The sequence below is a fragment of the Algoriphagus sediminis genome (genome assembly GCF_030403435.1).
GTDB lineage: Bacteria > Bacteroidota > Bacteroidia > Cytophagales > Cyclobacteriaceae > Algoriphagus > Algoriphagus sediminis.
This window is the reverse complement of record NZ_JAUEPH010000001.1, coordinates 1-115,343: the sequence shown is the minus strand read 5'-3', so window position 1 is coordinate 115,343 and position 115,343 is coordinate 1. Positions and strand designations below refer to the sequence as shown.

Sequence of the window (115,343 nt, the reverse complement as noted above, 5' to 3'; positions counted from 1 at the left end):
TATCGATTCCGTTATGCTCCAGGGCTTCATTAATCACTTCCATGAAACGAACCACTGCATGCTTAAATACGGCATTTCCATTCATTTTAAGGAAAAAGTCTCCTCTATCGATCATTTCCTGAGAGATCCTGATTTTTCCACTTGATGATGGAGCGATACAAAAGAGCTCTTCTGCATACTTTCCTTGCGAATGTAGATGTGTGGAAAGAATTCCTGACTTTTCATTTTCAGACCTTCCTAAAACTACTGCACCTGCACCATCTGCAAATATTACAGAGCTTGATCTGCCTTCATCACTTTTGTCTAATGCTGAAGACTGAATTTCAGCACCTACCACCAAAATCTTGTCATACATTCCTGTCTTGATGAATTGATCCGCGACGGATAAGGAGTAAATAAATCCCGAACATGCATTCCGCACATCGAGTGCTCCAATTTCCCTAAAGGGTAATTCTCTTTGCAAAAGAACACCAGCCCCTGGAAGAAAATAGTCTGAAGTAATTGTGGCGAATACAATGAAATCAATTTCAGATGCCTTTACACCAGCCCTATCCATTGCCATAATGGATGCTTCCTTGGCCATACTGGTCACCGTTTCTTTTCCCGGTGTGTACCAACGCCTTTCCTCTATACCTGTCCTTTCTCGGATCCAGGTATCATTAGTATTCATCATTCCGGAAAGTTCGTCATTCGTGACAATTCGCTCAGGTAGGCAATGTCCTGCACCTAAAATTTTCGATCTGAACATGTTTTTGGGTTTATATCTAAAAATCCAAATATCGGAAGTAATAACCGAAGGCAAAAATCTCTGAAGTTTTGTTTAGTACTGTTCTTGATCAGCCAAACAAGGTGTAGTTTCCATGCTGATCGGCAGGAGAGATTTTATTGATAAGGCTAGGGTAGTCATTCTGAACCGAATTAACTGATGGAGAAACCGTGAAGCTATCCAATTTAGAATTGCTCAGAGGAATCAGCAATTCTTTCAGCTCTTCAGGAGAACTATATGGATCCAGCCATTTCTTTTCTTGTTCCTTACCAAAAATAACCGGCATTCGGTCGTGAACCTGCTCTACAGTATCATTCGGGCCTGTTGTCAGGATAAGAAAGGTGTGCTGAACATCACCAGAAACAGTTTCGTATTCATCCCAAATTCCTGCAAATGAAAAGAGGCTGTTTCCCTCTAATTGAAATCGATACGGTATTTTGGTTTTTTTCCCGAGTCTTTTCCATTCATAAAATCCATCTGCAGGGACAATACAGCGTCTACTCTGGAAGGATTTTTTAAAAGAAACTTTCTGATCTACCGTTTCGGATTTGGCATTGATGAGTTTTTGGGAAACGGGTCTATTTCTTCCAAAATCAGGGGTAATTCCCCAATAGAAAAAAGAGAAACCTTTCGGACTTTGAGAGGTAATTACCGGGACTAGCTGGGTGGGAGCGATATTATATCTTGGTTCAAATTCAGAAAGCATTTCTGCGCTGAATCTTTCTTCCAAATCTTTTTTGTTTTTGCCAAGGGAATACCGTCCGCACATAGGTTATAAGAAGTTTTTGGGAAGTTAGTGTTCTCCTTTTACAAATTCAACCGCCATTTTTTCAGAATAGTATAAGTCATTTTTATTAGCATTGGAAAATCCGACATGACCACCATAAGTAGGGGTCTGCAGAGTCACATTTTGTAAAGACTCTGCTAAAGAATAAGGAAAGCATTCTTCACTTAAAAATGGGTCATTTTTTGCGTTCAGAATTAAGGTGGGAGCGTTAATTCCTTCAAGAAAGTAAAGAGCGCTATTTACTTCGTAATATTCTGCCGCATCTGAAAATCCATGAAAAGGTCCTGTGAAAATATCATCAAAATCTGAAAGGGTATTAATGTTTTTCAGCATTGCCGCAGGTATTTCATTGGGATAATACCTAGCCTTTTCCTTTACTTTTTTCTTTAGGCTTTTTAAAAACCTCTTGGAGTAAAGGAAATTCTCGCGATCGGAAATCTTTTTGCTTGCGCTAGCCAGATGAAGTGGCACGGATATAGCCACGGCAGATTCTATTTTCTCAGGTCGGCTCCTCTTTTCGCCCATATATTTCAGGGTAAGATTTCCACCAAGGCTAAATCCAATTAATGAAACATGTTCATAATTTGTCGAGGCATAATTCACTATTCGATCCAGGTCATACGTAGCACCAGAATGATAAAAAATCATCTGTTTGTTTAATTCGGGTCCACAACCTCGATAATTCCAAGTAAGGACATCATACCCTGAGTTTAAAAAAGCTTTGGCCATGCCAAGCATATATGGCCGATCACTACTTCCTTCCAAACCATGCGAAATAATAACCAGGTGATCTGAATCATTTTTGAACCAATCCAGATCAAGGAAATCATTGTCTTCGGTAGGAATTCTCACCTTGTTAGGAGCTTTTATTTTTACTTTTCTAAAAAGGGCAGGATAAATGGTTTCAAGATGATTGTTAAATAGCCACTTAGGCCGGCGATAATCATCTTTTTTACTAATTGGCATAAAATGGAGTGATTTTTTACTCGAATTTCAAGGTTTCGGAAATTAAGTTTAATATTTGAATAAAGACTTTATTCAAACTATTTTTGGTCTCTTCAAAAATAGAATCAGAGAGGAAAACTTATGGCCGAAGTAATAAGAATGCCCAAGATGAGTGACACCATGGAAGAAGGTGTTATCGCTGCGTGGCTCAAAAAAGTGGGAGATGAGGTAAAGCCTGGAGATATCCTGGCGGAAGTTGAAACCGATAAAGCCACTATGGAGCTTGAGTCATATGAAGAAGGTGTACTTCTCCATATTGGTGTAAAAGAAAAAGATGCCGTACCTGTAAATGGAATCATTGCAGTTATCGGTGAAAAAGGAGAATCCTATGAAGACCTCTTGGAGGAATCTTCCAACGGGTCAGCCGAACCTGAAGAAAGTGATTCTTCTGAAACAAAGGAAGAGGCCAAGCAAGAGGAACCAGCTCAGACTTCGGAAAAAATCGATACCTCAGGAATTGAGGCAACTGTAATCACCATGCCTAAAATGTCCGACACTATGGAGGAAGGCACAATTTCAGCATGGTTGAAAAAGGTGGGGGATGATGTTAAATCAGGGGACATTCTTGCTGAAGTAGAAACAGATAAAGCTACAATGGAGCTTGAATCCTATGAGGATGGCAATTTGTTATACATAGGTGTAGAGGCTGGAAATGCTGTGCCCGTCGATGGTGTCATAGCAGTGATCGGTGAAAAAGGAGCAGACTATGAAACCCTGCTTAAAGCTCAGGCTGCGTCAAATACATCTGAAAGTAAAGCATCGACACAACCAGAGCCTGCAAAAGAGGAGAAAAAGAAAGAAGAAGCACCCAAAAAAGAGGCTGAACCTAAAGCCTCAGCTCCAAGCTCAAGTTCAGACGAAAGGATCAAGGCTTCACCTTTAGCTAAGAAAATGGCTGAAGAGAAGGGAATTGATATTTCACGTGTTTCGGGGTCTGGAGAAGGTGGACGAGTTATCAAAAGAGATATCGAAAACTATGTTCCTGCAACCGCAGCCTCAGCTTCATCAGAAGCAGCTTCACCTGCAGTGCTGGGTCAGGAAAGTTTCAGAGAGGAAAATGTATCTCAAATGCGAAAAGTGATCGCAAAGAGATTAGCAGAAAGCAAGTTCACAGCACCACATTTCTATCTCACGATGGAAATCAACATGGATAAGGCGATTGCTGCCAGAAAGAGCATGAATGAAATTGCTCCTGTAAAGATTTCCTTCAATGACATGGTAATAAAGGCTGCTGCGGCCGCTTTGCGTCAGCATCCAAAAGTGAACTCAAGCTGGCTTGGGGACAAAATCCGATACAACGACCACATTCATATCGGGATGGCAGTAGCGGTTGAGGAGGGGCTTCTGGTTCCAGTGATAAGATTTGCTGACAGTAAGTCGCTTTCACAAATTTCCAATGAAGCGAAGTCTCTTGGTGGAAAAGCTAAGAACAAGGAACTGCAGCCAAAAGATTGGGAAGGAAATACCTTCACTATTTCTAATCTGGGAATGTTCGGTATAGATGAATTCACCGCGATCATTAATCCGCCTGATGCCTGTATTTTGGCTGTAGGAGGGATAAAAGAAACTGTGATTGTAGAAAATGGTGAGATGAAGGTTGGGAATGTGATGAAGGTGACCTTGTCCTGTGACCACAGAGTGGTAGATGGTGCAGTTGGTTCTGCCTTCCTACTAACTCTGAAGAGCCTTCTGGAAGATCCAGTTCGGATTCTTATTTAGATTTAAAATTAAAACTGCCAAAAAGTCCTGATTTCAGGACTTTTTGTTTTTTGTACGGTAATTGAAAGAAAGATAGACATGATGGAAAAAATTAAATCAACCACGGTTGTAGCAATCAGACATAACGGTGAGGTAGTGGTAGGTGCAGATGGTCAGGCCACGATGGGAAACACAGTGGCAAAAAGTAGCGTCAAAAAGCTAAGAGTTTTACAAGGGGGAAAGATCGTGACAGGGTTTGCTGGATCTACGGCAGATGCTTTTACTCTTTTAGAAAAGTTTGAAGAGAAGCTTGGGGCTTTTGGAAATAACATGAAGCGGGCGGCTGTAGAACTGGCAAAAGAGTGGAGGATGGATAGAATGCTTAGTAAACTGGAAGCCATGATGATTGTGGCTGACAATGAGGATATTTTGATTATTTCTGGGACAGGAGATGTAATTGAACCTGATTTGGAGATCGCCACCATAGGATCAGGAAGCATGTATGCCCAGTCAGCTGCAAGGGCTCTTAAAAAATTTGCTCCGAGCCTGACTGCAGAAGAAATGGTTCGGGAAAGCCTCTCCATTGCTGCGGATGTCTGTATTTATACCAATCATAATTTGATTATAGAGAAGGTCAAATAACAGTTCATAATCAATAACGAGACATAAAGTCTCGTTTTTTTTTGCTTTTGAAAACCTGTTGATGTGTTTAACTGTTATCAAGGAGAATTTGACCAGTAATAATGGAAGCTAAATCAACAAAAAGAACTACGAAAAAGGATTATCGCAAAGTAATTATCGAAGGCTATAAGCAGGAAATTCTTGAAACAGGAGTTTCCCCAAAGTCTATCTTTAAATTTGCTAAGGGCCTAAAAATGAAGGAAAGTGATTTTTATAATTATTTCACTTCGTTTGACGCTATCAAATCAGCCATCTGGATGGATATTCTGGAAACTACTTTGGAAGCCGTAGAGGGTCAAGAAGTATTTAAAGAATATAGTGTTAGAGAGAAATTCCTGAGTTTCCTTTTCACATGGATTGAGGAGTTAAAAAATAATAGATCTTACTTGATGAGTATCTACTCAGACACTCAAATGTCTTTAGGCAAACTTCCAGGTGAAATAAAAGATTTTAAAGAAAGGTTTAAGGACTTTGCCAATGAAATTATCCTTGAGGGTAAGGAGACCGAGGAAATAGCATCACGGCCGATAATCAGTGATCGTTATGACGAAGCCCTTTGGCTCCAGGTCTGGTTTGTCTTTAAATATTGGATTGATGATCGATCGCCAAGATTTGAGAAAACGGATGCGGCTATTGAGAAATCAGTCAATCTGGCATTTGATTTAATGGGTAAAAGTGCTCTGGATTCGTTCATTGATTTTGCCAAGTTTATTTATCAGACTAAATAAAAACATATGGCTACCCGAGTAAATGAACAGGAATCCATTCCGGTATCGAAAGTCCAGAGAGCAGCAAAATTCTTCTCTACTGGCGCCAAAGTAGGAGGAAATTATGTTAAGCATTATGCCAAGAAAATGGTGAATCCTGCTTTGGAGAAAGAATCTCTTCATCAGGAAAATGCTGAAGATATTTATAAATCCCTGAGCCAGCTAAAAGGCTCTGCTCTAAAAGTGGCTCAGATGATGTCCATGGACAAAAACCTTTTGCCAAGGGCATATCAGGATAAATTCACCATGGCCCAGTATTCGGCGCCTCCATTGAGTTATCCTTTGGTGGTGAAAACATTCAGACAATATTTCGGTAAGGCACCAGAAAGTATATTTGATACGTTTACCAAATCCGCCGTTAATGCCGCGTCCATAGGACAGGTGCACCAGGCCACCATTAAGGATCTTGTGTATGCTGTTAAAATTCAATACCCAGGAGTAGGCGATTCTGTCAGTTCTGATTTGAAACTGGTAAGGCCCTTCGCATTACGTCTTCTTAACATGAATGAGCGTGAACTCGATCATTACATGGCAGAAGTAGAGGAGAAGTTATTAGAAGAAACGGATTACGAACTTGAGATTCAAAGATCAAGGGAGATATCAGAGGCATGCAGCCATATTCCTAATCTATTCTTCCCAAAGTACTATGATGAATTTTCTTCCGAGAGAATAATCACTATGGACTGGATCGAAGGGAATCACCTTAAAGAGTGGTTGGAAACTAATCCCAGTCAGGAGCTGCGCAATCAGGTAGGACAGGCTCTTTGGGAGTTTTATCATCACCAGGTTCATAATATCCAACAAGTGCATGCAGATCCGCATCCAGGTAATTTCATAGTAAAAGAGGATGGTGTTCTGGGGATTATTGATTTTGGCTGTGTCAAAGTTATACCAGAAGATTTTTACAAGGGCTATTTCTCACTCATCAAAAAGGATTTGCTGATTAATGAAGATGAGCTGAATCAAATTTTCTTTGGCCTAGAATTCATTTCTGAAAAGGATACCCCTAAAGAACAGGAATATTTCAAATCAGTGTTTAAAGAAATGATTTCCTTACTTGGAAAGCCTTTTCACGTGGATCGCTTTGACTTCTCTGATGATGATTTCTTTGAGCAAATATTTGCTTTGGGAGACAGAATCTCGAATGATAAAATGTTCAAAAATTCCAGACAGGCCAGAGGTTCAAGACATGGCTTATATGTAAACCGAACCTACTTTGGCTTATATAATCTGCTTAATCAGCTCGGAGCTGAAGTGGAGACTACAAAACCTGATTGGTTAAAATAAAAAAGGGAGGCTTTTGCCTCCCTTTTTTATTATCCTTTGTAAGTCACTCGGTAAATTAAATTCGCGAGATCATCTGAGATGAGCAAGCTACCATCAGGTAATTCCTGCACATCTACAGGTCTACCCCAAACTTCTTGAGATTCGTCGTCAAGCCAACCTGTGATAAAGTCCTGCTCAGAAGCAATACTTTGATTGTCAGATTTTTTAGCTACAGTTACTGTATATCCTGATTTTTTCGAGCGATTCCAGGACCCATGCTTTGCTATGAAAATTTGATTTTGATAGCTGGAAGGAAACATCGCGCCTTCATAAAATCTCATACCTAGTGGGGCAACGTGAGCTCCAAGCTTTGCCGCAGGCTGAACATAAGCCGACTGTCCTTCACCGGAATTTCCGAACTCAGGATCCTTCACTGATCCTTCATGCCAATATGGATATCCAAAATGCTGGTCCTTTGAGGTGGCAACATTTAATTCACAATTCGGGATATCATCTCCCATCATATCGCGGCCATTATCAGTAAACCAAAGGTTTCCAGAAGCAGGATCCCAGTCAAAACCAACCGTATTTCTCACACCATGAGCATAAACCTCAGGTGTAGGATTGGCCTTACTTACATCAATCCTGGTAATGGATGCGAAAATTTCGTCTTCCGACTCGCAAATATTACATGGTGCACCCACAGGGACATAAAGCATTCCATCAGGACCAAAGGCAATGAATTTCCAGCCATGATGACCTTCTTCTGGGTATTGGTCGTAAACCACCTCATAGGAGGGATTGCCAAGGTTTTCTTCAATATTTGGAAATTTCAAGATTCTACTAATCTCAGCCACATAGAGGTCTCCATCTTTGAAAGCCACTCCATTTGGGCTTCGAAGATCACTGGCAAGGGTGAACCTCTTATCCGCTTTACCGTCTGAATCAGAGTCTATCAAAGCATATACTTTGTCTTCGTGTCGATTTCCAACGAAAATCGTCCCATTATCAGATATGGTAAGTGATCTGGCATTGGGAACATCTGCGGCCCAAATGTCAATTTCAAAACCTTCAGGTAGATTAAGTTTGTTAAGGTCTACTTCGGCGGTTGCGGTAGAAATATCGACCATATTATCACCTGCAAGCACTACTTGCTTAGTCTCCTTGTTTTTTGATTCCCCGTTTGAACAGGATACCAAGAAGCTACCAGCTACAGCCATCAGGGCCAAAGAGCTTAATTTTAAATTTTTCATAAGTTGATTCATTTTCTTATGGAAAGTTAAACTAATTCACATTAATCGGAAAACTCGATTGTATCAGCGGGTTAATCTTTATTTTTGCGCATGCTTTCGATTAGTAACCTGTCATATTACATAGGAGGACGGCCTCTTTATGAAAATGCGAACCTCCATATTAAGCCTAAAGATAAGATTGGCCTGGTCGGCCAAAATGGAACTGGAAAGTCTACGATGCTTAAAATAATTCATGGAGAGTATCAGCCTAGCTCTGGTGAGGTTCAAAAAGCCAAGGACTGCTCGATTGGTTTTTTGAATCAGGACTTACTATCCTATCTATCGGATGACAGTATTCTTGATGTGGCTCTCGAAGCATTTCAAGAAGTTTTATCACTTCAGGACGAGATTGATGCTGTGCTGAAGCAAATGGAGTCTGATTATTCGGATGAGATCATGAATAAGTTGGCGACTTTGCAGGATAAGTTTGAAGCAAATGAGGGTTATACGATTAAGGCCAAAGCCGCAGAAGTTTTAGCTGGAATTGGGTTTTCTGATGCTGATTTATCCAAACCACTCAGGACATTTTCTGGAGGTTGGAGAATGAGGGTTATGCTCGCAAAGTTACTTTTGGAAAAACCAGCGCTTTTGCTGCTGGATGAGCCTACAAACCACCTTGATCTACCTTCTATCCAATGGGTAGAAAACTACCTAAAGAACTATGAAGGAGCCGTGGTGGTGGTATCTCACGATCAGACATTCTTGGATAATTGTATAAGTAGTACTGTGGAGGTGGCTAATCTGACCCTGACTCAATACTCCGGTAACTATTCTTTCTATAAAAAAGAAAAGAAGGAAAGAATGGAAATCCAGCAGAATGCCTACGAAAATCAGCAGCAGATGATTAAGCAGACGGAGCGGTTTATCGAGCGCTTTCGCGCCAAAGCCACAAAGTCAAATCAGGTTCAATCTCGAATCAAAGCATTGGACAGAATGGAGAAAGTCCATGAGGTAGTGGATGATGAAGTAAATGTGAACTTCCAATTCAAGTTCTCCCAAAGATCCGGTAGGGATGTAGTGGTCCTGGATGAAATCTCCAAAGCTTATGGTAATAATGTGATTTTCAAAAATACCAGTGCAAGGATCGAGAGAGGGGATAAAATTGCATTGATTGGTGCCAATGGAAAAGGAAAGTCTACCATTCTTCGGATTATAGATGGCTCAGAGAAATTTTCCGGGGAGAGGACGGAAGGGCATAACGTCATCAAGTCCTTTTTTGCACAGCATCAGCTGGAAGCCCTTACCCTGGAAAATGAAATTATCCAGGAAATGATTCAAGCAGGGACTCGGAAAACAGAAATGGAGCTTCGAAGTGTTTTAGGATGTTTTTTATTTACAAATGACGATGTTTTTAAAAAGATTAAAGTCCTTTCGGGAGGAGAGAAGTCCAGGGTTGCCTTGGCCAAAACACTCATCTCGCAAGCTAATTTCCTATTGCTCGACGAACCTACCAATCACCTTGATTTTCAATCAGTTAATATATTGATTCAGGCATTAAATCAATATGAGGGCACATTTGTGACAGTCTCTCACGATCGCCATTTCATTAAGGGTGTTGCAAATAAGATTTGGTACATAGAAGATTTTGAGATTAAAGAGTACCCAGGAACATACGAAGAGTACGAATACTGGAGGTCCACCCAGGAGGAGTCTTCCTCAAAGAACGAGAAAAGTAAAAAGCCTCAGAAAAAGTCAAATGATCGTCCTAAAAACCAGACCCAGGATGAGGTAAGGCAGGCGAAGAATGATCTTCGAAAACTTCAAATGGAGCTTGAAAGCATAGAAGGAAAAATAGAGAATCTGGAATCTGACAAAAAGAAACTTTCTGAACAGATGAGTAAGCCTGAGACTTATCAGGATGAAAAGAAGGCTCAGGAAGTGAATTTGAACTTTGGCAAACTGGAAAAACAACTTACTGACCTAAACAGCTCCTGGGAAGATATCGTGGATCAAATCAGTAATTTGGAGGAAAAAGTCGGACAGGAAGGATGAGAAGGCTTCGAATACTATTCCTTTTTCTTGTTATAGGTTCATTTTCCAAACCGGCCTTATCGCAAACAGAAAATAAGGTCTACAAGGATCACATACAGTCTGTAAGACTCTTTCCTTTAGGTACTGAGGTTTACGGCCAGTTGGATTCTCCCGTGGTACCTCTAGGTGGAAATCGGCCACTGATCTTGTTTTTCGATGATATTGCCTACGACCCTGAACAGTATTCAGCAAAGTTGATTCACTGTGATGCGGATTGGGAACCTTCTCAACTGAGAGATAATGATTTCCTTACGGTTTATAATGAATTTAACATTCAGGATTACACTTATTCCATCGATACCCGCATACCTTACATTCATTATAAGTTCACCTTGCCCAAAGTGACTAAATCAGGTAATTATGTTCTGAAGGTATATGCGGGCAGAGATGAAAGCAATGTAATGCTCACCAGACGGTTTATGGTTTACGAGAACCTTTTTGCTACTGGAGCGGCAGTAGTGCCACCTTCTGAGACTCTGAACCGTCGGCAAAATCAGCAAATCAATGCGGTAATTAATTACTCAAAAGGTGAGGTCATGGATCCGGCTTCGCAGGTTACTGTAGTCATACGCCAAAACCAAAGGTGGGATAATTCAAAGATTCTTAAGAAACCTACCTTCTTGAATCAAAGTAGCAAGATTATGAGATTCGAGAGTTTTGACGGGGAAAATACATTTCGGGCCGGAAATGAATTCCGTTTTGTGGATTTGAGATTTATTCGGGCAACCGGAGTCAACATTTCTAGTATCAAGGTGGACACCGATAGGATTGATGCTATGGCAAATATGGATGTGCCAAGGGAAAAAGAACCCTATTCGCAGTATTTGGATTTGAATGGCCAATATTTGATTTACACCAATGACAGGGTGTCCGGCAACCATGAAGTTGAAAGTGAGTACATACTGACCACCTTTAATCTTTCAATACCTAAAACACCTCAGCCTGTTTACCTCTTAGGCAGCATGACCGGCTGGGGAGATGATGTCCAAAGTGAAATGAGCTGGAATGAAGAATTTAGCGTTTATCAAACCACGGTTTTTTTGAAGCAGGGCTGGTATGATTATCAATACGCCTTCAAAACTCCCGAAGGCGAGTTTGATACTTTTCCTTTTGAGGGTAGCCATTTTGAAACCGAAAATGAATACGAGGTTTTAGTCTACTTCAGAAACCTTGGATCTCGCTACGATCAGCTGGTAGGTTACGTTTACCTTCAGCCAAATAGACGTCGTTTATAAAAAAAACCTCCAATTTGGAGGTTTCTTATTTTAGTCATCATTTTCTTCGGAGTCCTTGTCCTTAGGCGCCACATTTTCTCTATGCCGCTCTGTAGAACGATACGGAACGAATCCTTCTCTTTTGAACTTGTAGGTTTTGGTTCTCTCACCTGATGGGTGATTTGCTAAATCGAGCATTCCAAATCCTTTGTGTGTGAAAGCCCCCAAACCACATTTAAATACAAAGTCCTGAACCTCAGGAGCTGCGTAAAGTGTAAAGGGGAGCGTATAACCACGGACTTCATATTTCACATCCATGTCATAAACAGAATAGATCCTTGCAAATTTCTTTTGCTGCTCTTTAAGTCTATTAACATAAACCATGTCAGGAACAACCTGAAACTTAAAGAATGACTCCATTTGCTCAGGTGTATACCAGCCTGATTTTTCCATTCTAGTCAAAGTAGATTCATACAGCAAATCAGAAAATTCATCCGTATCCGGATTGATGAATCTCTTTCCAGTTTCTTCATTGAAAGCAGGAGTGATTAGAACCAGTGGAGATATGCATACAAATTTATTATGTGGTTCCAAGGTTGGTTCTACTTCGATTTCTGTATACTCAGGCGTCAAAATCAGGTTACCTAGCTCCACTTTGGACATGGAGAAGACCTGCTCTAAAATATAGTCCATGAACTCTTCACTTTCGGCTGCAAGCACCAAAGTGACTAAGCTTGAATAATAGTGAAGTCCACTTCTACTGATTTTGGTTTGGCCTTTGAGACCAGAAAAATTGAAGTAATGATAATTGTAAAATTCTTCCTTACCTCCCTTCACGATAAGCCCTTTTAAGAATTGGGCCAGGATGTACTGGTGATGAAATGGTAAATAAGAACCTTTGTTTTTAAGGGAAAATATTAGTCTAACTCTCACGGCGATTAAAAATTGTTGAGATTATAAATATTGAAAACTCTGAATGGGTGAGTAAACAAGCAATAAAATTACGTTTTTTTTAATGAAAATGTTATACGTTGAATCTAAAATGCATAATATCTCCATCTTCAACTACATAATCCTTCCCTTCTATGGCGATTTTTCCATTCTCACGGCAGGCTGCTTCAGTCTTAAAATTCTCATAATCAGCAAGCTTAATTACTTCGGCTTTGATGAAACCTCTCTCAAAATCGGTGTGGATCACACCAGCAGCTTGAGGTGCTTTCCAGCCTCTTTTTATGGTCCATGCACGAACTTCTTTCGGCCCTGCGGTGAAATAAGTGATAAGATCTAAAAGATGGTATGCGGCAGCAATCAATTTATTTAAACCACTTTCCTTTAATCCATATTCTTCCAGAAACATAGCTTTTTCTTCCAGGTCATCGAATTCAGCAATCTGAGATTCTATAGCTCCGCAAAGGACAACCACTTCAGCATTCTCATCTTTCACGTTTTCTTTGAGGTTTTCTACGTGTTCATTTGTGCTTCCGATCGTCTCCTCATCTACATTGGCAACATAAAGGACCGGTTTAATGGTAAGAAGCTGTAATTCTTTTATGATGTGGTAGTCTTCTTTTTCGATCTCTACCGAACGGGCGTTTTTACCGGCTTGCAGGGCATCCTGAAAAGATTTAAGGATACTCAGTTCATGCTTTGCTTTTGCGTCACCGGATTTGGCGATTTTCTCAATTCTGGTAATTCTCTTTTCTACTGATTCCAGATCTTTCAACTGGAGCTCGGTATCAATGACTTCTTTATCAAAAATTGGATCAACATTTCCGGCCACATGGACCACATTCTCATCTTCAAAGCATCTAACAACATGAATGATGGCATCGACTTCCCGAATATTGGCCAGGAATTTATTCCCTAATCCTTCTCCTTTACTTGCGCCCTTAACCAAACCAGCTATATCTACGAATTCAATCACTGTAGGTAAAAGCTTCTCTGGTTTTACGAGGCTCTGCAACACATTCAGTCTGGGATCAGGAACTGTGACCACGCCTACATTAGGCTCGATGGTACAAAATGGAAAATTTGCTGCTTCTGCCTTTGCGCTTGAAAGCGCATTAAAAAGAGTGGATTTCCCAACATTTGGAAGACCCACAATGCCACACTGTAATGCCATTAGATTACTTTATTTTGAAGATTCTGTAGGACTTATACCCATAATAGAATTCAATAATTGCAACTCTAAAGATGGTGTAAACAGGGATGGCGAATATCATTCCGGCTACCCCTGCTAATTTTGCCCCGGCAAAGATAACAACAAAAATCTCAAGAGGGTGCGCTTTTACAGATTTTGAAAAAATCATCGGCTGGAGGAAGATATTATCTGTGACCTGCACCAGACCAAAGACTGCAAGAATCTTTATGATCAAATAATTGAGTTGGGTGCTGGATTCATAATCACCCGTAGAAAGCCCTACGATAATTCCAAAAGTGGAGCCGAGAAGAGGGCCAGCGTAAGGGATTAGGTTGGCAATAGCTGCGAAAAGCGCGATTGTCAAGGCATAATCTACTCCCACTATAGTTAGACCAAGACTTGCCAAAGAAAAGATAGCTGTAACCTGAAGTAAGAGACCAGTAAGGTAGTTTGAGAGCAGCTTTTCTATTTTTGTAAATGTCGCTACAGAGAGCTCAAAGTATGGATTCGGAATTAGGTTTAAGAGGTTTCTTCTTAATAATCCATTTTCCAAAAGGAGGAAAAAAGTGATGAAAGCTACCGCAAGGAGTCCAATAAGAACTGTGGTAGTGGTATTGATGAGTCCACTGATGAATCGTCCAATATTAATCTCACTGACCGTGGAAATGAAGGTTGACTTGATTTGGTCGAAGAGCAGTCCGGGCCGGTTTTCAATCAATTCATATTTGGATAGAAAGACCTCTACATTAGACACTGGTACTTGCATTCTCTCATAGATTCCTTCTAGATCAATTTCACTCAGAATGGCAATTTGGTTATTGATTAAAGGAAAAAATAGAAATGAAACCAGGACTAAAACCGAGACAATAGATGCATAAGAAAGGAGTATGGCCGTCCATCTCGGAATGTGCTGACCAAGGACATGGAACTCATGTAGCCGATTGGTTAAGGGCCTTAGAATTGCCGAAAGGATCAGCGATAGGACGAAAAAAGAAGTAATGTCTGAGAAATACCATCCAAACAGGCAAAACAAGAGGATGATTAGGAAAGTATAAATAAAGAATCTCTGCATAGACAAATAAAAAGGAGGCCGAAGCCTCCTCTAATATATAGGATTTTGTACCTAAAATTAAGTAATTATTGAACTGGGGGCCTTTGGCCTATTCCCATTTCAATTCGTTATTGTATTCTTCTTCCTCAGATTCATCATTTGAAAACTGCTCAAAGTCATAATCTGGCAAAAGCTCAGTTTTCACATGTTCTACTGATTCGTTTAATGCATCGACGAACTTAAGGAAATCCTCTTTGTACAAGAAAATTTTGTGCTTTTCATAAGTAAACCCGTCACCATTTGGCTTACGCTTGCTCTCAGTAATGGTCAGGTAATAATCATTTGCTCTGGTTGACTTTACGTCAAAAAAGTAAGTTCTTTTTCCAGCTTTAACTCTCTTCGAGAAGATTTCCTCTCTGTCATATCCTCTATGATCTTCCACAGTACTTTTAATTTGTTGGGTTAATAATTAGGGCTAAGATAAAGCATTTCACTCTGAGATTAACAAAAAAGCAAGCCTGAAAATTTAATTTATGACTTTTGTCATAAAAATAAACGACTGATTTTGTGTAATATTCAGTAAAAAAAGATAAACAAACTGCGTTTATTCTCCGTGAAGGTAGGCTTTTTTAGCAAGCAGTTCTTCTTCAGTTTCAGGGTGATCCGGGTCATCCACACAGCAATCCACAGGACATACAGCAGCACATTGAGGCTCTTCATGGAATCCATTACACTCAGTACATTTATCTGTTACGATATAGTAAAATTCGTCCGAAACAGGTTCCTGACTTTCAGTTCCATCTACCACAGTGCCATCTTCAAGTGTTACCGTTTTTAGAGAAGTTCCACCTCCCCAAGTCCACTCGATTCCTCCCTCATAGATAGCCGTATTAGGGCATTCTGGCTCGCATGCACCACAATTAATGCATTCATCTGTAATCATTATCGCCATATCAATCCTTTATTTTAATCACAAAACTAATAATCAGAAAACTAGAAGACAAAGAAAAAGTTGTCATACTAACTAATTTAAATCAATTTAATAACCCAAGGGAAATTGGGTAACTTTGCTAAAAATTAAATTCTGTGCGATTAACTGAAAGAATTGAGGCTTTTCTGCGCTTGCGGAACGCAATACAAAAAGAACTTGATGAGGTTGAAAATGGACTTTTTATCATAGCCAGGAATGAAAACAGCTGGTTTACACCTGATTCATCTAGGTCTTCATTTGAAGGGCTGATTAAAATACTTGAGCCGAAAAAGTTGGAATCCTGGCTGTCAAATTATGCAATTTCAGACATTAACTCGAATTTGGAAGTGGGACTTATGATGGCAGGGAATATTCCAGCTGTGGGTTTTCACGATCTGATGTGTGTCTTATTGAGTGGAAACAGGGTATCAGTAAAAATGAGTAACTCGGATTCGGTTTTGATGAGTTGGATAATTTCTCAGTTAAGGGAAAATGGTTTTACTGACAGGATAGGTGTGGAACCCTTTTTAAAAGGTAAGGACGCTTATATAGCTACAGGAAGTGATAATTCATCAAGGTATTTTGATTATTATTTTGGGAAGTATCCTAACATCATTCGGAAAAACAGGACGTCAGTGGCAGTAATAAATTCTGACCAATCTGATGCTGAACTGCAAGAACTAGGTAAGGATATCTTCACCTATTTTGGACTTGGCTGTAGAAACGTTTCCAAGTTATTTGTTCATAAAGACTTTGATTTGACAAAGCTGTTAGATTCTTTAGAGCCTTTTCAATCTGTGGCTGACCATCACAAATACTTCAATAATTACGAGTACAATAAATCCATCTTTTTGGTTAATAGTACTCCTCACCTTGATTCTGGATTTTTGCTCCTTAAGGAAGATGAACAAATCGTTTCACCTATTGCCACTCTTTATTATGAGTATTACAATGATGAGTCTGACCTGAGGTCAAAGTTAGAATCCAACGCCGATAAAATTCAGTGTATTGTCGGCAAAGCTCCCGATATGATAGGCTTTGGAAAGGCTCAATATCCTTCAGTTGATGATTATGCGGATGGAGTGGATACTATGAGTTTTTTAACTCAGTTAAAATAGGGCTTACTTTATTCTTTTCTGAAGATGGAAGAGTGACACAGAACTTAGATCCCTCGCCGGGTGCAGATGTTACAGTCAGTTCACCATCATTCTTCTTAAGGTATTCTCTCACCAGTACTAGTCCCAAACCGGTACCAGTTTCGTTACTTTCACCTTTGGTGGTAAAGCTCACACCACTCTTGAGTTTCTCCAGGTTATCTTCAGAAATACCAATTCCGAAATCCTGCACGCAAATTTTCACTTTATCACCTTCTAGCTCTGCAGTTAATTCGATTTTAGTTTTGGGCTTGGAGAACTTGATGCCATTATTTATCAAGTTCCTAACTACCAAATCAATCATATTCTTATCGGCAAACACGTAGATATCTTCCTCTGTTAAAATTTCAATTTCTACCTCCTTCTCATTGGCTATTCTGGATAACAATTCAGCCTGGCTTTTCAAAGATTTAAGGGTGTTAAAGTCCTCAGGAAAACGTTGCTCACCTCTTAATTGACTACTTGACCAAGCTAAGAGGTTTTCTAGAAGCACGGATACGTTGGTCATGTTTTTTGAAACTTCTGGTAGCATTTCAAAAAACTCCTCTTGGGAGATCATTCCAGTTTGGGTGAGATGAATCAGCTCCGTCACACCAAAAACTGGCCCCTTAAGATCATGCGATATAATGCTAAAGAATTTATCCTTTAAGTCATTTAACTGCTGCAATTCATTTGCCTGACTTTCAAGACGTTGACGGGTTTCAATTTGCCGTGTGATATCATCAAAGATTAGCACTTTTCCAGTTAGGGAAGAATTTTTATCCTCCAAAGGAATAGATTCAATCGCCAGAATCATCTCTTTATCGCCTCTTTTAATTTGGGTTTGAATCGAGGTGTGATCTTTGTTTCGAATCAAAGCAAGAATTTCAGGTTGGTCCTTGAAAATCCGTTGACTGTCAAAAGTTCTCATTAATTCAACTTCTCTTGGGTTGAATGACTCCATGGCCGGATTAAAATCGACGACCAAGTTCTTTTCGTCCAAAACAAGGACGCCTTTCGTGATAGCTTCGACTACCTTATCTCTTGCTATGGGCTTTATGCTGAAAAGGTTGAATTTAAGGATGGCAATGCCCACAATGATATAAGTAAATAAGAAAGCGTATGGGGTTAAATCGATGCCATCATACGGTATAAATATTCCCGTCTGGTAAAGCAGGTTAAAAAAGAGCGGGAAAATACCAGCGAAAAGAATGAGCCTAGTTTGGGCTCTATGCAAAGGGTCTGCAAACCTGAACCTCTTCCAAAGAACCAATATGCCTAGAGAAAAAACTAAATAAGAATAAGCCACATTTACGAAGTACCATGGACCATTTTCAAGTTTCAGAAGTGGGATAGGGCCTGATTCATTTAAGCCAATACTTATATAATGCCAATGGTGACTTTCGTTGGTCCAAACCAAAATGATGGTGACAATTGGAATGAGAAGGAGCGAATAAACAAGTGGCCTGTTCCTTTGAAGTTTGTAGTCTGTATATTTTAATGTGAAATATAGCCAAGCAGCCGGTGCAAGAGCAATTCCAATATATTGTAATTTGCCCCAGAAAATCATATCGGAAATATTCTGACTGGCTAATTCCAATCCATAGAAAACTCCCCATATTGCAATGCAAAGCATGGTTAAGGCAAGCCATCTCACTAAGCCTTTCAGTAAAAAAGCAATGTACCCGCAAAGCAGACCAACTATACTGCCGGAAAGCAAAAGGATCAATGAAAATGGATTGAAGGAGAGTTCCATCGGATTAATTCACAGAACGAATTGAAGGTGAAATTTCAACTCTGCATCCGTATTAATTTCCAATTATAAGGTATATTTTCCACTCACAAAAATAAATTTAGTTTTGGCAAAATCCACTCAACGAGAGTCGTTTTTAAATCCATTTACACTTGTCATTTTTTTGACGCTAAGCTGCATTTTTTTAAGTGTAAAATTTCTCAGTGACCAACCCAATACAAATTTATTTTCAAGTCTCAATGAAACCATGACCTATTGGAGAGAGGGGTTTTTTGGGCTTCTGGGTTTTACTCTTCAAATGATCATGATTCTAGTTTTTGGTTATTGTCTCGCTATTTACCGTCCTGTTCACTCTTTCCTATTGCGAGTTTCGAAATTCCCTACCACTAAGTCTCAGGCCGTTTTATTTGTTCTTTTAATTTCAGTTTGTTGCAGTTTGGCCAATTGGGGCTTTGGACTTATCGTGGGGGCTCTACTTGCTAGGTTCGTCTCGGAAGCAATGTCCAAAAAAAGAATCCCGATAGACCCAGCTTTACTTGCCGCTTCCAGTTATGCTGGTATGGCAGTTTGGCACGGAGGGCTTTCTGGTTCTGCACCTCTAAAGGTGGCTGAAAAAGGTCATTTTTTGGAGGAGTCTATAGGAGTTATTTCAATTGACCAGACGATTTTTACTGGGTTTAACTTCTTGGTAACAAGTCTTTTAGTTTTAGTTTTTGCCATAACATTGATATTGATTTTGCGCTTTTACAAAGCTCAAAATCTAACCATAAAGCCAAAACAATTACAGCCAATCGAGGCCGGAAAAGGTTTCCCAGTTGGAATTTTGGTCGGACTTTTTATGCTGCTATGTGTGATTTCCGGATACTTTTGGTCTTCCCAGGATGCCTCTTTCTTCGATTTGAATCTGGTTAATTTTATCCTTTTTGCTCTTGTTCTTTTGGCCTATCGAACTTTGCCAAAGTTCACTGCTTCAGTTAAGGAGGGATTAAAGAATTCAGCAGATATTCTTATTCAGTTTCCTTTTTATGCGGGAATTTTAGGAATCCTTACGAGCTCCGGGCTTTTGAGCTCTTTTTCTACTTGGGTTTTGCAAAACAGTTCGGAGGCAAGTTTTGCTCCCTTGACCTTAATAGCCGCTGCTTCTGTTAACTTCTTGGTTCCGTCTGGGGGTGGGCAATGGGCAGTTCAAGGTCCTATCCTTATGGATGTGTCCCAGACCATGGGTTTTGATCTTGGAAAAATGGTGATGGTTTTTTCCTTTGGAGACCAAATCTCAAATCTTTTGCAACCATTTTGGGCACTTCCCTTACTTGCCATCACTGGTGTGAGAGCAAAACATGTTTTCAAATATTCGGTCTGGATGTTTGTGACAGGTTTTTCTTTGCTTTTAATTCTTTTGACCGTACTTCTTTAGTCTTTAATCCCCCTAAAGGATTCAAAATTATAGGAATCTACAATTTCTATAGGATTAGCGGTGGGTGAATGTCCATCTCAGTTCGTATATTCCCTTCATAAAAGAATCGACATTTTTCCATTAAAAAATTCATTATGCCATTTGATATTGAAATGATTAAAGAAGTGTATGCCAAATATCCAGAAAGGATTGAAGCTGCACGAAAGGTGGTCCAAAAGCCTTTGACTTTAACTGAAAAAATTCTCTATTCTCATCTTACCGATGGACCAGCCACCAAAGTGCATGAGCGAGGCAGCTCCTACGTTGATTTCCAACCTGATAGGGTTGCAATGCAGGATGCCACTGCTCAAATGGCCCTTTTGCAGTTTATGCAAGCCGGAAAAGATAAAGTAGCGGTTCCATCTACAGTACACTGTGACCATTTGATTTTAGCAAAAGATGGAGCCAAAGAAGATTTAAAAAACTCCATTAATGCCAGTGGTGAAGTATTTAGCTTTCTGGAATCCGTCTCAAATAAATACGGAATTGGTTTTTGGAAACCTGGTGCAGGAATCATCCATCAGGTTGTACTGGAAAACTATGCATTTCCAGGAGGAATGATGATTGGAACGGATTCCCACACGGTGAATGCAGGTGGCCTTGGGATGGTTGCTATCGGAGTAGGAGGAGCTGATGCTGTGGATGTGATGGCAGGGATGCCATGGGAATTAAAATTCCCAAAACTAATTGGTGTTAAGCTTACCGGGAAGTTATCTGGCTGGACAGCCTCAAAGGATGTAATTCTGAAAGTAGCTGGGATTCTCACAGTGAAAGGTGGTACTGGAGCTATCGTTGAATACTTTGGTGAAGGGGCCAACTCCCTTTCCTGCACTGGTAAAGGGACCATTTGTAATATGGGTGCTGAAATTGGCGCTACTACCTCCACATTTGGATATGATGAGAAAATGGAGGAATACCTTCGTGGTACAGGTAGAGCAGAAATAGCTGACCTTGCTAATCAGGTGAAGGAACATTTGACCGGAGACCCTGAAGTATACGCTAATCCTGAGAAATACTTTGATCAGGTCATTGAAATAAACTTATCAGAATTAGAACCTCATATCAACGGACCATTTACTCCAGATCGGGCAACTCCACTTTCTAAGTTTGCCGAAGAGGTTAAGAAGAATGAATGGCCGCAAGAGTTGGAGGTTGGGCTTATTGGTTCTTGTACCAATTCGTCCTATGAAGATATTACCCGCTCGGCCTCTATTGCCAAGCAGGCGATAGATAAAAACCTTAAAGCTAAGGCGGAATTTACGATTACACCTGGATCCGAACAGGTACGATTCACTGTAGATAGGGATGGGTACTTAGATACTTTTGGTCAAATGGGAGGTGTGGTACTGGCAAATGCTTGTGGACCTTGCATTGGTCAGTGGGCACGTCATACCAATGATCCGAATCGGAAAAATTCAATCATTACCTCCTTCAATCGGAATTTCGCAAAAAGAAATGATGGAAACCCGAATACCCATTCCTTCGTGGCTTCTCCTGAAATTGTAACAGCCTTTGCGATAGCAGGGGATCTTACTTTCAATCCCATGACTGATACCATAACCAATGAGGATGGGAAGGAAGTCAAACTCGATGAACCGCAAGGAATCGAGTTTCCGCCTCAGGGTTTTGCAGTGGAGGATTCCGGCTATCAGGCTCCGGCGAAAGATGGGTCAAATGTGGATGTGGTGGTAGACCCTGAATCAAAAAGATTGCAACTTTTAGAGCCGTTTGAACCTTGGGAAGGAACAGATTTAAAGAATCTAAAGCTTTTGATAAAGGCAAAAGGTAAGTGTACCACGGACCATATTTCCATGGCAGGTCCTTGGTTGAGGTATCGTGGTCATTTGGATAATATTTCCAACAATATGCTAATCGGAGCTATCAATGCCTTTAACGATTCTACAAATTCGGTCAAGAATCAATTGACCGGTGAATATGGAGAGGTCCCTGCCACGCAGCGTCATTATAAGGAAGAAGGTATTGGATCAATTGTGGTCGGGGATGAAAACTATGGAGAAGGTTCTTCTAGGGAGCATGCGGCTATGGAGCCTCGATTCCTTGGAGTAAGAGCCATTTTGGTAAAGTCGTTTGCCAGAATCCATGAAACTAACTTGAAAAAACAAGGTATGTTGGCTTTGACCTTCGATAACCCTTCTGATTATGATTTGGTACAGGAAGATGATACAATTGATATTTTGGGATTAACTGAGTTTGCTCCTGGAAAGCCAATGACTGTGGTATTAAAGCATGCTGATGGATCTTCCAATTCTATCACCGTGAATCATACATATAATGAAGGTCAGATCGAATGGTTCAAGGCTGGATCAGCTCTTAACCTGATCAAAAAACACGGGTAACCATATCAAAATCATAACAAAAAGCTGCGTTCATTAGGATGCAGCTTTTTTTATTTGCCTGACTATTAAAGAAATACGTACAAAGCTAAAACTGCTGTCTTTTTGAAAGCCAAATAGATGTATTTATAAAACATTTAATTTGTTATAAAATACAAAATAGTGTATGTTTGCTGCTGTTTGCAAACCATTCTAAGCGTTAAGATTTGCGAGGCTCGGCATCCATGTCAGATAAAGGTGTTAACAGTACGTTCAAAAAGATAATTTATGAATCATCCGAAATGGTCTTTTTGGCGGATGACACTTATCCCTACACTATTTTTTATGGGAATGATCTTTTTGAAAATGCGATAGGTGAAAAGCTTGAGCAAAGAAACCTGGTCGGATTAGGTCTGGATGTCAATTCGTACATTTTTAAGGAAGAACTTATCATTAATCATAATGGTCAGGAGTTTACATTCTCTCTCGAACTTCCTCATGAAAATGATTCCAATTACTTCCTTTTTTACAAAGGAAAAAAACTTGAAGATTTAGAATCACCAAGTAAGGAAGAAGCAGTCCGATTTATCGCAGATCATTCAGATTCCATTGGAATAGGTGAATATGAAATCTTCACATTTGTGAATGCAGCTACCCAGAGTATGACGGGGTATAGTGCTGATGAATTGGTTAATAAACCCCTAAAAGAATTCGTTCACCCGGAAGATTGGAAGGACTTTTCAAAGCTTTGGAAGAAATTTAAGAAGAATCAAAAGCCATTTATTGCAAAAATAAGAGTTAAAAAAGCCAGTGGTGAGTTCGAATGGCTGAATGTAAGGGTTTCATTTGCAGGGGAAAAATTCTACATGCAGACCTTCCAAAAGCAACAAGATAAAACCACCGCAAAAGAAGAGTTGATTCAAAATCAGTTGATCCAAAATAATGGAGATCTTACAGAAGTTGGTCGATGGGTTTATGATCGGAAAAAGAAGGTTTTTGAATTGGACGAGCTTGCAGCCAAAATCTTTAATTCTGGTAAAAGGGTAAAAATTAAGAAAAGTGATTCTGATAATGTAGAACAGGTTACTTTCAAAAGGTTTGAAAAAAAGCTGCTTAAAAAAGTTAAGACTTCCTCTCTTGAGTTGGGATTGAAGCTTTCTGGGGAGGTTAAATTAGGCGTCCAGGCCGCGCCGGTGAATCCTAAATTGGATGAATCCAACTTGGCGGGCATCGTCTGGAATAATGAAAAAATAATTAAGGCCAAAGAAGAAATAGCCTTCCTTCAGGCAGTTTTTATGGATTCCCCTGAAGCGATGATTTTGATCAAATCATCTGGGGAGATATTGATGGTCAATAAGGAGGCGAAACAAATGTTTGGTCTTTGGCAAAATGAAGATCCAAAGCATATTTTAGACTTGGATGGATTGGTTCATGAAACTGATTCCATCAATTCTTGGATTCAAACTTTGCTCGGAAATGGTGAAGAGAGATTTAGCACACTAAAAACTGATCAGAATGATTCTCTTACCATTGGACTTAAGTCTAGGCAAATAAAGGGAGTTGGAGAAGAGGTTTACGCTATTTCGATGAGAAATATTACAGAGAAAGTTAGTCTGGAACGTTCTCTGGAAGATAGCACGGAGTTTTTGATGAATCTTACCGATCAGGTTCCCGGTGGACTTTATCAAATGGTTTTATCAAATGATGGACAAATTCGCTTTGCTTTTCTCTCCAAGGGTATAGGTTCTGTTTTAGGACTTTCTTCACCCGAAATCGAGAATATAAAGGATATTGGTCTTGCCATGGCAAATGTCCATCCTAGCGATTTACCGAACGTAGTAATGACCTCAGTGGCATCAGCAAAAAAAGTGGAGCCTTGGCAATGCCAATTCAGAGTGAAGGCCGGGGATGACTTTAAGTGGGTCATGGGTGCCGCCAGGCCTCAGAAACAAGAGGATGGAGCCATGATTTGGTATGGATATCTCACCGATATCAGTGAACAAAAGGAATTTGAGGCCAAATTAGATGATGCCAAGAAAGCAGCTGAAAAAGCTAACCAGATCAAATCCGATTTTCTTTCCATGATCAGTCATGAATTGCGAACTCCATTAAATGCGATTTCAGGTTCTGTTTACTCCCTGCTTCAGGAGTCACCTTCTGACTACCAGAAAAATGCCTTGAACACCATAAACTTCGCTGTTGATAATTTGATCATTATGATAAATGATCTGCTCGATTTTCAGAAGATTGAAGCGGGTAAACTTCATATCGAAAATGCTGAATTCAATCTTTCCGAATTGCTGAACCAAATAGTCAAGGGGTTAACTTTCCACGCCAGAGATAGCGAAAATAAGTTGAGTCTTGATTTGGATTCTTCTTTAGATATAGTGGTAAAAGGTGATAAAACCAGAATATCTCAAATTCTTAATAATTTGATCACTAACGCCTTGAAATTCACCCATAAGGGACTGGTGAGTGTAAAAGTCGAGGAAGTGAAAAGGACCAAAGACACGGTTAGCGTTTACTTTGAAGTGAAGGATAACGGAATTGGAATTGCCCCTGAAAATCAGGAAAAGATATTTGGAGATTTTGATCAGGTGAAGCCCTCATTCAATAAGAAGTATGGTGGAACGGGCCTTGGGCTTTCCATCACGAAAAAGCTCCTTAATATTTTGGGATCAGATATTCATTTAATTTCAGCTGTAGGTGAAGGAAGTAAATTTTACTTCGAACTTGAGTTTGAATTGGATAATTCTTCTAAGAAACCCACTGTTATCACCCCTGACTTGGTAAAGATTCCTGATACGATACATCTTCTTATGGCTGAGGACAATGAGGTCAATGCCCTTGTGCTTGGAAAAATCATTAAGAAGTGGGGCTATACCTATGATAGGGTGGTCAATGGTAAGGAATGCATTGATATCCTTAGAGAAAAAACTAGAAAGTATGATTGCGTGCTAATGGATATTCAAATGCCAATAATGAATGGGTTTGAAGCCACAAAAATTATTAAGGAAGAATTTGAAATTCCTGTAATTGCCTTGACTGCTGCCGCAAAGTTGGAGATAATAGAACAAATTCGTGAGTGTAAGTTTGATGGATTTGTGGCTAAGCCAATTGATGCCGCTGAGCTTCATAGCTCCATCAAGGAAGTGGTGAGTAAGTTTTATTCCAGAGCCTGAGCCTTTTCATAATACTCCTTTACTAAATCCATGTCAGGAAAGTCCTCATTTAGCCTAGTCAAATAGCTCAAAGCACTCTCTTTATCATTTTTTAGGACGTAATAAATTCCCTTATTTCTTAAGGCAAATTGATTCTTCGGGTCCATTTTGATGCTTTGATTGATCAAATCCAAACCACCTTCGAGATCCTCCAGAAAGAGTAAATAAAGCCCTTTATTATTGTAGAAATATGCTTGACTTGGACTTATTTCCAAAGCCTTGTCTACTTCTGAGTTTGCCTTAGAGTATTCTCCCTGAGCGAAAAGAATCATCGATCGTAGATTATAGATATTGGCTTCCATCGGGTTTAGTTCCTCTGCTTTTTCCAGGCTGGTTAAAGCTTTTATCAGATCTTCCTGATAAAAAAGAACTGTGGCTTCGTTAACCCAAAGATCAGAATTATCGGGATCTAGTTCTTTAGCTCTTTGAAAAGCAGCAAGTGCACCTTGGTAGTTTTTGAGCTTTTCTTCGCTAAGCCCCAGAAGAAAATAAGACCTCCAATCTTCAGAAGCTTTGTTCAAAAGATTCTCAGCATCCGCCTTTGCCTTGTAAAATTCTCCATTATCCAGATAGGTCAATCCTCGTTGGAATATTGCTTCTATATAATTTTGGTCTATTTGAATGGCCTTCGAAAAATCTAAGATGGACTCATTTAATTGATTCAGCTCAAGATGAGCTAAAGCCTTATTGAAGTAAGCATCTTTATAGAGGGAGTCGAGTTCAAGGGCTTCCTGATAAAAAGCAATTGCTCCTTTGGGGTCATTTTCAGCTAGTTTCTCATTGCCCTTCAGTAAAAACCTTCCTTTTTTATCCTCAATAGAATCACAAGAAAAAAAGACAAAGTAAAGACAAAAAAGCCAAATGCTATTTCTCTTCATCGGCTGAATTTTTGTTGCTTTTGTCATCCCCCTCATCTTCTGACTCCACTGGTTTTCCCAACTCCTTTTCCTCTCCAAATAGAATAGCAAATGGAAGAGTCTCTTGGTTGAGCTCAAAAATCTCACGCATTATTGCCATTGCTGGAATAATCAGAATCATTCCTGCCACTCCCCAGATGCTCGCACCGACTAAAAGGCCAAGGAAAGTTACAAAGGCGTTGAGATTAACATTACTTCCTACAATCTTTGGTGTAAGGATATTTCCTTCTATGAATTGGATGACTTGGTATGCTACCAGAATGGCAAGTGGGTAAAAGAGACTATCCGTGGTTAGGAAGGAGTAACTTACTGGCATCAAGATACCTGAGAATGGTCCAACGTATGGAATTATATTCAGGATTGCCGCTATGGTACCGAAGAAAACAGCATGCTTTACACCAATAATGGTAAAGGCGGTAATATTCAATATGGCCAAAATCCCCATCACTTTAACCACTCCTACAATGTAATTCTGAATTACTTTGGTAAGGCGAGTAATCCTCATTTTCACCAAAGCCGGGTCTTTTTTATGGTATAGCTGTATGGCGACACGCGTCAAATGATCTCGATATAGGAGAAAGAAAAACATGAAAACAGGAATCAAAACAATTCCAGAAAGCGATCCCACGGTTTTCAGAGCGAATCCTGAAACACTGTTGCTGTTCTCGGCTAGAATTGATTTTAAATAATCTGTATTGGCTTTATTTCTAAGCTCCTCATCCACCCCAAGGGTTGAAATGGTCCACTCATCAATTGCCTCTGCATATTCGGTCACTCTTTCAGAAACGTCCTTATCAAATTCTGATGTAAAGCTAGAAACAGTTGTGATGATAAAGGTGACTAATCCAGCAACAATCGCCGTCATGCAAAGCAATGCTATAATGCTCGAAAGCACCCTTGGGATCTTATTTTTTTCCAGCCATTTTCCCATCGGGGTGAAAAGGATGGCAAAAAAACCTCCCATTAAAATAGGTACCAACAGAGGTTTTCCTACGATCATTATATAAACTATTACACAGATCAGAAGGAGAACCGCAAGGACCTTCAGAAATGGGGGGAGGTAAATTTCCGTTTTGTTCATATTTATCAGACTAAGCCAGCTCTTTTCAGTAATGCATCTTCTTTGGGTTCTCTTCCCCTAAATCTTTTATACAGAATAGAAGGGTGTTCACTTCCTCCAGCTGAAAGAATATTTTTTAGAAAAGAATCAGCGGTTTCCTGGTCAAATATTCCATTTTCTTGGAAAAGTTCAAAGGCATCTGCATCCAAGACTTCTGCCCATTTGTAACTATAGTATCCAGAACTATAGCCACCCTGAAAAATATGCGAAAATGCAGGACTCATCATTGTTCCTTTTACGTCGGGTAGAAGATTTGTTTTTTCCATTGACTCCTTCTCAAACTCCTCAATATCCTTAATTCTAGATGGATCTTGTGCGTGGTAGGCCATATCTAATAAACCAAAACTTAACTGTCTTAGAGTTTGGTAGCCTTGCTGGAAATTTGCTGAGGCTTTGATTTTTTCTATGTATTCCTCGGGTATCTTTTTTTCCGTCTCAAAATGACTCGCAAAAAGATCTAAACATTCTTTTTCATAGCACCAATTTTCAAAAATCTGAGAGGGGAGTTCCACAAAATCCCAATACACGCTCGTGCCAGTCAAGGACTCATAACTGCCATTTGCCATCATGCCATGAAGGGCATGACCAAATTCATGAAAGAGCGTAGTCACTTCATTGAAGGTAAGGAGGCTTGGTCGTGTTTTAGATGGCTTGGTGAAATTGCAAACTATAGAAATATGAGGCCTTTCATTTTTGCCGTCAAACCTGGATTGCCCCTTAAAGCTTGTCATCCACGCTCCAATTCTTTTACCTGCTCTTGGAAAGAAGTCTGCATAAAAGACTGATAGAAATTCATCGTCCTTGTCAAAAACCTCATAGGCCTTTACATCAGACTGATAAACAGGAATCTTGGGGTTCTCTTTAAAAGTGATTCCGTATAGTCTTTCGGCCGTTTGGAAAACTCCGTCTACTACCTTGTTCAGTTCAAAGTAAGGGCGTAGTAATTCATCATCTAAAGAAAATTTCTCCTTTTTTAATAATTCAGCGTAATAGGCATAATCCCATTTCTCAATTCGATCTAAGCCATCTTTTTTTTGTGCAAAATCAGATAGTTCTTTCATTTCTTCCTCAGCCCTAGGTCTGGCTTTTTCGAGGAGATTAGTTAGGAAGTTGGTAACTTCTTCTGGAGTCTTCGCCATACGTTCCTCTAGAACAAAATGTGCATGAGATTTATATCCTAAAAGTTGTGCTCGATCAAATCGTAGTTTAATTATTTCTTTTATGTTCTCCCGATTATCCAATTCATCTCCTTTACATGATTTGGTTCCTGAGGCCATAAACAGGGTTTTCCTAAGCTCTCTGTTTGCCGCATAAGTCATTGCAGGAATGTAGCTGGGGTATTCAAGGGAAAAAGCCCAAGAGCCCTCATGGCCTTTCTCCTCTGCCAAAGCTGCGGCTGCATCTTTAATCGAATCAGGTAAACCTTCCAATTCCTCTTCAGTAGTTACCACGTGAAGGAATTTATTGGTTTCTGCCAAAACATTTTCTCCAAACTTCAGACTCAGCTGGGCCAACTTTTGATCAATCTCCCGAAGTTTCTCGGATTGATCCTTGTCCAATCCTGCGCCATTTCTAACAAAAGATTTATAAGTTTTTTCCAGTAGCATCTGCTGTTCCGGGCTTAAACTCAGATCGTTTTTCTGCCCAAAAACTTGCTTTACTCTCTCGAATAATTCAGAATCAAGAAGGATATTGTTTGAGTGCTCGGTGAGAAGTGGAGCTATTTCTCTAGCCAGCTTCTGGATTTCATCATTGGTTTCAGCCGAATTTAGATTAAAGAAAATGGAGCTAGCTCTCGAAAGTTGCTTTCCAACTCTGTCCAATGCCTCAATTGTATTCTGAAAGGTGGGAAGAGGCTCTGATTTAATATTTTCTATATCCTTTTGAGCTAGTTTTATTCCTTCCTTGATTGCAGGGAGGAAATGCTCAGTTTTAATTTGATCAAATGGTGCTGTATCTCTTGGGGTTTGAAAAGTATTAAGTAATGGGTTTTTCATTTGTTAATTTCCATTTGGAAGAGTCCAGGCTGGATTCATTAGCTGCCCTGACTCCTTTAATTTTTCTGTGAGTCTTTTAAGTTGAGTTTCGAAACTATCCCACATCCATTTCGGGTGCGAGGTGTTTTTGGCTAGTTTAATAGCCTCTTCATAGGCTTCAAAATTTCCCAGACCAAAGTTAGCTTCGGCTCGATTAACGGCAATCCAAAATTTTTGTTTGAGGTAATATTCTTCTAGATCTTGACCTTCTATGCCATCCGTATCCCATGAATTATTTTGAGAAAGCTTTTCTTTAATTGCTTTTTCATCCCATTCACATAAGTAAAGCACTCTTTCCCAGGTCCTTTGTGCTATGACCAGGTCTGCTATTTGTTGTTCTTTTGTTTTACAAAGCTCAGAAGTAGCGCGGTAAACACAGCAAATTGCAAGGTTTATCCCATGATATCTATTATTTAATAAATAGTAACTTCTTTGGAAAAAGAGAATTGCATCCTCCAGATGATTAGAGCCTTCACCTGTTTCGTACAGTTTCTTTTTGATCGTACCCGCCATGGCGACGGTTTCTGTGTCGTTGGAATGTGCCAGGTTTATTTCATCTAGCAAGCCCAAAGCGGTATAAAGTGAATCTTTTAAAGTTGGTTCCGCTGCTTTATAGGTGCAAAAGGCTAGCCTATGCACCAGGTAAATGTCCTTTTGCTTCTTATCCTTTTCTGAAAGTGTCAGCGCAGATTGAAATAGGTCTCTTGCCTTAGAGAATTCATGTTTATGAATGGCTTCCTCACCCGTTTCTACCATAAAGGAAAGAGCCTGACCCATTGCTGGGTCATCATCAGATGATTCACTTCCAGGTTCAGAACCTAGCTGAGTGATACTATCCGCAAGTTTCGGAGGAATTAGGGAGTTTAAGTAAGTATATACTGGACTATCGGACTCCTGTTTTTGTAGGACCTCATCAATTTGCTTTCCCAATGCTTCCCGAAACCTTCCAACCTCTTCGTATCCGATGGCATCACCAAGGTGCTTGTAGCTAGAAATTAAAATATGGTTCAGGTCAAAAGGGTAAACCAGCTTATCCTCTGAAATGACTATCGTCGTAAATGGCCTCAGGGCATGACGAACGCCCAATTCATACAGGGCATTCGGGTTTGCGGTAGAAAGATCGGCAATAACCAAATCAGCTTGGAGGAGCTCTTGGTACATTTTTACATCAATTGAACCAGAGTGAATTATTTCATCCGCACGGACGCACTCGATCCCCCTCGACTCCACCACAGGCTTAATCAATACTCGATAAGACTTGTCTAAGTTAAGCTTCCTACCATTTACATAATCGGTTTTGGTTCCAAAACCCATTACTACAAAGCACCTTTTTGTAGCCATATCTTCCCTTTTAGCTTAAAAACGTCAATATAAGTGTTCTACTTTTAGTGTTCAATACAGAATAAGTATTGAAATCATGTTTAATCAAAACTCAAAATCACAACTCATATCATCCATCCCAATGGGAGATCCATCAGGAACTTTAAGTGGCTCTTGAGGAGCAAATTCTATCGGCAAATCTAAAAAGGCCTGGATCTGGTCTGAAAGGAACGAGGAGTGCATGCCGAACACGGTTCCTTCACTTGCCCTTTTCTTTAAGGAATTCACCCCATTTTCCGAGTAGGAAAACAAAATGCTTCTAGCCTGAGCTCGCACAGTCTTTGACACCTCCGGATCCTTGGCAAGCTTAATCAAATGATCCACTAATTTAGCCTCGGTCATGAACTTAATCTCTCCTTTAATGCCCTCAGGGACCTCGTTTGAAAAGGTAGGACTAGTTACTTGGCCAATCACATCTACCACACCAGGAAGTGACTGATCTTGTAAATTTTGAAGATATACACGGTTAATCCTAGAGCCTTCCAATAGGAATCCTAAAGTGAGGTCAACCACGCTTTCAGCTGGTGCAATTGGGTCAAACATGGGCCCCGTTCTGTAAACAAATGTTTCCCTGTTTCTTCCAAAACCTGGAGGTCGGGGAGGGATTAATGCCAGAATATGATCTGGCACCGCCAGCTGATCAGGGTGAATCGTATACATCAAGGCATCAATGGCCTCTGATTGATCTTCATATGAAATCCATTCATGATTAGGTTGATTATCACCCTTAATCTTATACCTGAAATCAACACCCCCCACAAGCTTTGTTGTGGCTTCTACCTGAAATCGGTGCATGAGGTAAAGGGGAACCAAGACTTCCTCTAATGTGGCTTGAGCCTCTCCCGAACGGATGGCATTCATTCCGAAGGTTTTAAGTTTATTTTGTCTTAATTTCAGCATTCGCATCAATTCTTGGGGCGCAGAACTTCCATTGTCCCAAAGATGGGCTCTTGGGTGAATTCCCTGAGGATCTCTTGCATCGGCGTCAGTAATGAATTCGTAGCCTGCAGCATATGTGTCCTCGAGGGTTTTTGCTAAAAACTCGTCTTCAGATTGCCCAGATTCAGGATAACCATACCCGAATTTGATAGCCCATTTATCCCATTCTCCGATTTTATCGTCATAGGCATTTGAGAAATCGAGGTTTCCGTTTGAATCTTCAGTAATCACTGGATAAGGATAGTCCATAACTGAAGACCTTTGAGTGGCTGAGGTAGCAAAGCTATGACTTAAACCTATAGTGTGCCCAATCTCATGAGCTGATAATTGACGTAGCCTGGCCAGAGCCATCTCCAGCATTTTTGGATCTGGTTCATCTCCGTTTACATATGGTTGTATAAGGCCTTGAGCAATTAAGAAGTCTTGCCTTACCCTGAGTGATCCAAGTGAAACATGGCCTTTTAAAATCTCACCCGTCCTGGGATCTCTGACACTAGCACCATAAGACCAACCCCTAGTAGAACGGTGAACCCACTGAATAACATTATATCTTACATCCATTAGATCCATTCCTTCTGGAGCTAATTCTACCCTAAAAGCATCCTTAAACCCTGCTGCTTCAAAGGCTTGGTTCCACCAATTTCCTCCTTCAATTAATGCAGATGCTACGGGTTCCGGTGTTCCTCTATCCAGGTAATAAACTATGGGTTCTACAACTTCCGATAGTTCAGGCCCTGGATTCTTTTTGACCAGTCTATGTCTGGCAATGTATCTTTTGAGGATTGGCTCTGAAATGGGAGTAGTAAAATCCATGTAGCTTATCGATCCATAGCCTCCTCGAGGGTCAAATTCCCTTGGCTCATATTCATCATCTGGGAGCTGAATGAAAGAATGTCTCATTCTCACTGTCACAGCCTCAGCAGTTGGCGTAACAGACCTTAGGTATCGTCCTGTAGGAGTACCCGTGAGAGTGATGGTGGCTTCCACTTCAGTATTTTGAGGGAAGTTTTTCGTCATCGGATAATACAGTCCACTTCTAGATGCATCGGTTCGATAGGTTCCTTCTCGGCTTCTGGAAAGTCTTTGGCTAACTCCATGTGCGTCCTGCATATAGAAGTTAGTAGCATCCACGATAAGGTTGTCGCCGATTTTTTCTTTGATTTCGAAACCCCAAATGATGGATTCAGCAAAGGCCTCATTTATGGATCGGACTTCTGAAGGGTTATCAGAATATGCCCTAAAGCCCAAGTTTTTATGGACCAGGAAAATTTTGTTACCAGATCTTCTAAATTCTACAATTCGTGTGTCTCCTAACTGGCCTCGGTCCAGACCAATATCATTTGACCCAATACCTGCAGTGAGAGAATTCACATAAAGAAATTCGGAATTTAAGTTTTCGATCTCTAGGTAGATTTTCCCTTTTTCTTTATCCAAATGGAAATCAATGAAACCTTCGATTTTTTCTGCACCTGCCAAGTCATCCGACTGAGCAAATAAAATCCCATTGGTGATAATGCTTAGTAAAAACAGCGATAAAAGTCTTTTCATAGATATATGCTTTAAGAAACTAAACTTAAAAAAAAGGAAGGCAGAAAAGAGACCATTGATGGAATTATTTGAAAAGGTCATACTTCACTAAAAAGTGGGTGTCCGTTTGATTATTTCCCTGAATGGTTTGAAGTCCAGAACTGACTTCTTTCCGATCAGAAAAACTTGTTCTCGCTATCCGCATATAAAGAGTCAATCGGGGATGAACCTGGTATTGAGCCAAAAGGTAATAGCGAATTCCACGACCTGAGAATGCAGGTATTGAAAAAGTCCAAAGGACATTACTTTCGAATGCATAAAGCCGGGCATCGTAGTCGTCAGTATCAAATAAAGAAATCCTTCCGGTCAATCTCCATCTGTCCATATGTAACTTAATATCTTGAAGAATAAGGAAGCCATAACTTTCATTCTCATTGAATTTTATCTTGCTCCACATGATCCTGGACCGAATGAATAATCGGGTACTTAGCTGCTTGTCAAGATTCCAAAGTCCATTTATTCTATTCAAAGGAGCAAGCTGATACCCTAATTGCGATTCTCCTGTATCTGATATGTTTCTCTCCTTTTGTTCTTGCCTTATTTGGATGAAAGTAGTTAGAGTTTTCCCCGGTCGGAAGGTAAGTCTGGATAGCCATTCATACCCATTTGAGGGGGCATAGGCCCGGAAGCGAAGCCAAGGAAATTTGAAAAAATCATAGTGAAGATTGAGTTTCCATTTTTTGATTGGATTAAGTTCTAAACCAAGGTAAATCCCGCGTTCATTGTTCGGTCTTGTACTTTCTGAAAATGCATTAGAATAGAAACTGTGAAAATCCCGATCATAATTTCTGTAAAGAATAGACATACTCACTTCTTTACGCAAGCTTCCAATAATTCCTGCAACAATTCCCGTACCCCCTGATGTGGAAATAGCAGCTTCTCCAAATGCAAAGAAATTCTTCCAATTGTAATTGAAATAGGTACTCGCATTTTGGTTTTGATCTCCCTTAAAATCAAACTGATTATATGGTCTGGGAGTGGGCTGCCATGGACGATCGAAATTCACTGAAAGAAAGTTTAATCCACCAGAAAATGACTTTCTGCTATACTCTAGATTCACACCCAGACTCGTCTCCTTAAGCTGATTTTTTGTAGCTATTTCTGAATTGGTTCTATGCAGGCCGCTTTGATTTATAGAGCTAAAGGAGCCTGATTCTTCTAGTAAACTGTCTAAAGAGTTCTGTAGTCGACCGTCCCTCGGAACTCGAGAAGCTATAATTGTAGCCTTGACATCACGATTAAATTGATAAGTAGCTCCTAAACCTCGGAAAAAGCCAAATTCCAGTGCGGCGGTATATGGTAAAATGCCAACACTGCTTCTCCTGACAGTACTGACAGTCTCAGCACCTTTTCCCAATATAAATCCGGCACCAAATACAAGGCCTTGTCCAAAGGCAGCCTGAAAATCTCCTAAGGTGATATTTTTCCATTTGCCCAAATTGTATTTAGCCAAGTGAAAGGAATAAAAATTAAAGCCTATCCGGTTAGTAGACCTATCCCAGACAAACTGTTCTCCGGCATCCTTTTCTAAGGTAAATCCAAAGCTAAAATCTCGAGTTTTTTGCAATCTCATTCTAATATAAATCTCGTTTGGATCTCCCAGGTATCTGCTGGAAACTCTGCCTGAGCTGCTGGTATCCGCAGGTGTAAAACCCCTCCTTCGCTCCCAGGTTCTTCGATGTCGGAAAAGTAAATAGGCTTGATTTGCATCTGGAATTCGTGAAAAGAAATCTTTTGGGTTTTCGCTTTTCCCCTTGCCTAATTGGAGAAAAGGAGCGAGCCTAAGCAGATCTTCCAACCCAATCTCGGGGATGGCTTGCAATTCATAAAGGCTGAGAAAAGGTCCGAATTGCTGGCGGTAGTTCAGAATGGATTCTATTTGGTAAGGTTTGAGTAAATAGGTTGCCTGAAGAATCTCTGCATTTGCTTCATTTATGTCTATTGGGTTTTGGTAAAGCTGGAAAAGAACCTCGTAAATAGCTTCGTAATCAAGGTCTTGCTCCTGAATTGGGAATACTCTTTCGATAAAATCTTCTAAATCGATCTCTTTCTTTGGCACTTCCTGTGCAAAGCTTGTGACCATCAAAAAATAGCTCAAGAGCAAAAAAATTGAGTTCCTCACCATATCCAACCTATGCTTAAGTGATGAGTGCTTCCAAGGGGTCCATTTTGGCCGAAGGCATAATCAGCCAAGAATTTCCCTGGCTTCAGCCCGAGCCCAAAAAAGATATCTCCAGGATTGGAGATGATCCCTGTGCGAAAAATCACCCAATCCTTTAGCGAATATTCCAGTCCGGCTCTTACCCTTGGGTCATTTTGAAGACTTTTAGATAGCTCGAGATGAAGTCCTAGTTTGGAGTTAGGGATATAGCTCATTCCCATATCAATTTGAGTGTCGAGTCGCTCCTCCGTATTCTTGCTGAGTTTGGCGCGATTTACATTACTGACATGGGTGGAAAGAAATATTTTTGGCCCTAGTTCGGCTACTCCTCCAAAGTTAAAGATGAGAGAATTCCCAGTTCCAAAGCCCTCAATGTTGGTTTGGAACCAATCAGCCTTAATTCCAAAGGATACTATTCCCAACTGGTTGGAAAAGCCGATTCCAAGGCTTTGCTGGTTAAATAGCTTGCCTCCAAATCGACTTACTCCAAAACCGATTTGACCGAATTGGATAGGGAAATTTCCGGCAAGACTCACCGTTTGCAGTTCTTTCAGTCCAAAGCGTGAATCATAACCCACAGAGATCCCAGTACTTTCATTTCTAGCAAGGGCTCCAATATTATTGAAATAGGACCATGAATCCTGGAGATTCAGTCTGATAGTACCCATACCATGACTTCTTGCCCCGTGGGTTTGGGTGGGAAGGTAACTTTGTCCGAAGGAACAAAAGCACAAAGACAAAAAGCAGATGATAAAAAATAACCTCATCCTCAGTCAAAAAAGTGAAAGAGAATTTAGTTATTAAATCTGATAAAAGAAAGGCTAGGGCTAAAACTCAGCCTAGAAGGGTGCGCGGATATTCAAGAAAAAGTTACTTTCTCCCTGATTATTGAAGGAAAGTTCAAAACGAAATACTGCATCGTAGAGGCCGACCAGGTCTATTCCTGTACCATATCCGAACAAATAAGTATTTGTGAGCCGAGCATTCTCTGGAATGTTATTTCTATCTTTTACAAATCCGTGGTCAAAGTTTGCACTTAGGTAAAGCTTAATCGGAATGACTGAAAACTGATCAAGAGGGACAAATTTGCCTATGTCGATTTGCCAGTCCACAAACTTCCATCTGAAGCTATTTTTGTGCGTATAGAGCTGCTGACCTTCGATGACATTAAGTTCATATCCCCGGATAAAATAGGGGTTATAACCTATACCACGCACCAAAGTGTACGGTTGAGTCTGACTTAAAAACCAATTAGCGGTCAATCCTGTGTTGAAGTGGAATTTATCGTTGATTTTAAAATAACGGTTTGCCGTAATACTAACTTCTACCTCATCTAGTTCATCCACGAAAAAGATCCCATACTTGGTAGCGGTTAGTTCTAAGAATTCACCGTCCGTCGCGTAGGCCACGTTATCCCGTCTATCGTGTCTAAAGGTGTAAGAAGCATATAAGTAGCGAAGCTTGTTATTTTCCGACTGAAAGTAATCTGGATTTTCCTGAAGCACGTCAGGATTAATAGTCGTGCTATTATAGCCAAGGGTCAAAAAATGAAAATTATAAAAACTACGACGATAAGTGTAAGTAAGTGAGGTTAGAAAATTTTCCCTAAGAATTTCTTCATTTTCATTCGTGTAGAAAACCTGTCTGTTGTTTGCAGATCGAATTGGGATAGTTTTTTGCTCTGCAAAGTTTAAACGGAAGGCCAAACCTTGTTTCTGATTTTTATCAATGTAGGGTTTATTGTATCTCAGATCCAAAGCTCTGGTAAAACCCAATTGACCAGCAAATCGGAGTTTTTCATTTCTACCTCCCACATTACCATGGCTTAGTCTCAGACCATAATTTACTCTTGATAAGTCTCTTCCCTGATTGGTCCACCATTCCGCAAAGTTTCGATCGGCCAAGCGAAAAATGATAGAAGGAACTATATACCATCTTTCCTGAACAGTAATTAGTATTTCTACTTCATCTTCCGTAATGAAGAGGGGGGATATTTCTACCGTGGTGAAAAGCCTGAGATTATAAATTTTTTGCTGATCAGCGATTAGGATTTCTAAGAACGTATTCCAGTCGTAGTCGAAATCAGTAATAAAATCCAGCTCCCTAAGAATAATGCTTTTTCTGGTTTTTTCATTTCCTATGACATAGATGTTATTAACCCTCACTTTTTCAGGAGGGTTACTTGGAGTGACAATAGGAGGTAAAGCCGTATCTTGGGCTTTAGCCGAAGGTTGCCAGAAACCAAAGAATATTCCTGAAAATAGAAGGATTTTAACGATATGTGAGAAGTTTAACTTCAAGCTGGAATTCTTATTGGTTATTTTTGTTCTTCTTCTTTAGAACCGAGTTTATGTCTCTTCAATCAATTTTAAAACAGATAGCAATTTTTCCGGTGACGGTCTATCAATATTTGATCTCTCCTTTATTTCCTTCTAGTTGCAGATTTACTCCCACTTGCAGTCAGTATATGAAGGAGGCGATCATGAAGCACGGAGTTTGGAAAGGTGGAAAACTTGGTCTGAAACGTATATCTCGGTGCCATCCATGGGGTGGACATGGTCATGATCCTGTTCCTTAATCAGTTTCAGGTTTCAACCCATTCCTTAGCGCCCTTATAATGAGGCCAACACCTATAATTACTAATGGTACGCTTAGTATTTGTCCCATGTTATATTGAAGTGAGTCTTCGAATTCGACCTGGTTTTCTTTGAAAAACTCCCAGAAGAAACGCATTCCGAAAACTGAAACCAGAAAGATTCCCAATAATATACCTTCAGGTAACCTCGCTTTGTATTTCATCCATAATCCAAATAGAATCAGGAAAATCAAGAAATAGGTGATTGACTCATAGATTTGAGTTGGATGTTTGGTGCGTCCGAAGGTTTTTACCGTGGCGAGGTAATAGCTTCCCTTATCTTCAAGGACTAAATCCAAGGGAGTTTCCGGTGGTTCAGCCAAATACTGCTTACTCGATTCAAACCTCGTTAAGGCATATTTCAAATCTCTATTCAAAGTAGTCTCAAGGTCCTCAAGAGAATAGCTTCCTTTATTAATTTCCAAAGCGATATTTACCGGAACAATTCCATTACCCATTAATTCAGCTTTACGATCCGCCGGTTTGTATGGGTCGATAGAAATAATCGGGACTTTTAAGGAAGACAGAAGCTCCTCTGTATGCCATGCATAAACAATCCCAGAGTCAGTACCGGTATCCATTCCACCAATCTCAGAATTCATCAGGTTACCAAACCGGATGAATGCACCTGTCAGAGCTGTGACAATCACGATCCTGTCGACTATCCAGAGGTAATTTTGCCCTGGTGTTTTTTTGGCATAAAGCCAAAGAGCAAAAAGAATCCCGATAGCAGCTCCATGGGAGGCTAGTCCTCCTTCCCAGACTTTTAAGATATCAATTGGATTACTAAAATATCGTTCTGGCTCATAGAAAAGTACATGTCCCAGCCTTGCACCAATAATGGTCGCTAAGACCATATAAACCGTTAATCTATCAACTAATTCAGGTTTCTGCCCCTCCTTTTTAAAGAAGTAAATCATGAATTGCTGAGAGATTATAAACCCGGCCGCAAATAAAATACTGTACCAGGGTGGTCGGCTCCATCCCGGGATTACAGAAGGATCAGGGTCCCAGACAAAATAGGATAGGATTAATTCAAACATACTGATTAGTTGAAGTTTTCGAGTTCTTTAAGTTCTTCCGAATATCCTGCAGAAAGAATGGGAAATCGATACCAGGTTTTTGGGTCGACATTGAACTCATCCAGATGAAATGAAGGAGCAAGCCTTTCTCGCTTCCATTGGTTTCTGGCCCAAAGTTGGTAGAATTTTTTGATATATCCCTTTAAAGTTTGGGAGTCAAGCGTTAATTCTTCTTTTAGAATCAAATAAACATCCAGAGGTGACTTCTGATCCCGAATGGCTAGTTTTTCTATCTCCAGTAAAACTGGATACGGCATTAAATCTTTTTCGTCTGTTTGGGTGGTTTCCAGTGGCCTGAGTTCTGCACTGGGCTGCAAAGCATTGACCCTGGCCAGCCCACTCTGATTCAGGTTTTTTTCAGCCCATTTTAGCCAATTGATGATGAAGTCTTTGCTTACAGCGGCAATAGGAGATATACTTCCACTGGTATCACCATCCATCGTGGTATAACCAACATCTCCTTCGCTTCGATTTGAGGTAGCCATAAGCAAAGCGTTGTTCAGGTTTGAGAGCATCCAAATGATGGGAGACCTTGCTCTGGCCTGAATATTCTGGAGCGTGATATCGTCTTGTTCCCAGGTTAATTCTCTTCCAATAGCTTTTTCGATTTTGCTACGGTATGAATTTACCTCATCGTCTATTTCCCAATGATAAAATTTAGCTCCAATACTTTCGGCTAGTTCTTTGGCACTGAGGAAAGTGTCTTCTGATGAATTTTTTGTACCCTGATAAGCCGTTATGAGCAGTTCATGGACAATTTCTTTTTCGGTAGAAAAATCCCCTTTTAAGCCTGCTTTATTAAGAAACTCTTCTTTCCCAAGTTCAGCTATTCCCCTTTTGACCATTTCAGAAACCAAAACGGCACAGGTAGATGAATCAGCACCACCACTTAGTGAAAGCACAAAGCCCTTGCTTCGGCTTTTCCTCATGTAATCGAAAAGAGCCAATGCAGCTGCTTGCACAAATTCTTTTTCTTTGGGAATTACGGCAGATGGGTTTTGTTTTTCTGGTGATAGCTCAAAATAGGATACGACAACATCTTTGAAAGATAGGAGAGGAGCCCTTCCCAAAATCTTGCCCTTATGTGCAAGTATTCGTTCGCCATCGAAAATCATTCGTCCTGACTCGTTGCCCAAAAGATTGACATAAACGTAAAAGCAATCAAAAAGCTTCGAGCTTTCTTTCATTAAGTCTATTCTCTCTTCCGTTTTACCCATGGCAAAGTGACTCGCACTTGGGTTGAAGATTAAATCTACTTTTCTATCCTGCAGGCGATAACCCGGTCTTTTCTCTTTTCTCCAAGCATCTTCACAGATTTCGAAGCCATATTTTACACCTTTGAGGTTGAAGATTTGATCCCCAAATGGGATTTTCTCACCAAAAAAGTCCAATTCAATTAATTTGCCGTGAGGCCATGGTGTAAACCATCGAAACTCATAATGTACTCCATCTATGGCCATAAACTGTTTGGGAACAAAGCCCTTCAAGGATCCATCCTCAATTATGGCGACAGTATTATAAACCTCCTTTTCAATTCTAACTGGAAGTCCTACTGCAAGAGTAATACCCTGGGTGTGAGGTAGGAGCTCTTTCAGCTGAGAAAGAGATCTAGCTGGGTACCAATGACTTAGAAAAAGATCCTCGCTACCATATCCACAAATGGATAATTCAGGAAAGCAAATAAAATCAGCGTCAGCACTTTTGGCCTCATTAATTCCTTTTACAATCCGTTCAAGATTACCTTTCCAATCGAGAGGTGTTTGATTAACCGAAACCGCCGCAATTTTAAGATTCATTATCCGGGTGAATTAGATTGTGAAATTAGCCTTTAAAGCTCAATATCGAGCACTTTACAACCATTTTCACATGCATCCTGTTCGGCTTTCTTTTTGTTTGGCCCCTTTCCTTGAGATATTTCCTCCTGATCTATTTCCAGACTTACTGTGAACTCTTTGAATCGCTGATTTCCGCTGACATTGAGAAGCTTGAACTCGACAGTTTTTCCTTCTTTCTGTGACCATTCTATGATTTTACTCTTATAGTTTACTGTGGTTCTAATAGCTTCTTCTACGTCAATATGAATCAGTAGCCTTTCGAGAATATAACTTTTGCAGAAGGAATATCCACGATCCAGATAAATAGCTCCAATCAAGGCCTCAAGCATATCTCCGTAAAGAGATTTTCCCTGAACAATGCTTCTACCTTCTAGCTCTTCCGAGAAAATATTTCTTAGCCCTATTTTTAAACCAACTTGGTGGAGGGTTTCTCTATTGACAATCTTTGCCCTTGTTTCGGTCAGAAAACCTTCATTTCTATAAGGGTATTTGATGTAAAGATAATCCGCCACTATAGAGCCAAGAACAGCATCTCCAAGAAACTCCAGACGTTCATTTGAAATGGCCACTCCTTCGGCATTTTGGTCACCAAGACCTGCGGGTGTCAAAGCTAGTCGGTAGAGGGGTAAATTTAAAGGCTTGCGACCAACTATCAATTTGATGTTGGAAGCAAGCCTTTTGTCTTTTTGGTTGAAAAAAATCTTCTGAATTCCGAGTTTTTGAAAAACGCTCAAGATTCAGTTTAGATATGTTTCTTGAAAATTACGGAGCAATTATGCCCGCCAAACCCAAAGGTATTGCTGAGCGCATAATTTAAATCTCTTTGCTGCGCCTTATTAAACGTAAGATTCAAATCAGGATCAAGATTTTCATCATCCGTAAAATGATTGATAGTAGGAGGTACAATTCCATCCTGCAAGGCGAAAATACACGCCAAGGCTTCTATCGCACCTGCCGCACCGAGTAAATGCCCAGTCATAGACTTGGTACTACTGATGTTTAGTTTATAAGCATGTGCACCGAATACTTTTTGAATGGCCTTAGTTTCACTTACATCACCTAAAGGAGTGGAGGTTCCATGAACATTAATATAGTCGATAGCCTCTGGATCAAGACCGGCATCTTCCAGGGCAAGTGTCATCACGCTGCTAGCTCCAAGACCTTCGGGATGTGGAGCGGTCATGTGATAAGCATCAGCTGACATTCCACCACCAACAATTTCAGCATAAATTTTAGCACCACGAGCTACTGCATGCTCATACTCTTCCAGAATTAATGCCCCTGCACCTTCACCGAGAACAAAGCCATCTCTGTCTTTATCAAATGGCCTGGAAGCAGTTTCAGGAGAATCGTTCCTTTGGGACAAAGCTTTCATGGCATTAAAACCGCCAATTCCAGCTTCGGTCACCGCGGCTTCTGAACCACCACTAATAAATATATCTGCTTTACCTAGTCGGATGTAATTAAAAGCATCGATCAGGGCATTGGTTGCTGATGCACAAGCGGAAACGGTTACGAAGTTAGGTCCCCTGAATCCATACTTGATAGAAATAAATCCTGCACTGATATCTGCAATCATTTTTGGGATAAAGAATGGATTGAACCTTGGTTCACCATTCCCGGTAGCAAACCCGGTGACTTCATCTTGAAAAGTCTTTAATCCACCGATTCCAGAACCCCAAATCACGCCGGCTCTTGCCAGATTGATTTTGTCTAAATCAAGTCCAGAATCATTCATTGCTTCTTCCACAGTGACCATAGCATACTGTGTGAAAGGATCCATTTTCCGGGCTTCCTTTCTATCAATGTAATCTTGGACATCGAAATTCTTTACCTCGCAGGCAAACTGAGTCTTAAAAAGTGAGGCGTCAAAGTGAGTAATAGGAGCAGCACCGCTCACACCAGTAGCCAATGCTTTTCTGAAATCGTCAGAATTATTGCCTATTGGTGTGAGTGCACCGATTCCCGTTACTACAACTCTCCTTAAATTCATAAAATGAATTTATTCAGTTTTTATTTTACGTTCGCTTCTAGGTAAGATACAGCTTGACCTACTGTACCAATTTGCTCTGCCTGATCATCAGGGATGGAAAGATTGAACTCCTTTTCAAATTCCATGATCAATTCTACAGTGTCAAGAGAGTCAGCTCCCAAATCATTTGTGAAGCTTGCTTCCATAGTTACTTCAGACTCTTCTACGCCCAGTTTGTCAACAATAATGGCTTTTACTTTTTCTGCAATTTCAGACATTTTATGATCAGTTTATTGATTAATACTGCACAAAGAAATGGATTTAATGGCTAATTGACAAAATATTGATTCAAGTAAATTTCAGTGCCTATTATTCCAGTCTTGAGAACAATATAAATTTTTAACTTTGAAACTTATGTTTCTACCCTATGAAGAAAACCAAATTACTAGTAGAACACTCATACGATTTTGATCTTTTGGGATTGATTACGCCTGTCAGGGATTATAAACTTGCCTGGATAATCAATAAGCGAATGGGAATTAATCTGGAAAAAGAAGATGATTTGGAAATGGAGTTTCTTAACGCTCCGATTCTTAAAATATCTCAATATTTTCTTTCTTTGCCATACGGATACGTCCAGCTGTTAAAGAATAAGTCCTTAACTTCAGCTGCACAAATCTCATATTTAATCCCAGAATTGAGAAATGTGGATTTCTTTTTAATCATCCAGGATGAAACCACTGAGCTCAATGCTGATCTCTTTTTAGAGCATCTTTCCAGAGAAGTGCATATTCAGAATGTGATCAAATTAAATGTAAATAAGATTAAGTCGAGAGAAAATCTTTTAACCTATTAAAATTACCTATGAACCCCATCATTTTCAATAAAACCAAAATTCTAGCCACCATTGGTCCTGCCTCAAACAACATGGAGGTTATCAAAAATCTAGCTGTGGCAGGAGCAGATGTTTTTAGACTGAACTTTTCTCACGGAACTCATGATATTCATGAAGAGGTCATTGGTTTTATCCGAAAAATAAATGAGGAGCACGGTCTGCACCTTGGAATTCTTCAAGATTTACAAGGTCCTAAAATTCGAGTAGGAGAGGTAAAGGATAATGGAGTAGAGATTGCGCCAGGACAAAAAATCACCATCACAAATGAAGAAGTTTTGGGTACGAGTAACCTAGTTAGCACTGTTTACCAAAATCTTCCTCAGGATGTATCACCAGGGGACCGAATACTAATTGATGATGGAAACCTCGAGCTTTCAGTGATAGATACAGATGGGAAAAACGTGAACTGTACTGTCATTCATGGTGGTATTTTGAAATCCAGAAAGGGAATCAATCTTCCAAACACGAAAGTCAGTGCACCTTCTCTAACCGAAAAAGATTTAAAGGACCTTGAGTTCGGCTTATCCCAGGATGTGGATTGGATTGCCTTGTCATTTGTTAGATCTGCTGATGATATTCTGGATTTAAGAGAAAGGATAAATAAGGCTGGAAAGGATTGTAAGATTGTAGCTAAAATTGAGAAGCCTGAGGCTCTTGAGAATATTGATGACATTATTGAAGCTACTGATGCGATTATGGTAGCCAGAGGTGATCTTGGAGTAGAAGTTCCACAGGAGATAGTTCCTCTTTGGCAGAAAAAAATGGTGGAGAAGTGTAAGCTAGCTTGCAAGCCCGTGATTATTGCTACGCAAATGATGGAAAGCATGATCTCAAATCCAAGGCCGACAAGAGCTGAAACCAACGACGTGGCTAATGCCGTTTTAGATGGTGCGGATGCGGTCATGCTTTCAGCCGAAACTGCTTCTGGGAATTATCCCGTGAATGCAGTAAAAGCCATGACAAGCATCATTTCTTACCTTGAAGAAAACGCGGAGATTTACAATCATCTCTATAAAATCCCAGAAACAGATGAGACATTTTTAAGCAATAATCTCATTTTGATGGCGTCTAGGTTATCCAGAAATGTTAAGGCCAAAGCCATTGTAGGAATTACCTCTTCAGGTTTTACAGGATTCAGAATCGCTTCACACAGGCCTCTTGCTGATATTTTTGTGTTTACCCAAAACCCAAAACTCCTTACGCAGATGAGCCTGGTTTGGGGTGTTAGAACTTATCTTTACACCAGTCAGGTAAGTACGGATGCCACTTTTGATGATATAGAAAATACACTCAAATTAGATGGGCATGTAAATAGTGGTGATGTAATTATCAATACGGCCAGTATGCCCCTTAAGGAAAAGGGAAGAACAAACATGCTGAAAATCCACATTGTGAAGTAGTTATTATCGATAGATTTATGGACCTCCCAATTGGGAGGTTTTTTTATGCCCAAACCTAAAATATCTTTTTAGATAAATCATTCTCGAAATCAAACTCGATCAGGAAATTGATACTGGGGCTCCCGCAGTTCATTGGTTTTTAAGGACAGTTCAACTGGGAATCTAGACGGTTGAAAAGGAAAATGGTATCAAAAGTTCTTAATCTATGTTTATACATCAAACTAAACAATAGACACCGATGAAAAAATTACTATCCTTTTTAGTCTTAGGACTATTTTTAATAGGAGCCATTTCTTGTGAGAGCGAGGATTATCAAGGCCCTATTCCTTCTCCGACCTTAATGGAAGCAGCTGAAGACGCTGGCTTAACCACCCTTGTTGCAGCAGTTAGAGCAATACCAGGGTTAGAAGCTACTCTTCAAGACCAGCAAGCCATTACCGTATTTGCCCCTACCAATGATGCTTTTGCAGCTGCTTTGGAAGCCTTTGATGCCACTGATCTAAACGATTTGGTAGATAAATTAGGTGGTGCTTCTAACCTACAGACTGTTCTTGGTTTTCATGTCGTGCCAGCTGTTGCTTTTTCACAAAACTTGAATGAAACAAACGTATTTACCACTGTTTCAGGGCAGCAGCTTACAGTTAATTCCGCGCCTGGCATCGTAACAGTTGTAGATGCTGCTGGAAATACAGCACGTGTGATCCAAGCTGACGTAGAGATTGAGAATGGTGTTGTGCATGTGATTGATCGTGTTCTTTTACCTGAATTAGATTTACCAAAGCCAACTCTTGTTGAAGCTGCAACTGATGCAGGTTTGACTACTTTAATTGATGCTGTATCTGCAGTGGATGGATTGCCTGAAGCACTACTAGGTGCTGACGCAATAACTGTTTTTGCGCCGACTAATGAAGCTTTCGCAGCCGCACTTGAAGTATTTGGTGCAGCTGACTTGAATGAACTTGTGACAAAAATAGGTGGAGTAGAAAATCTTGAGACTGTGCTTGGCTTCCATGTGGTTCCTGCAGTTGCTTTTTCAACTGATCTTGAGCCTAGCAACTCATTCACCACTTTGTCTGGACAGAATATTACCGTAGAGGTAGCAGGTGGAACTGTAGAAGTTACGGACGCACTCGGTAGAACTGCCCAGGTGGTTGCTGCTGACATCGAAATTGAAAACGGTGTTGTGCATGTAATCAACGGTATGATGCTCCCTGATTTGATGTTCCCAAATATTGTAGAAGCTGCAACAGAAGCAGGTCTTACCACTCTGATAGATGCTGTAACCGCTGCTGGTTTGGGCCAAACCTTGCTAGATGCTGATGCTATCACAGTATTCGCTCCAACCAACGATGCTTTTGCTGACGCTTTAGCAGCTTACAATGCAAACAGCTTGGATGAACTTGTTGCTAAAATAGGTGGAATTGAGAATTTGCAATCTGTATTAGGTTTCCACGTGGTGCCAGCGGTAGCGTTCTCTACGGATCTTGAACCTATGAATACCTTCACCACTTTGAACGGACAGGATATCACTGTAATGGCCAATGGTGGAAGTGTTACTGTTACTGATGCTCTTGGAAATACAGCAAACGTAGTAGCAGCAAATGTTCCAATAGAAAATGGTGTAGTACACGTAATTGATAGAGTACTCCTACCAAACCTTGAGTTACCAAATATTGTAGAAGCCGCAACTGATGCTGGTCTTACCATTCTTTTGGATGCAGTAACAGCAGCTGGTTTGGGTCAAACGTTATTAGATGCTGAAGCTATCACGGTGTTTGCACCAACCAATGATGCTTTCGGAGCAGCTTTAGAAGCCTTCAATGCTAGCAACCTTAATGAGCTTGTAGCAAGAATTGGAGGAATTGAAAATCTGCAATCCGTGCTTGGTTTCCATGTAGTTCCAGCGGTTGCATTCTCTGGTGATCTAGGTTCTTCAAATACATTTACAACCTTGAATGGCCAGGACATTACTGTAGAATCTAGTGGCGGCAATGTGACTGTAACCGATGCTCTTGGAAACACGGTAAATGTTGTTGCAGCTGATGTTGCCATCGAAAACGGAGTAGTACATGTAATCGACGGTGTTCTTTTACCAACTATTGATCTACCGAATGTGGTAGAAGCAGCTACAGCGGCTAATTTGACCATTCTTATAGATGCAGTAACTGCCGCTGGGCTTGGTCAAACATTATTGGATCAGGAGGCGATGACTGTGTTCGCTCCAACTAATGACGCATTTGGTGATCTTTTGACTACCCTGGGTGTAGGATCTCTTGAAGAGCTAATCGATCTACTCGGAGCTGAGGCGGTAGTTAAAGTTCTTGGATACCACGTGGTACCAGCCACTGCCTTCTCTTTCGATCTTGCGGATGGAGAGCAAATGGTTCCAACCCTTGCTGGTGAGATGTTGACCGTAACCAGAAATGGAGCAAATGTTACCGTAACTGATAGTGCAGGAAGTACATACAATGTAATTGTTCCTGATGTGGCTATCGAAAATGGTGTCGTTCACGTAATCGATGGAGTGGTATTGCCAACTCTATAAAAGTGAATTGTTATGAATCAGGGATGGGAGACCATCCTTGATTCTTTTTTAAAACCTTGTGGAGGAAACGGAGAAGGGTATGCAAATTAGGGATACTACAGTTGGAATATTTGGACATAGGTTCAATTGGTTGTTTGCGGGCTTACTTGGTATTTATTCCTTCCTCAACATCGTAATACTTGAAGGTGACAGACTTTATCAGGTCGAGGCCTCAAACCAGTCAATATTTTTTGTAATACTCGGAATAAGTTATTCCATATGGTTCGGTAATTTTTTAATTGAGCGAAAGCTATTACCCTTATATACCAAATTTCACCCTTTACTAATACAGTTTATAGCAAGCTTTGCCTTGGCGGGAATAGTAGCTATGGGTTCAGTAGCTATTAGCGGGATTACACTTGGTGGAGCATACAGTTTTGTAGGGAAAAACCTACTACTTACTGGAGGATTTGCATTTAGGATAAACCTATTTTTGAATTGCGTGAACGCAATAGTTTTTTTTAATAATCGCTTTCAGCAAAAACAAATCGAAACGGAAAAGTTAAAAACTGAGACTATCCGAGCTCAGGTGGGTTCGCTGAATGCTCAATTAAACCCGCATTTCTTTTTTAATAACCTTAATGCCTTGTCCGAGCTGATAAGCTCTGACGTCAAAGCTGCTGAAAAATACTTACAGAATCTCTCAAAGATTTATAGATATGTACTCCAAAATAATTCAAATGAACTGGTCTCGCTTCATCAGGAAATGAATTTTTTAAATTCTTATCTGGATTTATTGGATGTTCGTTTTGGAGATTCCTTAGATATTGAATTAGAAGATTTTGACAAAAAAAATGAAGTATTTATAGCTCCTGTTGTACTTCAGCTTCTTATTGAGAACATTGTAAAGCACAATTTTTTCACTTCCAAAAAGCCACTAAAAGTGGTGGTTGGAAAGGTGGGAGAATCAATTTCTGTTTGGAATGAAAAACAGAAAAAAAATGTGGTTGAAGAATCCATGGGTATTGGACTTAAAAACATAATTGAGAGATATGCGTTTTTAAATCGCGAAGTCATAGTGAATGATCTCGATGATTCTTTTCAGGTCCTAATCCCTTTGATTCACCAACATGAAGATTCTATTAGCTGAAGATGAGCCCTTAGCGCTCAAAAAAATAAAGATTATCCTGGAAAGGAATTTTCCTCATTTTGAGATTTTTGAAACAGTTGAAAGTGTCGCAGAATTTGAAGATGCGATTAATTCAAATGACAATTATGACCTTTTGCTATGTGATATTCATCTTGCAGACGGCCTTGTTTTTGAAGCTTTAAGTAGGGTTTCAATAACCTGCCCGATAATTTTTATAACGGCTTATGATTCTTATTCACTTGAAGCTTTTAATCATTTTTGTTTAGACTATATCCTAAAGCCAATTGATGAAGACCGACTAATTGAGGCATTTTCGAAGTACGACAGATTAAGAAATGATTCTTCGACTCCGAAAGTGGATACTTCTGTTTTCGAGCAAATTTTAAGAAATTATACTTCAAAGAATTACAAAAAAAGATTTCTAGCTAAGTTTGGTTCTAAGTTCAAATTCATCCCAACTGAGGAAATTTCATGTTTTTATTCTAAGGATGGAATTACTTATTTGATGAAGATTGGTTCTACTCAGAAATTTATTGTCGATTATAACCTTAATGTGCTTGTGGAGGAGCTATTAGATCCACTTAAATTTTATCGAATCAATCGATCAGTCATCATTCACCTTGATGGTCTGATGGAAATGAGACCCTATACTAATGGAAGGTTATCTCTTACCATAGATGGACCAAATTTAGAGGATGCTTTGGTTGTAGCGAGGGAGAAGGTGTCTGATTTTAAAAATTGGATTAACCAGTAACCCTTCAGTTATGAGAATATTTCTTCTCTTTTTTTTCAGTTTGATCTGTTCAAGTCATTCGCTTGCCCAAAGTTTGAACTATCACCCTACCGATACCCTTCAAAGAACCATAATACAAGTTCAGCAGGACCTGTATGAGGTAGAATTGAATTTGCATAAGGCTCAAAAAGATCTAACCACCGGGATTATTATTTCCACTATCGGGTATAGCGTAACCATCCTTGGAGGTCAGTTATTAGGCGATAATCCGGATGTGGGTAGGGCCCTTCTTTATGTAGGAGGTGCCACAGGGATTACAGGTACAGTTTTTTTGATAAAGGGATTTAAAAAGTTGAGTGTGGGGCCACCGAGACAACCGGTTTATGGGCCTAATTAGATTTCCCAAATAGGACCTCTGGGCTTTTTGGTTCTACCATTATCACCGTCTCCTTATCTACGGCCACTGAGCCAGCTGGGCTTCCTTTTACTTTCCTTACAAACTTCACCTGAGTGAAAATAACAGGAGCCAGAGGTTGTGATTTTGCCTTAGAATAGTGAGCGGCTAAAGAACCTGCTGTTTCTAAAATATCATCTTTTGGCTCTGCCATTCCTTGCCATTTTATGACGACATGTGAGCCTGCCACATTTCTGGCATGTAACCAATAGTCATTCTTTTTCGAGTATTTCCGTAGCATTTCGTCATTTGCCTTTGCAGATTTACCGACCCATATGGGGTAGCCCTTATAAGTAAACTCTTTGAAAGGAAGCATTTCAACATCTCTCTTTCCTTTGGGATTGATGTCTTTTGACTTAATGAATTTCTTAAGGGTTCTATAGTCTTTTACGGTTTGCAATTCTTCAAGAATGATTTCCGAAGCCTCAAGAGATTTCTGTTTATGCTTTATGTTTTTTTCTAGTTGTTCCCATTCTAATTTCCTGGTTTTTTTCTTTTTATAAAGCTTTTCTGCATAAGCCTGAGGAGTTTGGTTGGCAGGAATGCTTATAGTCCTTTCTTCTTGAGTATAGAAATCATAAATCCTAGCTTCTCCATTTTTAAATTGATGCAAATTGGCCATGATAACATCGGCAAGTTGGGATGGAGGAGGGCTGGATTTTAATGTCTCTAGATTCGCTTTAGCTTTTTCTATAAAACTTCGGGTTCTCTTGATCTGATCATTTTGCTCTTTGACAAGTCGAGCTTTGCCCTGTTCAAATTGAGACCGAATTACTCCGTAGTAGAATAATTCATTGGCTGCTTGGATAGGATCACCAAACTCTTTGACGGTAATTTCATCCGGGTGAGGAAGCAGACTCAATTCATAGGAATGACCTTGCTTGATGATACGATAATGGGGTGTATCCAATATATCCCTTAGCTCTTCCAGGAGCATCCATTTTTTTTCCAGATCGGATTCTGGGTAACCTCTTTCCTTCAGCCAATCCCTTGGAATTTTACCCAGAGTTGGGATAAATCGGGAGGCATTTCCATCAAGTTTTTCGAAGTTTTCAAAAGTTAAATCAAGCTCTTTTTTTAAATCTGAAACCTTGAGATTTAAATCATCTTTGAATTTCCTGATAAAAATTTCAATCGGTAAATCCTCAGAAGGTGAAAAAAGGAGACAGTTGCTTCTGTTTCCATGAAGTTTAAATAGAACCAAGTGACCTGATTCTGTCTTCAAAAAGAAGGATCGATCATTTGGTATAACCTTGACAACCGAGATTTTCGATCCCCAAATAGCTTGAAATATATCTTTGCTATTTTGTTTTGCCCTGCTGATTTTCTCGGGAAATGAGAAAAATGTTCTGGGCGGGTCAATCAAAAGTTTGAGGTGTAATTCACTACTCAGTTCGAATTGAATTTCCCGATCTTTATGAGAAAAGCAGGATAATATTGACTTCCCTATAAGTTGAGTTTCTAAGGCAGGACAAAGAAATTTTAAGTAGTGATAATTCAGGTGCATCAGTCCAAATTTAGGACCAGACCATCATAAGCCAAAGAGATACCGTTTTCGAGTGATTCATCTATTTCAGCATGTTCCCCTAACTTATGAGAAATGTGAGTAAAATAGGTGTTTTCAGCTTTGACTCTTCTTGCAACTTCTACAGCCTCCTCTAGAGTAAAATGTGAAATATGCGGTGTTTTTTGCAATGCATTTAGCACCAAAACTTTGACTCCTTTTAATTTTTCGAAAGTCTCCTCAGGAATAGAGTTGGCATCTGTGATATAAGCGAAATCCTTTATTCTAAAACCGAGGACTGGAAGCTTATAGTGCCAAACTGGCAAAGGCACAATCTCTACACCGTCTATCTTGAACGGTCTTTCATCAATTTCAATACGATTTACCTGAGGAACACCGGGATATTTTTTTTGGCTGAAAACATAGGCAAACTCTGCGGAGATTTGCTCTAAAACTTGCTTTCTCCCGTAGACGGGCATGTCCTTCTTTTGCTTAAAATTAAATGGGCGAATATCATCCAGGCCAGCTGTATGATCTTTGTGCTCATGGGTAAAAAGAACCGCATCCAATTTTTTTACCTGGTTTTGCAGCATTTGCATACGGAAATCAGGCCCTGTGTCCACCACGACATTCAATTCTTCTACCTGAATGAAAATAGATGATCGGGTTCGTTTATCTCTAAAATCCAATGATTTACAAACAGGACATTCACAGCCTATCACGGGAACACCTTGAGAAGTACCAGTACCGAGGAAAGTTACTTTCAAAATTTAAGCGTGGTTTGTCCTAGTTTTTCCAGAAAATCCTGATCTGCTTTATTCGCGAAATCCTGTGGGTTAAGCTGTAGTTCTGAAAGAATTTCAATAAGGGCATTGATCTTTCCATCCAGCGGAAAGTACTTATTGATGATGACTATTTTAGTGTCTTTTAAAATACAGTAGCCAGACTTGAAGTTGCCTTTTTCATAGCGGAGAACGTATTCTGACCCCGCAAACAGGTTTTCTAGTTTATCAAGAAAATGCTTCGTGTATTTTATCGTCATCTACTTATTTATGATCTTCTTCACGGTTGCCAAAAGCAAGTCATAATTTAATGGTTTTTGAAGAAAATCAGTAAATCCCATCGTCTTATATTGCTCTTTGGTGAAGTTTTTAAGATTACCTGTAATCGCAATAATTGGAATGGATGCTTTTGCTTGGTCAGGAAGGTTTCTAATAGCCTTTGTACATTCTATTCCATCCATTTTGGGCATTGAAATATCCATCAAAACTAAATCAAAATCCTCATTCTGTAGGAGATCCAAAACCTGGGTTCCATCTTTTGCTGACTTGATTTCATAATTTTCGAAAGAAAGAACACTCTTGGTCAAATTTATGATAACCGAGCTATCCTCGCCTACTAATATTCTCTTAGTGCTGTCCATTGTTAAATATGGTTGGGCTTGCAAGAAGCATCTCTAGGGAGCCTACTTCTTTGCGAATTATGGGTATGAATTTCTTAGCTTCTAGGGTATTTTGGTCCCGTGCGAACTCTTGTGCCTTTGTGCTGAGATCGTGAATTTTTTGAGCTCCCAAAGTTCCTGAATTTCCTTTGATCGTATGAAAAACCTCTATGGTTTTTCGTTGACTATTATCAATTAATGAGCTTTCAATGCGATCTAGTAATTCCCTGGTTTCCAGAATAAAATCCTGATAGATTGAGATTAATCTCTCTTTTGAATTAAAACTTATGAGCTCCTTTACCACTTGTTGGTTTAAGGCAGAAGTGTTTTCCTTTTCTTTAAGCTGTTGTGGGGTTTCTTTCAGAGCACGATCTACTATTTTTATTGTCTCTCGTGCTGATGCTGGTTTTTTGATAAAACCACTAAAACCAAATTCTTGATATCCTTCTGTCGACATTTCTGCCGAAGCGCTAGTGGCCACGACCGGAATTAAGAGGGTTGGGTACTCGAGACAACTTCTTCCATCAAATCCATCTATATGGATGTCCATAATCATCATTTGAGGGTTTTCCGATTCCAAAATTTTAGTGGCTTCGTCAAGCGTTTTCACGATGAATAAGTCGTAAGTTCTACTTAAGAGATTCTCAAATATTTTTTGATGTAAAGGCTGATCTTCGATGATCAGTATTTTTTTTCTTGATGTCTGGTTATTTTGCATTCCAAGAATATTCAAAAGTGACTTTAAAAAAGCCCAAAAAGTATCTAATTCTGATAGTCGGTCCCACTGCAGTAGGAAAGACATCCCTGTCTATAAAAGTAGCTAAAAATCTACAGACTGAGATTATTTCATGTGATAGCAGGCAGTTTTATTGTGAGCTTGAAATTGGCACTGCCAAACCGAGCCAAGAGGAATTGGATCAAGTTCCACATCATTTGATTAATAGTCGATCCATTCATGAGAATTACGATGTAAAGAAGTTTGAACAGGACGCATTGGCCATTCTTGATAAACTTTATAAGTCAAAGAATCTGGTTGTGATGACGGGTGGATCGGGATTATTTGCTGATGCTATAACCAATGGCTTTGATCCGATTCCAGAAATCCCCAAGGAAATCCGTGAGGAACTAATTGATCAGTACGAGAGACTTGGGCTGAAATATCTTCAGGATGAGCTTCTACAAGCTGATTCGGAATTTATGAAGGTTGCAGATATTCAAAACCCAAATCGATTGATGCGTGCTTTGGAAGTATTTCGAGGAACTGGCAAGCCCTTTAGTTCATTTAGAAATAAGGCTCTTGCTAAAAGGAATTTCGAGACAATACAGATCGGAGTGGAGATGGAGCGAAAAGCACTTTATGATCGAATAAACCAAAGAATGGACTTAATGATCGATAAAGGACTTTTTGAAGAAGCAGAGAAGTTTTTTCCACTTAGACATCTCAATGCACTTCAAACCGTTGGTTACTCCGAGGTATTCGGATATCTAGAAGGAGAATATGACCGGGAAGAAGCCATTAGGTTACTAAAAAGAAACTCTCGAAGGTATGCAAAACGCCAAATGACCTGGTTTAAAAGAAATCCAAAAATCAATTGGTTTGAGGCTGGGGATGAAGATGGGGTTTTGAAGTATATCCAGGCTCAGTTGATGGGCTGAAAACCGCTAATTTTTGCCACCCAGTTATATGGTGCCTTTGCAATCAGCTGATTGAACTGAACCCTATTTACCTTGAGATCGCGAATTTTATCCTTTGCCGAGCTATCAAGATTTAGACTCTTTGCTTCAGTTTTAATCTTTTTGAGGAAAGCCTCAACCGTTTCACTCTGTATCACCAGATCCTTCAGTTTTTCGATCTCCTTAAGTTCTTGGCGGAGCTCCAGGTGCCGATTCAGTTTTTTCTGCATGGAATTTCGCACAGTCAGAAAAAAAAGGAGACAAGCTCCCCCTAGGGTAAGAAAAATTGGAATAAATCCCATATCAGATACTTAAGACTTTTATTAATTCAAGGTGATCAGGAATAATAGGTTTTTCCTTTCCTATGCAATCCTGAAAAGGAGTGTACACTACTTCCTGATTAGTGACTCCTGCCATGCAATTTTGTTTGCCTGCCAAAAGTCCATCCACTGCTGCCATCCCACATCTACTTGCCAAAACACGATCTCTGGCCGTTGGGTTTCCACCTCGTTGGATATGCCCAAGTGTGGTCACCTTAAATTCTTTGGTGTTGTCATTTAGTTTAGTTTTTACCTTTTCCATGATCACATCTGCACTTCCTGCATCGTCTCCCTCCGCTACCACAATCACACTGGAAGTTTTCGTTTTTCGGAGGTTTTTCAGGTCTTTGACCACAGAGTCAAGATCGGTTTTGGTTTCGGGAACCATCACGAATTCAGCACCACCACCTATTCCGCATTCAACGCCAATAAAGCCTGCATCACGCCCCATAACTTCAATAAAGAAAATTCGATCATGAGAAGCAGCTGTGTCTCGAATCTTGTCGATTGCCGCCAATGCAGTATTTACAGCCGTATCAAAACCAATAGTATAATCCGTTCCATAAATATCATTGTCTATAGTGCCAGGGCAGCCTACGGTAGGGATTCCATACTCTTCGAAAAAAATCTTTGCCCCGGTAAAGGTTCCATCTCCACCGATTGCCACTATTCCTTCAATCCCATGCTTTGCAAGGTTCTCATAAGCTTTTTTCCTTCCCGCAGGAGTCATGAATTCTTTCGATCTGGCAGATTTTAGAATAGTGCCTCCCCGCTGTACAATGTTACTCACAGAGTGGGTATACATCCTTTTGATGTCTCCATCGATCATCCCTTCATATCCACGGTAAACACCATAAACTTCCAATTCTCGAAAAATAGCAGTCCTGACTACGGCCCTCAAACAGGCATTCATTCCTGGACTGTCTCCACCTGATGTAAATACAGCAATCTTCTTCATTTTAATAGGTTTCTTGTGCAAAAGTAAGCGAATCTAATAGGTTTCTATCTTTATCTAATGTTTTTAAATGGTTAAAATATTAGACTAATTTTAAGTTAAAAGCCAGTCCTATGGAGTATACCAACCTCGAAAAGGTGAACCTGAAGTTATCAAAATTAGCCATTGGGACTATGTCCATGCCGGATGATTTTAATGAAGCACAAAATATGATTGACTTCGCTTTTGAGAAAGGAATTAATCTTTTGGATACAGCGGATTTGTATGAAAAAGGGAAGATAGAAGCCCTGATGGGCAAAGCTCTGAAAGGAAGAAGAGATGATTTTCTCATAGCGAGCAAAGTTGGAAATGTCTGGAATTCAGATGGGGTTTCCTGGCACTGGGATCCTAGCCCAAAGCAAATACGTAAAGGTTTGGAAATGAGTCTGAAGAGGCTTAAAACGGATCGAATCGATATTTATCAATTGCATGGAGGAACACTGGAAGATCCATGGGATGATATTTTTTCCACATTCGAGGATTTAAAGTCTGAAGGTAAGATTCGAGCCTACGGAGTTTCATCCATTCGGCCTAATGTGGTTAGAATTGTTTCTAAGAATTCAAATGCTTCCACAATTATGTCACAATATTCCCCCTTGGATCGCAGGCCGGAAGAATCCATTTTTCAAATGGCTACTGAAGCCGGAATTAAAATTCTAGCTCGGGGTGTTTATGCCAAAGGTTTTTTGATAAATAAAATTCCTAAACCTTATTTGACTTACACCGAGGCTGAAGTGGAATCAACACAAAAACTGATTAATTCTTTTGAGTATTCTGGAGAGGCAATGCTGATTGGATTTTCTCTGGCTCAGCTAGCTATCGGAAGTCTGGTAATTGGAGCTAGTAGTTTAGCACAATTAAAATCTACATGTAAAGGTTTTCAGGAGTCAAAAAAGATACCAGCGGGATTGATCTCTGATTTACAATCCAAATTGCCTGTGAACTTCTATGATTCCCATCGGTAAATTCTTGCTTTGATTTAAGTGAATATTTCTCATTATTTGAACCCATCACGAATTTCAAACATATGAGACGATCACCACTTTTAATCCTTTTTTCTATTCTGGTATTTGCTGCCTGTCAGCCTCAAAAAGATCCTGAACTCAAAAAATGGGAAGAACAGGCTTCCAGAGTAGAGATTATTCGGGATGATTATGGAGTGCCCCATATTTACGGTGAAACTGATGCGGATGCCGTTTTTGGTCTATTGTACGCTCAATGTGAAGATGATTTCAGGAGGGTAGAGCGAAATTATGTTTGGGCGACCGGTAGGCTCGCCGAACTTTTAGGAGAAGAAGCAATCTATTCAGATGTACGAGCCAATATGTATATGACCGAGGCTGAGGCAATCGCGGCTTATGAATCAGCCCCGGAATGGTTGCAGGAACTTTGCCAGGCTTTTGCAGATGGAGTTAATTATTATTTGGCTACTCATCCTGAGGTGACTCCTCAAGTGATTACGAGATATGAACCCTGGATGCCAATGTTTTTCAGTGAAGGATCGATTGGGGGTGATATCGAGCAGATTCCTACTCGGAGAATCCAGGCTTTTTATGAAAATGAGCCTGTGATGGCGGGTTTGGAATCATATGAAGAATGGAAGTCTCCAGAGCTTATGGAGGAACCGGCAGGATCTAATGGGATTGCAATTTCCGGAGAGCTGACCGAATCAGGAAATGCCATGTTGCTAATTAATCCACATACTTCGTTTTACTTCCGGCCCGAGGTGCATGTCGTGAGTAATGAAGGGCTTAATGCTTATGGTGCAGTAACTTGGGGGCAATTTTTTGTTTATCAGGGTTTCAATGAAAAAACAGGTTGGATTCATACTTCCACCCGTGTAGATTTTATAGATGAGTTTGTGGAGGATGTAAAGGAGACGAGTGATGGGAAATTGGTGTATCAGTACGGGGAAGAAGAAAAACCTTTGGAGTCTTTTGATATCTCTTTGAAATACAAAACTGCAGAAGGTGAAGCAAGCAAAGATTTTACGATTTATCGCTCCCACCATGGTCCAATCACTCATAAAATAGGAGAAGACTGGGTTGCCACCAAAATCAATTGGGATCCAGTTAACGCACTTTCTCAAAGCTATATGCGGACAAAATTGGCCAATTATGATGAGTTTCGGGAGATGATGAATATCCGCACTAACTCATCCAACAATACTGTTTTTGCCGATGCTGAAGGAAATATTGCCTATTTCCATGGAAACTTTATTCCTAAGAGGAATCCTGAGTTTGACTTTAGTAGACCTGTGGATGGAAGCGATCCTGCTACCGATTGGCAAGGATTACATACGGTTGATGAAAGTATAGTCATCAAAAACCCTGAAACAAATTGGATCCAAAACTGCAATTCCACCCCCTTTACCGCAGCAGGTGAGTTTTCACCAAAACGTGAAGATTATCCATTTTATATGGCTCCGGATCAGGAGAATTTCCGCGGTATCCATGCCGTTCAGGTTCTCAAAGATGCAAAGGATATGACAATCGAAAGTTTTATTGAGATGGCATATGATCCGTATTTACCTGCTTTTGCAGAGCTTATTCCTGAATTAATTCAGGCTTACGACCAAATGGGTCAGAATAACCCAGAAGCGATTGAAGTCCTGAAAGATTGGGATTATCGCACGGGGCTTGAATCCGAAGCAATGACTCTGGCTCATTTTTATGGGATGACTTATGCCAGGTCTGTGGGTTCAATTAATCGGTTTATTGATCATCCCAGCATTCTTGGAGAGTATGAAATTCCAGAGAAATCTGAATTGGTCGAGGCTTTCGATAGGACCATTACAGAGCTAGTAGATGATTTCGGGACATGGAGGATTCCTTGGGGAGAAATGAACCGTTTTCAGCGCTTGAGTGGGGAGATTGATGCGGATTTTGATGATGATAAGAGTTATATTCCAGTAGGGATGGCTTCGGGTCGTTGGGGTGCTTTAGCTGCCTTTGGTTCTCGGTCCACTGATAATACCAAGAGACTTTACGGCTACCGAGGTAATAGCTTTGTAGCTGTTGTAGAATTTGGGGATAAGGTGAGGGCGAAAAGTCTTTTGGCCGGAGGCCAAAGTGGAGATCCAAATTCTCCTCATTTCATGGATCAGGCACAATTGTATGCTGATGAAGAGTTCAAAGATGTGGCCTATTATCGTGAAGATGTGGAGAATAGGATGGAGGAAAAATATAGTCCAGGAATGAGATAAAAAAAGCCGGGATCGACCTTCGATTCCGGCTTCCTTTTTTTGGATCAATAACCACTTAAAATGGTAGATCTGCTTCAGCTTCCTTAGCCTTAGTTTTTCGATCTCCCATCAATAAGAGATCATTGATTACAATTTCGGTAACGTATCGCTTGATACCATCCTTATCGTCATACGAACGATTAGTGATCTTACCTTCTACTGCGATTTCTGATCCTTTTTCGGTGTACTTTTCCATGATCTCAGCAAGCTTTCCCCAAGCCACGATATTGTGCCAGGTTGTTTCTTCCACACGCTCACCTTTCTGATTTTTATAGACTTCATTTGTGGCAAGGCTCACGCGGCCTACAGACTTTCCGCTTTCAAGCTTCTTGATTTCAACTGCGTTTCCAAGACGTCCGATTAGCTGTACTTTGTTTCTTAATGCATTCATGATTGTATAGATTTTGGTTAGAAATTTTGAATGATGATTTTCTGTTTCGAAAACCTTTGATCCAAAGTTGGCAGATAGGGCTGGTGCGATTCGGGAGAGAAATATTTGTATCCGTTTGTTGTCGTTTGTTGTCGAATAAATAGCTTAAAATGAGTTTTTAGAAGGATTTTATTAAAAAAATATTTAACTAGAAGACTTGAAATTAAAAGGAAAAAGAACCAATAATCATGACTAAAGCCAAAATCGGAATAGTAACTGTCAGTGATCGGGCCAGTGCAGGCGTGTATGAGGATGTAAGTGGAAGAGCGATTATCGATACCCTAAATGATTATTTGAAATCTGAATGGGAGGAATGCTATCGAGTTATTCCAGATGAACAGGCGCTTATTGAAAAGGTCTTAATTGAAATGGTGGACCAGGAAGGTTGTTGTCTGGTGATTACTACCGGCGGAACCGGTCCTGCAAAAAGGGATGTGACACCCGAAGCTACCGAGGCAGTTTGTGACCGCATGATGCCTGGTTTCGGAGAGCTGATGAGAATGGAGTCTTTGAAATTTGTACCCACCGCAATTTTATCCAGACAGACAGCTGGCCTCAGAAATAATAGTTTGATAGTCAATCTTCCCGGCAAGCCAAAGTCTATTCGTGAATGTCTGGATGCTGTTTTCCCGGCTATTCCATATTGTATTGATTTGATGGGAGGTCCATTCCTGGAGTGCAATGAAGAAGTGATGAAGCCCTTTCGACCGAAGAAGAAGTAAATTCAGTTGTCAGTTGTCAGTTGTCAGTTGTCAGTTAGCTAAACCTAAGATTCAAACTATGAATTCTGGAGATTGAGCCGTATCTTTTTACTTATGAATTCCCAAACTGCAGAACGTAAATGCTTGAATTGCGGAGAACCGCTTAAAGGTAGAATTGATAAAAAGTTCTGTGATGACCAGTGTCGCAATAACTATAACAATGCCCAAAAAGCGACCACCACGAATCTGATCAGGAATATCAACAATGCTTTAAAAAAGAATCGAATGATTCTTCAGGGATTTATACCGGAAGGAGAAAATCTTGGCAAAACTACGAAGGACAGGCTTCTTCGTGCTGGCTTTCAGTTCAAGTATTTTACCCACACCTATGAAAACAAAAAAGGGAATCAATACTTTTACTGCTATGACTTTGGTTATTTGGAGCTAGATTCCGACTGGTACCTGGTAGTCAAGGGGAAAGAATCCTAAATTAAACTTATGGAAATCAAGCATCAATCTGATGGCCGTCGGGGCTCTTTTTATATCGGGTCCTCAGACGCCAAAAAAGCAGAAATGGTTTATGTCATGGCTGGGCCATCCAAAATGATTATTGAGCACACTGAAGTAAGTGATGATTTGCGAGGGGAAGGATTAGGAATGAAGCTTCTTGAAGCCCTGGTGGAGGAAGTCAGGGAGAGAGAAATTCGGGTACTTCCACTTTGTCCCTTTGCCAAAGCCAGTTTCCAAAAAAGAGAGGACCTTCAGGATGTCCTTGTTTAATTTTAATTCCTGAGGTTAACCTTGTTATCATTCGATTTTTGAAGTTTTGATTCTTGGACTTAGTGTATTTCAGTTCTCAGTTTTAGCCCTGGCAGCTTTCATTCTGGGTCTGTCAAAATCGGGCATTAAAGGAATCAGCGTAATCATTGTGGCGATGCTGGTTTTTATTTTTGGTGCCAAAGAGTCCACTGGAATTTTGCTCCCCATGCTGATCGTAGGAGACATTTTCGCTGTGATTTATTATAATCGGCATGCCCAATGGCGATTCCTTTGGAAGCTACTTCCCTCTATGGTGGTAGGTGTGATTTTGGGAACCTGGGTGGGTGAGATAATCCCAGAGGAAGCCTTTCGAAAAAGTATGGCGGCCATCATTTTGATTTCCATAATTATGATGGTTTGGTGGGAGAGGCGAGCTTCAAAAACCGTCCCTGATAATCTTGGATTTGCTAGTGCTTTGGGTCTCACCGCAGGATTCACCACTATGGTTGGGAATCTGGCTGGATCATTCGCAAACCTCTATTTTTTGGCTATGCGATTACCAAAAAATGCCTTCATAGGAACTACTGCCTGGCTTTTTCTAATCATTAATGTTTTTAAAGTTCCCTTCCACATTTTTAGCTGGGAAACCATCAACACTGATTCCATCATAATTAGCTTGATCACGGTGCCTTTTATTTTTCTTGGCCTTTTTACTGGGGTGAGAATTTTGAAAAAAGTAAATGAGAAGATGTTTAGAAACTTCATATTCCTAGCTACTGCGGTAGGAGCTATTTTGATTTTCTTCTCCTGAGATCAGAAAGTGGCCAGAATCATCACCAGGACAAAAACAATCATAAAGATTAGGGGAATTAGCCATCTGATTCTTCTTTCCTGATCTCTTTTTTTATTGAGAATTTCGATGTTTTCTGCCAGATCCGATGGGTTTGTAGCGTTCTCCCTGGCATTAGCAGAATTTCCTGTTCCTTTTTGGCGTATTTTTCCGAGGTTTCGATTTTCTCGAAATGAATCGCTTGCTGCTTTACTGAAACCTGCTCCTCCTGTCATGATTTATTGGTAAGAATGCTAACCTAAGTTAAATGTTGTTTGGCATTTGACAATGCCGGTTAAAAGGCAAGATTAGAAAAGCCTCGCTTTCCTTTTGATCTGATTTACCTATATTCCGAGTGCAAAACCACCAATCATGAAAAATATAAGAATACTATTTTTTGCCCTTGCCTTAACAGGATCTATCCATTTTGCGCAAGCACAAGAAGACGAAAAGAAAACTAAGAGTGAAGATCCAGTTGCGGAAGTATTTGAAAGTAATCAATCCGTTACGATCGATGGGCAGACCATTAACCTTAAAGCCATGGCAGGCACCATGGAGCTGAAAGATGAAAATAATAAGCCCATAGCCCTTTTTGGATATACAGCTTACTTCAAGGAGAATGCAGGAAAGGATAGGCCAATCATTTTTGCTTATAATGGTGGCCCAGGTTCCTCATCTTATTGGCTTCACATGGGAATCATGGGACCCAAGCGAATTGTGGTTGATGACCCAAATTACAATCAACCTGCTCCTTATGAATTAGCAAACAATGAATATTCTATCCTGGATATGGCGGATGTAGTGATGATGGACCCTGTAGGTACCGGCCTAAGTGTTCCGATAGGGGAGTCAGAAGGAAAAGACTTTTGGGGTGTGGATCAGGATATCAGAAGTGTCAGCCTTTTTATCATGCAATTTTTGAAGGAGCACGATCGTCTAAACTCGCCAAAATATATTCTTGGAGAAAGCTACGGGACTTTCAGGAATGCAGGAGTGATGGATTATCTTTTGGGTAAGGGATATGCGCTGAACGGAGTTGTGATGGTTTCCGCAGTCTTTGATTTGAGAACTTTGTTCTTTGAGCCATATGAGGATATTTCTTATGTGGTTTTTTTACCCACCATGGCGGCTACAGCCTGGTATCATGATCAGCTGTCACAGAAACCGGATGATTTCGAAGCATTTATAAATGAAGTAAGGACCTTCACTGAAATGGAGTACACACCGGCGTTATTCAAGGGGAATAGATTATCAGATGCGGAAAAAGGACAGGTCGCTCAAAATTTGGAAAAATATACAGGGGTATCTGCCGAAATATGGGAGCGTGCAGATTTAAAAATTGAGGCGGGTGAGTTTTTTCAAGAGCTACTCAGGGAAGAAGGAAACACAGTAGGTAGATTAGATTCGCGATATAAAGGAATAAATCTTGACCCCATGTCTATGGACTCCTTCACTGATCCCCAAAGTGATGCTATTTCCCCTGCCTACACGATGGGGTTCCTTGATTACTTTCATGGGGATTTAGGAGTCAGCAAGGATTGGAATTATTCGACTTCTGCCTATGCCAAGCCCGGTTTCAATTGGGATTGGTCTAGAGGAGGTGGTAATAGTTTTGGAGCCACACCATCCATTTCCACACTTCCGGATATGGCCAATGCCTTGAGCAAGGATCCAAATGTGAAAATCCTGATTATGAATGGCTATTATGATTTGGCTACAGTTTTTTATGGTGTAGAACATTCCATCTCTCGGTTAGATTTGCCAAAGTCGGCTTTGGACAGAATCAAAATGACCTATTACCAAGCGGGACATATGATGTACACGCACCTTCCATCCGCACAACAATTCAGGGATGACCTAAAGAATTTTATTGAAGACACTTTACGAGAGTAAATCTGGATGAGATCAATTGTTTGGAGGTTTTTACTAAGCCTTTTGTTCCTTTTTCCTTTGGGCCTTCTGGCCCAAAGCTCTTTATATTTCCCACCTACTGATTCAGACGAATGGGTTAAAAAAGATTTGAATAGTCTGGGCTGGAATAATCAGGAATTGGCAAGATTTCTCGAATGGCTTCCCTCACAAGGTACTCGGTCTTTCATAATATTGAAGGATGGGGAAATTGTAGTTGAGGAATATTGGGGAGCCAAACTAACTGGCTTAGGTGATATGGATGAGGATGCTCTTTGGTACTGGGCTTCAGCTGGAAAAACACTTACGTCCAGTCTTCTAGGAATAGCTGAAAAAAAGAAGCTCCTAAAAGTGAAGCATTGTACTTCGAAATATTTGGGTGAAGGATGGTCTTCTTTACCATCCAAAAGAGAGAAGGAAATCAAGATCAGTCATCAGCTCACAATGACAACGGGCCTAGATGAAAGAATTGAAACTCCAGATAATACAGAGCCCGAAAATCTAAAGTTTTTTTCATTGGCAGGTCAGAGGTGGGCATATCATAATGCTCCTTACACCCTCCTTACAGAGGTGCTCTCTGAAGCTTCCGGTCAATCCCTAGTAGAGTTTTTCCGTTCCTCATTGGGGGATAAAATTGGCATGACAGGGACTTGGCAAAATGTGGGTGAGAGCAAGGTTTTCTACAGCAATGCGAGGTCAATGGCAAGGTTTGGGTTGTTTCTTTTGAATCATGGAGTCTGGGATGGAGAAGAACTGATTCGACCAAAATATTTCGAATCAATGGTTAGTTCGGGAAGTTCAGATAATCCTTCCTATGGATATTTGACTTGGCTGAATTCTGCAGAAGGCTTCAAGGTTCCCGGGATTCAGAGAAAGTTTCCAGGCAAACCAGTTGAATCTGCCTCCGAAGATATGTTCATGGCATTAGGAAGAAATGGTCAAACACTTTTGGTCGTTCCTTCTGAAAATCTGGTCATTGTCCGGATGGGCACGTTCTCAAATGAAATTCTGTTCCCAAAAGCATTTGTGAATCAGCTTTGGGACCGAATGAATAAAGTGATTAATTAAGATTCATTCTCCTTACAGAGAATCTATATGCTCTGTGAGTTTTTCTATAGTCAGAGGCTTTTCTAAAAAGCCGGAAACGATAGAATATTCTTGGGCTTTGATACGATCTAGAAAGTCGATGGAGCTTGAAAGAATCAGGATGATATCATTACGGTTTGAAAACCTATCCAAATAATTATCAAGAAATTCCCAACCATTCATAACGGGCATATTGATATCTAGGAGAATTAGAGATTTTTCAGAAGGATCCAGCTTTTGTAAAAATTCCAAAGCCGACATTCCTGCGAGAAATTCATGGGTCATTTCTCCCAATTCCACTTTGGAAATCAGTCTTTGATTGATCAGATTATTAATCGGATCATCATCCACTAATAAAATATTCTTAAAGTGTGCCATGGAGGCAGATGCCTGTGTTAAGTTGTTTCAAAGTACAACTTTAATATTAGGTTTGACAAAAAAATTATTCATTTTTCTTCTACTTTTTCAAAAAAAAAGAGAAACCAATCGGTTTCTCTTTTTTTTAGCTTGAGATGAAATTACATCATTCCACCCATTCCGCCGCCACCCATTGGAGGCATAGGAGCCGAACCAGCTTCTTCTTTCTCATCAGCTACCACACATTCGGTAGTAAGAAGAAGAGCAGCGATAGAAGCAGCATTCTCAAGCGCTAATCTGGTAACTTTAGTAGGATCAATTACACCAGCTTTGAATAGATCTTCGTACTGATCAGTTCTCGCATTGTATCCAAAGTTTCCTTTGTTTTCTCGAATTTTATTGATCACCACTGAAGGTTCTCCACCGGCATTCAATACGATGGTTCTCAATGGAGACTCGATCGCCTGACGTACAATGTTGATACCTGTGTCCTGATCTTCGTTTGATCCTTTAAGGTCATTTAGGGCTTCTGAAGCTCTGATCAAAGCGACTCCACCACCTACTACTACACCTTCCTGTACGGCAGCTCTGGTGGCATGAAGAGCATCGTCTACACGATCCTTTTTCTCTTTCATCTCTACTTCAGTAGCTGCACCGATGTAAAGAATAGCGACTCCACCAGATAGCTTAGCAAGTCTTTCCTGAAGTTTCTCTCTGTCGTAATCAGAAGTAGTTTTTTCGATCTGAGATTTGATCTCAGAAACTCTTCCTTTGATAGCGTTGGCATCACCAGCACCATTTACTACAGTAGTGTTGTCCTTATCGATGTTGATTTTCTCAGCTCTACCAAGCATATCGATAGTGGCATTCTCAAGTTTGAAACCTCTCTCTTCAGAGATTACAGTTCCTCCTGTAAGGATAGCGATGTCTTCAAGCATTGCTTTTCTTCTGTCGCCAAAGCCTGGAGCTTTAACTGCTGCTACCTTAAGAGCACCTCTGATTTTGTTTACCACAAGAGTTGCCAAAGCTTCACCGTCTACATCTTCAGCGATGATTACTAGTGGCTTACCAGTTTGTGCAACTGGCTCCAGTACTGGAAGAAGCTCCTTCATAGAAGAAATCTTCTTATCATAGATCAAGATGTAAGGCTGCTCAAGCTCAGCTTCCATCTTTTCAGTATTAGTTACGAAGTAAGGAGAAAGGTATCCTCTGTCAAACTGCATACCTTCTACGGTCTTCACTTCAGTTTCAGTACCTTTTGCTTCTTCTACAGTGATCACACCATCTTTACCTACCTTTTCCATAGCATCAGAAATCATGTTACCGATTTCGTCGTCATTATTGGCAGAAACAGTGGCTACCTGAGCGATTTCTTTTGAAGTACTTATATGCTTTGAGTTCTCTCCAAGCTGCTTAACTACAGCTGCTACAGCCTTGTCAATACCTCTTTTCAAGTCCATTGGGTTTGCACCTGCTGCTACATTTTTGATTCCCACTCCGAAAATAGATTGGGCAAGTACAGTTGCAGTAGTAGTACCGTCACCTGCATTATCAGCAGTCTTGGAAGCTACCTCTTTTACAAGCTGAGCTCCCATGTTTTCGATAGGCTCGGACAATTCGATTTCTTTTGCCACTGATACACCATCTTTAGTGATAGTAGGTGCACCAAACTTCTTATCGATAATGACATTTCTTCCTTTCGGACCGAGAGTTACTTTTACAGCATCAGCAAGAGCGTCCACACCTTTTTTCAGTTGGTCTCTCGCACTTGTGTCGAAAAATAGTTCTTTAGCCATATTTTATTCTTTTTAGGTTAATTTTTTAGATTGATTAAAGTACCGCGAAGATATCAGACTCTCTCATGATGAGGTAGTCATTTCCTTCTACACTAAGTTCAGTTCCGGAATACTTTCCGTATAAAACGTTGTCACCAACCTTTACGGTTAGTGGCTCATCCTTTTTACCATTTCCTACTGCAACGACAACACCTTTTTGAGGCTTCTCTTTTGCAGTGTCAGGAATGTAAAGACCTGAGGCAGTCTTTTCTTCAGCAGCTGCAGGCTGTACCAAAACCCGATCTGCTAGTGGCTTGATGTTCACGTTTGACATAGTTTATTTTGATTTAAGGTTAGATTAAAATTCAGATGCCTTAGAGCAGTTCTTATGCCAATAGACTTTTTTAGAAAAACACTGACAAATCGGCTGAAATTAACTGTCAGTAGGATTTACACTCTCCAAAAATTCTTTTTTAATCTGTCAACTTTTCGTTAGGACTAGTACTTTTTGACATAATGTTTTATCTTTTCTAATAAAGAGTGCTTATGAAATCATTACCTAAGAATTGGATAACTGAAGGAACTATTGATTTTGAGTACAAAAAGTACCAGTTGCTTTCGTATCTCAAAGCTTCTGGAGAGTCTTTCCAGTCGCTAAAACTTTATCCACCTTTAGCAGATCTCGTAGACCATCATCAAAACCTGGCAGATCTCAAGTCAAGTGCCGAAAGCGTAAGGGCTCTTTTCCCAAAGAGAATCACAAAAATTGATTTAAAGACTGGTAACCTAGATTATTCGGAAGTCTTTGGAGATAATGAGGTGATCAAAGAAATTCATGAAATCGCTGATTACGCCCGTCCAAAAATCAAAGAAAAGATTGAGGAGGGAGTAGAGATATTTGAATTCATTAATAGTAAGATCGAGTTCGAGCCTGTAGGGATTTTACCTATTTACAGACGAGAAGGCTATGTTTTATTGACGCGTGAAACTCGTCCGGAAATCTCAGTTTTCCGATTTAAATCCAGCCTGATAGAACATGCAGGGGACAGATTTCGAAGTATTTCCATTTGGCTGATCAAGACCCCGAAGAAAACTATTTTTCAAACCATGGAACAGATTAAATTAAGCTTGATAAAGGAAATCAAGGAATTACCTAATCCAGCCACTTGGAGAATTCATAGCGAATACGATGTCCCGTTGCAGGAAACGCTTTTACCTATCAGTAAAAGGTTGATTTTGAGAACTGTGGCTGAAGAAGAGAATTAAACTGCCGGTACAGGCTCCTCCTTATTCTCCTTTGATTCTGGTTTAGGTTGCCCTTCCAGAGCTTCCTTAATTTTACGATTCTTAATAACCTCTGCGGAGGGTTTGCCAAATAGAATTATTCGAGCTTCCTTCCAAGACTTTGCCTGCCATAAATCCTTGACAATGTCGTTCCATTCGTGAAAGACAAGATATACTGGATTATAAGAAGTCACCGGCTTTGTGATACCGTATGTAGGCCTTTCGGCTTCGGGCATAAATGTTCCGAACATTCTGTCCCAAATAATAAATGTGGAGCCATAGTTTTTATCCAAGTAATGCTCATCGCTGGCGTGATGAACCCGATGATGAGATGGTGTGGTAAAGAAAAACTCAATTGGTCTTGGGAGCTTCTTAATGTATTCAGTATGAATCCAAAACTGATATAATACCGCTATTTGGTGACAAATGAAGAATACGAATGGATCAAAGCCCATAAGCATAACCGGAATGAAGAATACGATTTTGATATGCTGAGTCCAACCTAGTCTAAACGATACACTTAAATTATACTTTTTAGAATTATGATGGGTGATATGAGTAGCCCACCAAAATCTCTGTTCATGTGCTACCCTGTGTGCCCAGTACCTAGCGAAGTCTATTGCAAAAAAGCAAATTATGAATGACCACCATGTTGCGGGGATTTTAAACGGTGCTAGATTATAGAAAAATAGCGCGGTTCCGAAAGTCGCTAATTTGATCAGAGCTGAGATCCCTACATTTACCAACCCAATGGATGAGGCTGCAAGGAAATCTTTCTTATCATACGTGTCTTTCTTCTGGTATAAGCTAATTCCCCATTCTAAAAAAACAAGGGCGAACATAACTGGGGCTGCCCATAAAATGATATTTGGCCAGGATTCAATATTGAGATCCTCTAGCGTCAACGCAGATTCGAACATAAATAGAAATAAGGGTGAATTTTAAATTTGCCTAAAAATCTAAAATAACTCCAAAAAATTTAAAAGTGGACTGAAAATGAAAAAACCTGCTAAAAGCAGGTTTTTTTATGATTTTTTTGGACTCTTAGTTTCCTGTACTGTCCGGAACGGTAAGCTCTGGAATATCTTCAGTTTCTGTTGGGAGTACACTTTCATTTTCTCCAAAAGCCGGAGCAACAACCTGCTGGCTTGCACTTTCAATGTTCGGAGATGAAAATTGATTTGATTCTGGATTCGTGTAGAATGCAGACGAAACCAAGGAAAGAACAAGAATGGCAATAGATAGGACCCAAGTGGCCTTCTCAAGAACATTACCGGTTCTGGTTACACCCATGATTTGGGAAGCACTACCACCGAAAGCAGCTCCAACTCCACCTTTTGAGTTCTGGCCAAGAATCACCAAAATCAGCAATATTGCCAAAACTATGATGACAGAAATAAGAAATACAAACATATTATTGGGTGTTAATCTTTCAGATTTTCAATTAAGTCCGCAAAGTAAGCCTTTTTCTTCGGGAATTTCAACTGAAGTTTCTTATAAATTTTTATTGCTTCAGCCTTCTTGCCTTGGGAAATCATAAGTTTTGCCAGGGGCTCCGAAATCAAATCCTGATTGACATGGGTACTGCTCTCAGCAAGATTTTCATTATTCTGATTTGCTTCGATTTCCTTTATAGTAGCTAATTTGATCGACTTTTTACTAAAGGCTTTGATTAAGTCTCTCTGCTCCAAAAGCTTGGCATCTGCCACTGGCTTTTTTTCCCTTTTCTTGATATTCTCAATGAGCTCATCATTTTTGGGTTTGCGCCTTCTAGCTTTTGTGATTTTTGGCTTGCTCGTACCTTTTATTTCTTCTCCAAGCTTTCTAAGGGATTGCGTTCTCTCAGAGGATTTTAAGTGTGTATTCGCTTCTGGCAAAAGGTCACTAGACTCTTCGGTTTCCTGACGACCATTTGTCTGGTTACCATCAAGAATTTCTTTGAGTAAAGCCCTATTGGAAGTATTCACAGCGGAGAATCCGAGTGATTCTGCATCCTCCGGTTTGCCTTTTCCCATTTCGAATTTTGAAGCCAGAATATGTGGAATAAGGAAATAAGGGAAAGCTTCCTGAAGCTTTGCAATTTTCAAATAATCTGCTTTGCTCAAAGATTTATCACTTTTCGCAAGGGTAAGAAATTGATGCGCGTTCATTTAGAAAGGATTACCAGTTGGCAACGGTAGCCGTGAAAATATCTTGCAATATATTTTCGAAAATCTCCTCAACCAGTTGATTTTCTACATCCAGCAAGGTAACAGATCTTGGGTCATAATCCTGAAAAAAGGAGAAGGTTCTTGTTAGATTTTCTTCTTCATTAGAAGTGTTAATATAATCGACCTCCACGGCAATGGTTAGTCTCATTTGCCCTGCTCTGTCAGGGAGATCAGGATTTCCACTCGATACCGCTGATTGAGGGGTCAGGGAATATCTGGTGATTGCACCTGCAAACTGAAGGTCACCGTTGTTTTGAACTAGCTCCAATCGAGTGTTCCTTTGGTAAAATTCCTTCAACGCTTCCGTGAATCTTTGCTCCATATTGGCAGGGCCACCGCCGGAATCATTGTAAAAGTTTTCTGAAGAAAAGGTCTGGACAATGTCGTAATTAATGGTAGTACCACTAAACCCGTATTGGACAGAGCACCCTGGAAGAGCGAGTAGAGCCAAACAGGATAAAGCAACGGCGATTTTACTGATCGATCTCATATTGCTTGATTTTACGATAAAGTGTCCTTTCGGATATACCTAAATCCTGGGCAGCATACTTTCTTTTATTATTATGCTTCAGCAATGCCTTCAAAATCATTTCTTTTTCCTTTTTCTCAAGGGATAAGGAATTATCATCCTCCTCGTGGACGATATCCTCAATAGATTCATCTTGGTAGTTCGAATCATCCTGATGAGAGGATTTCTTCTGCTCAATTACCAGAGGCATTTGTAGGTTCGGAACCGATGAGTCTGATTTAACAGATAGGCTGGCATTATCCAAATCCTCAAAAAGATCCTGGTGCTTATTCATGATATTTTGACTTAATTCTCCACTTTGATAAGTCTCCAATACCAGTTTCTTTAATTCATTCATATCCTTTTTCATATCGAAAAGGACTTTGTAAAGTAAATCTCTTTCAGAAAAATTGGAAGATTCTGATGAGCCTGTTTTGCCCGTGAGGGCCATAGGCAAATTTGATCGGTCTGCTGGAAGATACTTAGATAGCGTAGCAGCATCCACCTCCCGATTTTGCTCTAACAAGGATATCTGCTCTGCAATATTCTTCAGCTGACGGATGTTTCCCGGGAAACCATAATTGATCAGTAGCTTCTGGGCATCAGGATCTAGTGAAATGGGCTTTACCTTATACTTTTCAGAAAAATCCGAAGTAAACTTTCGGAAAAGGAGAACGATGTCCTCTCCTCGTTCTCTTAGTGGGGGTACAAAAATGGGAACCGTGTTGAGACGATAGTAGAGGTCTTCTCTAAATTTCCCTTTTTCTACTGCCTTGATCAAATTGACATTAGTGGCTGTGATAACCCGAACATCAGTTTTGAGGACTTTAGATGATCCAACTTTGATGAATTCACCATTTTCCAATACCCGGAGAAGACGGGACTGAGTCCCTAAGGGCATCTCACCAATTTCATCCAAAAAAATAGACCCCCCATCAGTCACTTCGAAGTATCCTTTTCTTGCTTCATGAGCTCCGGTAAAAGAACCTTTTTCATGACCAAAAAGCTCCGAATCTATGGTTCCTTCGGGTATAGCGCCACAGTTTATGGCGATGAACTTACCATGCTTTCTCAGACTAAGAGAATGGATGATTTTCGAAAAACTTTCTTTTCCTGACCCACTTTCACCAGTGATCAAAACCGTCATATCGGTTGGAGCAGCCTGAATGGCCACCTCAATCGCATGATTGAGTAGTGGACTGTTTCCTATAATCCCGTAGCGTTGCTTTACACTTTGAATCTCTGAAGCAGTGATCATATTTGAGAAGGATTTATTTCCAGGATATCCCCAAATAGGGTTGCTGCTGTACAATCAGTGATTTTCACTTTAACATAATCACCCTTGTCAAAATCACCTTTTGGTATGATCACCATTTTATTTGCAGAAGTTCTTCCTTTGAACTGTTCATCAGACCTCTTTGAAGTACCTTCGATGAGTATTACCTGCTCTGTTCCTACGTCGAGTTTGTTTCTTTCTAATGAATGCTCGTTTTGCTTTGCGATAATCTCTGAAAGCCGTCGTTTTTTAATGTCCAGCGGAATGTCGTCTTCATATTTTTTTGCGGCCAAGGTTCCTGGTCTTTCAGAGTAAAAAAACATGTAAGAAAAATCATATTTCACGATATCCATCATCGTGAGTGTTTCCTTGTGCTCTTCTTCGGTCTCAGTGCAGAATCCTGCGATCATATCGGATGATATTCCGCAAGAATCACCGAGGATTTCTCGGATTTTGCTAATTCTTTCTAGATACCATTCACGATCATATGTACGATTCATCAGTTTCAGAACTCTTGAATTTCCGCTTTGAACCGGAAGGTGAATGTATTTACAGATATTATCATATTTCTTCATGGTGTAAAGAACTTCATCTGTAATATCTTTGGGATGGGAAGTGGAGAAGCGAACTCTTAGCTTTGGGTCAACCTTGGCAACCATTTCCAGAAGGTTGGCGAAATTATAAACTTCCGAAACTTCATCTTTCCGGTTCAACCTGGCTTTATTATTTTCTTCAGGAGACCACTTGTAACTATCTACATTCTGACCTAGAAGAGTAACTTCTCTGTACCCTTTCTGGAAAAGCTCTCTTGCTTCATTAACAATAGAATATGGGTCTCTGCTCCTCTCTCTTCCACGAGTGAAGGGGACTACGCAAAAGGAACACATATTATCACAGCCTCTCATGATGGAGATAAAGGCGGTTACCCCGTTGGAGTTTAATCTTACTGGGGCGATATCCGCATAGGTCTCCTCTCTGGAGAGAAAAGTATTTACGCCTTTGCTTCCTTCTTCTGCCTGACTTACAAGGTTTGGAAGGTCACGATAAGCATCAGGCCCTACTACCACATCCACGATTTTTTCTTCCTCTAGAAGCTTATCCTTCAGCCTTTCGGCCATACAACCCAAGACACCGACAGTCATTTCCGGTTTGGTATTTTTCAAGGCATTAAACTGACTCAACCTTTTGCGCACAGTTTGCTCAGCTTTGTCTCGTATCGAACAGGTATTTAGGAAAATCACATCAGCCTCCTCAAAACTTGAGGTAGTATCAAAACCGTTTTCCTTCATAATGGAGGCTACTATCTCTGAATCAGAAAAATTCATTTGGCAGCCGTAACTCTCTATGTAAAGTTTTTTGCTTTTGCCGGTAGATTCATCCTCTGTGGTCTTGAAATCACAAGCTTGTGCCTCCTCAGCGGTAATTATATCTATGTCCTTGATTAAGTTTTCCATTCTCCTTGGTTCATTGCGGTTGCGAAATTAATAAAATACCGACAAAATGGCAGGCTTGAGTTTGATTATTTGTCCTCTTTGTTTCCTCTAAATGGTAAATCTAACTGCTTTCCAAAGTGAATTCTCTCTTCTGTCAAATTCAAATTCGAAACACCCGCTCCAAGCAATCTGACAGGCATTTTTAAAGGCTCCTGATTAAGTAAGTCGAAACTTATATTCCTTAAAGTTTGAAAATCTGGGTACTGGTCTATCGTCCGGCTCCTAGTTTGAATAGTGTAATCTGAATATTTGATTTTAATGGAAATGGTACGGCCATTTATTCCGCTCTTTTTTAATCTCCGGATTAGCTCATCTAAAATTTTTGACATTGCTTTATTTATTTCCTCGGATTCAAAGATGTCCTTGGCGAAGGTGTTTTCAGCACTAACAGATTTTCTTATTCGGTTTGGTTGCACTTCTGACAGATGAACTCCTCTGACAATATTGAAATAATGGAGACCTGATTTACCGAATTTGGAGGTTAAAAATTGCAAGGAAAATTGTTTTAAATCAGCTCCAGAATGAATTCCAAATGAATGCATTTTCTCGGCAGTCACTTTACCGATTCCAAAGAACTTTTCGATTGGAAGTCTTTCCAGAAATTCTTCTGCATGCTCTGGAAGGATCACCGCCTGACCATTCGGTTTATTGAGATCTGAGGCAGTTTTTGCCAGGAATTTGTTGTAAGAAACACCGGCGGATGCATTTAGGCCGGTTCTCTCTTTAATGTCTTCTCGAATTTTTCTTGCGATATAGATAGCAGACTTAAAACCTTTCTTGTTTTCGGTCACATCCAGAAATGCTTCATCTAGAGATAGAGGCTCTACTAAGTCTGTAAACTCGTAAAAGATCTCCCTTATTTCTAAACTGATTTCCTTGTAGCGATCAAAACGTGCTTTCGCAAAGATTAGATTTGGACATTTCTTTGCTGCCAAAATAGAAGACATCGCAGACCTTACCCCATACTTCCGAGCCTCATAACTAGCCGCAGCAATTACACCTCTTTCAGCATTGCCACCTACCACCAAAGGCTTATCCCTCCATTCCGGATGGTCAAGTTGTTCTACAGATGCATAAAACGCATCCATGTCCACGTGAATGATTTTCCTCAGATCCTGATTCAAGCTGTTATTTGAAATAGTAGTATAAGTTAAAATGAGCCAAGGGCAAAAAAAAAGCGATGAGAAATCTCATCGCCTTTAATTCATTGTGGGTAGTGTTTATTAAAGTGCTTTGAAGTCCAATTCTACAGACACTGTGTTGTATATGAACTGGTCTTTTGCTTTGTCAACAGCGGTGGACTCATCACCGTAAGACAAGCCCCAATCAGTTCTGTCAATGTTGAATCCGGCTTTTGCCATCACTGCTCCGTTTGACATAGAGACTGCTGCTGGAAACTTAATGTTTTTAGTAGTTCCTCTCATAGTTAAATTTCCACTGATCCAATGAGTAGGTGCTTCTGGTGAAAGTTCAGAAGAAGCTAATGGGGTGTTGTCAGTTTCAAACTGCTCCATATCCTCTACCATATCACCAGCCGCGAAAGGTTCTACCCCGGTGATCTCAAAAGTAGCAGTTGGGTGATTAGCGGCATCAAAGAAGTCATCAGACTGTAAGTGCCCCCAAAGCTTTCCATAATTTTCAGATCCTTCTTCAAGGTCTTCAATCTTCAAGCCTGTAATATCGAAGGTAAATGTACCTCCCGTGATGTCAGACCCTTGTACTGCGATAGATCCTTCTGTCGCTGGTATTTTACCATAATGCTGACCAGTAGGTTTGTAACCTCTCCAGGCAATGGTAGTAGCATCTTTATCTATAGTAAGGGTCTGTCCCTCTGCTTCTGCTACCTCTTGAGCTTCAGAAGTTTCTACGGTTGATTCAGTGGACTGTCCACAGGCAAAAACTAGCATAGCTGCTGCTACGAAAAGTCCTGATTGCTTTAATACTTTCATAATGTTGATTTTTTTTCTAGTTTGATGTATAGACATGGAAACTAATAAAATTTGAAAAAGTTCATGTTTTGAAAAAAAATATCACATTTATAATCTAATCAATTTGATCCCTATGGCACTAATTAAAGAAGTTCGTGGTAAGAGTCCTAAGTATGGTAATAACTGCTGGTTTGCTGAAAATGCCACCATCGTGGGAGACGTAGAGATGGGTAATAATTGTACGGTTTGGTTCAATGCCGTGGTAAGAGGTGATGTCCATGAAATAAGAATAGGGGATGACAGTAATATTCAGGATGGTGCAGTGATTCATTGTACCTATCAAAAGGCAGGGACTTACATAGGTAAGCGTGTTTCCATTGCTCATAATGCAATAGTACATGGATGTACCATTCATGATGATGTTTTAATAGGTATGGGGGCAATTGTGATGGATGGGGCGGTGATTGAATCAGGTTCTATAGTAGCTGCGGGTGCAGTGGTCCTGGCAAATACGCGTGTCCGAGCAGGTAAAATTTTTGCAGGCATGCCCGCAAAGGAAGTGAAGGAAATTGGAGATGACATGAAGGCGGTTATTCAGAGAACAGCTGAAAATTATCCCAAATACGCGAAGTGGTTTCAGGATGAAACCTAACTTTTATTAAATCAAAATATTTTAAAAATTGCTTTTTATATCTATTTTTTTGATTTTTACCCTTGTTTTGTACAACGAAGTCCTTGATTTGTCGTAGTTTAATCATGGTCTTACATTATTTTTATTATGTACCGAATTGATTTTTTTAATGGGAAGGGGTTCGTTTGGGTTCTGGTTTTACTCTTTATTCTCTTCAATATTTTGCTCACTAGAACAATGCCTGCTGATTTGGTCTTGGACCTAAGGTTCCTGTACACTCCCGAAATTCTATTTGATTCCCTATCGAAGATGGGAGAGTCCGGTAGGGAACAGTATTGGAAGGGAATTATTTACCTGGATATGCCCTACATTCTAGTTTACACCTATTTGTTTTGTCGTATCCTAAAAAACCTCTGGTCTGGCTCTCAGCTTTATTACCTCACAATTGGGGTAGCATTTGCAGACTTATTCGAAAATCTTTTGATGCTTTATCATATCCAGACCTTTCCGGAAATTTCAGAGTTTTTAGGGTATTTGACCTCACTATTCACTTCCCTAAAGTGGATCATGGTGGTAAGTATGTTTGGACTGATAATTATCGGTCTGGTCCGAAGAGTTTTCTCAAAGCAGTTGAAAGCAAGCTAAATCTTAGTATTTTTCTATCTGGTATTGCAAAGTCTTCAGAAAAGTAGACCTTTGCAAACTTATTCATATTCACGGATTTAGCCGATCTTAAAAACACATGAAAGAGGAGTATTTTAAGTGGTTTTCACCACATCTTCAAAGAGATGTTCAAATGCTTGCTTTTGGACACGCAGGATATCCAGTTATCGTTTTTCCTACTTCTCAGGGATCATTTCACGAAAATAGAGATATGGGGCTTATTGGTTCTGCCAGTTGGTTCATAGAGCAAGGACTGGTTAGGATCTACTGTCCGGAGAGCAATGATGCTCAAAGCTTTTACAATAAAAATATCCATCCTCATGATCGCATTCAGAATCATGTGGCTTATGACAAAATGATTTGTCATGAAATCGTGGAGCGAGTACGATTAGACACTGCTGTAGCAAAAGTGGTCGTGGCAGGAGGAAGCTTTGGCGGCTATCATGCCGCTAACTTCGCATTCAGACATCCTGGTTACGTGAGTCACATGTTCAGTATGTCAGGGGCCTTTGACATCAGGAATTTTATGGATGGGTATAATCATGATGATATTTACTATAATAATCCTTTAGAATTTCTTCCAAATCTCCAGGACCATGAACTTTGGAACATGGATATAGTGCTTGGTACATCAAATTGGGATATTTGCTTTGATGCAAATCTTAAAATGCATGAAGTACTTAAAAAGAAAGGATTACCTCACTGGTTAGATGTGAGGCAGGATCAGGAACATGACTGGCCTTTGTGGATGGAGATGTTTCCACATTATTTGTCAAGAATTAAGTTCAATTAATCAGCATAAAGAATACGAACGTTTTATATTAGCAGACTATGAAAAAAGTTGGAATACTCTTTGGCATGGAGGATACTTTTCCCCAGGCCTTTATCGATCGAGTGAATGAGCTGGATGGAAAGAAAATTGTAGCAGAAGCAGTACAAATTGACAAGGTAGTTCAAAATCAACTTTCCGATTATGCGGTAATCATTGATCGGATTTCTCAGGATGTTCCTTTTTATCGAGCGTATTTGAAGAATGCTGCTCTTACCGGAACTGCCGTTATCAATAACCCATTTTGGTGGAGTGCTGACGATAAGTTTTTTAATAATGCTCTGGCAGATCAGCTTGGTGTGCCACTACCGAAAACGGTTCTTTTGCCCTCAGCTGAGCATCCTGACGATACCACTGCCAAGTCTTTTAGAAATTTAAAAGCACCTTTGGATTGGGATGGGATGTTTGAATACATAGGGTTCCCAGCCTATATGAAACCTTATGCCGGTGGTGGATGGAAGAATGTCTACAGATTAGAAAATAAAGAGGAGTTTTTTGCAAAACACCCAGAAACCGGACAGCTAGTGATGCTCCTTCAGGAGGAAATTGTCTTCGACGAATATTTCCGAGTTTACTGTCTGGGAGGCAAGGCCGTGAGAATCATGGAATATGAGCCAAGAAACCCTCATCATTTAAGATATGTGGTGGATAGAGCGCCTTCTTCAAAGAAATTACTTTCTACGGTAACTAAGTATACCAAAACCCTTTGTCAAGGGTTAGGATATGATTTTAATACAGTTGAGTTTGCAGTAAGAGATGGTATTCCTTATGCTATTGACTTTGGAAACCCTGCTCCAGACGCCGATGTGAATTCTGTAGGTCAGGAAAATTTTGAATGGGTGGTAGAAGAAGCAGCTAGAATGGCTATTCGATATGCAAAAGCTCAAAAACCAGGACAGATGAACTTGACCTGGGGTACATTTATGCGAGATGCTGTAGATCAGACGAAAAGATTTTAAGATTAAAACCTCAAAACCGGACTCATGAAATCCGAAAAGAAACTTCCCGTATTTACTCTTGGAGTAGAAGAGGAATATCAGATCATTGATCCTGAGACAAGGGATTTAAGGTCTCATATGTCCAAAATCGTGGAGGGAGGTAAAATTCATCTTCGCGAACAGGTGAAGGCAGAAATGCATCAATCTGTGGTAGAGGTAGGTACGAATATTTGTCAGAACGTAGCCGAGGCAAGAAAGGAAGTAAGCTTTCTTCGAAATCAGGTCGGAGAGCTAGCTGCTCGTCAGGATCTAAAAGTAGGCTCAGCAGGTACCCACCCCTTTTCTAAGTGGCAGGACCAGCAAATCACAGATGATGAGCGATATCATCACATTGTGAATGAGCTGAAGGATATAGCGAGATCTAACCTGATTTTCGGTCTTCATGTCCATGTAGGGATAGAAGATAGACAGACTGCTCTTCAAATAATGAATCAGGCCTGCTACTTTCTTCCTCATATCTATGCACTTTCAGCCAATAGTCCCTTTTGGGAGGGCAGAGATACAGGTTTTAAGGCTTTTAGAGCAAAGGTATTTGCAAAATTCCCGAGGACGGGGCTTCCGGAATACTTTGATTCTGTCCAGTCTTACGATAATTATCTCGAAACACTCGTAAAGACTAAGTGCATTGATAACCCAAAGAAAATCTGGTGGGATTTGAGGATGCATCCCTTCTTCAGTACCATTGAATTTAGAATTTGTGATGTTTGCCTTACGGTAGATGAAACGATTTGTATCACTGCTCTAATTCAGGCAGTGGTGGCAAAATTATATAAGCTCATGATGAGCAATACAGGGTTCAATATTTATAGAATTGCATTGATCCGTGAAAATAAGTTTCGGGCAGCTAGATATGGCTTGGATGGCCAGATGATTGATTTTGGAAAGAAAGAGGAAGTACCTACCAAAGACCTGATCATGGAGTTACTAGATTTTATCGATGATGTAGTGGATGAATTAGGTAGCCGGGAAGAGGTGAATTATGTACATGAAATCTTAAAAAACGGTACAGGAGCTGACCAGCAACTGAAGGTTTACGAGGAAACTCAGGACCTTACTAAGGTGGTGGACTATATCACAAGTAAATTTCAAAAGGGAATTTAATTCTCTATAAAAATCAAATTTTCGATAAATCAGCGTGAATAGAAGTAAATTAAAGTTGGCGATTTTGGACATGTATGATGGCGAGCCTAACCAAGGCATGCGTTGTATCATTGAAATTGTCAATCGATTCGAAAGTGATCTTGAATTCAAGATTTTTGATGTTCGGGGAAAAGCTGAAATACCCGAAATCAGGGAGTATGACCTTTTTATTTCAACCGGTGGGCCAGGAAATCCATTGGAAGGAGATAATCACTGGGACCTGAAATTTTTTGATTTTCTGGATCAAATATGGATTTGGAACCAGAATCACCACGAGAAAAAACATATTCTTTTTATTTGTCATTCCTTCCAGATGGCTTGCAAGCATTTTGGTCTGGGAGAGATATCCAAGAGGAAATCTACCTCATTCGGGGTGATGTCTGTCCATAAGACGCTAGAAGGAATGGATGACCCGTTGTTAATGGGTCTTGACAACCCATTTTGGGCAGTTGATAGTAGGGATTTTCAGGTTTTGAAACCGAATAAAAAGAAGTTCAAGCTTCTGGGTGCCAAAATTATTTCATTGGAAAAAATCAGGGATCATGTCCAATATGAAAGAGCAATTATGGCCATCCGATTCTCAGATGAAATGGTAGGTACTCAGTTTCACCCAGAAGCTGACCCTGAAAGCTTTTTAGCTCATTTGAAAAAGCCGGAGGTACGTGAAAAAATTATAGCCGCCAAAGGAAAAAGGAAATTCAGAACCATGCTAGAGCATCTGGTAGATGAGAGCAAAGTTTATAAGACTAATGAAATTCTGATTCCGAACTTTTTAAGAAATGCTATAGAAAGTATCCGGGAAGAAAAAATTAAAGCCCTGACTTAAATTTTATGATTTCAGACTATCGAGATAAATTCAATCAGGCCTTTTCAAAAGAAAAGTATCAGGCCGTGCTTGATAGTATTGCAGCTGATTTTGGGCATTATCCCACATTCAGAGTAGCTGAGACTCCATTTTTTGTAAATAAAAAGCTTAAGGAGCAGCTTTTACAAGCAAGCGAAGAAATTGTCTCATTTATTTCAAAGCCTGATTTTAAAGAACTCACCCAACCGGCTTTGGACCTCACCATGGACGTAGAGGGTGAAGGAGACCATACAAAATTTCTTGCTATTGATTTCGGAATTTGCAAAAGTGAAGATGGGAGTCCGATTCCAAAATTGATTGAAGTTCAGGGATTTCCAACCATTTTTAACTTTCAAAAAAACCTTTTTGAAAAGTTTAAGGCCGTTTATCCTATGCTTGAGGATTTCACGCCCTATTTGAATCGGCATGATGCTGAGTCCTACACTGAAATGTTAAGGAAAGTCGTGCTAAATGGATATCAGCCGCATGAAGTTATACTACTCGAAATTGATCCTAAAAACCAGAATACACGAATAGATTTCGACTATGCCCAACGTGATCTTGGCATTGAAGCAATCTGTGTGACCGAGGTAATTAAAGAAGGAAATAAACTTTTTTACCTCAACCGGGATGGGCTTAAAACCCGCATTAAGAGAGTTTATAATCGGGTGATTTTTGATGAGTTACATGCCAGGACGGATCTGGAGATGAACTTTAACTTTACTGATTCACTAGAAGTAGAGTGGGCTGGACACCCTAATTGGTACAATAGGATTTCGAAATTTATTCTTCCATATCTGCAGGGACCTTATTTTATAGAGTCAAGATTGCTCAGTACAATTTCCACCATTCCTGATGACCTGGAAAATTACGTTTTGAAACCTCTGTTCAGCTTTTCTGGGTCAGGGGTGATTTTTCATGTGACACCAGAACATTTAAGAAGCGTGAAGCATCCTGATCAGTATATGCTTCAGCGCAAAGTCGAGTACCTTCCCATTCTTCAATCTCCTACAGGAGGAGTGAAAGCCGAGATACGTATTTTTGCGATTTGGCCTGAATCAGATTTAAAACCAACGATCATTGGGAACCTCGTAAGACTCAGCCGTGGTGAAATGATAGGCGTAAAGTTTAATAAGGATAAGGACTGGGTAGGAGGTTCTATCGGGGTTTTCGAGAAATAATTTATTCTTAGGGATTCCAGGATGAGGGATCCTTTCTCCATTCACTCAGAGAATTCAGAACATTTTCATCAATATATTTTCTGGTCACGGCTCTTGGGAGCATTGCTTCATAATGGCAAAGGCAAATAAGATCGATGCCAGCTTCTTCAAAGTTTTTGGCAGCTAAATCAAATCCATAGCTGAAAATAGCAACCATTCCCATCACCTCGAATCCGGCATCCTTCAGATCTTGGGCTGCTTTCAGGGAACTACCTCCAGTGGAAACCAAATCTTCGACCACTACGACTTTTTGACCAGGAGTTATCTTTCCTTCTATCATATTTTCCATTCCATGTCCCTTTGGCTTTGAGCGGACATAAATAAACGGGAGGTCAAGGTCATTCGCTATCAGTGCTCCCTGAGGAATTCCAGCGGTAGCGACACCAGCAATACTTTCTGCATGCGGCCAAAAGTGCTGAACAGCCCTTACTAAGTTTTCTTTTATTAAGTTTCTGACTTCCGGATAGGATAAAGACAGACGGTTATCACAATAAATTGGGGATTTCCAACCTGATGCCCATGTAAAGGGTTTTTCAGGCTGAAGTCTTATGGCTTCAATTTCTAGTAATTTATCTGCTACCTCAGCAGCTACGGTCTTATCTAAAATTTGCATGATCAAAAATAAGAGATATTGACTTCCGATCTTTTGTGATGGGGTATTTTTTTATGCATTTTTACCTGCCTCGAAACTTTGAACAGAGCACTGAGATATGCGGATTTTCGTAAATGACAAGCCATTGGATATTGTCAGTCATAAAAAACTAGATCCAACAAAGAATTATGTCAAAGGGAAACCCATAGAGCAATACACTCCTGAGAGTGTAGATCTTAAGAATCACTTACTTTTTGAGGAACCCGGCGAGGATGAAATCATCAGAATTCTATATGCTTTGCGAACTGGAAGACTGAAAAAGCTTAAATCCGTGACTATCGTTTCTTCTCAAAAACGAGAAAAGATAAACTTTGTCAAAAGCAGGTTTCAGATCATCAAAGCAGCAGGAGGAGTAGTCCAGGACGAGAAGGGGTTCCTATTGATACACAGATTTGGAAAGTGGGATTTCCCCAAAGGAAAATTTGAGAAAGGAGAGAGCCCAAAAGACTGCGCTGTAAGGGAAGTGGAAGAAGAATGCGCTATTTCCGCAAAGGCTTTCGATAGAATCTGTAAAACTTGGCATACCTACACCAAGGACCGAAAAAGTATTCTAAAGCTCACTTATTGGTATGATATGATCTGTATTTCTGATGAAGGTATGAAGCCTCAGAAGGAAGAAGGAATCGATGATATCAAATGGATGAGCAAGAAAGAAGTGAAGGTGGCATTAAAGGATTCGTATCCATCCATGAGGTACCTTTTTAAGAAGGTAATAGGGGAAGAATACTAAAGCTCGTAAGGCAGAAACTCCGCTACTTTGCCACCAAAGCGATGAACCTCCCGAATTATCGTAGAACTTATGGCGGCAAATTCCGGAGAAGTAATAAGAAATACGGTTTCTAATTCTTCATTCAAATACCTGTTCATTTGGCTGATGGTATTTTCGTATTCAAAATCCGTGGTATTTCTTAACCCTCTCACTAAAAACTGAGCTCCATGTTCTTTGGATACCCTTGAAGTAAGGTCATTGTAAACCAAAACTTCTACCTCAGGAATATCCGCATAGACAGATTTTATTTTTCCCACCATTAAATCAATATCAAAATAGCGGTTCTTTTTGGTGGAATTATATCCTATTCCAATGATCACCTTGTCAAAAAGTTCAAGACTTCTCATCACGATGTCATGGTGACCTTTAGTAAATGGGTCGAACGAACCAGGGAAAATGGCGACTTTATTCATTACTCATCAAATTGCCAAAAAGCCTCCAAGAAACCAAAATCCTTTACCGACTCAAGCCCATTTGCCAAGTTTTGCTTTGGCCTTGGTTCTAGTTCTGAGAAATACTTAAAATACTGCTTACCCCAGTCTTCTGAAGTGTTAATTCCATCACTCTTACCTAAAATATTGATGCGCACGTGCATGGGATTGTACCCATGCTGGGCAATAAGAGCCCTGGGATATTTGATTAGGTCTTCTTGCTCATTCAAATCAAACACACCAAAAGAAACTAACTCCTGATCAGTAAAACAGGCGCCATATAGCTTGTTTTCTACCATGTTTAGAATCACCTCCTGCCCAAGCAGGTTTCCTTTTTGATTCATAATGTAGTCCAGAAAACTGGCACATCCATGATGAAAAGTTATCTGATCAAAGCGAGAAGAAAAAGTATCACGAATTTCCTTGTCTATACTTCCAATCAAATACATCTTTCCACCTTCTATTGGTGATGAGAATGCGATCTGTTCTGAACCCCCATCAGAAAATTTCAGATAAGTGTCTTCTTCTCCTTTCACATAAAGTGAACCTGGGACCAAGACAAAATTAGAGAGGTGATTAAATACCTTGATCGGAACCTTTATGTCCCCTATAGGACTTTGGTCAAGGTTTGAGAATAAATCCGAACTATTAGTGCGCGGAAATCTGAAGGCAGCCTTTATGGTTCGGTTTTTATCATGGACAAAAACCAAAAGGCTATTGGGATATATAAAAAGCGATAAGCTTTCTGCATCTGATACATCAAACTTATCGCTTTTAAATTCTTTGAAAGACGTTTCCAATGGTCTGGAGGTTATTTCCAGTTTCCTTCGGTAGAAGCGTCTGTTCGAGAACCTACTTTAAGAGCTTTCTCATTATTGTTAAGTTGTCTCTCAGGGTTAATTGGGGCAGGATCTCGGATTTCAAAAACATTAACATCGTAAGAGTTTCTTTCGATTTTATCGGCAAAGAATTCAAACATTTTTCCTCCTGAAGCTGGCACTACTGCAAGTGCTTCAAGATTGAAGTCAGGATATTTCGTTTCGTTGAACAGAGAATCAATTACTGGAACGGAACCCAGGGTGTCAAATTCAACAGTGATCTCTTCCTTACCATATTCCAAAAGCTTGGTGGTCTCTGTTCTTTGAACGATCCAGATCTGACCAGTTTCGATAAAGGTTTTTAAAGAGTCCCAAGTGCTGGCATATTTCCCGTTTGAAGCTTGATAAGCCAACTGTGCGTCTCTTAGCATTTGGAGTTTTTCGATAATCGCAGCTTCGATTCGGGCAATTCTCTTCTCTTCTTCTACGACATCATTTACACCTTTCCATAGAAGGTATCCAAGGCCAATGGCCACGACAAAGAAAACTAGGGATAAAACTTTAGTAAGGTTCATTTTAGTTGATGTTTAAAATCTTGTGGGTTCGTGGTTTTTTTAGAACGTGCTATTTTATAGAAATATTCTCAAAATTAAAATATCCTGTCCACTTTCCTATGTCATCCATGTAATTAATTGCCCAAAACATCTGATGTAAGTTCATTTTTGGGATTTCTTTTAGGTCTGAGATACTCATCCAACGTAAATCCATTAATATTTGCTCATTGCTTGATAATTCGGGGTCTACTCCCAATTCTGGATTCCCATTAATTAATTTAACTTCGAAAAAGTGCTCCATAGCGTGAAGAGGAGGTTGAAGAAATTCATGTACACACAAGTACTTTCCCACTTCTATCTCAAGTCCTGTTTCTTCTAAAAACTCTCTTTCAAGGTTTTTTTTGGCATTTTGACCGTAAATCATTCCTCCTCCTGGTACCGACCAGAATTCTCTGTCCTCACTCATCTCGTGGTTGATCATTAGAATTTTATCTTCATGAATCAATACTCCATTGACCCGGCTTCTAAGCCGATGACCAAATTTCGATTCGATTTTTTTTCCAATGTTATCCTCCGCCATTTACCTTCGTGATCATGTCTAAAGATAGGGAACCATTTGATTTGCCTTCGGCGTATTTAAGGAAAAAATTCCCTTTTAGCCCTACGGCTGGACAAAGCAGCTTTTTCAAGGCCATGGATCATTTCTTTAGTTTGGATCCCAAAGAAAAGCCCACCTTCATTCTCAGGGGATATGCAGGAACAGGTAAAACCACTCTGATTTCTGCATTGGTTCAAATTCTGTCCCGTTTTCAGATTAGACCTATGCTATTGGCTCCCACAGGGCGTGCAGCCAAAGTCATGAGTAATTACAGTGGTCGTGGTGCGTATACCATTCATAAAATTATTTATAAGCCTATGGGAGAGGATGGCACTCTTTCCTCGGGCTTCACCCTCCAAAAAAATTATTACAAAAAGACCCTTTTCATTGTGGATGAGTCTTCCATGCTTTCGGATGATGGAGGAATGTCAGGCTCATTGTTGGGAGACCTGATTCGATATGTCTTCATGGGCGAAGAAAACAGACTTCTTTTAGTAGGTGATTTAGCGCAGCTTCCTCCAGTGGGCTCCATTCTTAGCCCAGCTTTGGATTCAGGTTATCTTCAGAGACAGTTTTGCTTGAAAGCAGAGCAAATGGAACTTAAAGAGGTAATGAGACAAAGGCTAGAATCCGGTGTTCTTGCAAATGCCACTGATTTAAGAAATGAGCTATCCAATAAAACGCCTAAGGTTTCTCTGAAAACGAGAGGATTCAAAGATATCTTCAGAATGACCGGTGAAAGACTTGAAGACGGGTTACGATATGCTTATGACAAATACGGTAATGAAAACACCGCAATCATTACCCGATCGAATAAAGCTGCGGTTCAATACAATCAGTACATACGACGGCAGATTCACTTTTTCGATGAAGAAATCGATAGCGGGGACCTCATAATGATTGTAAAGAACAATTATACTTTCATGGAGGAATCGGAACGTGTGAGCTTCTTGGCCAATGGAGATATGGCTGAGGTCATGAAGATTCGGAGGTTTGAAGAATTATACGATTTGCGTTTTGCAACCCTTGAGCTCAGGCTGCTTGACTATCCTGAAGAACCCCACTTTGAAGCCAAAGTGATTTTAGATACCCTTTATAGCCCATCTCCGGCTTTGACTGTAGAACAGTATCGAAACCTTTATAAGCAGGTTTCGGAAGACTATGCTGATGTAGAAAGCAAGACTGAGAGAAAGCAGCTAATTCGGAAAGACCCGTATTTAAATGCGCTTCAAATTAAGTTTGCTTATGCTTTGACCTGTCATAAGGCGCAGGGTGGTCAGTGGGACGCAGTTTTTGTAGATCAGGGATATGTTCCTAAAGAACAAGTGGATAATGATTTTATTCGTTGGCTGTATACTGCCATGACACGTGCCAAGGAGGAATTATTTCTTGTTAATTTTGCTTCTACCTTTTTTCAAGAGAAATCCAATTAAGGGACTTTAACAATTACATTTTCGAGCCTATGGCAGGATTTATGTTATTTTGAAGACAACTTAAAAAGTTGAATATTTGACCAATAAAAGAAAACAAGCCATGAAAAAAATAGCCCTTCTATCCATTTTCACTTTTGCTGTCATTATCAGCGCTAGTGCTCAGGAAGCTGCTACAGGTGCAGTTATCGAATTTGAAGAGAAATCAAAAGACTTCGGAGACATTACTCAGGGAGACAAGGTGTCTCATACCTTTACTTTGACCAATTCAGGATCAGCACCATTAATTATCTCTAATGTTGCTGCAACTTGTGGTTGTACTGTTCCTAAGTGGCCAAAAGAGCCAATTGCTCCAGGTGAGACCGCACAGGTTCAGGTATCCTTCAATTCTGCAGGAAAAATGGGTAAGCAAAATTCCGTGGTTAGGATTTACTCCAATGCCTCAGAGCCTATTGAGAAGATTTCTTTGATCTCAAATGTGCTTCCAAAGTCTAATTAAAAGACTATAGTTTTATCGAGAGCCCTGGCATAATAGTCAGGGCTTTTTTGTTTTTAGAGGGAAAATACTATAAAACAAGACCGCTTTTGAACCGGGACGCTCAGGATAAGGTTTCTCTTAAAACCCATCAATATGTCTGAAAAGAAAGAAAGAAAAGTTACGATCGGCAAGGTGTTTAAGACCATTATCTGGCCTAGAAGGAAACACTTATTTCTTGGTTTGATTTTGATTGTAATAAGTAGGCTCGCCAGTTTGGTTTTACCTGGAGCCAGTAAGATACTGATCGATGATGTCATACCATCAAACGATCTGACCATGCTAAAATGGCTCATCGGCGGTGTGGTTTTGGCCATAGTCATACAAGCAACCACTTCTTACGCTTTGACGCAAATTTTGAGTGTGGAGGCACAAAATCTGATTTCAAAACTCAGATCACAAGTTCAGGCTCACATTATTAAGTTACCCATTAGGTTCTTTGATAATGCAAAAACCGGTGAATTGGTCTCAAGGATAATGACTGATGTGGAGGGTGTGAGAAACTTGGTTGGGACAGGCTTTGCTCAGATGATCGGGGGGATTCTTACAGCGGTGATTTCATTATTCCTGTTAATTAGCATCAGTCCCCTGATGACTCTTTACGTTTTGGTACCGGTAATCATTTTTGGGCTAGTTTCCCTAAAAGCCTTTGGCCGAATAAGACCAATCTTCAGAGAGAGAGGAAAGCTTAATGCTGAAGTGACTGGCCGTCTGACTGAAACCCTTGGTGGCATTCGGGTAATCAAGGGTTTCAATGCAGAGCAGCAAGAGGTGAAAATATTTGAGGACGGAGTAGAAAGGCTATTTCAGAATGTGAAATCAAGCCTTACGGCCACCAGTTTGGTTACTTCTGCCGGAGCTTTGCTTTTAGGGCTTGCATCAGCTGGAATTATGGGGATCGGTGGCTATATGATTATGCAGGGAGATATGACTTTTGGGGATTTTCTAGCATTCACACTCTACTTGGGTTTTATGATTGCACCCATCGTCCAAATGTCCAACATCGGTAGTCAGCTTACTGAGGCTTTTGCTGGACTTGATCGAACGGAAGAAATCATGAACACTCCTCTCGAGTCCGATGACCTGGAGAGGGTAAATGATCTCAAGGATTTTAAGGGTGACATACAATTTCAAAATGTATCCTTCGCATATGAAGAGGGTAAAGAAGTGGTTAAGGGAGTAAGTTTTCTAGCCCCTTCCGGCTCCGTGAATGCATTGGTCGGCTCATCAGGCTCGGGAAAAACAACAATTGCTGGACTCGCCGCTTCATTCCTTAACCCTGATTCAGGTACCGTTTATTTGGATGGGTTTGATCTCAGAACAGTTACACTGGAATCTTATCGCTCTCGACTTGGGGTGGTCCTTCAGGATGATTTTCTTTTTGAAGGAACCATTCGCGAAAATATCCTTTTCCCAAGACCTGATTCTTCGGAAGACGAACTTCTAAACGCAGTGAAGTCTGCCTACGTCAATGAATTCACCGAGCGTTTTGAGGAGGGTTTAGATACCTTGATAGGAGAAAGAGGAGTGAAACTTTCAGGTGGACAAAGACAAAGAATTGCCATAGCCAGAGCTATTCTTGCGGATCCTAAGATTTTGATTTTGGATGAAGCTACTTCAAACCTGGATACCGAATCGGAGACTTTGATTCAGGCGTCCCTTACTGAGCTCATGAAAGGTAGAACCACATTTGTAATTGCCCATAGGCTAAGCACCATTCGACAGGCGGATCAGATTCTGGTTATCGAACATGGGAAGATTGCAGAAACGGGTAACCATGAGGAGCTCATAGAAAGAAGGGGTAGATATTACCAGCTTTATACCTATCAGGCCAGAATCTAAGGAAGCGAAATCTATCATCCGAATTTTGTATCTTCTGCTTTTAACCAATAATTTTTATCGTTATGGCTCAGGATTTTGATATTAAATTTATTGATCACAGCGGAAATCCAATTGAAGGCTCATGTGAGCAAGTGGGAAGAGAAGGTACTTCTCTGGCCAATGCTTTTGAATACTCGGTAAGCAGACCTATAGATGCCACATCCGGCAAATCAACGGGTAGAAAGATTCATGAACCGGTCAAAGTTTGGAAGGAAGTGGATAAGGCAACTCCAATTATAAAGCAAAATGCATATGATGGAAGAGTATTTCATGAAGTGATCATTCGTTTTTGGAGGCCTTCTATGGATGGTACAAGCGATATTTTTTACACCTGTACACTCCGCGGGGCAAGGATAGTTTCTCATTCTACACAGCAGTTACATAACCAATTTGAAGGTGCAGTAAACATAAGCGTACCCCTTTTTGAAGTGATTGAGCTTTCCTTCGAAAGTATAGATTGGAACTATGCGAGCGAGGGATTAAGTGCACGTGACAAGTGGAACAGTGCCAGAAGATCTTAAGTCATTTCAGAAATTAAGTCAAATACCTCCGATAATTTTTCGGCCTCTCTAAAATTTGGATGTTTGACTTCATGTTCTATTCTTTCATGGACCCATGTGATATGAAATGGGATATGAATGGCGTGTCCTCCCAGATCAAGTACAGGAAGAATATCGGATTTGAGGCTATTTCCCACCATCAAAAATTGTTTGGGAGCTATGTCCAGGTGTTTTACTAACTTTTGGAAATTGGCAGTCTTTTTCTCACTCATTATTTCAATGTGATGGAAATACTTTTCCAAACCTGATTTCTTTAGTTTTCTTTCTTGATCCAGTAAATCTCCCTTTGTGGCCAATACAAGACGGAAATCCCCATTCAATTTTTGTAGAAGTTCTTCAACTCCTGGGAGTAATTCCACAGGTTTTGCCAGCATATCCCTTCCGATTTGAATGATGCTCTGAATCATCTGATCGGGAAGGTTATTCGATGTGATTTCCATGGCAGTTTCAATCATGGAGAGCATAAAACCCTTAATACCGTAACCGTACACCGGAAGGTTGGTTATTTCACGGGTGTATAATTCCTTTAGGCTAGAATGTACGGGAAGATAGTCCTCGAGCAAGGAGGCGAATTTTTCTTCCGCTTCTCTAAAAAATGGCTCATTGACCCAAAGTGTGTCGTCCGCATCAAAAGCTATGGTTTTAATCTTCATCGATTAATTGTTTTTAAGCCAGGAAATCAATTCCATTCGCCAATTTTCCACAGTTCCTTTCCCGATCCCAAAAGCAAATCCATGCCCTCCGCTAGGATAGAGGTGCATAGTTGCAGGGACTCCGTTTTCCACCAAAGATTGATAGTATAAAATACTGTTTCGAACAGGTACAGCCATATCATCTTGAGCATGGACTAAGAAGGTAGAGGGGGTTTTGTCAGTAACATTGATTTCCGCAGAAAACCTATCCTGGAGTTCAATACTTGGATTCTTTCCGATCAGTGCCTCTTTAGATCCGGAATGGGTTGATGCATCCCTGAAGGAGATTACCGGATAAACTAATATTGAAAAATCCGGTCTGGCTGAAAGCTTATCAATATCATCTTTTTCTAAATCGAGTTCAAGCTCATATTGAGTGCTCAGCGTACTAGCGAGATGCCCTCCAGCTGAAAATCCCATAACCCCAATTTTATCTGGGTCTATTCCCCATTCTTTAGCATGATGTCTGACCAATCGAATTGCCCGCTGAGCATCGAGCAATGGCACTTCTTCTGGACTTGATTGAGATTTCGGATCAGGAAGCCTGTATTTCAAAACAATACCTGTTATTCCCTCTGAATTAAACCACTTGGCAAAATCTGACCCCTCCCAGTCATAGGCTAAAATCCTATATCCTCCACCAGGTAAAATCAAAACAGCCTGGCCATTTTGAATCTGCTTTGTGGGGAAATAAACTTCAATCTCCGGGATTTGAACCTTACTTATCCTTAAAATTCCTTCCTGGGTTCTTTCTTCTTCGGAGTTTAGATTTGATTGAAGTGGTGGCATTCCTTCCCAAAGTGGAAGTTTTAAATCTTGACCAAAGGCGCTTAAAACAAAGGAGTTAAGGAATAAAAGGAGTATAATTCTTCGCATGATATAATTAATTTTTTTTCACCCGTAAACTGAAAAGCAAAACCATCAAAAAACAGAAAAAAGGCAAAATGAATGAGAAATTAACTTCAGGGACTCCTAGAATTTGAAGGTCATCATAGTTGCTTCCTCCGAGATCAAGAATCATTCCCTGAAGAGTAGGCATGATCGCACCACCTACAATAGCCATTACTAAAAAGGCAGCAGCAAATTTGGAGTCATCTCCCATGCCTTCCAGGGCAATCCCATAAATGGTAGGAAACATTAATGACATGGCAAATGAGATTCCTACTAAGCTGTAAAGCCCAGTTAAGCCTGGCAAGAATATCGCTCCAAGTGTAAACGCCATGGCAAGCAAAGAGAATATGGCTAAAAGCTTTGTTGATGAAATGTAGCGTAATAACCAGGTGCAAATCCAGCGACCTATCAGGAATACCACCAAGGCAGCATATCCATAGTTCACGGCAGAGGCATTCGAAATTCCGAGCACTTCAGCATACTGATAGATGTAGGTCCAAACCATAATTTGTGCACCTACATAAAACATCTGAGCGAAGGTGCCCTCAACAAAGTTTCTGTTCTGAAAAAGCCTTTTGATGGTGGGCCAAAAGTCAATTTTTACTCCATTCTCCTTATTTTCTGGCATTTTGGCTAGGGCAATAATTACTAGGATTCCAATCACTACCAAACCAAGAATTACATAAGGGTTACGTATAACCATGAGATCTGCTGAACGGATGACAGCTTTAGCCGAATCATCAAGACTCTCAAAAATGATCACTCCATTTTCATCCGTAGCATTTGATTGTAAGGAGTTGAGAATAAATTGTTTTGCAACAAAAAGCCCGGCCAACGCTCCCATTGGATTAAAAGCCTGAGCTAAATTTAACCGCTGTGTGGCCGTCTCTTCGGGGCCCATTGAAAGAATATATGGGTTTGCAGTGGTTTCTAGGAAAGCAAGTCCAAAAGTGAGAATGTACAGAGAGGCAAGAAAGAACCCATAGCTTTCCCATGCGGCAGCAGGGTAAAAAAGAAGAGCTCCAAACCCGTAAAGGCCTAGTCCTAAAAGAATTCCTGTTTTGTAAGAATATTTTTTAATGAATATGGCTGCAGGCAAAGCCATGGTAAAATAACCACCGTAGAAAGCAAGCTGTACAAAGGAGGCTTGCGTATTATTTAGCTCTAAAACCCTTTTAAATGCTGCCACCATTGGGTTGGTGATATCATTCGCAAATCCCCATAGCGCAAATAGCGAGGTGATTAGAATAAATGGAATGAGTAATTCCTTTGGAACCAGGGAGGCTTTTTTCATAGTGATCGATCTAGGTGGGTGTAGCCACCATCCACAAAAAGATGCTGGCCTGTGATATGACTGGCTCTTTTAGAAATCAAAAAAAGAACTGTGGAGGCGATTTCTTCAGGTTTAGTGAGACGTTTTTCCAGTGGAATTTTAGATGACACCTCTTTAAGTTTTTCATCTGGATTTTCGAAAGAAGCAAGCCATTGCTGATAAAGTGGAGTATCCACCTCCGCAGGAATCACCGCATTGACCCGAATAGAGAAGGGGAGAAGCTCCACCGCCCATTCTCGTGTAAGCGCCAGAAGTCCACCTTTGGAGGCAGTATAGCCTGATGTTGAGCCCTGCCCGGTAACTGCTGTCTTACTGCTAATATTCACAATGCTGCCTTTGGTTTTTTTCAGGTGAGGCAAAGCAAAGTGAATGAGGTCATAGCAATGGGTCAGGTTCTTTTCAAGAGAAGCCCTGAATAGCTCTGGACTGCCTTCCATCAAACCGACCTGATCATTGATTCCGGCATTATTGATAATCGCATCAATTCGACCAAAACGTCGAATAATCTCAGAAACTGAAGCTTCCGAATCCTTCGGTTTTACAAGTTTCCTTTGAATAAACATTCCTGGTTTATTCTCCAGATTTTCACCTTCCCTGACATTAGGATCAATCACTACCGGAATGCCACCTTCTTCGATAACCAGGTCGGTTGTGGCAGCTCCGATTCCCTGAGATCCTCCCGTGATAATGATTACTTTGTCCTTCAGGCCCAGATCCATAGACTACTTATTTATTATCAATTTTATAAAAGCTTTTTGCTGTCCCCCCGAAAATTGCCTCTTTCTCATCCTTTGAGAGTTGATTCGAAAATTCCTCCACAATGCCATAGACCTTCTCGTATGTCCCCGCAAGGGTACAAACAGGCCAATCACTTCCGAACATTAATCGATCAGGTCCAAACAATTCAAGGGCAATGTCCATGTAAGGGCTCAACTGTTCTTGACTCCATTTCGGCCAATTTGCCTCAGTAACCATTCCGGAGATCTTACAAAAGAGATACTCTCGATCTGCTAGCCTAGCCATCTTCTTTTTCCACTCCTTCCACTCTCCTGATTTAATTTTTGGCTTGGCCAAATGATCAATTACCATTGGTTTTTCGGGACTGGACTTCACTAATTCCTGGATAGAATCTAGCTGGTGTTCAAAAATCAGAATATCATATCTGTACCCTTTATTTAGGATAATTTTTAATCCCTTTTTAAAACCTTCACATAGAAAAAAGCTAGAATCCTTTGCCTGTAAAACCTCTCTAAAACCTTTTAAATCAGTGGTTTGACTGTATTTAACTAAATTTGATTCGAGATTTTGGTCGAATAGTTTTATCCAACCGACTACCCCCAGAATTTTGGGGTTCTCTTTGGCTAATTCTAATAAAAAATCTGTTTCAGCCAGACATTCTCTTGCTTGCACTGCTACCGATCCATCAATGCCATGATCCTCTAGAATTGAATCAAGATCTTTTGGTAAAAAGGATTTTGCAATCACACTCATTTCAGAGGTGATCCAATCGTATTCGATTGGGTCATACTCCCAAAAATGTTGGTGTGCATCTATTTTCATGCCTCAGGGTCTTCCATAGCAATTTGTCTAGCCTTCCCCAGTCCTTCAATACCCAATTCTATAACATCCCCCTTTTCCAGATAGGTTGGAGGATTTAAGCCCATTCCTACCCCTGAAGGTGTGCCTGTAGAAATAATATCTCCCGGCAGCAAAGTCATGTATTGGCTGAGGTGTTCTATAATCGTAGGGATATCAAAAATAAGGTCAGAGGTATTGCTGTCCTGAAGTATTTTTCCATTTAACTTTAGCCAAAGTCTTAAATTATGTGGGTCAGGAATTTGGTCCTTGGTCACTAAAACAGGGCCTAGAGGAGCAAAGCTATCAGCGCTTTTCCCTTTCACCCATTGTCCTCCATGATTAAGTTGAAAGTCTCTTTCGCTCACATCATTGTGAACAGCATATCCGAGTACATAATCCATGGCATCAGCTTTGGAAACGTATTTGGCCCTTTTTCCAATGATTACTGCTAACTCGACTTCCCAATCCGTTTTTTTCGAGTTTTTAGGTATTAAAATCGGATCGAAAGGTCCAGATAAGGAAGATGAGGACTTCATGAAAACAATGGGAATGGTCGGTACATCCATTCCTGCCTCTTGAGCATGTTTAAGGTAATTGAGCCCTATGCAGATAATTTTAGAAGGTCTGGCGATTGGAGACCCGATTCTCGCATTCGCAGGAACTTGGGGTAGGTTTTCTTTTTGACTGATCAGCCAGTCATTGAGTCTATTTAAGCCATCATTGGCAAAGAAATGTTCGTTCCAATCTTCTCCAAATGATGAGCAATCCAGATTTAAACCATTTTCATCTTGAATCCCAGGCTGCTCACTTCCAAAATCTCCAAATCGAATAAACTTCATAGCAATAGATTATAAATTAAACTTTCAATCCCTTAAATCCCCCATCAATATTGTAATCCGCCCCGGTGATAAAGCCACCTTTTTCAGAACATATAAAATAACCAAAATCCGCAATTTCTTCTGGCTTTGCCATTCTACCGATGGGTTGAGTGGCAGCTAGTTTTTCAAACATTTCCTTTTCTCTTCTAGGGTAATTCTTGGCTAGAAAACCATCTACAAAAGGTGTGTGTACCCGGCCAGGAGAAAGACAATTGCATCGAATACCTTCTGAAACATAATCCCGAGCTATGCTCAAGGTCATTGAAAGAATTGCGCCTTTCGTCATAGAATACGCAAAACGATCAGGAAGCCCCATGGTCGCTGCCACGGATGCCATATTCAAAATAGCTCCTCCATTTTGCTTCATCTTTAAAATCACAGGCCTAGTAACTAAAAAAGCACCTTTAACATTAACCTGATAGACACGGTCAAAATCTTCTTCTGAAGTGCTTTCCACTTTTCCGATATGCGAAATCCCTGCATTATTTATCAGCACATCGATTGTTTTTGGAGTTTTCTCAATTGCCTTTTTAACCTGCTTGGAGTCCGTGATATCACATCGGATAAATTTAGTTTTTAAACCCTCAGCATTAAGTTCGGCTTCCACTTTCTCACCTTCTTCCTCATTCCAGTCAAGGAAAAAAACGTGAGAACCTTCTTTGGCAAATTTTCTAACCATAGCCAACCCTATTCCATTGGCCCCTCCTGTAATTATGACATTTTTACCTTTCATAGATTTTAGGTTAAAGTAGAACGATTTGACCTGTTTTTACAGATTCATCACAAGCAAATGCAATACGTAAACTATTTACCGCATCATCCAGATGATCAGTTAAATCAATATCCTCCTGGATTGCCTTAAGAAAATAAGTCTGCTCTCGGTCACATAATTCCTGATGTCCAGGTTCATCAGTCATATCGATCCAGGTGTCCGGTTTAGTGAAATTATTTTTTTCATCTATGTCGGCATGATGAACTCTGATGGATTCAGTTTTAGTATGACTATCCACATCATCTGATTTTCCTGAAGCCCCTGCATCTTTGGCCACAATAGAGACAGATCCCTTAGGTCCGAAAACATCCTTTACAAAGAATGCAGTTTCACTGATCATGGGCCCCCATCCAGCTTCATACCATCCCACGGACCCATCATCAAATCGAATCTGCAGTTGCCCGTAATTATAATTATCCTCCGCTACATCCTCGCTCAGTCGAGCACCAATAGCTGAAACTGAGATAGGTTTGGATCTGGTCATTTGGCACATCACATCTATGTAATGAACCCCGCAATCTACAATCGGACTCAGACTTTTCATCAGATTTCGATGTACGTCCCACATATATCCCTGGCTTTGCTGGTTAAGGTTCATTCTCATGACCAGCGGCTTTCCAAGGTTTCTGGATTCTTCAATGAATCGAATCCAGGATGGATGGTGCCTGAGTATATATCCGACCACCACTTTTTTGCCGGTTATTTTGGCTGTATCCACTATTTTTTCGCATCCCTCAATACTGTCTGCTAATGGTTTTTCGATGAAAATATGGCAACTTGCTTCTAGCGCTTTAAGTGCAAAGTCTTCATGGGTATCAGGATAAGTAGAGATGCAAACTGCATCTGGTTTACTTAAGGCTAATGCTTCTTCGTAATCTGTAAATAAAGGATAATTACCTCCTAATTTTTCATTTAATAATTCTTTACTTTTCCCACGAGATACAAGCCCACATATTTCAAACTGAGGCATTTTATGATAAGCTGCAGCGTGAGAAGCCCCCATGTTTCCGCAGCCAACGACTAATATTCGGATTGGTGTTGAAGTATTCATATGTGGTTTTTAGACTATAAAAGTTAGGGTTAATTCTGCTTTTTTATTTCTTCCATGGATAAGTAAATGATGTTTACATCCAGCGAAACTCTGGTTTCGGGTTCGTCTGTTTCATCTCGTGGCACATTGACAATCCGGTCCACGATATCCATACCTTTAATAACCTTCCCAAAGACTGTATAATCGCCATCTAACCTCGCAAGTCCATCTTTATTTTGGACGATATAGAACTGACATCTAGCAGAAAGCTTATCTGGATTTCCATCCCGACCTGCACCCACAGCTCCATAGATGTGTTTTAATTCGGGGTCAAATTCAGGTTCAAGCAAATATTCGGGATCATTAAATCCCTCAGGGGTATCTGGACAACCACCCTGGGCTACAAAATTTGGGATGACCCGATTAAAACTCAAGGAATCCCAATATCCTGCCTCTGCCAGTTCGATGAAACTGGCCTTATGATTTGGTGTCCTTTCGTCTAGTTCTATCCAAATTTCCCCTATAGGGGTGATGATTTGACCAATAGGCTTTTTTTCTTGGGCAAAAGCCATTGAACCTAGCAAAAATCCTAATACGATTAAAAAGGATATCTTTTTCATTCTTGAGACGCGCTTAACTTTTCCTTATTGACTACGGGATTGGCATACATCGAAAGGAAATTTTGTCGGGTGACTGGGTCATCGGTTTTTACCTTTTCTTCAAATCTGGTCATAAAAGCCTGTTTTTCCTCTGCTGTATATTGGTCAGAATAGCGATCTGAATTATTCAATAAATCACAAGCTATGTATTTGCTAGGCCAAAGCTTATACCCTTGGAGGATGTACCTGTCGATCACCTCAGTAAGAAGGGTTAGCTTTTCTGATAGATTTCCATCTTCCTGATTGATTTGGTCCAAATCATCTTCAATGGTTCCATGAACATGAATGTGGATGTGTTTTTTGGTTCCGATAATTCCCCGAAGAAGATTCAGGAAATCTTCATTCTCACTTTTGATGTACTTTTCACCCAATGATTTTGCAATTAGTTCAGGAAGTTTCAGGATATCAGTAGGGTCATATTCATAGGAAATTGAAACCGGAACCAGTTTTAGCTCTTTGAAAGAATCAAATGGATTTTGGCCCTCATGGGCCAAAGTCAACATCTTCAAGACCCCTTTATGTGTGAGATCATTTCCATCCTTGCTTCGGCCTTCACGCTGTGCGGTCCAAACACTCCTGTTTTCATGGAGAATGGCATTATGAATGTATGAAGAAACCAGATTCGAATTTTCAAGTAATTTCCTGCCTTGAGCACCGCGTTCGATAACAAAGTTTCTATTCAACCGGCTCAGGGTATTTAAAAATGGCCTTTTTACCAGATTATCCCCGATGGCGGAAGTGGTCATCACCAGACCATTTTCATACAGACAACTATTGAGCAGGGAGGTGTCAAGAACGATGTCCCTGTGGTTTGAGATAAAAAGGTATGCGGTGTTTGGTTCTAGCTTTTCAAAACCCGAAAAAGTCAGTCCTTCGGAGCTTTTTTCTAAAACCTTTTTAAGCCCAGGATAAATAAAGTTTATCTGGAAATCTCTCAGAGAATGCGTGTGAAGCATCAGAAGCTTCCAGGTCATATTTTCATCCTCCGGAAAGGTGAATTTCATCATGGCCTCCAGCATGGGGTCATTGATGATAGACTGGATAGCCTTGTTTACTTCAGAATCATAGAAAGGACGAATTGAATCAAATTTGTGCATGGGTGATTTTGCAATGGAAGCCTGAAAATAGACCCTGATGAAGAAAGATCAGCTTCGCTTTCTAATTTCTTTTTAAATACTTGTCAAAAAACACCATATGAACGGGTAATGCCTCAGTCCAATATGGCCAGGTGTGGGCACCGGGGCGCTCGATATATTCATGATCTACCTTTTTGTCTAAAAGCAGTTTATGCATCTGTCGGTTGGTTTCAATGAGGAAATCATCCACTCCACAATCGATAATTAGAGCTAGTTCTGCCTTTTGTAATTCGGGTACCAGTCCTACAGCTGTATACTTAGAGAATGGAGCATCGTACTGAATTTTCCCGAGCATTGCCAACTGCTGCCCTTGTCTACTTTTCCTAAAATTCTCTGGAACTTTCCACAATCTCGTATCAATGTTCATTACCCCACTCATCGATCCTGCAGCAATGAATAAATCAGGGTTTTTAGCTGCTAAGGTTATTGCTCCATGACCACCCATGGACAGCCCGGTAATCGCTCTGGATTCCTTTTTCGCAATAGTTCTGAATTTTGAATCGATAAAGGGGATTAATTCTTTGATCATGTAAGTGGCATACTGCACTGAATCCAGCAGTGGACTGTCAAAATAGTATGAGGAGGGTCCCACACCTGGAGTAACTATTATCAAATCATATTCATTTGCCATTCGCTGAACCAATCCCTTCTCAGTCACTTTTCTATGCCAATCATCAAAGGCTCCGCTACCTCCGTGCAAGAGATAAAGAACGGGATATCGAGAATTCCCTTCTTGGTAGCTATTAGGATAGGTGATGGCGGCCTTGAGTGTTTTCTGCATAACCTCACTGTAGACGGGTAAGCTATCAGTACCAAATTGGCCAAAAGCAACTAGGCTTATTAAAAAGAAGCCTAGGGTTAATTGAAATTTTTTCATAGTGAAAATAAATTGAATAGATTGAAGCAAGGGAATATAATTAAAAATTAGCACCAGTCTTGAATCCTTATGGGTTAAGGCCGAAAGAATGTGCTGAATGGATAATCATGAATACCAGCAGACTTCAGCAATGGGCCTATGCCGCCATGCTTATTGTTTTTGGCGTGATCATTTTGAAAGAAGGAGCCTTTCTTTTTGTACCACTTCTATGGGGCGTTTTTTTTGCTTTCGCCTTGTACCCTATGGCTCACTGGCTTGAGTTGAAACGAGTTCCTAGGGCCTTGGCTATAGTCATCAGTATCCTTGTAGTAAGCGTCTTTGTGATAGGAGTATTATATGTTCTTTTTAATCAGGTTATTAATCTGGCAAGAGATATTCCAGAAATAGGGGAGCAGCTCAAATCAAAATCAAATACCTACCTCAAGGATATACTTGACTTTTTTAATCTAGATGTTGAGGGTTCTCTTGAAAGTATTGGCTTAATGGAAATGTTAAGCGTGGAAAATCTGAGCAGAACTCTTTTTGCTACAGGTAAGTCTATTACGCTTGGCGGTATTGTGCCTCTCTATGTTTTCCTTTTAATGTACTACAAGGATTTTTTCACAAGTTTCCTTCTTAAGGTTTCAGATGACCCGAATGAGCAGGTGATCAGATGGGCTAGGTCAACGGGTGACCTGATTAAGTCTTATTTGGTTGGTTTAGTAAAAGTAACGATCATGCTGTCGGTACTCTCAGGTATCTATTTCTACTTGATCGGAAGTGAGTATTTTATTCTTTTTGCTGTTTTGGTTGGGGTGCTAAACCCCATCCCTTACGTAGGTGTGATTATCAGTTCTTCCGTGGCTATTTTCTTTATGTTTTTAACCACAGATTCTTTGATTTATCCACTCTTAACTATGTTGGTGCTTTGGGGCTTGCAGCTATTCGAGAATAATATAATCACTCCCACAGTGGTAGGATCTCAGGTCAAGGTCAATGCACTCGCGGTAGTCCTCGCAATCCTTTTTGGAGGATGGCTTTGGGGAGTATCTGGGATGGTTCTTTGTATCCCGTTAATTGGCGTGATCAAGTTGACTTTGGAGCAAAGCGATGATTACAAAGCCTATGGATTTCTGCTAAGTGACTCGGTGAAAATTATCGAGGAAAATGAAAATTATTGGTCAATTCTGAAGAAGAAAATAGGGCTAAAAAAAGGCTCCAATTAAAATTAGGAGCCTTTTGATTATTTCCAGAAATCTGCGTTTTCTATTCCATTTTCAGATGCTTTGAAAACGGGATCTTTTCCTTCCTTTTTCTGCCTTTTGTAATCTTCAAATGCTTTCAATGCAGGCTTGCGAAGTAAGAAAATAGCAACAATGTTTAACCAGGCCATTAATCCCACACCGATATCTCCAAGCATCCAGGCTGCTTCAGCTGTTTTCACACATCCATAGAAAGTAGCAGCCAATATTAAAACCCTTAGCGCATTTAAAGCAATTTTATTGCTCTTTCCTCTGAACAAGTAAGTAAGGTTGGTTTCAGCAATATAGTAATAGGCGAGAACCGTAGTAAAGGCAAAGAAAAACAAGGAAATGGCGATAAATCCTTGCCCGATGGTTGGGAATTCACTTGCAATAGCAAATTGGGTATACTCAGGTCCAAACTCCACCCCAGGAAGATTTTCGACTATGTACCCTCCATCAGGATTTTCTACATTATACTGTCCCGTAAATAGAATCATCAGAGCTGTAGCGGTACAGACGAAAATCGTATCCACATAGACTGAGAAAGCCTGAACCAAGCCTTGCTTTACCGGATGGCTTACCTCAGCTGCAGAAGCGGCATGAGGAGCAGTTCCCTGTCCTGCTTCATTTGAGTAAATACCTCTTTTTACACCCCAGGCGATGGCCATACCAAATACACCACTGAAGGCAGCCTCTAGATTAAATGCGGATTTGATTATCAATCCAAAAATCGCCGGAACCTCGGTAATATTTATACCAATAATCAACAAAGCCATAAAAATATAGGCTGCTGCCATGATGGGAACTACGATTTCAGCGACAATACTGATTCTCCTTACACCTCCGATGATAATCACCGCAAGACATGCTGTCACAACTATGGCCGTGTAGAAAGGATCTATCCCAAATGCATTTTCCACACTTAGAGCTATACTATTACTTTGAACACCCGGCATAAAGAGGGCAGTGGCCATAATGGTGGCAAAAGCAAAAACCATTGCATACCATTTAATTTTTAGGCCTTTTTCTATGTAGAAGGCTGGTCCACCACGGTATTGTCCATCATCCACTTCTTTGTAAATCTGGCCTAAAGTGGATTCTATGAATGCTGAGGAAGCTCCAAGAAAAGCGATCACCCACATCCAAAAGATCGCACCGGGACCGCCCATAGCTATGGCAGTTGCCACGCCTGCAATATTTCCTGTTCCTACCCGGCCTGAGATGGCGATGGCAAAAGCCTGAAAGGAGGACACACCCTGATCAGAAGCTTTTCCCCTGAAAAGCAAGGAAATCATTTCCCGAAAGAAGGTAACCTGAAGAAATTTGGTTTTGATTGAGAAGAAGATGCCGGCACCGAGGCAAAGTACAATAAGTGCGTCGCTCCAGACGATGTCATTAATGACCTGGATTATATCATTCATGTTGGTTTGTTTTCCCTTCAGGTAAGTTCAAAATGCTACTTACATGAAGCCTTAAAATCTATTGAAGTTGCAAAAATAACAAATAAACTCAGCCAGCCTTAACCAATGTGAGGAATGGCTTATTGCCTTTTTGATATATTGGCGTGGAGTCAATACTTATGGTTAATCCAATTTTTCACCGAATCCATCTATAAATGAAAGTGCCAATCAAGAAATCACTATGAATGATGATATCGTCCTGCCGGATTTGGCGAGGTTACCTTTTAAGTTTGACTCTGTAAAGCTTAAAGAGGAGTTAATCGCCTTAGAAAACGAATACTGTGTTGGTCATTTTGTACGGCAGAACTATGAAGGTGATTGGGCGATACTACCTCTCACAGCCCAGTCAGGTAAAGATCATCACATTTTGATGGCTTCAGCTATCCCTGGTGATCATGAATTTATTTTTACACCGTTTCTTTTAAAAACTCCAAAATTGCTGAAATCAACTTATCTTCCATTATTGTACTAAGATTTGATTTGGGGTTTTACCAAGAGGTGATTTTAATTGATAAATAAAACATGAAAGTACTTTTTTTCACCAATAGTATTTGGAGCCTGTCTTCACTTTACCAGCTTTCCATAACCACCCAACTCGGAGGTGTAGTCGTTACAGAGAGGGACGCCAAAAAGAGAACTGAACTCGTAGAAGCCATGGAGAGCCAGAAATGGGATATTATACCATGGTCAAATGATGGGGATTTAGTTCAAATTATTCAAGATCAAAAGATTGATCTGGGACTAATGCTGGGATTTAAGAAGCTAATTCCAAAACACATTATTGATGCTTTTCCAAAGGGAGTGATTAATATTCATTTTGGTTCACTTCCAAAATATGCTGGCCCTGATCCCTTATTCTGGACATTGAAAAATGGTGAAAAACAAAATGAAATTACCTTCCACCAGATAGACGAGAACTGGGATTCTGGAATAGCTCTGTCTAAAAAGATTGTACAGATTTTCCCTGGTGAAAATTATGGATTACTTGGGGCAAGACTGGCGAATACTGTTGCCCTGGAGCTACCCAGGCTGCTGACTTCAATTGAGTCAGGATTGGATGGGATAGGGGATATCCCGATAAACCCTAAACCGCTAGGCAAACCAACGGGTGAAGAAATACGAATTGATTGGCGAAAGCAAAGTAGCCAGGAAATTGAATATTTGGTCAATGCCTGTAATCCCGCTTATGGTGGGGCAATTACCTCCTTTCGAGGTGGGATTATTCGGATTATGGAAGTCAGTCCAGCAGATATGGATAATCAAGGTGCATTTAGCCCAGGCTCCATTATCTACTCAGATGGAACTTACGGGGTATTTGTACTGTGCTCCGACTTCAAATGTCTTAGGATAAATATTTTGAAAGTTGATCAGTCTTATATCAGCTCTCAGAAGTTTGCAGCTTTGGGAGTTACTACGAAGGATATTTTGGTTTAGGATGAAATTCATTCTATTTAATCTAGTAATTCTACTATTTGTAAGTTATTAATTCGAAGATAAAATTTTTCAAGAGTTAATTCTTTTGGCAATCATCGAGTTTATCACTACATTCTCGCAAAGATTTTTTTATGGAGAATAATCGAAGAAAATTTTTAAGGGATTCGGCGGCATTGGTTGTTTTATTTTCTTTACCGAGTTTACCTGGTTTTGGAAACGAACCTAAAATGCAATTCAACTCTTCAACTTTTCAAGCAAAGGAGTTGGAGAAAAGTATCTTTGAAGACTTAATAAAGGCGTATAAAAATAAATCTCCACTTGTTTTAGGTGTAGACCAATTCGACAAAGTCAAAGGGTACAACAGGAAAGTTCCCGAAAGTCTTCGGGTATCAGTGGCGCTATTTGGAGATGACTTATATAGGATGGATAGTGAATCTCTTTCAGAAAGTGTTTCGAATTCAAATATTCCTTTGGTGAATAGCAATTTAGATATCACATGCTTAGAGAATCAGTCATTAGTTCAGCCTTATACAATAAGAAAAAGTGAAGAAAAAAAAATCGGGATCATCGGAATTTCATTTGCGGACCCCAAACAGTCATTTCTTGAGATAGCAACAATGGCTAATGAGAAAGCTGAATTCTTGAAGTCTGAAAAATTCTGCGACGAAGTTTTATGTATGGTCGAAAATCCAGAAAAGCGATTTCCATTACTTTCCGTGAGTGACTTCATTTCAGAAACAAGCAAAATTGATTCATTTTTTTCAATCAGTGATAAAATAAAAGAGACCAGGTTATATGCATACCCAGATAAAAATGGGAAGACAGCCTTTTTACAATTACGATCAAAATCAGATAAAGAAATAGGAGTAATCCTCAATAAAGATCGTCATGGAACTAAGATTCATCAAATAATTAAATTTTCAACTTAAATAATTTTTCAATGGAAGGTACAATAGGAGAAATCCGGCTCTTTGGGGGTAATTTCCCGCCAAGAAATTGGGCTGATTGTTCGGGGCAGCTGTTACCCATTTCCCAGAATACAGCTTTATTTTCAATTTTAGGGACCATTTATGGAGGTGATGGCAGAACAACTTTTGCTCTCCCGGATCTCAGAGGACGGGTTTCAATTGGTGAAGGCAATGGTCCTGGTCTTGCGGATTTTAGATTAGGTTCACGGGCTGGGGCAGAGCAGGTTCAACTAAACATTACGAACCTGCCCTCACATAACCATACGATGAAAGTAAGTTCAAGTGCAGGGGATAGTTCTGATCCTTCTGGAAGATATGTGGCGAAAGCACAAACAGAAGTGGAGCGCGGAGCTACTCCCGTCCCAGTGGATGCTTATGGTAATGTAGCTAACCAGACACCAATGGCAGCGAATAGTGTCGGAAATACCGGAGGTGGTCAGCCATTCAGTGTAAAAAACCCCTATTTGGGTTTAAGATATATTATTTGTCTTTTCGGGATTTTTCCTTCAAGGTCATAATTTTTCAACTTTTAAAAATAAAATCTAATGAATCCAACGCTAGCAGAAATAAGAATTTTCGCAGGGAATTTTGCCCCGAGAGGATGGGCTTTTTGCCAGGGGCAACTATTACCAATAAGTCAAAATCAAGCCCTATTTTCTTTATTAGGTACAATTTATGGGGGGGACGGAAGAACGACCTTTGCCTTACCGGATTTAAGAGGAAGGTTTCCTAACTCTCAAGGACAAGGTCCTGGATTATCTAATATAAGGCAAGGCGAAAATGCAGGTATAGAAAGGAAGGCCCTTAATGTAACTGAAATGCCTTTGCACAATCATGCAATGGTTGCTAATAATACAACAGCCAGTACATCAGATCCATCTACAGGAGCTCCTGCACAGGCGCAGACAGAAGCTGAAAGGGGACAAACACCAATTCCTGTGGACATCTATGCCAATACTCCCAATGCTCAGATGGCACCTGATGCTCTTTCCCAAGTGGGAGGTGGACAACAAATAGATGTCCGCAATCCATTTTTAGGCTTGCATTATATAATCGCTTTACAGGGTGTCTTCCCTAGCCGAAGCTAATTTTTAACCTTTAAAACAAAAATAATTATGGAAGGAATGATAGGAGAAGTAAGGCTTTTTGGAGGGAACTTTGCACCTCGAAGCTGGGCCCTTTGCCAGGGTCAATTATTGCCAATTTCCCAAAACACGGCACTTTTTTCAATTTTAGGTACCATCTATGGTGGAGATGGGCGAACTACATTCGCCCTTCCCGATTTGAGAGGACGAGCACCTATTGGGGTGGGGACAGGGCCAGGGCTTTCTAACATAAGGGAAGGTCAAAAGGGTGGCCAAGAAACACATACATTGAATGTATTGGAAATGCCTTCGCATACCCATCCTGTTAATGTGAGTAATCAGGCGGCAGATCAGCGGTCTCCTGCCGGGAAAGCCTTCGGAAAAGCTGAAGTCGAAGTAGAAAGGGGTGCACCAAAGATTCCTGTGGATGCATATAACTCTGCTGGTAATGCAAATTTTGGCTCCGTGGTCGGAAATTCCGGTGGAAATCAGTCCTTCAATCTTCGAAATCCTTTTTTAGTCACAAACTATATAATATGTCTACAAGGGATTTTCCCAAGCAGATCCTAAAGTGTAATTAGTTTATTTCAAATCGTAACGTTATGGCTCGTCATTTTTTAATTTTTACAAGTTTATTTTTTCTATGGTCTTCTTTTTCGATTGAGATAAAGGCGCAGACTACAGTCACTTTTGATGAAATTCTTACCCCTACTCTAAATTCATTGAATGGAACAAATACTTACACTAATTCAGGTGTTACTTTTCAGATATTTTCAGGTTCAAATAGTGGTGCTTTAGTCAGTTCATTTGATCAGGGGTTTAATGGTACTCGGGCACTGGATGATACAAACCTCACTCCAGGTGGTGTTACAGGCTGGAGAATTACTAAAGCGGATAATTCAGATTTTCAACTTTTAAGTATATGGTTACAGGAGGGGTGTGATTGTTCTTCTACCTCTGGAACTGTGAAGGCTTTTAAGGATGGTGTTCAAGTTGGGGCGACAGTTAACTTAAATTTTGACAGTCGTACTACTGGGGCTAAAAATTTTGCCACTAACACTGATTTTAATTCTGTCGATGAAATTCGAATAGAAGGCACTGACCTATATGTTCTAATCGATAATTTTTCTTTTGGACCTGAGGTTAATACGGGAGTAAACGACCCTCCTGTAGTTACGGATATTTCATTGGTCGGTGCTCCATTGACCACTGCTGCATCTGTTACTTATGCCGTGACCTTCTCGAAGAATGCCGTTAATGTTACATCAGATGATTTTCAGCTGACGACAGCCGGTACTTCAGGTAGTATTGGTGCTGTTAGCGGTAGCGGATCTTCATACACTGTTGCTGTAAACAATTTAGCTGGAGATGGGACTGTCAGGCTCGATTTAAAAGCAGGAACAGATATCCAGAACGATAATGGTAATACGGGTACGCCTGCATTTACCTCTGGACAATTACACTTTGTAGGACCTTGTTTTGTGGAGACTTTTGAAACAGAAACTGATGCTGCCATCACCTTCAGCGACAATGGCAAGACCTTTAACCTAGGTACCGGATTGGAAATAGAAAAACGTAGTGGGTTTGGTGCAGGTTCATCTTCCGGGTATGTGATCAATAATAATTCAGCTGGATCATTCTCTATTACCAATACGGAGGACTTCACAATGAAAACAGTGGATCTTTTCCTATCAGATTTGAGTGGAAATAATCCTACCGCAGTTGGAACTCTGACTGTGGAAGGGAAAAATGGAGGGGAGAGTCAATTCATCATTACCAAGAACTCGGGTTTTCCAACGACCACGACTACAAATAATGGATTCTTCACACTAGACTTTGCTACTGACGGTGCTGCAAACTATAGAAATACCAATGTAGATGAACTAGTATTTAGCATCTCTGGAGGATTCCTTGAGCTGGCAATCGATAATTTTAATTTCTGCGAGGCTGCGGCAGCAACAGATACTCAAGCCCCAGCTGTTCAAAGCATTGACTTAGTAGGAAACCCTGTTTCCACTTCAGCTGCGGTGAATTATGAGGTTACTTTTGATGAGGTTGCCCTGAATGTTAGCCAGGATGATTTTGAATTAATTCCAACTGGTACGGCCACAGGTGCAATAACTAGCCTTTCTGGATCTGGTTCTAATTACATTCTTTCTGTCACAGGGATAAGTGGAGAAGGATCAATTAAAGTTAATCTAAAAGCCAATACGGATATTGCTGACGGACTTGGCAATACGCCTCCCTTTGACTTTAGTGGAGGGCAGGTACACCTGGTGGGATCCTGTTTTATAGAAACCTTTGAGTCATTAAGCGGTGGTGAGACCTCTTTCACCTCAAACGGTAAAAACTTTACGCTAACTGGAAACTGGGCAGTGAAATCTCAATTTGGCTTTGGCGCCGGTAATTCAAGTGAATTCATAGAAAATTCTGGCTCTGGTACATATATTTTGAATTCTACTTCTGAGGCGGTAAGGTTCGAGAGAATTGATTTTTACCTTTCATCTATCGTTGGAGGTAGTACACCTACAAATGATGGCTCAATCACGATTCGTGGCTACGAAAATGGCAATTCTACACAATTATTCTCTATAACTCGAAATCCGAGTCCTCTATTCCCGACATCAACTGCGAATGGAAATAATGGCTTCTTTACATTTGAATTTGACCTTACATCAGAAGGTGGTCCTGATCGTAGTGCGGTCTTCGTAGATCGTTTAGAAATAGAGGTTTCTACTTTTGTTTATTTAGCCGCGGATAATGTTCAATTCTGTGCTGATTTCGAAGCGCCAACAGGCTATAGTGTTACTATAGACCAAGACCCAATTACTAATGCAAATGCGAGTAATGTCAGCTTCACCTTTGCAGGCGGTGAGCCAGGTGCAACCTACAATTATGAATTTACAAGCACTGGTGGAGGTACGGCTGTGGTTGGTAATGGAACGCTTACCACTGCAACAGATCAGATTACGGGGATAGACTTAAGTGGTCTTGGAGCCGGTACCGTAACCCTGACTGTGGTCCTAACGGATACTTCCGGAAATCAAGGAGCAGAGGTGGATGATAATGTTCAAAAAGTGCTTACTCCAGAAGTTGTCCTAAGCACATCTACAAATTCCTTTAACGAAACAGGAGGGTCTGCCACCATAACCGCAACCCTGAGTTCAGCAGCTCCAGCGAATGAAACCATTCTCATAGCTTTCACAGGAAGTGCTGGAAATGGGGTAGACTACATTGGAAATATAAGTATTTCTATTCCTATCGGAAGTACATCGGGTTTTATTTCTATTACTTCTATCCCGGATGAACTCGTGGAAGCAGATGAATCTTTTACTGCAACTATATCGAGTGCCTCTGGTGCGACTATAGGAGCGAATAAGTCTGTAGATGTGCAGATTATCGATGATGATCAAGCTGCTGTCACTATTGCCGATGTCACAGTGAATGAAAATAGTGGAACTGCCACAATCACAGTCTCTTTAGATAATGCAGTAGATGGTGGATTTGATGTGAATGTGAATACTGCTGATGGAACTGCTACTACAGCCGATGGTGATTACACAGCCGTGACGGCACAAACGCTGACCTTTGCAGGAACGGCAGGTGAGTCGGAGACTTTTAACATTACGCTTGGCAGTGATACCAAGGTGGAAGCAGATGAGACGGTAAGTATATCCATGAGTGGTATATCACCGGCGACTGTGCCTAATGGTGACATCGATATCACTGATGTAGCAATCTTGACTATTATTAACGATGATCAAGCAACGGTAACTATTGCCGATGTCAGCGGTAATGAAGATGATGGTGCGATAACCATAACGGCTACCCTAGATAATCCGGTTGACGGAGGCTTTACGGTTGATGTAAGCACAGTTGGTGGTACAGCTACTACAGCAGATAGTGATTACTTTCCTGTCGGTCAAACCTTAACTTTTGCCGGTACAGCAGGTGAAACTCAAACCTTTACGGTGACGCCTACCGCAGATGCCATACCAGAACCGAACGAGACGGTGATTATAGGCATGAGTAATGTAGTTCCAGGGACTGTTTCATCCGGTGATATAGATGTAACAGACGGTGCAACTGTCACCATTATAAATGATGATGATGCATCTTTCTCAGTAAATGATCCTTCAGTCGCTGAAGGCAACGCAGGTACTTCAACTTTACAGTTTACCGTTTCCTTGAGTGATCCGGCCCCGGCAGGAGGAGCAACAGTGGATTATGCCACTTCAAATGGAACTGCCACGGCAGGTTCGGATTATACTGCCATTGGAACGACTACGCTTTCTTTCTTAGCTGGTGAAACCAGCAAAACCGTGGATGTTAGTGTTGCGGGTGATGAAACAGTAGAAGTGGATGAAACCTTAACGCTTACCCTCTCTAATCCAACAGGAACTGATGTAATTATTGGTGATGCAACAGGGACTGGAACAATTACAAATGATGATCAAGCTGCTGTAACTATTGCTGATGTTGCAGTAAATGAAAATAGTGGAACTGCCACAATCACAGTCTCTTTAGATAATGCGGTAGATGGTGGATTTGATGTGAATGTGAGTACTGCTGATGGAACGGCTACGACTGCAGATGCAGATTACGTCGCAGTGACGGCTCAAAAACTAACCTTTGCAGGGACTACTGGGGAGTCAAAGACATTTGATGTTACCATAGGTGGTGATACCAAGGTAGAGGCTGATGAGACAGTTAGCATTTCTATGAGTGATCTGTCCCCGGCGACTGTGCCTAGTGTTGACATCGATATCACTGATGGGGCAATCTTGACTTTTATTAACGATGATCAAGCTGCCGTTACTATTGCCGATGTCAGTGGAAATGAAGATGATGGCGCCATTACGGTGACGGTAACACTGGATAATGCAGTTGATGGAGGCTTTACCGTTGATGTGAGTACAACAGATGGAACTGCCACCACAGCAAATAGTGATTACACTCCATTAGCCGGTCAAACCCTGAACTTTGCTGGAACGGCTGGGGAAACTCAAACCTTTACGGTGACGCCTACCGCAGATGTCATTCCAGAACCGAACGAGACGGTGATTATAGAGATGAGTAATGTAGTTGCCGGGACTGTAGCATCCGGGGATATAGATATAACAGACGGTGCAACTGTCACCATTATAAATGATGATGATGCATCTTTCTCAGTAGGTGACCCTTCAATCGCTGAAGGCAACGCAGGTACTTCAACTTTACAGTTTACTGTTTCCTTAAGTGCCCCGGCCCCGGCAGGAGGAGCTACAGTCGACTTCGCGACGTCCGATGGAACAGCAACCGCAGGATCTGATTACACCGCAATTGGAGCTACCACTCTTTCCTTTTTTGCTGGAGAATCTAGTAAAACAGTAGACATCAGCGTTATCGGTGATGAAACAGTAGAGATTGATGAGACCCTTACCCTTACCCTATCTAATGCTACAGGAACTGATGTCATAATAGCAGATGCTACCGGAACAGGTACCATTACTAACGATGATCAAGCTGCTGTCACTATTGCCGATGTCACAGTGAATGAGTCTGATGGAAATGCAACTATCAGTGTCACTTTAGATAAAGCGGTTCAAGGTGGATTTACGGTCAACGTTAATACCACAGACGGAACAGCTACCGCAGCTGACGGAGATTATACATCGGTAATCACTACTCTAACATTTGCAGGTACTGCAGGGGAAATTCAAACTTTCCAAGTTCCGATTACTGATGATAGCAAAGTAGAATTAGATGAAACGGTATCCATCAGTATGAGTGGATTGATCCCAACGATAGTAGCCGGTGGCGATATAAATATTACCGATACGGGTACGATCACCATCACTAATGACGATACTGCCACAGTAACGATAGCTGATGTTAGTGGAAATGAGGATGATGGTCCAATTACCGTCACCTTGACCCTTGATAATCCGGTTAGTGGAGGATTTAATGTGAATTATACCTCTCTAGATGGTACAGCAATAGGGAATGTAGATTATTCAACTGTGTCAGGTACTATTAGCTTTGCAGGAACTCCTGGAGAAACTGAGTCATTTAATGTTACTCCGATAGCTGATGGCGTTGTTGAAGCTGACAAAACGGTGCTTATTACCATGAGTGATCTCGCTCCTACTTTTGTTTCGACAAGTGATATAGATATTTCTGATGAGGCTACCGTTACGATTTTGAATGATGATACAGCCGAACTTTCGATTTCAGCGACGACTCAAGCAGCTGAAGACAATACGAATGGTGTTTTCACAGTATCTACAAGTAGTCAGTTTGCTACCAATACTACAGTTACCTTTACTATTGAAGGTACAGCCATACCAGGAACTGATTATGTTAATTTGGGAACTAGCTTTGTCTTCCCTGCGAATACAAACTCTGTAACAATTACAGTACCTGTGATTGGTGATGACTTGGATGAAAATGATGAGGAAGTGATATTGACATTGACTGGGACAGATAATGCTTCCGTCCAGGTAGGAACTCCTAGCCAAGCAACCCTTACAATTGCTGACAATGATGAAACTCCTTTAGTTGTTGCAGGCCAATCATTTAATTTGGCTGAAAATGCTGCGAATAATAGTCTGATAGGAACTATCCTGGCTACCGATACAGATGCAGGGACTGTATTCCAGAGTTGGATGATATCATCTGGAAATGACGATGGAATATTTGGTATTGACTCTGGTACTGGGGAACTAAGTGTTGTCGATAATTCAAACCTTGACTTTGAATCTAATACTCAATATGTATTAGAATTGACTGTCACTGATGGAACTAATACCAGTGCTGCTGAAGAGGTGATCATTAATGTGACTGATGTCAATGATGTAGCCCCAATTATTAGTCCTAATCAAGTTTTTGCAGTTAAAGCAGGGGATCCAAATACCACCTCACTTGGAACTGTTTTAGCGACAGACGGAGATGTAACTCCAACGACCTTCCAGAGCTGGACAATAACAGCTGGCAATGTCAGCAATGATGGAGATGCTGATCCTCCATTCGCTATTGATCCCAATACAGGAGAAATCACTATTAATGATACCGATGATATCAATACTGGTAACCTCGATTACACGCTGACCATTACGGTAAGCGATGGGGTGAATACTAGTGCACCAGAGACTGTGGAAATTAATGGATCACAATTAATACTAGACATCACAGTTAATCCTGGTCAAAGCAAAGTATTTAATACTGCAGATCCTGTATTCACCTTTACAGCTACTGGTTTCGAAGGAGGGGATACGGAAGCAATTCTAACAGGGTCGCTGGAGCGAGCTCCTGGAGAAAATGTGGGTAATTATTCCGTTGGACTGGGAACGCTGGATGCAGGGAATAAGTATTCAATCAACTTTACTCCAGCCGACTTTGAAATAACCCCTGCACCGATTACCGGAGTTGTGTTTAATGGAGGTAGCTTCGTGTATGATGGAACTTCCAAATCTCTACCATTCGCATCTGGTACATTCCCACCAAACGCCTCGGATACCTATGTAAATAACGAGCGTACGGTTGTAGGAACCCAAGAGGTAACTGCGACAATCAGTGCACCGAACTATACTACGTTAGAACTCAAAGCTAATTTGACGATCACTCCGGCACCGCTTCAGGTTACGGCCTTGACTCAGTCAAAAGTGTATGGTTCAATGCTTACCCTGGATACGGATCAAGTAAGTTATTCCGGCTTTGTAAATGGAGAGGATGAGACGGTACTTGGTGGAGGATTCATTCTAACTTCTGTAGGGGGCGTTGATGCAAGTGCTACGGCAGATGTGGCTACCTATGTAGACGAGATTGCACCAAGTGGATTAACTGCAGACAATTATGATATCACATTTATTAATGGAGATCTTCAGGTGACCAAAGCTCCATTGACAGTCACTGCACTGAGTCAATCCAAGGCCTTTGGAACTGTTCTTACTTTGGATATTGACAAGGTTTCCTACTCTGGATTCCTCAATGGCCAGAATGAAGGGGTGTTAGGTGGAGCTCTTGTATTGAGTTCCGTAGGCGGCATCGACGCGAGTACTACCGCTGATGTTGGAACTTATGTGGATGAGATAGTCCCAAGTGGATTGACTGCAGACAACTACGATATTTCCTTTATCAATGGAGATTTGGTTGTAGCTCCAGCCGAAATTGCAGGAATCACCTTTGATGATGGAAGCTTTGTCTTCGATGGCACCGAGAAGAGCATTGTGATCTCGGGTACACTTCCGGCAGGAACTTCGGTAGCCTATGCAAATAACACCAGAACGGATGTGGGAACTCAGGAGGCTACAGCCACGATCACAGGAAGCAACTTCAATGATCTGGTATTGACCGCTGATCTGACGATCACTCCGGCAGATATTACAGGAGTTACATTTGATGATGGAAGCTTTGTCTTCGATGGTACAGAGAAGAGCATTGTGATCTCGGGTACACTTCCGGCAGGAACTTCGGTAGCCTATGCAAACAACACCAGAACGGATGTTGGAACTCAGGAAGCAACGGCCACGATCACAGGAAGCAATTTCAATGATCTGGTGTTGACCGCTGATCTGACGATCACTCCGGCCGATATTACAGGAATTACCTTTGATGATGGAAGCTTTGTCTTCGATGGTACCGAGAAGAGCATTGTGATCTCGGGTACACTTCCGGCAGGAACTTCAGTAGCC

107 protein-coding genes (1 of these 107 running past the window's edge) are annotated in these 115,343 nt (G+C 40.4%); 47 read left to right on the top strand and 60 right to left on the bottom strand.

Annotated features, from left to right (window positions below; all coding sequences use genetic code 11):
* From QVH07_RS00535 to QVH07_RS00525, 3 genes are all read right to left on the bottom strand, one after another.
* A protein-coding gene (locus QVH07_RS00535; RefSeq protein WP_289998150.1) for a 3-oxoacyl-ACP synthase III family protein crosses the window boundary here: on the bottom strand, nucleotides 1-748 show its 5' portion. It extends 251 nt beyond the left edge of the window; 748 of the gene's 999 nt are visible here — the first part of the coding sequence; its start codon is at nucleotides 746-748; its stop codon lies beyond the left edge, outside the window.
* Nucleotides 749-836: 88 nt separating this feature from the next.
* The gene (locus tag QVH07_RS00530) at nucleotides 837-1,535 is read right to left on the bottom strand and encodes an SOS response-associated peptidase (protein WP_289998149.1); all 699 of its coding nucleotides are present in this window, start codon (nucleotides 1,533-1,535) and stop codon (nucleotides 837-839) included.
* Between the two features lie 24 nt (nucleotides 1,536-1,559).
* Nucleotides 1,560-2,519: a YheT family hydrolase gene (locus tag QVH07_RS00525; RefSeq protein WP_289998148.1), complete on the bottom strand. Its 960-nt coding sequence runs from the start codon at nucleotides 2,517-2,519 to the stop codon at nucleotides 1,560-1,562.
* A 120-nt stretch (nucleotides 2,520-2,639) separates the two neighbouring features.
* Here QVH07_RS00525 and QVH07_RS00520 point away from each other — a divergent pair, with 120 nt between their 5' ends.
* The 4 genes from QVH07_RS00520 to QVH07_RS00505 all read left to right on the top strand — a co-directional run bounded on the left by QVH07_RS00520 (nucleotide 2,640) and on the right by QVH07_RS00505 (nucleotide 6,991).
* Nucleotides 2,640-4,277: a pyruvate dehydrogenase complex dihydrolipoamide acetyltransferase gene (locus tag QVH07_RS00520; RefSeq protein ID WP_289998147.1), complete on the top strand. Its 1,638-nt coding sequence runs from the start codon at nucleotides 2,640-2,642 to the stop codon at nucleotides 4,275-4,277.
* An 81-nt stretch (nucleotides 4,278-4,358) separates the two neighbouring features.
* On the top strand, nucleotides 4,359-4,898 hold the full coding sequence (gene hslV, locus QVH07_RS00515; RefSeq protein WP_289998698.1) for an ATP-dependent protease subunit HslV: 540 nt from the start codon (nucleotides 4,359-4,361) through the stop codon (nucleotides 4,896-4,898).
* A gap of 101 nt (nucleotides 4,899-4,999) precedes the next feature.
* A complete protein-coding gene (locus tag QVH07_RS00510; RefSeq protein ID WP_289998146.1) occupies nucleotides 5,000-5,665 on the top strand; it encodes a TetR/AcrR family transcriptional regulator in 666 nt (221 codons plus the stop codon).
* 6 nt (nucleotides 5,666-5,671) lie between these two features.
* A complete protein-coding gene (locus QVH07_RS00505; protein WP_289998145.1) occupies nucleotides 5,672-6,991 on the top strand; it encodes an ABC1 kinase family protein in 1,320 nt (439 codons plus the stop codon).
* Between the two features lie 29 nt (nucleotides 6,992-7,020).
* On the opposite strand, the gene QVH07_RS00500 is transcribed toward QVH07_RS00505, so the two are convergent.
* The gene (locus tag QVH07_RS00500; protein WP_435367048.1) at nucleotides 7,021-8,223 is read right to left on the bottom strand and encodes a PQQ-dependent sugar dehydrogenase; all 1,203 of its coding nucleotides are present in this window, start codon (nucleotides 8,221-8,223) and stop codon (nucleotides 7,021-7,023) included.
* 90 nt (nucleotides 8,224-8,313) lie between these two features.
* Here QVH07_RS00500 and QVH07_RS00495 point away from each other — a divergent pair, with 90 nt between their 5' ends.
* Complete coding sequence (locus tag QVH07_RS00495) at nucleotides 8,314-10,254, top strand: ABC-F family ATP-binding cassette domain-containing protein (RefSeq protein WP_289998144.1); 1,941 nt, start codon at nucleotides 8,314-8,316, stop codon at nucleotides 10,252-10,254.
* A complete protein-coding gene (locus QVH07_RS00490; protein ID WP_289998143.1) occupies nucleotides 10,251-11,528 on the top strand; it encodes a type IX secretion system plug protein in 1,278 nt (425 codons plus the stop codon). Before QVH07_RS00495 ends, QVH07_RS00490 begins: the two co-directional genes overlap by 4 nt.
* A 30-nt stretch (nucleotides 11,529-11,558) precedes the next feature.
* Here the strand turns inward: QVH07_RS00490 and cas6 are convergent, their stop codons facing one another.
* From cas6 to QVH07_RS00465, 5 genes are all read right to left on the bottom strand, one after another.
* The gene (gene cas6, locus QVH07_RS00485) at nucleotides 11,559-12,440 is read right to left on the bottom strand and encodes a CRISPR-associated endoribonuclease Cas6 (RefSeq protein ID WP_289998142.1); all 882 of its coding nucleotides are present in this window, start codon (nucleotides 12,438-12,440) and stop codon (nucleotides 11,559-11,561) included.
* Between the two features lie 91 nt (nucleotides 12,441-12,531).
* Nucleotides 12,532-13,629, bottom strand: a complete 1,098-nt coding sequence (gene ychF / locus QVH07_RS00480; RefSeq protein WP_289998141.1) for a redox-regulated ATPase YchF — start codon at nucleotides 13,627-13,629, stop codon at nucleotides 12,532-12,534.
* A gap of 4 nt (nucleotides 13,630-13,633) precedes the next feature.
* On the bottom strand, nucleotides 13,634-14,719 hold the full coding sequence (locus QVH07_RS00475; RefSeq protein WP_289998140.1) for an AI-2E family transporter: 1,086 nt from the start codon (nucleotides 14,717-14,719) through the stop codon (nucleotides 13,634-13,636).
* Nucleotides 14,720-14,807: 88 nt separating this feature from the next.
* Entirely contained in the window at nucleotides 14,808-15,140 is a 333-nt protein-coding gene (locus tag QVH07_RS00470; protein ID WP_289998139.1) for a DUF3276 family protein, read from the bottom strand.
* A gap of 162 nt (nucleotides 15,141-15,302) precedes the next feature.
* Nucleotides 15,303-15,650 (bottom strand): 4Fe-4S binding protein, encoded by a 348-nt coding sequence (locus QVH07_RS00465; RefSeq protein WP_289998138.1) that lies wholly within the window; start codon nucleotides 15,648-15,650, stop codon nucleotides 15,303-15,305.
* 134 nt (nucleotides 15,651-15,784) lie between these two features.
* Here QVH07_RS00465 and QVH07_RS00460 point away from each other — a divergent pair, with 134 nt between their 5' ends.
* A complete protein-coding gene (locus tag QVH07_RS00460; protein ID WP_289998136.1) occupies nucleotides 15,785-16,786 on the top strand; it encodes an acyl-CoA reductase in 1,002 nt (333 codons plus the stop codon).
* Here QVH07_RS00460 and QVH07_RS00455 read toward each other — a convergent pair.
* A complete protein-coding gene (locus QVH07_RS00455; RefSeq protein ID WP_289998135.1) occupies nucleotides 16,758-18,557 on the bottom strand; it encodes a sensor histidine kinase in 1,800 nt (599 codons plus the stop codon). The genes QVH07_RS00460 and QVH07_RS00455 overlap by 29 nt on opposite strands.
* A 103-nt stretch (nucleotides 18,558-18,660) precedes the next feature.
* Between QVH07_RS00455 and QVH07_RS00450 the strand changes: the two genes are divergently transcribed.
* The 3 genes from QVH07_RS00450 (at nucleotide 18,661) to QVH07_RS00440 (ending at nucleotide 25,522) form a co-directional block, all read left to right on the top strand.
* Nucleotides 18,661-19,968, top strand: a complete 1,308-nt coding sequence (locus QVH07_RS00450) for a TIGR00366 family protein (RefSeq protein ID WP_289998134.1) — start codon at nucleotides 18,661-18,663, stop codon at nucleotides 19,966-19,968.
* Nucleotides 19,969-20,102: 134 nt separating this feature from the next.
* Nucleotides 20,103-22,364: an aconitate hydratase gene (locus QVH07_RS00445; protein WP_289998133.1), complete on the top strand. Its 2,262-nt coding sequence runs from the start codon at nucleotides 20,103-20,105 to the stop codon at nucleotides 22,362-22,364.
* Nucleotides 22,365-22,585: 221 nt separating this feature from the next.
* Nucleotides 22,586-25,522, top strand: a complete 2,937-nt coding sequence (locus tag QVH07_RS00440; RefSeq protein ID WP_289998132.1) for an ATP-binding protein — start codon at nucleotides 22,586-22,588, stop codon at nucleotides 25,520-25,522.
* Here the strand turns inward: QVH07_RS00440 and QVH07_RS00435 are convergent.
* The 8 genes from QVH07_RS00435 to QVH07_RS00400 form a co-directional block, all read right to left on the bottom strand.
* The gene (locus QVH07_RS00435) at nucleotides 25,507-26,466 is read right to left on the bottom strand and encodes a tetratricopeptide repeat protein (RefSeq protein ID WP_289998131.1); all 960 of its coding nucleotides are present in this window, start codon (nucleotides 26,464-26,466) and stop codon (nucleotides 25,507-25,509) included. The genes QVH07_RS00440 and QVH07_RS00435 overlap by 16 nt on opposite strands.
* Entirely contained in the window at nucleotides 26,426-27,559 is a 1,134-nt protein-coding gene (locus QVH07_RS00430) for an AI-2E family transporter (protein WP_289998130.1), read from the bottom strand. The genes QVH07_RS00435 and QVH07_RS00430 overlap by 41 nt, the downstream gene beginning before the upstream one ends.
* A gap of 5 nt (nucleotides 27,560-27,564) precedes the next feature.
* Nucleotides 27,565-29,595, bottom strand: a complete 2,031-nt coding sequence (locus tag QVH07_RS00425; RefSeq protein ID WP_289998129.1) for a M3 family metallopeptidase — start codon at nucleotides 29,593-29,595, stop codon at nucleotides 27,565-27,567.
* Nucleotides 29,596-29,598: 3 nt separating this feature from the next.
* Entirely contained in the window at nucleotides 29,599-30,975 is a 1,377-nt protein-coding gene (locus QVH07_RS00420) for a tetratricopeptide repeat-containing protein (protein WP_289998128.1), read from the bottom strand.
* Nucleotides 30,976-31,059: 84 nt separating this feature from the next.
* A complete protein-coding gene (locus QVH07_RS00415) occupies nucleotides 31,060-33,501 on the bottom strand; it encodes a zinc-dependent metalloprotease (protein WP_289998126.1) in 2,442 nt (813 codons plus the stop codon).
* A gap of 64 nt (nucleotides 33,502-33,565) precedes the next feature.
* Nucleotides 33,566-35,638, bottom strand: a complete 2,073-nt coding sequence (locus tag QVH07_RS00410; protein ID WP_289998125.1) for a ComEA family DNA-binding protein — start codon at nucleotides 35,636-35,638, stop codon at nucleotides 33,566-33,568.
* Between the two features lie 20 nt (nucleotides 35,639-35,658).
* Entirely contained in the window at nucleotides 35,659-36,369 is a 711-nt protein-coding gene (locus QVH07_RS00405; RefSeq protein WP_289998124.1) for a PorV/PorQ family protein, read from the bottom strand.
* Between the two features lie 171 nt (nucleotides 36,370-36,540).
* Nucleotides 36,541-38,001 carry a BamA/TamA family outer membrane protein gene (locus QVH07_RS00400; RefSeq protein WP_289998123.1) on the bottom strand — a complete coding sequence of 487 codons (1,461 nt, stop codon included), beginning with the start codon at nucleotides 37,999-38,001 and terminating at the stop codon, nucleotides 36,541-36,543.
* 50 nt (nucleotides 38,002-38,051) lie between these two features.
* Between QVH07_RS00400 and yidD the strand changes: the two genes are divergently transcribed.
* The gene (gene yidD, locus QVH07_RS00395; RefSeq protein ID WP_289998122.1) at nucleotides 38,052-38,279 is read left to right on the top strand and encodes a membrane protein insertion efficiency factor YidD; all 228 of its coding nucleotides are present in this window, start codon (nucleotides 38,052-38,054) and stop codon (nucleotides 38,277-38,279) included.
* Here yidD and QVH07_RS00390 read toward each other — a convergent pair.
* The 5 genes from QVH07_RS00390 to QVH07_RS00370 are packed head-to-tail and all read right to left on the bottom strand — an operon-like array spanning nucleotide 38,276 to nucleotide 43,503.
* Nucleotides 38,276-39,379: a prolipoprotein diacylglyceryl transferase gene (locus QVH07_RS00390; protein WP_289998121.1), complete on the bottom strand. Its 1,104-nt coding sequence runs from the start codon at nucleotides 39,377-39,379 to the stop codon at nucleotides 38,276-38,278. The genes yidD and QVH07_RS00390 overlap by 4 nt on opposite strands.
* Nucleotides 39,380-39,384: 5 nt before the next feature.
* On the bottom strand, nucleotides 39,385-41,214 hold the full coding sequence (nadE, locus tag QVH07_RS00385) for an NAD(+) synthase (protein WP_435367047.1): 1,830 nt from the start codon (nucleotides 41,212-41,214) through the stop codon (nucleotides 39,385-39,387).
* A gap of 32 nt (nucleotides 41,215-41,246) precedes the next feature.
* Nucleotides 41,247-41,987 carry a ribonuclease III gene (rnc, locus tag QVH07_RS00380; protein ID WP_289998120.1) on the bottom strand — a complete coding sequence of 247 codons (741 nt, stop codon included), beginning with the start codon at nucleotides 41,985-41,987 and terminating at the stop codon, nucleotides 41,247-41,249.
* An 8-nt stretch (nucleotides 41,988-41,995) separates the two neighbouring features.
* Nucleotides 41,996-43,246 (bottom strand): beta-ketoacyl-ACP synthase II, encoded by a 1,251-nt coding sequence (gene fabF / locus QVH07_RS00375; RefSeq protein ID WP_289998119.1) that lies wholly within the window; start codon nucleotides 43,244-43,246, stop codon nucleotides 41,996-41,998.
* A 20-nt stretch (nucleotides 43,247-43,266) separates the two neighbouring features.
* Nucleotides 43,267-43,503, bottom strand: a complete 237-nt coding sequence (locus QVH07_RS00370) for an acyl carrier protein (RefSeq protein WP_289998118.1) — start codon at nucleotides 43,501-43,503, stop codon at nucleotides 43,267-43,269.
* 149 nt (nucleotides 43,504-43,652) lie between these two features.
* Here QVH07_RS00370 and QVH07_RS00365 point away from each other — a divergent pair, with 149 nt between their 5' ends.
* From QVH07_RS00365 to QVH07_RS00340, 6 genes are all read left to right on the top strand, one after another.
* Complete coding sequence (locus QVH07_RS00365) at nucleotides 43,653-44,081, top strand: IPExxxVDY family protein (RefSeq protein WP_289998117.1); 429 nt, start codon at nucleotides 43,653-43,655, stop codon at nucleotides 44,079-44,081.
* A gap of 8 nt (nucleotides 44,082-44,089) precedes the next feature.
* Complete coding sequence (pyk, locus tag QVH07_RS00360) at nucleotides 44,090-45,520, top strand: pyruvate kinase (RefSeq protein WP_289998115.1); 1,431 nt, start codon at nucleotides 44,090-44,092, stop codon at nucleotides 45,518-45,520.
* Between the two features lie 238 nt (nucleotides 45,521-45,758).
* A complete protein-coding gene (locus tag QVH07_RS00355) occupies nucleotides 45,759-48,065 on the top strand; it encodes a fasciclin domain-containing protein (protein WP_289998114.1) in 2,307 nt (768 codons plus the stop codon).
* Between the two features lie 79 nt (nucleotides 48,066-48,144).
* On the top strand, nucleotides 48,145-49,194 hold the full coding sequence (locus QVH07_RS00350) for a sensor histidine kinase (RefSeq protein ID WP_289998113.1): 1,050 nt from the start codon (nucleotides 48,145-48,147) through the stop codon (nucleotides 49,192-49,194).
* Nucleotides 49,175-49,948, top strand: coding sequence for a LytR/AlgR family response regulator transcription factor (locus QVH07_RS00345; protein WP_289998112.1), 774 nt, complete (start codon nucleotides 49,175-49,177; stop codon nucleotides 49,946-49,948). The genes QVH07_RS00350 and QVH07_RS00345 overlap by 20 nt, the downstream gene beginning before the upstream one ends.
* A gap of 10 nt (nucleotides 49,949-49,958) precedes the next feature.
* Nucleotides 49,959-50,324 (top strand): hypothetical protein, encoded by a 366-nt coding sequence (locus tag QVH07_RS00340; RefSeq protein WP_289998111.1) that lies wholly within the window; start codon nucleotides 49,959-49,961, stop codon nucleotides 50,322-50,324.
* On the opposite strand, the gene QVH07_RS00335 is transcribed toward QVH07_RS00340, so the two are convergent.
* The 5 genes from QVH07_RS00335 to QVH07_RS00315 are packed head-to-tail and all read right to left on the bottom strand — an operon-like array spanning nucleotide 50,317 to nucleotide 54,044.
* Nucleotides 50,317-51,888, bottom strand: a complete 1,572-nt coding sequence (locus tag QVH07_RS00335) for an NFACT RNA binding domain-containing protein (protein WP_289998110.1) — start codon at nucleotides 51,886-51,888, stop codon at nucleotides 50,317-50,319. The genes QVH07_RS00340 and QVH07_RS00335 overlap by 8 nt on opposite strands.
* Nucleotides 51,888-52,652 (bottom strand): MBL fold metallo-hydrolase, encoded by a 765-nt coding sequence (locus QVH07_RS00330; RefSeq protein ID WP_289998109.1) that lies wholly within the window; start codon nucleotides 52,650-52,652, stop codon nucleotides 51,888-51,890. Before QVH07_RS00330 ends, QVH07_RS00335 begins: the two co-directional genes overlap by 1 nt.
* A complete protein-coding gene (locus QVH07_RS00325) occupies nucleotides 52,649-52,927 on the bottom strand; it encodes a hypothetical protein (protein ID WP_289998108.1) in 279 nt (92 codons plus the stop codon). The genes QVH07_RS00330 and QVH07_RS00325 overlap by 4 nt, the downstream gene beginning before the upstream one ends.
* The gene (locus QVH07_RS00320; RefSeq protein ID WP_289998107.1) at nucleotides 52,928-53,308 is read right to left on the bottom strand and encodes a response regulator; all 381 of its coding nucleotides are present in this window, start codon (nucleotides 53,306-53,308) and stop codon (nucleotides 52,928-52,930) included.
* Nucleotides 53,295-54,044, bottom strand: coding sequence for an Hpt domain-containing response regulator (locus QVH07_RS00315; RefSeq protein WP_289998106.1), 750 nt, complete (start codon nucleotides 54,042-54,044; stop codon nucleotides 53,295-53,297). The genes QVH07_RS00320 and QVH07_RS00315 overlap by 14 nt, the downstream gene beginning before the upstream one ends.
* Before the next feature lie 17 nt (nucleotides 54,045-54,061).
* On the opposite strand from QVH07_RS00315, the gene miaA reads away from it, so the two are divergent.
* Nucleotides 54,062-54,982: a tRNA (adenosine(37)-N6)-dimethylallyltransferase MiaA gene (miaA, locus tag QVH07_RS00310; protein ID WP_289998105.1), complete on the top strand. Its 921-nt coding sequence runs from the start codon at nucleotides 54,062-54,064 to the stop codon at nucleotides 54,980-54,982.
* Here miaA and QVH07_RS00305 read toward each other — a convergent pair.
* Together QVH07_RS00305 and pfkA are read right to left on the bottom strand one after the other, a co-directional pair.
* The gene (locus tag QVH07_RS00305) at nucleotides 54,967-55,230 is read right to left on the bottom strand and encodes a hypothetical protein (RefSeq protein WP_289998104.1); all 264 of its coding nucleotides are present in this window, start codon (nucleotides 55,228-55,230) and stop codon (nucleotides 54,967-54,969) included. The two genes, miaA and QVH07_RS00305, sit on opposite strands and share 16 nt — an antisense overlap.
* A gap of 73 nt (nucleotides 55,231-55,303) precedes the next feature.
* Nucleotides 55,304-56,278, bottom strand: a complete 975-nt coding sequence (gene pfkA / locus QVH07_RS00300; RefSeq protein ID WP_289998103.1) for a 6-phosphofructokinase — start codon at nucleotides 56,276-56,278, stop codon at nucleotides 55,304-55,306.
* Nucleotides 56,279-56,388: 110 nt separating this feature from the next.
* Between pfkA and QVH07_RS00295 the strand changes: the two genes are divergently transcribed.
* The gene (locus tag QVH07_RS00295; RefSeq protein WP_289998102.1) at nucleotides 56,389-57,279 is read left to right on the top strand and encodes an aldo/keto reductase; all 891 of its coding nucleotides are present in this window, start codon (nucleotides 56,389-56,391) and stop codon (nucleotides 57,277-57,279) included.
* A 62-nt stretch (nucleotides 57,280-57,341) separates the two neighbouring features.
* The gene (locus tag QVH07_RS00290; RefSeq protein WP_289998101.1) at nucleotides 57,342-59,519 is read left to right on the top strand and encodes an acylase; all 2,178 of its coding nucleotides are present in this window, start codon (nucleotides 57,342-57,344) and stop codon (nucleotides 59,517-59,519) included.
* Nucleotides 59,520-59,574: 55 nt separating this feature from the next.
* On the opposite strand, the gene QVH07_RS00285 is transcribed toward QVH07_RS00290, so the two are convergent.
* Entirely contained in the window at nucleotides 59,575-59,949 is a 375-nt protein-coding gene (locus QVH07_RS00285) for a single-stranded DNA-binding protein (RefSeq protein ID WP_289998100.1), read from the bottom strand.
* 227 nt (nucleotides 59,950-60,176) lie between these two features.
* On the opposite strand from QVH07_RS00285, the gene mog reads away from it, so the two are divergent.
* From mog to QVH07_RS00265, 4 genes are all read left to right on the top strand, one after another.
* Entirely contained in the window at nucleotides 60,177-60,710 is a 534-nt protein-coding gene (mog, locus tag QVH07_RS00280) for a molybdopterin adenylyltransferase (protein ID WP_289998099.1), read from the top strand.
* A 93-nt stretch (nucleotides 60,711-60,803) separates the two neighbouring features.
* Nucleotides 60,804-61,178: a DUF2116 family Zn-ribbon domain-containing protein gene (locus QVH07_RS00275; RefSeq protein ID WP_289998098.1), complete on the top strand. Its 375-nt coding sequence runs from the start codon at nucleotides 60,804-60,806 to the stop codon at nucleotides 61,176-61,178.
* A 9-nt stretch (nucleotides 61,179-61,187) separates the two neighbouring features.
* Nucleotides 61,188-61,469: a GNAT family N-acetyltransferase gene (locus QVH07_RS00270; RefSeq protein ID WP_289998097.1), complete on the top strand. Its 282-nt coding sequence runs from the start codon at nucleotides 61,188-61,190 to the stop codon at nucleotides 61,467-61,469.
* A 46-nt stretch (nucleotides 61,470-61,515) separates the two neighbouring features.
* Nucleotides 61,516-62,259: a sulfite exporter TauE/SafE family protein gene (locus QVH07_RS00265; protein WP_289998096.1), complete on the top strand. Its 744-nt coding sequence runs from the start codon at nucleotides 61,516-61,518 to the stop codon at nucleotides 62,257-62,259.
* 2 nt (nucleotides 62,260-62,261) lie between these two features.
* Here QVH07_RS00265 and QVH07_RS00260 read toward each other — a convergent pair whose 3' ends face one another.
* Complete coding sequence (locus QVH07_RS00260) at nucleotides 62,262-62,513, bottom strand: hypothetical protein (RefSeq protein WP_289998094.1); 252 nt, start codon at nucleotides 62,511-62,513, stop codon at nucleotides 62,262-62,264.
* Nucleotides 62,514-62,649: 136 nt separating this feature from the next.
* On the opposite strand from QVH07_RS00260, the gene QVH07_RS00255 reads away from it, so the two are divergent.
* Entirely contained in the window at nucleotides 62,650-64,170 is a 1,521-nt protein-coding gene (locus tag QVH07_RS00255) for a S10 family peptidase (protein ID WP_289998093.1), read from the top strand.
* Nucleotides 64,171-64,176: 6 nt separating this feature from the next.
* Nucleotides 64,177-65,253 (top strand): serine hydrolase domain-containing protein, encoded by a 1,077-nt coding sequence (locus tag QVH07_RS00250; RefSeq protein WP_289998092.1) that lies wholly within the window; start codon nucleotides 64,177-64,179, stop codon nucleotides 65,251-65,253.
* A gap of 12 nt (nucleotides 65,254-65,265) precedes the next feature.
* Here QVH07_RS00250 and QVH07_RS00245 read toward each other — a convergent pair whose 3' ends face one another.
* From QVH07_RS00245 to QVH07_RS00235, 3 genes are all read right to left on the bottom strand, one after another.
* Nucleotides 65,266-65,649, bottom strand: coding sequence for a response regulator (locus QVH07_RS00245; RefSeq protein WP_289998091.1), 384 nt, complete (start codon nucleotides 65,647-65,649; stop codon nucleotides 65,266-65,268).
* Between the two features lie 140 nt (nucleotides 65,650-65,789).
* Nucleotides 65,790-67,424 carry a chaperonin GroEL gene (groL, locus tag QVH07_RS00240; RefSeq protein ID WP_289998090.1) on the bottom strand — a complete coding sequence of 545 codons (1,635 nt, stop codon included), beginning with the start codon at nucleotides 67,422-67,424 and terminating at the stop codon, nucleotides 65,790-65,792.
* 34 nt (nucleotides 67,425-67,458) lie between these two features.
* A complete protein-coding gene (locus QVH07_RS00235) occupies nucleotides 67,459-67,737 on the bottom strand; it encodes a co-chaperone GroES (protein ID WP_289998089.1) in 279 nt (92 codons plus the stop codon).
* 212 nt (nucleotides 67,738-67,949) lie between these two features.
* Here QVH07_RS00235 and QVH07_RS00230 point away from each other — a divergent pair, with 212 nt between their 5' ends.
* Nucleotides 67,950-68,669 (top strand): hypothetical protein, encoded by a 720-nt coding sequence (locus tag QVH07_RS00230; protein WP_289998088.1) that lies wholly within the window; start codon nucleotides 67,950-67,952, stop codon nucleotides 68,667-68,669.
* Here the strand turns inward: QVH07_RS00230 and QVH07_RS00225 are convergent.
* From QVH07_RS00225 to QVH07_RS00190, 8 genes are all read right to left on the bottom strand, one after another.
* Nucleotides 68,666-69,607, bottom strand: coding sequence for a sterol desaturase family protein (locus QVH07_RS00225; protein ID WP_289998087.1), 942 nt, complete (start codon nucleotides 69,605-69,607; stop codon nucleotides 68,666-68,668). The two genes, QVH07_RS00230 and QVH07_RS00225, sit on opposite strands and share 4 nt — an antisense overlap.
* 124 nt (nucleotides 69,608-69,731) lie before the next feature.
* Entirely contained in the window at nucleotides 69,732-70,100 is a 369-nt protein-coding gene (gene secG, locus QVH07_RS00220) for a preprotein translocase subunit SecG (protein WP_289998086.1), read from the bottom strand.
* An 11-nt stretch (nucleotides 70,101-70,111) separates the two neighbouring features.
* Nucleotides 70,112-70,837, bottom strand: coding sequence for a hypothetical protein (locus QVH07_RS00215; RefSeq protein ID WP_289998085.1), 726 nt, complete (start codon nucleotides 70,835-70,837; stop codon nucleotides 70,112-70,114).
* 10 nt (nucleotides 70,838-70,847) lie between these two features.
* Nucleotides 70,848-71,387 (bottom strand): LPS assembly lipoprotein LptE, encoded by a 540-nt coding sequence (lptE, locus tag QVH07_RS00210; RefSeq protein WP_289998084.1) that lies wholly within the window; start codon nucleotides 71,385-71,387, stop codon nucleotides 70,848-70,850.
* On the bottom strand, nucleotides 71,371-72,663 hold the full coding sequence (locus tag QVH07_RS00205) for a sigma-54 interaction domain-containing protein (RefSeq protein WP_289998083.1): 1,293 nt from the start codon (nucleotides 72,661-72,663) through the stop codon (nucleotides 71,371-71,373). The genes lptE and QVH07_RS00205 overlap by 17 nt, the downstream gene beginning before the upstream one ends.
* Nucleotides 72,660-74,135: a tRNA (N6-isopentenyl adenosine(37)-C2)-methylthiotransferase MiaB gene (gene miaB / locus QVH07_RS00200; protein WP_289998082.1), complete on the bottom strand. Its 1,476-nt coding sequence runs from the start codon at nucleotides 74,133-74,135 to the stop codon at nucleotides 72,660-72,662. The genes QVH07_RS00205 and miaB overlap by 4 nt, the downstream gene beginning before the upstream one ends.
* A gap of 65 nt (nucleotides 74,136-74,200) precedes the next feature.
* Nucleotides 74,201-75,298 carry a DNA polymerase IV gene (gene dinB, locus QVH07_RS00195; protein ID WP_289998081.1) on the bottom strand — a complete coding sequence of 366 codons (1,098 nt, stop codon included), beginning with the start codon at nucleotides 75,296-75,298 and terminating at the stop codon, nucleotides 74,201-74,203.
* A gap of 99 nt (nucleotides 75,299-75,397) precedes the next feature.
* On the bottom strand, nucleotides 75,398-76,123 hold the full coding sequence (locus tag QVH07_RS00190) for a YceI family protein (RefSeq protein WP_289998080.1): 726 nt from the start codon (nucleotides 76,121-76,123) through the stop codon (nucleotides 75,398-75,400).
* A gap of 112 nt (nucleotides 76,124-76,235) precedes the next feature.
* Here QVH07_RS00190 and QVH07_RS00185 point away from each other — a divergent pair, with 112 nt between their 5' ends.
* From QVH07_RS00185 to QVH07_RS00155, 7 genes are all read left to right on the top strand, one after another.
* A complete protein-coding gene (locus tag QVH07_RS00185; RefSeq protein ID WP_289998079.1) occupies nucleotides 76,236-76,754 on the top strand; it encodes a gamma carbonic anhydrase family protein in 519 nt (172 codons plus the stop codon).
* Between the two features lie 126 nt (nucleotides 76,755-76,880).
* Nucleotides 76,881-77,378 carry a hypothetical protein gene (locus tag QVH07_RS00180; RefSeq protein WP_289998078.1) on the top strand — a complete coding sequence of 166 codons (498 nt, stop codon included), beginning with the start codon at nucleotides 76,881-76,883 and terminating at the stop codon, nucleotides 77,376-77,378.
* A 97-nt stretch (nucleotides 77,379-77,475) separates the two neighbouring features.
* Nucleotides 77,476-78,189, top strand: coding sequence for an esterase family protein (locus tag QVH07_RS00175; RefSeq protein WP_289998077.1), 714 nt, complete (start codon nucleotides 77,476-77,478; stop codon nucleotides 78,187-78,189).
* Between the two features lie 38 nt (nucleotides 78,190-78,227).
* A complete protein-coding gene (locus QVH07_RS00170; protein WP_289998075.1) occupies nucleotides 78,228-79,184 on the top strand; it encodes an ATP-grasp domain-containing protein in 957 nt (318 codons plus the stop codon).
* Between the two features lie 24 nt (nucleotides 79,185-79,208).
* Nucleotides 79,209-80,324 (top strand): carboxylate-amine ligase, encoded by a 1,116-nt coding sequence (locus QVH07_RS00165; RefSeq protein WP_289998074.1) that lies wholly within the window; start codon nucleotides 79,209-79,211, stop codon nucleotides 80,322-80,324.
* A 28-nt stretch (nucleotides 80,325-80,352) separates the two neighbouring features.
* Nucleotides 80,353-81,189, top strand: coding sequence for a type 1 glutamine amidotransferase (locus QVH07_RS00160; protein ID WP_435367053.1), 837 nt, complete (start codon nucleotides 80,353-80,355; stop codon nucleotides 81,187-81,189).
* A gap of 5 nt (nucleotides 81,190-81,194) precedes the next feature.
* Nucleotides 81,195-82,388 carry a hypothetical protein gene (locus QVH07_RS00155; RefSeq protein WP_289998073.1) on the top strand — a complete coding sequence of 398 codons (1,194 nt, stop codon included), beginning with the start codon at nucleotides 81,195-81,197 and terminating at the stop codon, nucleotides 82,386-82,388.
* Between the two features lie 7 nt (nucleotides 82,389-82,395).
* Here QVH07_RS00155 and pyrE read toward each other — a convergent pair whose 3' ends face one another.
* The gene (pyrE, locus tag QVH07_RS00150) at nucleotides 82,396-83,040 is read right to left on the bottom strand and encodes an orotate phosphoribosyltransferase (protein ID WP_289998071.1); all 645 of its coding nucleotides are present in this window, start codon (nucleotides 83,038-83,040) and stop codon (nucleotides 82,396-82,398) included.
* 97 nt (nucleotides 83,041-83,137) lie between these two features.
* Here pyrE and QVH07_RS00145 point away from each other — a divergent pair, with 97 nt between their 5' ends.
* Nucleotides 83,138-83,809 (top strand): NUDIX hydrolase, encoded by a 672-nt coding sequence (locus QVH07_RS00145; RefSeq protein ID WP_289998070.1) that lies wholly within the window; start codon nucleotides 83,138-83,140, stop codon nucleotides 83,807-83,809.
* Here QVH07_RS00145 and coaD read toward each other — a convergent pair.
* Genes coaD through QVH07_RS00125 form a run of 4 tightly spaced genes read right to left on the bottom strand, consistent with a single transcriptional unit; the run spans nucleotide 83,806 to nucleotide 86,231 of the window.
* Nucleotides 83,806-84,261, bottom strand: coding sequence for a pantetheine-phosphate adenylyltransferase (gene coaD, locus QVH07_RS00140; RefSeq protein ID WP_289998069.1), 456 nt, complete (start codon nucleotides 84,259-84,261; stop codon nucleotides 83,806-83,808). The two genes, QVH07_RS00145 and coaD, sit on opposite strands and share 4 nt — an antisense overlap.
* Nucleotides 84,261-85,079 (bottom strand): DUF3822 family protein, encoded by an 819-nt coding sequence (locus tag QVH07_RS00135; RefSeq protein WP_289998067.1) that lies wholly within the window; start codon nucleotides 85,077-85,079, stop codon nucleotides 84,261-84,263. The genes coaD and QVH07_RS00135 overlap by 1 nt, the downstream gene beginning before the upstream one ends.
* 11 nt (nucleotides 85,080-85,090) lie before the next feature.
* Complete coding sequence (locus QVH07_RS00130) at nucleotides 85,091-85,672, bottom strand: hypothetical protein (protein WP_289998066.1); 582 nt, start codon at nucleotides 85,670-85,672, stop codon at nucleotides 85,091-85,093.
* A gap of 49 nt (nucleotides 85,673-85,721) precedes the next feature.
* Nucleotides 85,722-86,231 carry an NUDIX domain-containing protein gene (locus QVH07_RS00125; protein WP_289998065.1) on the bottom strand — a complete coding sequence of 170 codons (510 nt, stop codon included), beginning with the start codon at nucleotides 86,229-86,231 and terminating at the stop codon, nucleotides 85,722-85,724.
* A gap of 14 nt (nucleotides 86,232-86,245) precedes the next feature.
* On the opposite strand from QVH07_RS00125, the gene QVH07_RS00120 reads away from it, so the two are divergent.
* The 4 genes from QVH07_RS00120 to tssD all read left to right on the top strand — a co-directional run bounded on the left by QVH07_RS00120 (nucleotide 86,246) and on the right by tssD (nucleotide 90,616).
* Nucleotides 86,246-87,682: an ATP-dependent DNA helicase gene (locus QVH07_RS00120; protein WP_289998063.1), complete on the top strand. Its 1,437-nt coding sequence runs from the start codon at nucleotides 86,246-86,248 to the stop codon at nucleotides 87,680-87,682.
* 100 nt (nucleotides 87,683-87,782) lie between these two features.
* Nucleotides 87,783-88,178, top strand: coding sequence for a DUF1573 domain-containing protein (locus QVH07_RS00115; RefSeq protein WP_289998062.1), 396 nt, complete (start codon nucleotides 87,783-87,785; stop codon nucleotides 88,176-88,178).
* Between the two features lie 132 nt (nucleotides 88,179-88,310).
* On the top strand, nucleotides 88,311-90,056 hold the full coding sequence (locus tag QVH07_RS00110) for an ABC transporter ATP-binding protein (protein ID WP_289998061.1): 1,746 nt from the start codon (nucleotides 88,311-88,313) through the stop codon (nucleotides 90,054-90,056).
* Between the two features lie 62 nt (nucleotides 90,057-90,118).
* A complete protein-coding gene (gene tssD, locus QVH07_RS00105; protein WP_289998060.1) occupies nucleotides 90,119-90,616 on the top strand; it encodes a type VI secretion system tube protein TssD in 498 nt (165 codons plus the stop codon).
* Here the strand turns inward: tssD and QVH07_RS00100 are convergent.
* The 11 genes from QVH07_RS00100 to QVH07_RS00050 form a co-directional block, all read right to left on the bottom strand.
* The gene (locus QVH07_RS00100) at nucleotides 90,613-91,308 is read right to left on the bottom strand and encodes an HAD family hydrolase (protein WP_289998059.1); all 696 of its coding nucleotides are present in this window, start codon (nucleotides 91,306-91,308) and stop codon (nucleotides 90,613-90,615) included. The two genes, tssD and QVH07_RS00100, sit on opposite strands and share 4 nt — an antisense overlap.
* Nucleotides 91,309-91,311: 3 nt before the next feature.
* On the bottom strand, nucleotides 91,312-92,223 hold the full coding sequence (locus tag QVH07_RS00095; protein ID WP_289998057.1) for an alpha/beta hydrolase: 912 nt from the start codon (nucleotides 92,221-92,223) through the stop codon (nucleotides 91,312-91,314).
* A 7-nt stretch (nucleotides 92,224-92,230) separates the two neighbouring features.
* On the bottom strand, nucleotides 92,231-93,532 hold the full coding sequence (gene fucP, locus QVH07_RS00090; protein ID WP_289998055.1) for an L-fucose:H+ symporter permease: 1,302 nt from the start codon (nucleotides 93,530-93,532) through the stop codon (nucleotides 92,231-92,233).
* Nucleotides 93,529-94,290 carry an L-fucose dehydrogenase gene (locus tag QVH07_RS00085; protein ID WP_289998054.1) on the bottom strand — a complete coding sequence of 254 codons (762 nt, stop codon included), beginning with the start codon at nucleotides 94,288-94,290 and terminating at the stop codon, nucleotides 93,529-93,531. The genes fucP and QVH07_RS00085 overlap by 4 nt, the downstream gene beginning before the upstream one ends.
* A gap of 7 nt (nucleotides 94,291-94,297) precedes the next feature.
* A complete protein-coding gene (locus QVH07_RS00080) occupies nucleotides 94,298-95,131 on the bottom strand; it encodes an amidohydrolase family protein (RefSeq protein ID WP_289998053.1) in 834 nt (277 codons plus the stop codon).
* Nucleotides 95,128-95,988: a fumarylacetoacetate hydrolase family protein gene (locus QVH07_RS00075; RefSeq protein WP_289998052.1), complete on the bottom strand. Its 861-nt coding sequence runs from the start codon at nucleotides 95,986-95,988 to the stop codon at nucleotides 95,128-95,130. The genes QVH07_RS00080 and QVH07_RS00075 overlap by 4 nt, the downstream gene beginning before the upstream one ends.
* 16 nt (nucleotides 95,989-96,004) lie before the next feature.
* Nucleotides 96,005-96,760, bottom strand: a complete 756-nt coding sequence (locus QVH07_RS00070) for an SDR family NAD(P)-dependent oxidoreductase (RefSeq protein WP_289998051.1) — start codon at nucleotides 96,758-96,760, stop codon at nucleotides 96,005-96,007.
* 10 nt (nucleotides 96,761-96,770) lie between these two features.
* Nucleotides 96,771-97,850, bottom strand: a complete 1,080-nt coding sequence (locus tag QVH07_RS00065; RefSeq protein ID WP_289998049.1) for a Gfo/Idh/MocA family protein — start codon at nucleotides 97,848-97,850, stop codon at nucleotides 96,771-96,773.
* A gap of 29 nt (nucleotides 97,851-97,879) precedes the next feature.
* Nucleotides 97,880-98,449, bottom strand: a complete 570-nt coding sequence (locus QVH07_RS00060; RefSeq protein WP_289998048.1) for a peptidylprolyl isomerase — start codon at nucleotides 98,447-98,449, stop codon at nucleotides 97,880-97,882.
* A complete protein-coding gene (locus tag QVH07_RS00055; RefSeq protein WP_289998047.1) occupies nucleotides 98,446-99,585 on the bottom strand; it encodes a 1-acyl-sn-glycerol-3-phosphate acyltransferase in 1,140 nt (379 codons plus the stop codon). Before QVH07_RS00055 ends, QVH07_RS00060 begins: the two co-directional genes overlap by 4 nt.
* A gap of 61 nt (nucleotides 99,586-99,646) precedes the next feature.
* Nucleotides 99,647-100,501 carry an alpha/beta hydrolase gene (locus QVH07_RS00050; protein WP_289998046.1) on the bottom strand — a complete coding sequence of 285 codons (855 nt, stop codon included), beginning with the start codon at nucleotides 100,499-100,501 and terminating at the stop codon, nucleotides 99,647-99,649.
* 107 nt (nucleotides 100,502-100,608) lie between these two features.
* On the opposite strand from QVH07_RS00050, the gene QVH07_RS00045 reads away from it, so the two are divergent.
* Nucleotides 100,609-101,706, top strand: coding sequence for an AI-2E family transporter (locus QVH07_RS00045; protein WP_289998045.1), 1,098 nt, complete (start codon nucleotides 100,609-100,611; stop codon nucleotides 101,704-101,706).
* Between the two features lie 17 nt (nucleotides 101,707-101,723).
* Here the strand turns inward: QVH07_RS00045 and QVH07_RS00040 are convergent, their stop codons facing one another.
* A complete protein-coding gene (locus QVH07_RS00040) occupies nucleotides 101,724-103,145 on the bottom strand; it encodes an alanine/glycine:cation symporter family protein (protein WP_289998043.1) in 1,422 nt (473 codons plus the stop codon).
* A 220-nt stretch (nucleotides 103,146-103,365) separates the two neighbouring features.
* Here QVH07_RS00040 and QVH07_RS00035 point away from each other — a divergent pair, with 220 nt between their 5' ends.
* The 7 genes from QVH07_RS00035 to QVH07_RS00005 form a co-directional block, all read left to right on the top strand.
* Nucleotides 103,366-103,656, top strand: coding sequence for a hypothetical protein (locus tag QVH07_RS00035; RefSeq protein WP_289998042.1), 291 nt, complete (start codon nucleotides 103,366-103,368; stop codon nucleotides 103,654-103,656).
* Between the two features lie 50 nt (nucleotides 103,657-103,706).
* On the top strand, nucleotides 103,707-104,618 hold the full coding sequence (locus tag QVH07_RS00030; protein WP_289998041.1) for a methionyl-tRNA formyltransferase: 912 nt from the start codon (nucleotides 103,707-103,709) through the stop codon (nucleotides 104,616-104,618).
* Nucleotides 104,619-104,749: 131 nt separating this feature from the next.
* Nucleotides 104,750-105,547, top strand: coding sequence for a hypothetical protein (locus QVH07_RS00025; RefSeq protein WP_289998040.1), 798 nt, complete (start codon nucleotides 104,750-104,752; stop codon nucleotides 105,545-105,547).
* A gap of 11 nt (nucleotides 105,548-105,558) precedes the next feature.
* Nucleotides 105,559-106,104 (top strand): phage tail protein, encoded by a 546-nt coding sequence (locus QVH07_RS00020; RefSeq protein WP_289998039.1) that lies wholly within the window; start codon nucleotides 105,559-105,561, stop codon nucleotides 106,102-106,104.
* 27 nt (nucleotides 106,105-106,131) lie between these two features.
* Nucleotides 106,132-106,674: a phage tail protein gene (locus QVH07_RS00015; RefSeq protein ID WP_289998037.1), complete on the top strand. Its 543-nt coding sequence runs from the start codon at nucleotides 106,132-106,134 to the stop codon at nucleotides 106,672-106,674.
* 27 nt (nucleotides 106,675-106,701) lie between these two features.
* Nucleotides 106,702-107,241 carry a phage tail protein gene (locus QVH07_RS00010; RefSeq protein ID WP_289998036.1) on the top strand — a complete coding sequence of 180 codons (540 nt, stop codon included), beginning with the start codon at nucleotides 106,702-106,704 and terminating at the stop codon, nucleotides 107,239-107,241.
* A 32-nt stretch (nucleotides 107,242-107,273) separates the two neighbouring features.
* On the top strand, nucleotides 107,274-115,343 hold an 8,070-nt coding region (locus QVH07_RS00005; RefSeq protein WP_289998035.1), incomplete at its 3' end, for a Calx-beta domain-containing protein.

What these genes read in the sequence shown, in the direction of transcription:
- QVH07_RS00165 (WP_289998074.1), top strand. Translation starts at nt 79,209, where the DNA reads ATGAAATCCGAAAAGAAACTTCCCGTATTTACTCTTGGAGTAGAAGAG.
- QVH07_RS00145 (WP_289998070.1), top strand. Translation starts at nt 83,138, where the DNA reads ATGCGGATTTTCGTAAATGACAAGCCATTGGATATTGTCAGTCATAAA.
- QVH07_RS00070 (WP_289998051.1), bottom strand. Translation starts at nt 96,760, where the DNA reads ATGAAAGGTAAAAATGTCATAATTACAGGAGGGGCCAATGGAATAGGG.
- QVH07_RS00085 (WP_289998054.1), bottom strand. Translation starts at nt 94,290, where the DNA reads ATGGATCTGGGCCTGAAGGACAAAGTAATCATTATCACGGGAGGATCT.
- QVH07_RS00350 (WP_289998113.1), top strand. Translation starts at nt 48,145, where the DNA reads ATGCAAATTAGGGATACTACAGTTGGAATATTTGGACATAGGTTCAAT.
- fabF (WP_289998119.1), bottom strand. Translation starts at nt 43,246, where the DNA reads ATGAATTTAAGGAGAGTTGTAGTAACGGGAATCGGTGCACTCACACCA.
- QVH07_RS00495 (WP_289998144.1), top strand. Translation starts at nt 8,314, where the DNA reads ATGCTTTCGATTAGTAACCTGTCATATTACATAGGAGGACGGCCTCTT.
- QVH07_RS00250 (WP_289998092.1), top strand. Translation starts at nt 64,177, where the DNA reads ATGAGATCAATTGTTTGGAGGTTTTTACTAAGCCTTTTGTTCCTTTTT.
- QVH07_RS00020 (WP_289998039.1), top strand. Translation starts at nt 105,559, where the DNA reads ATGGAAGGTACAATAGGAGAAATCCGGCTCTTTGGGGGTAATTTCCCG.
- QVH07_RS00340 (WP_289998111.1), top strand. Translation starts at nt 49,959, where the DNA reads ATGAGAATATTTCTTCTCTTTTTTTTCAGTTTGATCTGTTCAAGTCAT.
- QVH07_RS00040 (WP_289998043.1), bottom strand. Translation starts at nt 103,145, where the DNA reads ATGAATGATATAATCCAGGTCATTAATGACATCGTCTGGAGCGACGCA.
- QVH07_RS00525 (WP_289998148.1), bottom strand. Translation starts at nt 2,519, where the DNA reads ATGCCAATTAGTAAAAAAGATGATTATCGCCGGCCTAAGTGGCTATTT.
- pyk (WP_289998115.1), top strand. Translation starts at nt 44,090, where the DNA reads ATGAACCCCATCATTTTCAATAAAACCAAAATTCTAGCCACCATTGGT.
- ychF (WP_289998141.1), bottom strand. Translation starts at nt 13,629, where the DNA reads ATGGCATTACAGTGTGGCATTGTGGGTCTTCCAAATGTTGGGAAATCC.
- QVH07_RS00320 (WP_289998107.1), bottom strand. Translation starts at nt 53,308, where the DNA reads ATGGACAGCACTAAGAGAATATTAGTAGGCGAGGATAGCTCGGTTATC.
- QVH07_RS00055 (WP_289998047.1), bottom strand. Translation starts at nt 99,585, where the DNA reads ATGCACAAATTTGATTCAATTCGTCCTTTCTATGATTCTGAAGTAAAC.
- QVH07_RS00100 (WP_289998059.1), bottom strand. Translation starts at nt 91,308, where the DNA reads ATGAAGATTAAAACCATAGCTTTTGATGCGGACGACACACTTTGGGTC.
- QVH07_RS00355 (WP_289998114.1), top strand. Translation starts at nt 45,759, where the DNA reads ATGAAAAAATTACTATCCTTTTTAGTCTTAGGACTATTTTTAATAGGA.
- QVH07_RS00260 (WP_289998094.1), bottom strand. Translation starts at nt 62,513, where the DNA reads ATGACAGGAGGAGCAGGTTTCAGTAAAGCAGCAAGCGATTCATTTCGA.
- QVH07_RS00275 (WP_289998098.1), top strand. Translation starts at nt 60,804, where the DNA reads ATGAATTCCCAAACTGCAGAACGTAAATGCTTGAATTGCGGAGAACCG.
- QVH07_RS00530 (WP_289998149.1), bottom strand. Translation starts at nt 1,535, where the DNA reads ATGTGCGGACGGTATTCCCTTGGCAAAAACAAAAAAGATTTGGAAGAA.
- yidD (WP_289998122.1), top strand. Translation starts at nt 38,052, where the DNA reads ATGTCTCTTCAATCAATTTTAAAACAGATAGCAATTTTTCCGGTGACG.
- tssD (WP_289998060.1), top strand. Translation starts at nt 90,119, where the DNA reads ATGGCTCAGGATTTTGATATTAAATTTATTGATCACAGCGGAAATCCA.
- QVH07_RS00230 (WP_289998088.1), top strand. Translation starts at nt 67,950, where the DNA reads ATGAAATCATTACCTAAGAATTGGATAACTGAAGGAACTATTGATTTT.
- QVH07_RS00290 (WP_289998101.1), top strand. Translation starts at nt 57,342, where the DNA reads ATGAGACGATCACCACTTTTAATCCTTTTTTCTATTCTGGTATTTGCT.
- QVH07_RS00050 (WP_289998046.1), bottom strand. Translation starts at nt 100,501, where the DNA reads ATGAAAAAATTTCAATTAACCCTAGGCTTCTTTTTAATAAGCCTAGTT.
- QVH07_RS00305 (WP_289998104.1), bottom strand. Translation starts at nt 55,230, where the DNA reads ATGCAGAAAAAACTGAATCGGCACCTGGAGCTCCGCCAAGAACTTAAG.
- QVH07_RS00255 (WP_289998093.1), top strand. Translation starts at nt 62,650, where the DNA reads ATGAAAAATATAAGAATACTATTTTTTGCCCTTGCCTTAACAGGATCT.
- lptE (WP_289998084.1), bottom strand. Translation starts at nt 71,387, where the DNA reads ATGAGATCGATCAGTAAAATCGCCGTTGCTTTATCCTGTTTGGCTCTA.
- QVH07_RS00365 (WP_289998117.1), top strand. Translation starts at nt 43,653, where the DNA reads ATGAAGAAAACCAAATTACTAGTAGAACACTCATACGATTTTGATCTT.
- QVH07_RS00465 (WP_289998138.1), bottom strand. Translation starts at nt 15,650, where the DNA reads ATGGCGATAATGATTACAGATGAATGCATTAATTGTGGTGCATGCGAG.
- QVH07_RS00185 (WP_289998079.1), top strand. Translation starts at nt 76,236, where the DNA reads ATGGCACTAATTAAAGAAGTTCGTGGTAAGAGTCCTAAGTATGGTAAT.
- secG (WP_289998086.1), bottom strand. Translation starts at nt 70,100, where the DNA reads ATGTTTGTATTTCTTATTTCTGTCATCATAGTTTTGGCAATATTGCTG.
- QVH07_RS00015 (WP_289998037.1), top strand. Translation starts at nt 106,132, where the DNA reads ATGAATCCAACGCTAGCAGAAATAAGAATTTTCGCAGGGAATTTTGCC.
- QVH07_RS00345 (WP_289998112.1), top strand. Translation starts at nt 49,175, where the DNA reads ATGAAGATTCTATTAGCTGAAGATGAGCCCTTAGCGCTCAAAAAAATA.
- QVH07_RS00235 (WP_289998089.1), bottom strand. Translation starts at nt 67,737, where the DNA reads ATGTCAAACGTGAACATCAAGCCACTAGCAGATCGGGTTTTGGTACAG.
- QVH07_RS00215 (WP_289998085.1), bottom strand. Translation starts at nt 70,837, where the DNA reads ATGAACGCGCATCAATTTCTTACCCTTGCGAAAAGTGATAAATCTTTG.
- QVH07_RS00520 (WP_289998147.1), top strand. Translation starts at nt 2,640, where the DNA reads ATGGCCGAAGTAATAAGAATGCCCAAGATGAGTGACACCATGGAAGAA.
- QVH07_RS00285 (WP_289998100.1), bottom strand. Translation starts at nt 59,949, where the DNA reads ATGAATGCATTAAGAAACAAAGTACAGCTAATCGGACGTCTTGGAAAC.
- QVH07_RS00205 (WP_289998083.1), bottom strand. Translation starts at nt 72,663, where the DNA reads ATGATCACTGCTTCAGAGATTCAAAGTGTAAAGCAACGCTACGGGATT.
- QVH07_RS00245 (WP_289998091.1), bottom strand. Translation starts at nt 65,649, where the DNA reads ATGGCACACTTTAAGAATATTTTATTAGTGGATGATGATCCGATTAAT.
- QVH07_RS00390 (WP_289998121.1), bottom strand. Translation starts at nt 39,379, where the DNA reads ATGTTTGAATTAATCCTATCCTATTTTGTCTGGGACCCTGATCCTTCT.
- QVH07_RS00225 (WP_289998087.1), bottom strand. Translation starts at nt 69,607, where the DNA reads ATGTTCGAATCTGCGTTGACGCTAGAGGATCTCAATATTGAATCCTGG.
- QVH07_RS00455 (WP_289998135.1), bottom strand. Translation starts at nt 18,557, where the DNA reads ATGGAACTCTCCTTCAATCCATTTTCATTGATCCTTTTGCTTTCCGGC.
- QVH07_RS00325 (WP_289998108.1), bottom strand. Translation starts at nt 52,927, where the DNA reads ATGACGATAAAATACACGAAGCATTTTCTTGATAAACTAGAAAACCTG.
- QVH07_RS00125 (WP_289998065.1), bottom strand. Translation starts at nt 86,231, where the DNA reads ATGGCGGAGGATAACATTGGAAAAAAAATCGAATCGAAATTTGGTCAT.
- QVH07_RS00010 (WP_289998036.1), top strand. Translation starts at nt 106,702, where the DNA reads ATGGAAGGAATGATAGGAGAAGTAAGGCTTTTTGGAGGGAACTTTGCA.
- QVH07_RS00425 (WP_289998129.1), bottom strand. Translation starts at nt 29,595, where the DNA reads ATGAAAAACCCATTACTTAATACTTTTCAAACCCCAAGAGATACAGCA.
- QVH07_RS00130 (WP_289998066.1), bottom strand. Translation starts at nt 85,672, where the DNA reads ATGAACCTTACTAAAGTTTTATCCCTAGTTTTCTTTGTCGTGGCCATT.
- QVH07_RS00170 (WP_289998075.1), top strand. Translation starts at nt 78,228, where the DNA reads ATGAAAAAAGTTGGAATACTCTTTGGCATGGAGGATACTTTTCCCCAG.
- miaB (WP_289998082.1), bottom strand. Translation starts at nt 74,135, where the DNA reads ATGGAAAACTTAATCAAGGACATAGATATAATTACCGCTGAGGAGGCA.
- QVH07_RS00270 (WP_289998097.1), top strand. Translation starts at nt 61,188, where the DNA reads ATGGAAATCAAGCATCAATCTGATGGCCGTCGGGGCTCTTTTTATATC.
- QVH07_RS00155 (WP_289998073.1), top strand. Translation starts at nt 81,195, where the DNA reads ATGATTTCAGACTATCGAGATAAATTCAATCAGGCCTTTTCAAAAGAA.
- QVH07_RS00510 (WP_289998146.1), top strand. Translation starts at nt 5,000, where the DNA reads ATGGAAGCTAAATCAACAAAAAGAACTACGAAAAAGGATTATCGCAAA.
- QVH07_RS00065 (WP_289998049.1), bottom strand. Translation starts at nt 97,850, where the DNA reads ATGAATACTTCAACACCAATCCGAATATTAGTCGTTGGCTGCGGAAAC.
- QVH07_RS00030 (WP_289998041.1), top strand. Translation starts at nt 103,707, where the DNA reads ATGAAAGTACTTTTTTTCACCAATAGTATTTGGAGCCTGTCTTCACTT.
- QVH07_RS00430 (WP_289998130.1), bottom strand. Translation starts at nt 27,559, where the DNA reads ATGAACAAAACGGAAATTTACCTCCCCCCATTTCTGAAGGTCCTTGCG.
- coaD (WP_289998069.1), bottom strand. Translation starts at nt 84,261, where the DNA reads ATGAATAAAGTCGCCATTTTCCCTGGTTCGTTCGACCCATTTACTAAA.
- QVH07_RS00025 (WP_289998040.1), top strand. Translation starts at nt 104,750, where the DNA reads ATGGAGAATAATCGAAGAAAATTTTTAAGGGATTCGGCGGCATTGGTT.
- QVH07_RS00500 (WP_435367048.1), bottom strand. Translation starts at nt 8,223, where the DNA reads ATGAAAAATTTAAAATTAAGCTCTTTGGCCCTGATGGCTGTAGCTGGT.
- groL (WP_289998090.1), bottom strand. Translation starts at nt 67,424, where the DNA reads ATGGCTAAAGAACTATTTTTCGACACAAGTGCGAGAGACCAACTGAAA.
- QVH07_RS00120 (WP_289998063.1), top strand. Translation starts at nt 86,246, where the DNA reads ATGTCTAAAGATAGGGAACCATTTGATTTGCCTTCGGCGTATTTAAGG.
- QVH07_RS00045 (WP_289998045.1), top strand. Translation starts at nt 100,609, where the DNA reads ATGAATACCAGCAGACTTCAGCAATGGGCCTATGCCGCCATGCTTATT.
- QVH07_RS00435 (WP_289998131.1), bottom strand. Translation starts at nt 26,466, where the DNA reads ATGACAAAAGCAACAAAAATTCAGCCGATGAAGAGAAATAGCATTTGG.
- QVH07_RS00075 (WP_289998052.1), bottom strand. Translation starts at nt 95,988, where the DNA reads ATGAAGTTTATTCGATTTGGAGATTTTGGAAGTGAGCAGCCTGGGATT.
- QVH07_RS00095 (WP_289998057.1), bottom strand. Translation starts at nt 92,223, where the DNA reads ATGCGAAGAATTATACTCCTTTTATTCCTTAACTCCTTTGTTTTAAGC.
- QVH07_RS00335 (WP_289998110.1), bottom strand. Translation starts at nt 51,888, where the DNA reads ATGCACCTGAATTATCACTACTTAAAATTTCTTTGTCCTGCCTTAGAA.
- QVH07_RS00035 (WP_289998042.1), top strand. Translation starts at nt 103,366, where the DNA reads ATGAATGATGATATCGTCCTGCCGGATTTGGCGAGGTTACCTTTTAAG.
- QVH07_RS00315 (WP_289998106.1), bottom strand. Translation starts at nt 54,044, where the DNA reads ATGCAAAATAACCAGACATCAAGAAAAAAAATACTGATCATCGAAGAT.
- QVH07_RS00440 (WP_289998132.1), top strand. Translation starts at nt 22,586, where the DNA reads ATGTCAGATAAAGGTGTTAACAGTACGTTCAAAAAGATAATTTATGAA.
- QVH07_RS00110 (WP_289998061.1), top strand. Translation starts at nt 88,311, where the DNA reads ATGTCTGAAAAGAAAGAAAGAAAAGTTACGATCGGCAAGGTGTTTAAG.
- QVH07_RS00445 (WP_289998133.1), top strand. Translation starts at nt 20,103, where the DNA reads ATGCCATTTGATATTGAAATGATTAAAGAAGTGTATGCCAAATATCCA.
- QVH07_RS00115 (WP_289998062.1), top strand. Translation starts at nt 87,783, where the DNA reads ATGAAAAAAATAGCCCTTCTATCCATTTTCACTTTTGCTGTCATTATC.
- pfkA (WP_289998103.1), bottom strand. Translation starts at nt 56,278, where the DNA reads ATGAAGAAGATTGCTGTATTTACATCAGGTGGAGACAGTCCAGGAATG.
- hslV (WP_289998698.1), top strand. Translation starts at nt 4,359, where the DNA reads ATGGAAAAAATTAAATCAACCACGGTTGTAGCAATCAGACATAACGGT.
- QVH07_RS00490 (WP_289998143.1), top strand. Translation starts at nt 10,251, where the DNA reads ATGAGAAGGCTTCGAATACTATTCCTTTTTCTTGTTATAGGTTCATTT.
- QVH07_RS00405 (WP_289998124.1), bottom strand. Translation starts at nt 36,369, where the DNA reads ATGGGTACTATCAGACTGAATCTCCAGGATTCATGGTCCTATTTCAAT.
- QVH07_RS00475 (WP_289998140.1), bottom strand. Translation starts at nt 14,719, where the DNA reads ATGCAGAGATTCTTTATTTATACTTTCCTAATCATCCTCTTGTTTTGC.
- QVH07_RS00060 (WP_289998048.1), bottom strand. Translation starts at nt 98,449, where the DNA reads ATGAAAAAGATATCCTTTTTAATCGTATTAGGATTTTTGCTAGGTTCA.
- QVH07_RS00190 (WP_289998080.1), bottom strand. Translation starts at nt 76,123, where the DNA reads ATGAAAGTATTAAAGCAATCAGGACTTTTCGTAGCAGCAGCTATGCTA.
- QVH07_RS00415 (WP_289998126.1), bottom strand. Translation starts at nt 33,501, where the DNA reads ATGAAAAGACTTTTATCGCTGTTTTTACTAAGCATTATCACCAATGGG.
- mog (WP_289998099.1), top strand. Translation starts at nt 60,177, where the DNA reads ATGACTAAAGCCAAAATCGGAATAGTAACTGTCAGTGATCGGGCCAGT.
- QVH07_RS00420 (WP_289998128.1), bottom strand. Translation starts at nt 30,975, where the DNA reads ATGGCTACAAAAAGGTGCTTTGTAGTAATGGGTTTTGGAACCAAAACC.
- QVH07_RS00505 (WP_289998145.1), top strand. Translation starts at nt 5,672, where the DNA reads ATGGCTACCCGAGTAAATGAACAGGAATCCATTCCGGTATCGAAAGTC.
- QVH07_RS00175 (WP_289998077.1), top strand. Translation starts at nt 77,476, where the DNA reads ATGAAAGAGGAGTATTTTAAGTGGTTTTCACCACATCTTCAAAGAGAT.
- QVH07_RS00370 (WP_289998118.1), bottom strand. Translation starts at nt 43,503, where the DNA reads ATGTCTGAAATTGCAGAAAAAGTAAAAGCCATTATTGTTGACAAACTG.
- nadE (WP_435367047.1), bottom strand. Translation starts at nt 41,214, where the DNA reads ATGAATCTTAAAATTGCGGCGGTTTCGGTTAATCAAACACCTCTCGAT.
- fucP (WP_289998055.1), bottom strand. Translation starts at nt 93,532, where the DNA reads ATGAAAAAAGCCTCCCTGGTTCCAAAGGAATTACTCATTCCATTTATT.
- QVH07_RS00180 (WP_289998078.1), top strand. Translation starts at nt 76,881, where the DNA reads ATGTACCGAATTGATTTTTTTAATGGGAAGGGGTTCGTTTGGGTTCTG.
- QVH07_RS00295 (WP_289998102.1), top strand. Translation starts at nt 56,389, where the DNA reads ATGGAGTATACCAACCTCGAAAAGGTGAACCTGAAGTTATCAAAATTA.
- QVH07_RS00080 (WP_289998053.1), bottom strand. Translation starts at nt 95,131, where the DNA reads ATGAAAATAGATGCACACCAACATTTTTGGGAGTATGACCCAATCGAA.
- pyrE (WP_289998071.1), bottom strand. Translation starts at nt 83,040, where the DNA reads ATGCAAATTTTAGATAAGACCGTAGCTGCTGAGGTAGCAGATAAATTA.